We start from the raw sequence: 95,982 nt of genomic DNA, 5'->3' as shown, positions 1-95,982 counted from the left end.
TTTTTAATTAAGCCCGAATCATAATTGATTCGGGCTTTTTTTTTATGATTAATAAGTTTGTAATCATATTTTATGCAGGTATGACTGACTGTAAAGTGAGGTGTTCTCTTTTTGTATCAATTTATTTCTTATGATTGAGTGAATTTCCTTTGTGAGTTTAGTGCTTGTTTTGAGGGTTATTGTGTATTTTCTTTGTTTACCATTTATTTTCTCTAGTTTACTATTTGCTTTAACGTTTGCTTTATTTTTATGAGTAATTTTTTTTTAATAAAAAAGATTGAGTATGCAATAAATTACAATAAGGCTAAATAATCATCACATTTGGTTGGAAGTCTTAAAGAATAATGGTTAAAAGTATGTTTTTGGTATGAAGGCTCTAAAAAAGTTACTTATTGATGTGTTTTCTGTTGACAGTTATCCTATAGATCTCTAAAATTTCGCCAATTTGTCAAAATTCGACCTTTAAGTTCGAGTTTTGGGTTTCAAAAAAACAATTTTGCATTACTATGTTGTAAAGTTGAATGTTTATTATGTTTGGAGGTTGTCTTGAGTAAATCAGCGCTGTTAGTCCTAGAAGATGGGACAGTGTTCCGCGGTCAGTCGATTGGAGCAGATGGCTCGGCCGTTGGTGAAGTCGTTTTTAATACCTCGATGACGGGGTACCAAGAAATTCTCACTGATCCTTCCTATTCTCAACAAATCGTTACTCTTACTTATCCTCACATTGGCAATACCGGAATCAATTCCGAAGATGAAGAATCTTCTTCTATCCACGCTCAAGGCCTTGTGATTCGCGATCTTCCTCTCCTAGCTTCAAACTTCCGCAGTGAACAAACTCTTTCTGAATATCTTAAATCTCAAAATATCGTCGGCATTGCTGATATCGATACGCGTAAGCTGACTCGAATTTTGCGTGAAAAAGGTGCTCAAAACGGTTGTATCGTTGCTTGCTCTTCTACAAAAGAAAGCAACTTAGATGAAGCATTTGCACTTGCTCAAGCAAAAGAGTTTCCTGGTCTTAAGGGAATGGATTTAGCGAAAGAAGTAACGACTTCAGAAGCTTACCAATGGAAGCAAGGTTCTTGGACACTGACTGGCGGTCTGCCAGAAGAGAAAGCGGACAGCGAATTACCATTCCACGTTGTTGCTTACGATTTCGGTGCAAAACGTAACATCCTACGCATGTTAGTAGACCGCGGTTGTCGTCTAACGGTTGTTCCTGCTCAAACTTCAGCTGAAGAAGTGTTAGCAATGAATCCAGATGGCGTATTCCTATCAAATGGCCCTGGTGATCCAGCTCCATGTACTTACGCTATCGAAGCAACAAAAGTGTTCCTAGAAAAAGGCCTACCAATTTTTGGTATCTGTCTTGGTCACCAAATTCTTGCTTTAGCATCAGGTGCTCAAACCGTTAAGATGAAGTTTGGCCATCACGGTGCAAACCACCCAGTTAAAGATTTGGATCGTGATGTGGTTATGATTACTGCACAGAACCACGGTTTTGCGGCAGATGAAGAAACACTTCCTGCAAATCTACGTGCAACGCACAAATCACTGTTTGATGGGACACTACAAGGTATTCATCGTACAGATAAGCCTGCATTTAGCTTCCAAGGTCACCCTGAAGCAAGCCCTGGCCCGCATGATGCAGCGCCATTGTTTAACCATTTCATTGAATTGATTCAGCAGCATAAAGCTTAATTCGGAGTAGTAATAAGATGCCAAAACGTACTGACATTAAAAGCGTTCTAATTCTAGGTGCAGGCCCAATCGTAATCGGCCAAGCATGTGAATTTGACTACTCTGGTGCACAAGCGTGTAAAGCACTTCGTGAAGAAGGCTACCGCGTTATTCTTGTGAACTCTAATCCAGCAACAATCATGACTGACCCAGACATGGCTGATGCAACGTATATTGAACCTATCCATTGGGAAGTGGTTCGTAACATCATCGAAAAAGAACGTCCAGATGCAGTTCTACCTACAATGGGTGGCCAAACGGCATTGAACTGTGCGCTTGATTTAGAAAAGCACGGTGTGCTTGCTGAGTTTGGTGTTGAGATGATTGGTGCAACGGCTGATGCAATTGATAAAGCAGAAGACCGTTCACGTTTCGATAAAGCAATGAAAGCGATTGGTCTTGAGTGCCCAACAGCCGATACGGCAAAATCAATGGAAGAAGCTTACAAAGTTCTAGAGATGGTTGGCTTTCCTTGTATCATTCGTCCATCATTTACGATGGGGGGTACGGGCGGTGGTATCGCGTATAACAAAGAAGAATTTGAAGAAATCTGTCGTGGTGGTTTGGATCTTTCTCCAACCAACGAGCTTTTAATCGATGAATCATTGATCGGTTGGAAAGAGTACGAGATGGAAGTGGTTCGTGATAAAAACGACAACTGTATTATCGTATGTACTATTGAAAACTTTGATGCAATGGGCATTCATACGGGTGATTCAATCACCGTGGCTCCAGCGCAAACGCTAACAGATAAAGAATTTCAATTAATGCGTAATGCATCTCTAGCAGTACTGCGTGAGATTGGTGTTGAAACGGGCGGCTCAAACGTACAGTTTGGTATTAACCCAAAAGACGGCCGTATGGTTGTTATCGAGATGAACCCACGTGTATCACGTTCATCAGCTCTAGCGTCTAAAGCAACGGGTTTCCCTATTGCAAAAATCGCAGCAAAACTAGCGATTGGTTACACGCTTGATGAGTTAATGAACGACATTACTGGTGGTGCAACGCCAGCATCATTTGAACCAACGATCGATTATGTTGTTACTAAGATCCCTCGTTTTAACTTCGAAAAATTCGCAGGTGCTAACGATCGTCTAACAACACAGATGAAATCAGTTGGTGAAGTGATGGCCATCGGTCGTAACCAACAAGAGTCACTACAAAAAGCACTTCGTGGCCTAGAAGTTGGCGCGGATGGTTTTGATGAAATGGTTGATCTTGATGCTCCTGATGCATTAACTAAGATCCGTCACGAATTGAAAGACGCTGGTGCTGAACGTATTTGGTATATCGCCGATGCATTCCGTGCTGGTATGTCAGTGGATGGTGTATTTAACTTAACTAACGTTGATCGTTGGTTCCTAGTTCAAATCGAAGATTTAGTTAAGATGGAAGCTGAAGTTAAAGCGGGCGGTTTCGCTAGCTTAACAGCAGACAAACTTCGTCAACTAAAACGTAAAGGTTTTGCTGATGCACGTTTATCTAAACTACTAGGTGTAGCTGAAAGTGAAATTCGTCGCCTACGTGACCAACATGATATCCACCCGGTCTACAAACGTGTAGATACCTGTGCCGCTGAGTTCTCATCAGATACGGCTTACATGTACTCATCTTACGATGAAGAGTGTGAAGCAAATCCAACAGATAAAGATAAGATCATGATCTTAGGCGGCGGTCCAAACCGTATTGGCCAAGGTATTGAATTTGACTACTGTTGTGTACATGCATCATTAGCACTTCGTGAAGATGGTTACGAAACAATCATGGTTAACTGTAACCCTGAAACTGTTTCTACTGATTACGATACGTCTGACCGTCTGTACTTCGAACCAGTAACACTGGAAGATGTATTAGCTATCGTTCGTATCGAAAAACCAAAAGGCGTTATCGTTCAGTACGGTGGTCAAACGCCACTTAAACTGGCTCGTGCTCTTGAAGCTGCTGGTGTTCCAATTATTGGTACAAGCCCAGACGCTATCGACCGTGCAGAAGACCGTGAGCGTTTCCAAGTTGCAGTAGACCGTTTAGAGCTTTTACAGCCAGAAAATGCAACCGTAACAACAATGGAACAAGCGATTGAAAAGTCTCGCGAAATCGGTTTTCCATTAGTTGTTCGTCCTTCATATGTTCTTGGTGGTCGTGCGATGGAAATCGTATACGATGAGCAAGACTTACGTCGTTACTTCAATGAAGCGGTTAGCGTTTCAAATGAATCTCCAGTACTTCTTGATAGCTTCTTAGATGATGCAATCGAGGTCGATGTAGATGCGATCTGTGACGGTGAGCAAGTCGTTATCGCTGGTATCATGGAACACATCGAACAAGCGGGTGTTCACTCAGGTGACTCAGCGTGCTCTCTTCCTGCTTATACGTTAAGCGAAGAAATCCAAGATGTAATGCGTGACCAAGTACGCAAACTGGCATTCGAGCTAGGTGTACGTGGCTTAATGAATACACAATTTGCTGTTAAAGATAACAAAGTATATCTAATTGAAGTGAACCCACGTGCTGCACGTACCGTTCCATTCGTATCTAAAGCAACAGGTGCGCCAGTTGCTAAGATTGCTGCACGTGTAATGGCTGGTCAATCTCTAGAGTCACAAGGTTTCACTAAAGAGATTATCCCACCTTACTATTCCGTTAAAGAAGTCGTATTACCGTTCAACAAATTCCCTGGTGTTGACCCATTGTTAGGCCCAGAAATGCGTTCAACGGGTGAAGTTATGGGTGTTGGTACAACATTTGCTGAAGCATTCGCTAAAGCAGAATTAGGTTGTAGCAAAGAGTATCCAGAAGGTGGTCGTGCATTACTTTCTGTTCGTGAAGGCGATAAGAAACGTGTTGTAGATTTAGCAAAACACCTTATTAAAATTGGTTACCAATTAGATGCTACACACGGTACTGCGGTTATTCTTGGCGAAGCGGGAATTAACCCTCGTCTAGTAAACAAGGTACACGAAGGTCGCCCTCACATTCTTGACCGTATCAAGAATGGCGAATATACCTACATCGTAAATACGGCATCTGGTCGTCAAGCGATTGAAGATTCAAAACTTCTTCGCCGTGGAGCACTTGCAGCTAAAGTAAACTACACAACAACGCTAAATGCAGCATTTGCTAGCTGTTTAGCACATGAAGCTGATGACCGTAATACGGTTAACTCGGTTCAAGAGCTACACGCAAAAGTAGCAACTAAATACGCTTAATCGCGAAACTGGCTAATTAACAATCTTAGTTAAGTCATAATAAAAAATCCCGAAGAATGAGAGTTCTTCGGGATTTTTTCATTTATCTTTTCTAGTTAATCTAATGAAATCAATTAGAGAAAGAGATCCTAATCTTTGGATAGTTCAATTAACTCTGGGTAGAAGCTTTTCTCAAAGGTATCAATAGGACGCTCAACAGGAGTGGATCCCTCTTTTGCTGCAACCGGGTGGTAATCAGCAACAAACTGAACAAACAACTGCGGATCTTTATTTTCTAAACCGACAAATCCAGCCATGTTATAGCTACCAAACAGTGAACCACTTTTTGATTTCATACTGCCTTTAATTGGTTCTTTACGCATGCTATTACGATATTTTAATGTGCCATCAATACCTGAAGTCGGTAATAGCTCAATTAACCCTAATTCTTTATCGTATTTATAGATATAGTGAAGAATTGATTTCATTTGATTTGCCGTCATACGGTTATTGCGAGAAAGCCCTGAGCCATCAACTAACACGGCATTACTCAAATCAATATCTGCTTGTTTTAATAGAATATCTTTAATAGCTGCTGTGCCATTAGTAAAGTTACCGGCTTGCTGATAATTCAAATGGCCTAACATCTTAGTTAAGTTATCGGCGTAATGATTGTCCGATTTTTTCAGCATGTGCTCTAGTAATTCGATCAAAGGTTTAGATTTATGCTGAGCTAATACGGTTAATGGTTGAGGTTCTTGTTGAGGTTTACCAAAGCGGACTTGACCATTAAGGGTAATATTATGTTCACCTAAAATTTTTAAAACAGTTTGTTCGGTGAAATCTTGTGTATCTTGCACTGCAAACTTGAGAGGAAGCGGTTTGTTACGATTAACCAAACAGCCATTTAGCTCATAATGGTTACCTTGAGTGGTTAGTTCTAGATCGCAGAATGATTTTTTTTGTTCTTCTCGAGTAACACTTTTAGCGTTACTGGAAAACGAAATAGGCTGATGGATAGGAACAAAGACTTTAGTGCTGCCATCATCATGTGTAGTAATCGATGCTTGTACACAGTTTTCATCAATGCTTAATGCACTTGATGGAGCGCTATAACAAACCCCCAGAATATCCCAAGGCCAACCGACTGCTCGTTCATAACCAGTAAAGATTGTTCCGTCTACCCATAAATCACCTTTAATGGTTTTTAAGGCGCTGTCATTAAAAAGAGCAGATAATTGTTCTCTTGAAAGGGAAGGGTCACCAGTGAAAGTAAGTACAACATCGTTATCTTGTTTGTAAAGCGTAGTAGAGAAGGTGAAGTCTTTGCCAAGAGCTAACCTTGCTGCTAATGCTGTCGCTAGTTTTAATGTACTGGCTGGAGGTAGTAGTTCATTTTGCTTTTGTTGGTATTCAATATCATGTGTTGGTAATGATTCAACAATAACAGCCGCTCGACTTCCTGAAGGAAGGTAATCAAGGTGTTCTTGGATATTATTAGCAAAGCTTGAGCAAGAAAATAAAGCGAGGCTTAAAAGAGTAAAACGAGAAAAAGACATGATGAACTCAATATAAATATAATTGAGTATATCTTATCGTTTGCAGCGAGTGATGTGTAATGATTGAGCAAAAATTAATGGAATATCACAAATAAAAAACGCCCACCGAGGTGAGCGTTTTAACAATAGGAAGAGTTAAACTTGATTAGAAGTCGTAACGCATACCTAGAGCTACAGAATCTTCAGTCATTGATTTAATGATGCCTTTTTTGCCATCAGTATCAAGTAGGTTGAAGTTGTATGATGCGTAAGTACGGAAGTTAGCATTGAAGTAGTAAGTTGCATCAAATGCTAGATTATCAGCACTTAGGTTGTTCTTACCTGAAGTAGCTAGAGAACCATCATGGTCAGCATTGTTGTACGTTGATGTAAATACTGTTTTACCCATTGTGTATGCAGCAGCAACTTCGTAACCAGTGTAATCTTCGTTAGAAACTTCACCTGTTGTGAAAGTACCTGCGAAGTATAGGTCACCCATTGCCATAGACGCTGCTAGCATTGCTTCGTTGCTATCAGCTTGGTCTGCGTAACCGCCACCTAGTTTGAAACCAGAGTCACCAAATGCGTAGATACCAGATAGAGCGTAACCATCGTTAGATTCTGCATTTACACCTGTAGCATCGTCAAAGCGGTAGTTTGCTTTAGCAGAAAAGTCACCAAATGTGCCTTTGTAGCCAAGGTTGTTGTTTGTACGGTCAGCTACAGAGATTTTAGTCGCTGCTGAGTTACCGTGGTATGCCATGATATCGGTAAAGTCAGTGATAACGCCTAGAGCACCATCGTTTTTACCGTAAGAAACTTCACCGAAGTTGCCACCGATTCCAGCATATGCGTAACGGTTTTCAAGTCCATCAGTACCTGAATCAGTAACTAGACCGTTATCATTTGTTGTGAATTCACCTTCCCAGAAACCAACACCGTATAGGCCGTCAGAAATTTGAGTAGTGCCTTTAAAGTTTAGACGGATACGAGAGTTATCAGAAACATCACCATCTTGAGCGAATAGACGAGCTTCAGCACGGCCACCCATTTCTAGAGTTTGGTCTGCGCCTTTGTAAATTTCTGCTGCATTTACTGCGCCAGCTGAAGTAATTGCTGCTACTGCTAGAGCTAGTACTTTTTTGTTCATCATTGTTCTAATTCCTATAAGGGTGGAGGAGATTATGTCCATTTTCAATGAAGAGTGTAATAGATAACGTCTTAGGTTGTAAGGCGAGTATTAATTACATTCACTGTTTCAATGAGCTTATTTTCAGGGTTATTGCGGATAAAAGGTTAGTAAAACAATCTAAAAACTGCAATTGAACAGTGTTTTTTATTATTTTTTTGTGAACCTTGTCATTGAAAATCAGGTGTTTATAAAATTTAAATAAAGTTTGCTTAGATTTTGAGCTTAATGGTATTTTATGTTTTTTTTAGCTTTAACTATAAAAATAATGTGATAACTGTCCCACTTTATGTTTTTCTCCTTGTCGATATATGGGCTTAATTTTATTTTTGAGACGAACTTCTTACTTATGTTGTAGTCATTACTTGAAAACAAATACCAGAAACAAACAATAGATAGGTGATAAAAGGCATTTCTTTGTTTACACTAGAGCAAATTAAATTTAAACAGATACACTTAGGTCGTTTTCTTATTTAGCAAATATTTTGCTATTATGAGTGCCCTTGGTGGGATTTTTATTTGCTGAATTTGTGATTTCAGCTTTAGAGGTAGAAAATATGGATAAGGTACCAATGACGGTACGTGGTGAAAAGCTACTGCGTGATGAGTTAGATGTATTATTAAAGCGTCGTCCTCTTATTTCAAAAGCAATTGGCGAAGCTCGTGAACTTGGTGACTTAAAAGAGAATGCTGAATATCATGCAGCTCGTGAAGAGCAAGGTATCTGTGAAGCTCAGATCCGTGATATCGAATATAAGTTATCAGTTGCCCATGTGATTGACGTAACTAAAATGGTAAATACGGGTAAGATTATTTTCGGTACTACGGTAACATTGATTGATGTGAATACTGATGATGAAGTGAAATATCAGATTGTTGCTGATGATGAAGCTAACATCAAAGAAGGTCGAATTTCAGTGAACTCACCAATTGCTCGTGGTTTAATTGGTAAAATGGCTGGTGATGAAGTAAATATTCAAACGCCAGGCGGCACTAAAGAATTTGAAATTGAAGAAGTAGAGTACGTTTAATTGTAGCTATTGATTCAAAATATAAAGGCCGCGTAGTTATCTTTAAGAAGAGAACTAAGACGGCCTTTTTAATTTCTTACAAAATAAATGTAGAAATTATTTTCTAGGGATCTCGATTTTACGAGCTTCGCTAGCGCGGTATAATACAAGAGTCTTACCGATAACTTGTACTTTTTCAGCTTCAGTTTCGCGAATGATTGCATCAACAATCAATTGCTTAGTGTCACGATCTTCAGAAGCGATTTTAACTTTGATCAGCTCGTGGTGGTTAAGCGCAATCTCAATTTCAGCCACTACAGCTTCAGTAAGACCATTTGAGCCCATCATAACAACGGGTTTTAAATTGTGAGCAAGGCCTTTAAGGTGTTGCTTCTGTTTTGTGCTTAGGTTCATATATACCCGATTATTTCTATATTAAGGGTTGAAAACAGCCTATTCTAACGCCATCTATCCCTGAAGACTATTTTTTGTTTCAGTCTTCCAATTTAAATTAAGTATTTTTAGGTAATGCATGAGTAAGAATAAACTTTCAGCAAGCTCTGGCCGCTGGTTAAAAGAACATTTTGATGATAAATACGTTCTTGAAGCGCAAAAAAGAGGCTATCGCTCTCGTGCTATTTTTAAGATTGAAGAAATTCAAAATAAAGACAAGCTATTAAAGCCAGGAATGACGGTTGTTGACCTTGGTGCTGCTCCTGGTGGGTGGTCACAATATGCGGTTGAGCAAGTTGGCGATTCTGGGCAAGTTATCGCTTGTGATATTTTAGCAATGGATTCAATCGCTGGTGTAAGCTTTCTGCAGGGGGACTTTAGGGAAGAAGCAGTATTGAACGCATTGCTTGAACGCATACAACCAGATATGGTAGATGTAGTGATGTCTGATATGGCGCCAAATATGAGTGGTAACCAAGCCGTTGATCAACCAAGAGCTATGTATCTTGTTGAGTTAGCGTTGGATATGTGCCGTCAAGTATTGGCTCCAAACGGTAGCTTCACAGTTAAAGTATTCCAAGGTGAAAGCTTTGATCAATACTTACAAGAAGTTCGTAAAATGTTTAAAGTGGTCAAGATTAGAAAACCTGATTCATCACGAGCTCGTTCTCGAGAAGTGTATATTGTAGCCACTGGTTACAAAGGATAATTCGTACGTAGTAGCTACACTTAATAAACTGTAGTACTCTATCTTTCATCTATTTAGTTAACGCGGGGTTAACACCTTGAGTGACATGGCAAAAAATCTAATATTGTGGCTGGTTATCGCGGTTGTTTTAATGTCGGTATTCCAAAGCTTTGGACCGAGTGATAGCTCTGGTCGTTCGATTGATTACACCACTTTTGTAAAGGAAGTTGGTAATAGTCAAGTTCAAGAAGCAACGTTTAATAATCGTGAAATCAAGGTAACGAAGCGTGACGGTAGCCGTTATGTGACGTATATGCCTGTATTCCAAGATCCTAAATTGCTTGATGACCTTATTAACCAAAATGTAATCGTTAAAGGAACTCCACCTGAAGAGCAGAGCTTACTTGAGTCTATCTTTATTTCGTGGTTCCCAATGATTCTTCTTATTGGTGTTTGGATCTTCTTTATGCGTCAGATGCAAGGCGGCGGTGGCAAAGGGGCAATGTCCTTTGGTAAAAGCAAAGCTAAGATGATGACCGAAGAGCAGATCAAAACAACATTTGATGATGTTGCCGGTTGTGATGAAGCAAAAGAAGACGTTAAAGAATTGGTTGATTACTTACGTGAGCCAAGCCGATTCCAGAAGCTAGGTGGTAAAATCCCAACAGGTGTTTTATTAGTTGGCCCACCGGGTACAGGTAAAACTCTAATTGCAAAAGCCATCGCTGGTGAAGCAAAAGTACCTTTCTTCTCTATTTCAGGTTCTGATTTCGTCGAAATGTTTGTTGGTGTTGGTGCATCTCGTGTGCGTGACATGTTTGAACAAGCGAAAAAGTCATCGCCTTGTATCATCTTTATTGATGAAATCGATGCTGTAGGTCGCCAACGTGGTGCAGGTGTTGGTGGCGGTAATGATGAGCGTGAGCAAACGTTGAACCAAATGTTGGTTGAAATGGATGGTTTTGAAGGTAACGAAGGTATTATCGTTGTTGCTGCAACTAACCGTCCTGATGTTCTGGATGCTGCGTTATTACGTCCAGGCCGTTTTGACCGCCAAGTTGTTGTAGGTTTACCTGACATCCGTGGTCGTGAACAAATTCTTCAAGTTCACATGCGTAAAGTACCATTAGCTGGTGGTGTTGAACCGTCACTAATTGCACGTGGTACACCAGGTTTCTCTGGTGCTGACTTAGCTAACTTAGTTAACGAAGCTGCGTTATTCGCCGCTCGTACTAATAAACGTGTTGTTTCGATGGTTGAATTCGAACTTGCTAAAGATAAAATCATGATGGGCGCAGAGCGTAAATCAATGGTAATGTCAGAAGAAACAAAAGCATCAACAGCTTATCATGAAGCTGGTCATGCGATTGTTGGGCGTTTAGTGCCAGAGCATGATCCAGTATATAAAGTGTCAATCATTCCACGTGGCCGTGCGCTAGGTGTAACGATGTACTTACCTGAGCAAGATCGAGTAAGTATGAACCGCCAACACTTAGAATCTATGATTTCAAGTCTATATGGTGGTCGATTGGCTGAAGAACTTATTTACGGTGTAGATAAAGTGTCAACTGGTGCATCAAATGATATTGAACGTGCAACTGATATTGCGCGTAAAATGGTAACCCAATGGGGTTTCTCTGATGCATTAGGTCCTTTACTTTATGCAGAAGATCAAGGTGACCCGTTCTCTGGTCATGGTGGCTCTCATCAGTCAAAACATGTTTCACCTGAAACGCTGAAATTAATTGATGCTGAAATTCGTACTATCATTGATCGCAACTATGCACGAGCTAGACAGATCCTTGAAGATAATATGGATATCATGCACGCAATGAAAGATGCGTTAATGACATTTGAAACTATTGATGCTGGCCAAATTGATGACTTGATGGAGCGAAAAACTGAGATCCGTGAACCTCAAGGTTGGGGAGATGACAATCAAACCAAACCTCAAGAGAAAAACGAGAAACCAGTAAGTGAAGAAGAGTCAAAAGTTGAAGAGAAGTCTGAGGAAGAAAAACCTCAAGCGCCTGAAGAGACTAAAACAGATTCAGATTCATCAGAAAAATAAGATGAATTAAGTACGAAATAAACCCCGAGTTATGCTCGGGGTTTTTGTATTTTAAAAGGACTGATCATGAAATTAATAAGTAGAGATAAAACGTTAATATTAGACCGTTCTCATGTGATGGCGATCCTTAATGTTACGCCGGACTCTTTTTCTGATGGCGGTAAATTTACCAATCTAGATATTGCGTTAAAACAAGCAGAGAAAATGGTAAACGCTGGTGTTAGTTTTATTGATATTGGTGGTGAGTCAACAAGACCAGGAGCACCAGATGTTGGGCTCGAAGAAGAGTTAGAACGTGTCATTCCTATAATTGAAGCGATACATCAGCGATTTGATACTTGGATATCTATTGATACCAGCAAAGCGGTCGTAATGAATGAGGCGGTAAAAGCAGGGGCTGATTTAATTAACGATGTTCGTGCATTACAAGAGCCTAATGCATTAGAGGTTGCTGCAAAAACAAATGTTCCTATCTGCTTAATGCATATGAAAGGGCAACCACGTACGATGCAATCTAACCCTACTTATACTGAACTGCTTACTGATGTAACCTGTTTTTTAGAGGAAAGAATTGCAGCATGCCAATCGGTTGGTATCGCAAAAGATAAGTTAATTCTTGATCCTGGGTTTGGATTTGGTAAAACGTTGGCGCATAATTACCAACTACTTGCAGAATTAGAACGTTTCCATCAGTTAGGTTTACCTATATTGGCGGGAATGTCTCGTAAATCAATGATTTTTAAATTGCTAGATGTTGAGCCTCAAGAGGCAATATCGGGTAGCTTGGCGTGTGCGACGATTGCTGCAATGAAAGGCGCACAAATTATTCGAGTTCATGATTTTGAACAAACTATGGATATAGTGAAAGTTTGCCAAGCAACATTAGAACAAGTATCTGACTAAAGAATTGTTCATTTAAAATAAATTATTAAAAATAAAACATGGAGTACAACATGGCTGAACGTAAATATTTTGGAACTGATGGTGTTCGTGGGTTGGTTGGTCAAGCGCCTATTACACCTGATTTTGTAATGAAATTAGGCTGGGCTGCAGGTAAGGTACTTGCACAGCAAGGTACGAAAAAAGTCATTATCGGTAAAGATACGCGTATTTCAGGCTACATGTTGGAATCAGCATTAGAAGCAGGTTTAGCGGCTGCAGGTCTTAAAGCTAAATTTACCGGGCCAATGCCAACACCTGCCGTTGCCTATTTAACGCAAACATTCCGTGCAGAAGCCGGGATTGTTATTTCAGCATCTCATAATCCTTATTACGATAATGGTATTAAATTCTTCTCATCGGAAGGCACAAAGCTTCCTGATGACATTGAAATGGCGATAGAAGCAGAACTAGATAAACCAATGACGTGTGTTGAATCTGCTTTGCTAGGTAAAGCATCTCGCTTAAATGATGCTGCCGGCCGTTATATTGAATTTTGTAAAAGTACATTTCCAAAAGAACTGAGTTTGGCTGGTGTTAAAATGGTTATCGATTGTGCAAATGGCGCAACGTACCATATTGCACCTAATGTATTTAAAGAACTTGGTGCAGAGATCATTACTATCGGTTGTGAGCCAAATGGCACCAATATTAACCATGAAGTAGGGGCGACAGATGTTCGAGCCTTACAAGCTAAAGTATTAGAAGAAAAAGCTGATTTTGGTGTCGCTTTTGATGGTGATGGCGACCGTATCATCATGGTGGATGAGTTTGGTGAAAAGGTTGATGGCGACCAAATCGCTTATATTATTGCTCGTGATGCTTTACGTCGTGGTGAGTTGAAAGGCGGTGTTGTTGGTACTCTAATGACCAATATGGGTATGGAAGTTGCGCTACGTAACCTTGGTATTCCATTTATTCGTTCGAATGTAGGTGACCGTTATGTGATGGAGAAACTACTAGAAAACAATTGGTTGATAGGTGCAGAGAACTCAGGGCATGTCATTTTATTGGATAAAGTAACGACTGGCGATGCAATCGTTGCGGCACTTCAGGTGATAGCTTCTATTGTTGGTAGTAAAATGTCATTACAAGAATTATGTAATGGTATGAGTATGTTCCCACAAGTATTGGAAAATGTACGTTTTACTGGAGATAATAACCCTCTTGATTCTGATGCAGTTAAAGCAGCTCAAGTTGATGTTGAATCAAAATTAGGTGATAACGGTCGAGTTTTGTTACGTAAATCAGGAACTGAACCTTTAATTCGCGTTATGGTTGAAGGTGAAAATGCTGAGCTTGTTCAGCAATATGCACTTCAGATTGCTGATGCTGTAAAGGAAAGCTGTTAATTTAACCAATTAAATGAAATTGAACGTTTTTTGTTAATTTTAACTTGTCATAGTAGCCTAGTTTGGTTAATATCCCTCGGCCTCTTAATTGAGAGGGCGCTGGTGTTGCCAATGGGCTACCGGTACATTAATTAGATACATGGGTGACGGAATGCATACTATTCTACTTGTGATTTATCTGATTGCCGCAGTCGGTGTAATTGGCCTAGTATTGGTACAACACGGTAAAGGCGCAGATATGGGAGCTTCATTTGGGGCTGGAGCATCAAATACAGTATTTGGCTCTGGTGGCTCTGGAAACTTTTTAACCCGAATGACTGCACTTTGTGCAACAGTATTTTTTATTATCAGCTTAGCGCTAGGCAATATGTCTACGCATAAATCTGAAGGCTTTGATCTTAAGTTAGATCAACAAGCAACAGAGCAAACAACTGATAATACGAGTGACGTTCCTGCTACTGGAAACAGCGACGTACCTCTTTAAACGACTTTAGCCGAGATGGTGAAATTGGTAGACACGCTAGCATGAGGTGCTAGTGCCTTATGGTGTGAGGGTTCAAGTCCCTCTCTCGGCACCATATTCAGACAAGAATCTGATTCTTGTAATAAAAGGATAAAGAAACTATACTTTCTTTGTTCTTTTCGGACGCGGGATGGAGCAGCTTGGTAGCTCGTCGGGCTCATAACCCGAAGGTCGTCGGTTCAAATCCGGCTCCCGCAACCAATTATCTAATAAGAGTAATTGCTATTATTAGATAAGTCACGCAAGTGGCATTCAGGGTCCAGCAGTACTAAACCCCGCAATTATCGGGGTTTTTTGCTATCTGAAACAGACTGTTTTTTAAGAATTGGGCCTTTAGTGCCCTTTTTTTGTTTTCAGGGGATATCAATGACAGGATTAGAAAGACAACTAACAGAAATGCTTGAGGCTCCTGTTGGTGCTTTAGGTTATGAATTGGTCGGTTTGGAATTTATTCGTGCGGGTGAACATTCAACGTTGCGTGTATTTATCGACCATGAAAATGGCATCTTTGTGGAGGACTGTGCAGAAGCCAGTCGTCAAATCAGTGCAGTAATGGATGTAGAAGATCCAATTACAGTAGCATATAACCTAGAGGTTTCGTCTCCAGGTCTTGAACGTCCACTGTTTAAAGCAGCACATTATCAACAATTTGTTGGTCACGAGGTCAGCCTTGTATTAAAGATGCCGATGAATAACCGTCGTAAATGGAAAGGAGATATTCTAGACATTAACGGTGAGATTGTTACGGTTACAGTTGATGGTAACAATGAAGAATTTGCGTTAAGCAACATTTCAAAGGCGAACTTAGTTCCTAAATTTTAAGGCTGATAGAGGCTAAAATGAACAAAGAAATCTTAGCTGTTGTAGAAGCAGTATCAAATGAAAAAGCTGTTCCTCGTGAGCGAATTTTTGAAGCATTAGAAATCGCGCTAGCAACAGCAACAAAGAAAAAATCTGAATTGGAAATTGAAGTACGTGTAGCGATCGATCGCAAAACAGGTAACTTTGAAACTTTCCGTCGTTGGGTTGCAGTAGAAAACGTTGAACATCCAACGCTTGAAATTTCTATTGAAGCAGCACAGTTTGAAGATGAGACTATCGAAGTTGGTGGTTACATTGAAGATGATATCGAGTCAGTAACATTTGACCGTATTACTACACAAACAGCGAAACAAGTTATCGTACAAAAAGTACGTGAAGCAGAACGTGCAATGATTGTTGAACAATTTATTGATAACGAAGGTGAGTTAATCACTGGTATCGTTAAAAAAGTAAATCGTGATGCTATCATCGTTGATCTTGGTAATAACGCTGAAGCGGTAATTTTACGTGAAGATCAACTTCCACGTGAAAACTTCCGTCCAGGTGACCGTGTTCGTGGTCTTTTATACGCAGTTAAACCAGAAGCTCGTGGCTTCCAGTTATTCATGACTCGCTCAAAAGGCATTATGCTAACTGAACTATTCCGCGTAGAAGTGCCAGAAATCGGTGAAGAACTGATTGAACTAAAAGCGGCTGCTCGTGATCCAGGTTCTCGTGCTAAAATCGCAGTGAAAACTAACGACAAACGTATTGACCCAGTGGGTGCGTGTGTTGGTATGCGTGGTGCTCGAGTTCAAGCTGTATCGAACGATTTAGGTGGTGAGCGTATTGATATAGTGCTTTGGGATGATAACCCTGCACAATTCGTTATCAATGCAATGGCTCCTGCTGAAGTTGCTTCTATTATTGTTGATGAAGACAATAATACGATGGATATTGCTGTTGAAGCTGATAACCTAGCACAAGCAATTGGCCGTAGTGGTCAAAACGTACGTCTAGCGTCTCAACTAACTGGTTGGGAATTAAACGTAATGACAGTTGCAGATCTTAACAAGAAGCACCAAGAAGAAGCTCAAGGCTCTATTGATGCATTTGTTAAGCATTTAGATATCGATGAAGATTTTGCTCAACTATTAGTTGAAGAAGGTTTCACTACGCTTGAAGAGATCGCTTACGTACCTGTAAACGAACTATTAGAAGTTGAAGCTTTAAACGAAGAAACAGTTGATCTTCTTCGTACTCGCGCTAAAGAAGCATTAACAACACTTGCATTGGCGCAAGAAGAATCTCTTGATGGTATTGAGCCAGCAGAAGACCTACTTGCACTTGACGGTCTAGAACGTGAATTAGCGTTTAAACTTGCAGCTAAAGGTGTAATTACACTTGAAGATCTTGCAGACCAAGGTGTTGATGAACTGTCTGATATTGAAGACCTGACGGAAGCTCGTGCTGGTGAGTTAATCATGGCAGCACGTAACATTTGTTGGTTTAGCGACGAAGCATAATTATTTCAGCAAGGAGAAGCGGTATGACAAAGCTTACGGTAAAAGCACTTAGTGATGAAATTGGAACTCCAGTTGACCGCTTACTTCAGCAATTTTCAGATGCTGGTATTAATAAAAAAGATGGCGATTCTGTTTCTGAAGGTGAAAAGCAATCGTTGCTAGTTCACCTAAAGAAAGAGCATGGTAGTGCTGATGAAAGTGCTTCACCAACCCGTCTAACTCTTCAACGTAAGACTCGTAGTACATTAAGTGTTGCTGGTACTGGCGGTAAAAGTAAAGATGTGCAAGTAGAAGTACGTAAAAAACGTACTTATGTAAAAGCAAGCACACTTGAAGAAGAGAAGAAAACTGAGCAGCTGAAAGCAGAAGCTGAAGAGCAAACAAAACGTGATGCAGAGGATGCTGCAATTCGCGAAGTTGAACAGAAAGCACAACGTGAAGCGGAAGAAAAAGCTAAGCGTGATGCTGAAGCAGAGGTTAAAGCAAAACGTGACGCTGAACAAAAAGCGAAGCAAGCTGAGACCGAAAAGGCTAAAAAAGAAATGACTACTAAAAACGATCAAGCAAAAAAAGAAGCTGATGAACTAAAACTTCGTCAAGAACAAGAAGCGACTCGTAAAGCAGAAGCAGAAGCTGCAAAACTGGTTGAAGATGCTCGTAAACTTGCTGAAGAAAATGAAGCTCGTTGGAAAGAAGAAGAGCAGAAAAAATCAGCAGCTGAAAAAACTGCAGATTATCACGTGACAACTTCATCTCACGCTCGTGAAGCGGAAGATGCTGCTGACCGTAAAGATGAGCAACAACCTCGTCGTCGTAAGAAGAAAGCAAAACCAGCTGAACCAGCTCGCGGTGGTCGTAACCAACGTGGCGGTCGCAACAAGAAACCTCAAGTAAACAAACCAACATCTATGCAGCATGGCTTTGATAAGTCAGCAACTGTTGCTAAACAAGATGTTGCGATTGGTGAGACAATTGTTGTTTCTGAACTGGCAAACAAAATGTCAGTAAAAGCAACTGAAGTTATTAAAGTTATGATGAAGATGGGCGCTATGGCGACTATCAACCAAGTTATTGACCAAGAAACAGCTGCTCTAGTTGCTGAAGAAATGGGTCATAAAGTGGTTCTTCGTAAAGAAAACGAATTAGAAGAAGCGGTACTGTCTGATCGTGATAATAGTGCTGCTGTTGAAGGCCGTGCACCTGTTGTTACTATCATGGGTCACGTTGACCACGGTAAAACTTCTACACTGGATTACATCCGTCGTGCACACGTTGCTGATGCGGAAGCTGGTGGTATTACACAACACATCGGTGCATACCACGTTGAAACTGACAACGGTATGATCACTTTCCTTGATACTCCTGGACACGCAGCCTTTACTGCTATGCGTGCTCGTGGTGCTCAAGCGACAGATATCGTTGTACTTGTTGTTGCTGCAGATGATGGTGTTATGCCACAAACAATCGAAGCTATCCAACACGCAAAAGCGGCTGGTGTACCTCTGATTGTTGCTGTAAACAAAATCGATAAAGAAGGCGCTAACCCAGATAACGTTAAAAATGAGCTTGCTCAATACGACGTTATTCCTGAGGAGTGGGGCGGCGAGAACATCTTCGTTCATATCTCTGCTAAGCAAGGTACGAACATCGAAGGTCTTCTAGAAGCTATCCTTCTTCAATCTGAAGTACTTGAATTAACTGCGGTTAAAGAAGGTATGGCGTCAGGTGTTGTTGTTGAATCTCGTCTAGATAAAGGCCGTGGTCCAGTAGCTACTGTTCTTGTTCAATCAGGAACTTTAAACAAAGGCGATATCGTTCTTTGTGGTCAAGAGTATGGCCGTGTTCGTGCAATGCGCGATGAAAACGGTAAAGACATCGAATCTGCGGGTCCATCTATTCCTGTAGAAATTCTTGGTCTTTCTGGCGTTCCAGCATCAGGTGATGAAGCAACAGTTGTTCGTGATGAGCGTAAAGCGCGTGAAGTTGCTAACTACCGTCAAGGTAAATTCCGTGATGTTAAACTAGCTCGTCAACAAAAAGCGAAACTAGAAAACATGTTTGCAAACATGGAAGCTGGTGAAGTTGCTGAATGTAACGTTGTACTTAAAGCGGACGTTCAAGGTTCTGTTGAAGCAATCGCTGATTCACTACTTAAACTGTCTACTGACGAAGTTAAAGTGAACATCATTGGTTCTGGTGTTGGTGGTATTACTGAAACTGACGCAACACTTGCAGCAGCATCTAATGCAATCCTTCTAGGCTTCAACGTTCGTGCTGATGCGACTGCTCGTCGTACAATCGAAAACGAAAACCTAGACCTTCGCTACTACTCAATCATCTACCAATTGATTGACGAAGTTAAACAAGCGATGGGTGGTATGCTTGCACCTGAATTCCGTCAAGAAATCATTGGTCTTGCACAAGTACGTGAAGTATTTAAGTCTCCTAAACTTGGCGCTATCGCTGGTTGTATGGTTACTGAAGGTACAATCAAGCGTAACAACCCAATTCGTGTTCTACGTGAAAACGTAGTTATCTACGAAGGTGAGCTTGAATCACTACGTCGCTTCAAAGATGACGTTGCTGAAGTTAAAAATGGTTACGAGTGTGGTATCGGCGTTAAGAACTACAACGATGTTCGCGCTGGCGACCAAATCGAAGTATTCGAAATTGTTGAGATCAAACGTACTCTTGACTAATTGACTATAATTACTAACGTTATTATTAACGATAAGTAGTAATCGGTTGTTGAATACACCATGGGGGGCTGGTAATTACCAAGCCCCCCATCTTTCTAAGTGAGAAATGATATGTCAAAAGAATTTAGCCGCACACAACGTGTGTCGCAACAATTACAAAAAGAATTAGCTCTAATTCTACAACGCGAAGTTCGTGATTCACGCATCGGTATGGTTACCATTTCTGATGTTGAAGTATCTCGTGATCTTGCATACGCAAAAGTATTCGTTACTTTCTTCTGTGTTGGTGATCAAACGCCTGAAACATGCCTAGCAGCACTAAAAGAACATGAAGTGCCAGTTCGAATGATGCTTGGTAAGCGTATTCGTCATCGTCTAACGCCTGAAGTTCGCTTTACTTACGACAATACACTTGTTGAAGGTATGCGTATGTCTAATTTAGTGTCGGACGTTGTAAACACAGATAAGCGTAAAATGGCTGAATCTGGTCGTACTGAATCAGATGAAGGTGAAGAGTAATGGCTCGTCGTCGTAAGGGTCGTCCAGTCAATGGTGTTATCTTAATTGATAAACCTACAGGAATTACGTCGAACGATACGCTACAAAAAGTAAAACGTATTTACTTTGCTGAAAAAGCAGGTCATACCGGTGCTCTTGATCCTCTTGCTACAGGTATGCTGCCATTATGTTTTGGTGAAGCGACGAAGTTCTCTCAGTTTCTATTAGATTCTGATAAGCGATACCGCGTTGTTGCTAAGCTTGGTGAACGTACTAACACTTCGGATTCTGATGGCGAAGTAGTTCAAACTCGTGAAGTAAAAGTTGACCGTGGTCAGCTTGAGCGTTGTATTGCTAAGTTCCGTGGTACGACAGATCAAATCCCTTCAATGTTTTCAGCGTTAAAACACCAAGGTCGCCCTTTGTATGAATACGCTCGAGAAGGCATTGAAGTTCCTCGTGAGTCTCGTAAAATTACGGTTTATTCAATTGAATTGATCCGTTTTGAAGGTCATGAAGTTGAGATGGAAGTACATTGTTCTAAGGGTACTTACATCCGAACTATTACGGATGATCTTGGCGAAATGCTAGGTTGTGGCGCGCACGTAACGTATTTACGTCGTACTGGTGTATCAAATTACAAATATGAAAATATGGTAACTATTGAACATCTTGAAGCCTTGTTAGAACAAGCGCATCGTGACGAAATTGCACCTCGTGAATTGCTTGATCCATTGCTTATGCCTATGGACTCTGCAGTACAGGATTTACCAGAAGTTAATATGATCCCAGAATTGGCTGATCATGTATTGCATGGACAACCTGTTCAGGTGTTTGGCGCCCCACAAGATGGCATCGTTCGTATGACATCAGGTGAAGATCGTTTATTCATCGGTGTTGGTCATATTGATAATGATGGTCGTGTTGCTCCAAAGCGTTTAGTTGTTTTCCGAGATGAAGTCGAAGAAGAAGATAAATAAATACTTTTGAAGAAGCTAGATTAAGAAAGAGCAAAGCCTTGTGGTTTTGCTCTTTTTTTTATTGCTTTATTATTGTTCATCCGTATAATTCGCCCTTCGCGTAGTGGCTGAATCAGAGATTGGCTGCTACATATATTAAACAACTCTTATCAGGAGAGCATTATGTCTCTGAATGCAGAAACTAAAGCAGCAATCGTTGCAGAATACGCACAATCTGAAGGCGATACAGGTTCACCAGAAGTACAAGTAGCACTACTTACTGCTTCTATCAACCACCTTCAAGGTCACTTCGCTAATCACAAGCACGATCACCACAGCCGTCGTGGTCTATTACGTATGGTTTCTAGCCGTCGTAAGCTTCTTGATTACCTAAAAGGTAAAAATAGCGAGCGTTACCAAAATCTAATCAAACGTCTAGGCCTACGTCGCTAATTTGCGATGTCTGTAAAGACAGTTTGACAAAAAGGAGCGTTTATCGCTCCTTTTTTTGTGCCCGCAATTCTCCTTTTTCATTTCTGAACCTCGCATATTGCCTTAATTGGGGTATACTATTGCGGTTGAAATTGCAGTGTGCGTTTTTAACTCTATAATTTTGTTCATCTATTACAGTCACCGAAGTCGGCCACTAGGTCGCGACTATTACAAGTTATCTTTAGCTAAGTAAATTTGTACTAGTCGCGATTGGTAATAGATTGAATTATCACTTAAATTTTCTTAATTTCAGCCAGAAATGGTTTGAGTGTTAAGAATAAAGGAAAAATAATGTTCGCGAATCCAGTCGTAAAATCATTCCAGTACGGTAACCATACCGTAACTCTAGAAACGGGCGTAATGGCTCGTCAAGCAACTGCAGCTGTTATGGCAAGCATGGACGATACATCAGTATTCGTTTCTGTTGTTGCTAAAAAAGACGCAGTACCGGGTCAAGATTTCTTCCCATTAACAGTTAACTACCAAGAGCGTACTTACGCTGCTGGTAAAATCCCTGGTGGTTTCTTCAAGCGTGAAGGTCGTCCTTCTGAAGGCGAAACATTAACGGCTCGTCTAATCGACCGTCCAATTCGTCCACTTTTCCCAAGTGCGTTTAAAAACGAAGTTCAAGTTATCGCTACGGTTGTTTCTATCAACCCTGACGTAAACCCAGACATGATCACAATGATCGCAACGTCTGCGGCACTTTCTATCGCTGGTGTACCATTCAATGGTCCTATCGGTGCTGCACGTGTTGGTCACATCAATGGTGAGCTAGTTCTTAACCCATCAAACACTGAGCTTGAAAACTCTAAACTAGACCTAGTAGTGTCTGGTACAGAAGGCGCAGTATTAATGGTTGAGTCAGAAGCTGACAACCTATCTGAAGAAGAAATGCTTTCTGCTGTTGTATTTGGTCATGACCAACAACAAGTAGTAATTAAAGCAATCAATGAATTTGCTGCTGAAGTAGGTACTCCATCTTGGGATTGGACTGCTCCAGAAGTAAATGCTGAACTTAAAGCTCAAGTTGCTGAACTTGCAGAAACTCGTCTTTCTGAAGCGTACCAAATTACTGAAAAAATGGCGCGTTACGAGCAAGTTGGTACAATCAAAACTGAAGCTGTTGAAGCACTTCTAGCTCAAAACGAAGAACTAGATGAACGTGAAATTCGCGGTATGCTTGGTTCTCTAGAGAAAAACGTTGTACGTAGCCGCATTATTGCTGGCCACCCACGTATCGATGGTCGTGAAAAAGACATGGTTCGTGCGCTAGACGTACGTACAGGTGTTCTTCCTCGTACACACGGTTCTTCTTTATTCACTCGTGGTGAAACTCAAGCTCTTGTTACTGCAACGCTTGGCACACAACGTGATGCTCAAATCATCGACAGCCTAATGGGTGAGAAGAAAGATCACTTCCTTCTACACTACAACTTCCCTCCATACTGTGTAGGCGAAACTGGCTTTGTTGGTTCTCCTAAGCGTCGTGAAATTGGTCACGGTAAACTAGCTAAACGTGGTATCCAAGCGGTTATGCCTTCTGTTGAAGAATTCCCATACACAGTTCGTGTAGTATCGGAAATCACTGAATCTAACGGTTCATCTTCAATGGCTTCTGTGTGTGGTACATCTCTAGCTCTTATGGATGCGGGTGTTCCAATTAAAGCGTCTGTTGCTGGTATTGCAATGGGTCTTGTTAAAGAAGGCGACGATTTCGTTGTTCTTTCTGACATCCTTGGCGATGAAGATCACCTAGGTGACATGGACTTTAAAGTAGCGGGTACTAACGAAGGTATTACTGCTCTTCAAATGGATATCAAAATTGAAGGTATCACTAAAGAGATCATGCAGATCGCTCTAAACCAAGCACAAGGCGCGCGTAAGCACATCCTTACTGTTATGGACGAAGCAATCTCTGGCGCTCGTGAAGATATCTCACAATACGCTCCACGTATCCACACAATGAAAATCAGCTCTGATAAGATCAAAGATGTTATCGGTAAAGGCGGCGCAGTTATCCGTGCTCTTTGTGAAGAAACGGGTACAACTATCGAAATCGAAGATGACGGTACTATCAAAATCGCTGCGACTGAAGGTGCTGCTGCTAAAGAAGCTATCCGTCGTATTGAAGAAATTACTGCTGAAGTTGAAGTGGGTAAGATCTACACAGGTAAAGTTATGCGTATCGTTGATTTCGGTGCATTCGTAACGGTTCTTGGTCCTAAAGAAGGTCTAGTTCATATTTCTCAAATCGCTGAAGAGCGTATTGAGAAAGTGGCAGATCATCTACAAGTTGGTCAAGAAGTGAAAACTAAAGTACTAGAGATCGACCGTCAAGGCCGTATCCGTCTAAGTATCAAAGAAGCAAATGCTGAGCTAAACCCAGCGCCTGCTGCTGAAGTAAAAGACGCAGAATAATCTGATTGATTACAGTCTTTTAATATAAAGCGTGTTATAAAGGGAGCAGAAATGCTCCCTTTTCTTTTAATTGCAGTTAGAAGAAGTCAGCTTATCATAGGAGAAAATGAGTGAATTGGATTCGAATAGCGTTAGTTGGCGTAGTAATGGCCTTATCAGGTTGTGCATCAACAAATAACACTTCAGGATGGGTTTCCCCTCCAATGGCGGTACCTTTACAAGCAAGTATTCAACAAGAGATACAGTTATCTCGGTTGGATCAATTATTATTGCGTCCAGATGTTGATGATATCACCCGTGCGAAAATGTTTTATGAGCGTGGGTTAATTAATGACAGCTTGGGATTGCGTGATTTAGCTCGTGTTGATTTCACTCAATCTTTAAACTTAAAGCCAGATCAAAGTGATGTATTTAATATTTTAGGTGTTTATTACACACAAAATACCGATTTTGACGGAGCCTATGAAGCGTTAGATTCAGCATTAGAGCTAGATCCAAAGAATCAATTTGCAGAGCGAAATTTAGCGATTGCCCTTTATTATGGTGAACGTTATGACCAAGCTTATGAGATTGCAAGAAAGCATTATAATGATGCACCAACAGACCCTTATCGTGCGATTTGGCTCTACTGGATTGGCCTTGAAGTTGATCCATTAGTGGCAACTGAAGAATTTAAGGTTCAATACCAGAAGCGTACAGATGATGATTTTGGATGGGATCTTGCTGGTGTTATTTTAAAAGAAACAACAGAAGATGAATTCTTTAAAAAGATCTTAACTACAACACGTAATAACGTCGCGTTAGCAGAAAAATTAACAGAGGGTTATTTCTATTTAGCTAAAGGCTATCAACATGAAGGTGACTACCCAAGTGCAATTGCTTTATATAAATTGGCAATGGCTGGTAATGTTTATGAGTTTGTCGAGCATCGCTATTCGTTTGTTGAGTTGGGTAAAATTTACCAATCATTACGAGAGCTACAAGAACAGAAAATAAAAGAGCAACAAGCTTTGGAAGCGAAGGAAGCCCCTGTTTCTGACAGTTCGGAAAAAGAAGTGTTAAAAGAAGAAGCTTTAGCTGAGTAAATACAGATTATTTATCTATGAAAAAGCCCTTACTTGAGATAAGTAAGGGCTTTTTTTATTTAACACTTAATATAAATTAGATTTGTACATCTAGTCCTGCAATGCTGTGCCAATAGCCATTGCATTGACGTGCATCTTTTAATGCAAATTTTTCAGTACCTGTTTCATTAGCTTTAAACTTAGAGACTTCATTGAATGTCTCTACACTTAATGGACTTAAACGAACGACATCAACCAACTCATTCATACTTGCTAAGTCATTGATTAAATTATAGCAATAGCCAGATTGAGTTTGAATTCCGTTTAATGTAAAGACTTCTTGTCCTTCTTGGCTATTAACCGTAATGCCATTCGGATATTTAATACAACAAGTCTCACATTCATCTTTTGGCTTATTTTCGGCTCTTGCGGTAAAGCATCGAGCCGAATACGCTAATGGTAGGTAACCATAGCTGAATACTTCAGTTTCAAATTTACCTTTAATGCCTAAATCATCACATTGAATTAATACATTCTGTAACCATTCCCGTGATAGCTCTACAGGCATGCACCAGCGAGTCATGCCTTGCTTTAAAAATAAATTCAGTGTTTGGGCGTTGTAGCAGTTAACCGCAGGACCAACAACAAAAGGAACGTTGCTTTCTGAAGCCAATTGAATCGCTGAGACATCGTTAGCTTCAATAATGAAGTCACCGTTATCAATGTATTTTTTCATTGCGTTGACTTCACTAGGGGCCTCTAACAGCGCCATCGTAGAAAGTACAACTTGTTTTCCCGATTCAGAAATATCTTTAGCAATTGAAAACCAATCTTTAGGCTTCATTTCACGACGCTTTGAACAAACACTTTCGCCCAAATAAATAATGTCAGTTTCGCTGTTTATCGCTTTTTGATAAAAAGATTCAATGTTTTCTTTAGACCAAAAATATAAGAGTGGACCTAATGCGTACTTCATAACTTTCTCCTATTGCCACTTCTTATGATAAGCACCAAGGGTTGTTTGGGTTCCCTCTGAAACGTTTGCTAATGTTGCATCCCACTTAGGTTCTACAGTGTAGCCTTCAGGGTTTGCTTTATAACGGTCAATGGCCGCTCGCCAAGTTTTAGTTACTTGTTCTACGTATGCGGGGCTACGTTGACGACCTTCAATTTTCACTGACGCCACATTAGCGGAAAATAATTCAGGAACAAGAGATAGGGTATTTAAACTCGTAGGCTCTTCTAATGCATGGAACGTTTTTCCTTCTACATCGAAACGGCCTTTACAAAGCGTTGGGTAACCCGCGTTTTCACCTTCGCCGTAGCGGTCAATAAGAATGTTGTTTAAGCGAGACTCTAGGCCATTTTCTGTTTCTTGCCAGCGAACGTATTTAGCTGGAGAGCAAGCCCCTACTGTATTTGGTGACTCGCCAGTCATGTATGATGATAAGTAACAACGTCCCTCAGACATAATACATAGGCTACCAAAGGCAAATACTTCAAGATCCACATCAGAAGTTAAATTACGAGATAGTTGTTTGACTTGATGAATCGATAATACACGAGGCAATACAACTCGTTTAATATTGAAATTCTTTTTATAGAAATCAATCGCGGCAACGTTAGTCGCAGAAGCTTGAACTGATAAGTGTAGTTCTAAATCTGGATAAGTGTTTGCCGCGTACTCTAGAACCCCAATGTCTGAGATGATTAATGCATCAATACCCATTGCCGCCGCATTATCAACAGCTTTGGTCCAACGGTTAAAGCCATCAGGATGGGCGAAGGTATTCAACGCAACATGAATATGTTTATTGTTGTCATGAACATATTGCACTGCCTTTTCAAGTTTTTTACCTGTAAAGTTTAAGCCTGCAAAATGGCGAGCATTTGTATCGTCTTTAAAACCGATATAAACGGCATCGGCACCGCAATCTATCGCGGTTTTTAGAGCAGGTAAGTTACCGGCTGGGCAGAGGAGTTCCATAAGAATACCTAGTTACAAAAATCTGATGCTCTATGATAATGATAAGATAATTTTGAAACTTGATTTAAGGCAGGTTTTTAGTTGTTTTGTTACTTAAATAAAGACTTATGGTTGAGTTGATGGAAATGTAACTTATTTCTATTTAAGAGGCTGTAATACCTAGAAAGAAGTAGTTTTGTTCTAGGTATTAAGCTCTTTATTATTTGATTATCTTGAACGTTTATTTTGTACTAATAACGCTTCAATCTCATGTTTTGGCTGAGGTTTGTAGAAGTGGAAGCCTTGAATGGAATCACAATTCAAACTGGATAGAAGCATTGCTTGTTGTCTTGTTTCAACCCCTTCAGCAACGATATCCATATTTAAGTTTTTACCTAAATTAATGACATTTTCTATAATAGTAATTTGTTTTGGTAGCGTATCTATTTCACTAATGAAGCCGCGGTCAATTTTCAGTTCATCAAGAGGGAAGCGAGCAAGATAAGCTAATGAAGAGTAACCAGTGCCGAAATCATCGATAGACAGTGTAAATCCTAATTTCTTAATTGCATCAAGCATTTGAATGGCATGTTCGCCGTCGCTCATTACCGCACTTTCAGTTAGCTCTAAAGTTATACAGTTTGGATCTACTTGAGTTGTTTTTAGTAGTCGTTCCATATATTCAATTAATTGAGGATTACCAAATTGTGCTGGAGATAAATTAATCGCGATACGACCAGGTAAGATCCCTTGGTTTTTCCATTCTTTTACGGTTTGGAAAACCTCACGCATAACTACTTTGCCTAATGTTTCAATTAACCCTGAACGTTCAGCAACAGGAATGAAACGAGCTGGACTTATATACCCTTCTACAGGGTGTTTCCATCGAACAAGTGCCTCTGCGCCATTGATTCTAAAATCACGAGCACTTACTTTTGGTTGATACCATACTTCAAGTCCATTGTTTTGTAAGGCTTTTTGAAGTTCGATTTCTAACCATAATCGCATTCTTGCTTCTTTGTTCATTTGGTCATGAAATTTGATTAAGCGGTTTCGGCCACGGTCTTTGGCTTCATACATTGCCGTATCAGCATTTTGTAATAAGCTGCGAGCATCGGTTCCATCGATAGGGTATTGAACACTGCCAATAGAACAAGCTAATCGTTTAGAGAAATGAACTAAATCAAAAGGTTGGTTAATTAGCTTGATAATTTTATCTGAGAGTTGGTCAAGGATTTGGTTATGTTCAGGCTTTGGAAATAAGATGCCAAATTCATCGCCACCTAAATGCCCAACAATGGCGTGTTTTGGTAATAGTTTCTGTAGGCGAGTTGAGATCTCTTTTAATACGCGATCGCCGATGTGGTGGCCTAAAGAATCATTTATATTCTTGAAGTTATCAATGTCTAAATAGAGCATGAAAAAAGGAATGTTTTCTTTAATCATCTTTTCTATGACATGAGTAAACCCGTGTCGGTTATATATCCCAGTCAGTAAATCAACTTGAGAAACTGCCATTTGATTGGTTGTTGCAAGTTGTTTCTTATGTTCTTTTAAAATAACAAGGTGAGCGGGGCTGCCTAAAATAAGTGTTTTTTCAACGGTTAAGAGCAGCTCAGATCGAATGCCGCAATTTACAGTCGTTCTTACTGTGAGTTGTTGTTCTGAGGCTAAATTAGCAATAACTTCAGACAGAGAGTGAGTCTTATTGCTTGAAATTAATAGTTGTTCAATGCTTTCACCAATAAATTCGGCAGGTTTATTAAAACCAAGCATCTTTGCAGATGCAGTATTGGCTGAAACGATGATGTCGCCTTCAATTAAAAAGACAGAATCATTAAGAAGCTCGGTTAACTTTTGATATTTTGATTCGCTTTCTTTTAAAGAATTGAGTAATTGTTGGCGTTCTGAGGTATCTACAGCGTGGAAGACAATGTAAGTGTTATTGTCTTGTTCTATTGGGAATAAACTAAAATGAAGGCTGGTATCAAAACGATGATCGTCTAGTGTGATTTCAGCTTCAATTTTTTCACCATTTAAGGCTCGGCAATAGTAGGGTTTGAGAGAGGCATAAAAATGTGCGCCTAAAATCTCAGAGTCAGAACGTCCACATAACTCTTCCCTGTTTAACCCACTGATTTCACAGTAACGATTATTAACGGTAACGTAGTTATGATCCGTGTCCAAAATAGCAAACAGAAATGGACTGTTATCTGTTAGCAAAGGAAGCCAATGTTGTATTTGAGAAAGTGACATAGTGTTACCGCTTTTTAGTAAAGAAGACAAATAACTTCCAGAATCAGTACTGATTAATAGTATTTATAATTTCAACAGTAAAATATACATTGAATGGATCCCTATTTGCCACCTTAAATTGTAATAAGTCTTTTTTTTGATAAGAAACAGGTTAGATATCCGTCAATCAATTTATACTGCATAAAGTTATCGACCAAATGTAATGGAAATTAAGCGTGATTAATCAAATTCGTTCAAAACTAGTAGAAAATGCAGCATCAGTTCTCAAAGTACCTGCAAAATTAATTCCTGTTTCAATGCAACAAAAGGTATTGCTCGAAGGATTAAAGCAAGTCTTTCATGAAGCTCTTGATGATGGTGATTTTGAATTTTTGGAAGATAAGTGGTTAAAAGTTTCAATTCTTGATCTCGAATTGCACTGGTTTATCAGTTATCAAGATGAAAAGCTGATAGTCTCCAATAAAGCAGAGAAAGAAGATGTTAGCTTTAGTGGTCCGCTGAATGATTTAATTTTAATTGCTGGCCGTAAAGAAGATCCTGACACTTTGTTTTTTCAACGTCGCCTAAAGATTGAAGGTGATACAGAGCTTGGGCTTGAAGTGAAAAACTTAATGGACAGTGTTGATCTTGATTCATTACCAAAACCTTTAAACCAAGCATTAATGACGTTGGCTAATTTTGTCCAACAAGGCTTGCAAAAGCCGGAAGTGAAAGAGACGATAAATGCTTATTAGAACTGAAGCACCTGCGGATATTTTAACGATAGATCGATTGGTTCGTGAGACATTTGAAACTGAAGCAGAAGCTCAGTTAGTAATGTCTTTACGTGAAAATAGTCATTTAACTTTATCATTAGTCGCATGTACAGATGAAGGTGAAGTGATTGGTCATTGCCTTTTTAGCCCAGTAATGCTTAATGGTGATGATTTTAACTGGCAAGGGTTGGCCCCTTTATGTGTAAAAAAAGAATTTGAAAAGCAAGGCATCGCTCAGTCTTTAGTGACAGAAGGGTTAGAAACTCTTGCTGAGCTTGGTTACCCTGTATCTGTTGTACTGGGTGATCCTGCTTATTATCATCGCTTTGGTTTTGAGCCTGCGAATAAGTACGATATAAAGTGTAAATGGGAAGTACCTGAAGGGGCGTTTATGATAAAAGCATGTTCTCCTGAATTTCTTGAAGATAAAACAGGTCTGATAGAGTATTGCCCTGAGTTTGAACTATTGTAATTTATCAGCAGAATGCTCATTTAAGTAATGAGCATTCACTTTTTAGTTATCGCTTTAATCTCCTGACTTCAAGTAGCATCCACTCTAGAATATTGATAATATCCTTACCCTTAAATTGACAGGTGAATGATATGCCAAAACAAGCATTACAGTTTTTAAATGAAATGGATATTTCTGTTTGGCAAGTAAGACAAACTGAATACTTCGCAACATTAGAGAACAGTACAATATCATTACCTGAAACCTGTCAGCTATTATTCATAGCCTCTGCTGTTCCTACTGAACGCGATGCTTTTCTATTTGGAAAAGTTCTTGCGAGTATGAAACTCTTACCAGAGCAGGCGTTATTTCTTCCTTCTGAGTCGTTAGAGTACGTAGCTGAACATCATTTAACGTGGTGTTGGTTTTCTGGTGTCGCTATTACTGAATTAGAAGGGGTACAGACGTTAAGTTCTCCACCGCTATCAGAAATGCACACAGATACTCAATCACGACGCGATTTATGGCGACAAATTTGTTCTTATGACCATTAGTATTCAACCTATTTCAGACGCTCACCTTAATGATATTTGGCGAATAGAAAACGCAGCGCATTCACACCCTTGGGCAGAATCAATGATCCGAGAGTTAAATAGTCGCTGTGCACAACACCGAGTCATGTTAGAAAATGATCAAGTTGTGGGCTATTTTTATGCTCAAAATGTGGTAGGTGAAGTTACTTTACTTAATGTTGCTATTGATCCTGCATATCAAAGAAAAGGATTTGGTCGTAAATTAACTGAGTTCTTCATTGATATGTGTATGGAGCAAAGTGCTGAATCTGCTTGGCTTGAAGTGCGAGAAAGTAATGTAAAAGCGATATCTTTATATGAATCAGAAGGGTTTAATGAAGTGACTCGTCGTCATGATTACTACCCAACCGTTAATGGTAAAGAAGACGCGATTATCATGAGTTATATATTCTTTTAATTCGGCGCTTTAGATAATGAACGTCTTTGAGTATAATCTCGCCTAATTACATCCTTTCTGAAATCTTACAGGATTATCAACGCTTATGTCTTTTTTACAAGAAGTGGGTAAACGTAGAACGTTTGCCATCATTTCTCACCCGGATGCGGGTAAAACAACCATTACTGAAAAAGTATTATTATTCGGAAACGCTATTCAAAAAGCGGGTACGGTAAAAGGTCGTGGTTCAAACCAGCACGCAAAATCAGACTGGATGGAAATGGAAAAAGAACGTGGTATCTCGGTAACTACGTCAGTAATGCAATTTCCATTTAACGGTTGCCTAGTTAACCTTCTTGATACTCCTGGACATGAAGATTTCTCTGAAGATACCTACCGTACGCTAACAGCGGTAGATTCATGTTTAATGGTTATCGATGCGGCGAAAGGTGTCGAAGATCGTACTCGTAAACTAATGGAAGTAACACGCTTACGTGATACACCAATCGTTACGTTTATGAACAAATTAGACCGTGAAGTACGTGACCCAATGGAAGTGCTTGATGAAGTAGAAAGCGAGCTAGGTATGGCTTGTGCTCCTATTTCATGGCCTATCGGTTGTGGTAAAGAGTTTAAAGGTGTTTATCACATTCACCGTGATGAAACGATCTTGTATGAATCAGGTCATGGTCATGAGATCCAAGAAGTTCGTACCATTAAAGGCTTAGATAACCCTGAATTAGACGCTGCAGTAGGTGCTGAACTGGCTGCAAGCGTACGTGAAGAGTTAGAGCTTGTTATTGGAGCATGCCCTGAGTTTGATCTTGAATTATTCTTAGCGGGTGAACTAACGCCTGTTTACTTTGGTACTGCACTAGGTAACTTTGGTGTTGACCACATGCTAGAAGGCTTAACTGAGTGGGCTCCAGCACCGCAAACTCGTGAAGCTGTAGAGCGTTCAGTTGAAGCAACAGAAGAGAAGTTCTCTGGCTTTGTATTTAAGATCCAAGCAAACATGGATCCTAAACACCGTGACCGTATTGCTTTCATGCGTATTGTATCAGGTACTTATACTCAAAGCATGAAAATGAACCACGTTCGTACAGGTAAGAGCGTTAGTATTTCTGATGCGGTAACCTTTATGGCGGGTGATCGTTCTCGTGCTGAAACGGCTTATGCGGGTGACATCATCGGTTTACATAACCATGGTACGATCCAAATCGGTGATACCTTCACGCAAGGTGAGAACTTGAAGTTCTCAGGTATTCCAAACTTTGCTCCTGAATTGTTCCGTCGTATTCGCCTAAAAGATCCACTAAAACAAAAACAATTGCTAAAAGGCCTTGTTCAACTTTCAGAAGAAGGTGCTGTACAGGTTTTCCGCCCACTACAAAACAATGACTTGATTGTAGGTGCGGTTGGTGTACTTCAGTTTGATGTGGTTGTTTCTCGTTTGAAATCTGAATATAACGTTGAAGCTATTTATGAAGGTATCAGTGTGGCAACCGCTCGTTGGGTTGAATGTACTGACGGCAAGATGATGGATGATTTCCAACGTAAAAACCAAACTAACCTAGCGTTAGATGGCGGCAATAACTTAACGTACATTGCTCCTACAATGGTTAATTTGAATTTAGCATCAGAGCGTTTCCCTGATGTTCAATTCAGAGCAACACGTGAACACTAATAGAGTGTTTATCAAATAAATGAAACGGAGTCTTAGCGGACTCCGTTTTTGTATCTATAGTTTAGTTAGTCGATGTTTTTGTTTTTGGAGTTAGAGGGAACTTATGTGGAAAATAATTAAACAATGGATTAAAAAATATGATGCATGGTGCACGTCTCTGGGTTTAACACCTGAAAATAAACGCAGTTGTGTACCATATAAAAAAGAAGGTGAATAATGTCATTTGAATTTATTGACTCTCATTGTCATTTGGATTTTTCTCCTTTTTCTGAAAATGAAGGGTATTACCTCCAAAAAGCTCAAGAGAAGGGCGTTAGTAAATTTATTGTACCTAGTGTTAATCAATCCAATTGGGCTAACGTTGTCTCCTTATCACGTCAGCATGAATCGATTTATTATGCTTTAGGCATTCATCCTCTTTTTATTTCAAATGATCATCAATCTGAAGTGCTCTCTTTAACGAAATTTGTCAGCGAACATAGAGATAAGTGTGTTGCTATTGGTGAGTGTGGCTTGGATTTTTGGGATAAAGAAAGCAATCGCGATATTCAAGTTGATGTCTTTCGAGAGCAGTGCCTATTAGCCAAAATCCATCAACTTCCTTTAATTGTTCATAGCCGAAAAAGTCACGATCATGTTTTAAAAATACTGCGAGAAATAAAGCCAGAGAAAGGGGGCGTTATCCATGGCTTTAGTGGCAGCTTTCAACAAGCAGAACAGTTCATTCAACTAGGCTTTTATATCGGTGTTGGTGGGGTGATCAGTTATGAGCGAGCTATTAAGACAAAGAATGCAATAGCTAAAATTCCACTTGATAAGATTTTACTCGAAACAGATTCTCCTGATATGCCATTGAGTGGATTTCAAGGCAAGATAAATACGCCAGATAAAGTCGCAAATTTGTGTGATTACTTAGCTATGATTAGAAAAGAATCGAAGCAATCGATTGCAAATGTTGTTTATAAAAATACCACCTCTTTGTTTGGGATTTGAGTTATTTGTCATTACTTTAGGTGCAATTGATGAATCTTTAGATTTCAACTAGTGATAAAGCTCACAATTATGAGTGAATGCATGATGTACGGACGACGAATGTGTGACAACAGCATTACTTTATTGGTGCTTCAGTGAGTATAATCGCCCCCGCTAATTTGAAACACGCCAACAATCAATTTTAGGGAAACTTTTAACTATGAGCCTGTTAATGAGCTTGGTTGGGATTGTAGCACTGCTTGCTTTTGCAGTACTTCTATCTGATAACCGCAAAGCAATCAATCTACGTACTGTCGGTGGCGCTTTTGCCATTCAATTTATTTTAGGTGCATTCATACTTTATGTACCTGTGGGTCGTGATGTACTTTTAGGTGCATCTGAAGCGGTTGCTAATGTAATAAACTACGGTAACACTGGTATCGAATTCTTATTCGGTGGCCTAGTATCGGGTAAAATGTTTGAATTATTTGGCGGCGGCGGTTTCATCTTCGCACTGCGTGTTCTTCCTGTAATCGTATTCTTTGCATCATTAACTGCGGTACTTTATTACCTTGGTATTATGCAAATCGTGATTAACTTCCTAGGTGGTGCTCTTCAAAAAGCACTAGGCACTTCTCGTGCGGAATCACTTTCTGCTACTGCGAACATTTTCGTTGGTCAAACAGAAGCACCTCTAGTAGTTCGTCCATTCATTCCAAAAATGACTCAATCTGAATTGTTTGCCGTAATGTGTGGTGGCCTTGCTTCTGTTGCTGGTGGTGTGCTTGCTGGTTATGCTTCTATGGGCGTGCCTCTAGAATACCTAATCGCGGCATCATTCATGGCTGCACCTGGTGGTCTTCTATTTGCTAAAATCCTTAAACCAGAAACGGAAACTCCGGTTGATCAATTTGATGCTTTAGAGCAAAAAGGTGAAGACAAACCTGCAAACGTAATTGATGCAGCAGCTGCTGGTGCAGCAACAGGTATGCAACTTGCGTTAAACGTAGGTGCAATGCTTCTTGCATTCATCGGTCTAATCGCTCTAATCAACGGTATCCTTGGTGGTGTTGGTGGTTGGTTCGGTATGCCAGACATTACGCTAGAGCTTATTCTTGGTTACGTATTCTCTCCAGTTGCATTCTTAATTGGTGTGCCGTGGGAAGAAGCAACAATCGCTGGTTCTTTCTTAGGTCAAAAATTAGTAGTTAACGAATTCGTTGCTTACCTAAACTTTGCACCGTACCTAGCTGAAGGCGCTGAAGTCGTTCTTTCTGAGAAAACAAAAGCAATCATTTCATTCGCACTATGTGGTTTTGCTAACCTTTCATCTGTAGCGATTCTACTTGGTGGTTTAGGTAGCCTTGCTCCTGAACGTCGTCATGATATCGCTAAGATGGGTATGAAAGCTGTTGCTGCTGGTACATTATCAAACTTAATGTCTGCAACAATCGCAGGTCTATTCCTATCTCTATAATCATTATAGAGTAAGTTAGATACTTAAAAACCCGCATTCAATGCGGGTTTTTTTATATCTATGGAAAAGAAAAAATTGTGATGACTGAATGAATTTTTTTCACACTTTTTAAGTAAAAAGTTTGAGATGCAAACCGATTGCGTTACCAGATAGAAACATTCCCTCGAATTAATCTTGATATAATGAGACTCATAGCAAGGAGAAAGACAGCTAGATTTTGAAAATTAAACTACATTTAATGCATACACAAAAAGTAACTTGAGAGTGAATTATGTTGAATGAAGTTTTGTTATCAGTCTTTGCTGGTTTGATTGTTGGTGTTGTTTTTTCAGCAATTAAATTACCAATTCCTGCACCTCCAGTATTATCTGGCGTTATGGGTATTGTCGGTGTTTATCTTGGTGCAGTGGGGTATCAATGGATTATTGAACGTTTCTTTTCATAATCTAAGTGTCTTTATATGGAAACATGGTTTCACTAGTGCCTCTCGCGAAGTATTGATAAAATGAACCATGTTTCAACGGTGTCTCATGATGAGACGTTATACAGTACTGCTTCATGATATGAAGTAAGGACTGGCGGCAAAATGGATATTGATTGGGCGTTATGCGCTCAAGTCTTCAGGGAATCAAGTCCGCTCATTTGCTGTTGAACTTAATAAATGAACAGCAAAACTATCAAAGAATTTATTCTATTTTGGAGATAACAATGAGCGATTTAAAAGCAGCGGCACTACGTGCATTAAAATTAATGGATCTAACAACTCTTAACGATAACGACACAGATGAAGCGGTAATCGCATTATGTAAGAACGCGAAAACAGCAGTCGGTAATACAGCCGCTGTTTGTATTTACCCACGCTTCGTACCTATCGCTAAGAAAACGCTGCGCGAACAAGGCACACCAGAAGTACGCATTGCAACAGTAACTAACTTCCCACACGGTAATGACGATATTGCTATCGCTGTTGCTGAAACTAAAGCAGCTGTCGCTTACGGCGCAGATGAAGTTGATGTGGTATTCCCATACCGTGCATTTATTGCTGGTGACGAAACTGTAGGTTTTGAACTGGTTAAGCAATGTAAAGAAGCGTGTGGCGATATCCTTCTTAAAGTTATCATCGAAACGGGTGAGCTAAAAGAAGAAGCTCTTATTAAGAAAGCGTCTCAAATCTGTATCGAAGCAGGCGCTAACTTTATTAAAACCTCAACAGGTAAAGTGCCAGTTAACGCAACTCCTGAATACGCACGCATGATGCTAGAAGTAATTCGTGATATGGGCGTAGCTAAAACAGTTGGCTTTAAGCCTGCTGGCGGCGTTCGTACTGCTGAAGATGCACAAGCATATCTAGCAATGGCTGATGATATTTTAGGTGGCGATTGGGCTGATAATATGCACTACCGTTTTGGTGCATCAAGCTTACTGACTAATCTTTTAAATACATTAGAAGTAACAGAAGAAACAGCTGACCCATCAGCTTACTAGTTTCTCGTTACTTGATTTATAGCTAAAAAATAAATCGACTTAGGTGAGGCATTACCGTCTCACCTACCTCAACCCTACCTATATAAATTACCCAACCAAGATTGGGGAGGCACTAATGTATCTACCACAAGAGATTATTCGCAGAAAACGTGACAATAAAGTACTAACAACAGAAGAAATTAACTTCTTTATTCAAGGAGTTGCAAAAAATACCGTCTCTGAAGGTCAAATTGCAGCTTTTGCAATGGCGGTCTACTTTAATGAAATGACAATGCCAGAACGTATCGCATTAACGTGTGCAATGCGTGATTCAGGAATGGTGATTGATTGGAGCCACATGAACTTTGACGGACCTATTGTTGATAAACATTCAACAGGTGGTGTTGGTGACGTGACTTCGTTAATGCTTGGTCCTATGGTGGCTGCGTGTGGTGGCTATGTTCCTATGATCTCTGGTCGTGGTTTAGGTCATACCGGCGGTACATTGGATAAACTAGAATCTATTGCTGGTTACAATATTATGCCAAGCAATGAGATTTTTGGAAAAGTAACCAAAGACGCGGGTGTAGCGATTATTGGCCAAACGGGCGATTTAGCGCCAGCTGATAAACGTGTGTATGCGACTCGTGATGTCACAGCAACGGTTGATAATATTTCATTGATCACGGCCTCTATCTTATCTAAGAAATTAGCAGCAGGTTTAGACTCGTTAGTAATGGATGTTAAAGTAGGTTCTGGTGCATTTATGCCAACTTACGAAGCATCAGAAGAGCTTGCAAAATCTATCGTAGCAGTAGCTAATGGTGCTGGAACTAAGACAACCGCATTACTTACTGATATGAACCAAGTGTTAGCCTCTACAGCAGGTAATGCATTAGAAGTGCGTGAAGCGATTCGTTTCTTAACAGGAGAATACCGTAATCCTCGTTTATACGAAGTAACAATGGCACTGTGTGCTGAAATGCTAGTGATTGCTAACTTAGCAAAAGATGAAAAAGAAGCACGAGCTAAATTACAAACGGTATTAGATAATGGCAAAGCAGCAGAATGCTTTGGTAAAATGGTCTTCGGGCTTGGTGGTCCGAGTGATATTATTGAAAATTACGATAACCATTTAGAAAGCGCGCAAATTATTAAACCTGTATTTGCAGATAAAGCAGGGTTTGTTAATGCAATGGATACTCGTGATTTAGGTATGGCGGTTGTAGGCATGGGTGGTGGACGTCGTGTTGCAACCGATACTATTGATTATGCGGTTGGTTTAAGTGATATGATCCGACTTGGTCAAACTGCAGATATAGAACAACCATTAGCGATGATCCACGCACGCAATGAAGAACAATGGCAACAAGCCGCGGATGCTGTAAAAGCAGCAATCGTGATTAGTGATGAACAACCAGAAATGACTCCGGAAGTTTATCGCAAAATTCGCCCTGAAGATGTGTAAGGAAGAAAACATGAAACGTGCAATAATTTTAGTACTTGATTCATTTGGTATTGGTGCCGCAGGCGACGCTGAAAAATTTGGCGATGTAGGTTCAGATACTATGGGTCATATTGCTGAGCAATGTGATAAAGGTCTAGCGGATAACAGTAACCGTCAAGGTCCTTTAACTCTTCCAAACTTATCTAAGCTTGGTTTAGCGATGGCTGGTAAAGAATCTACAGGTCAATTTGCAGCAGGTTTAGACGCTAATGCAAAGATCATCGGTGCTTACGGTCATGCTGCAGAATTGTCTTCAGGTAAAGATACGCCTTCAGGTCACTGGGAAATTGCTGGTGTACCTGTACTGTTTGATTGGGGTTACTTTTCTGATAAAGAAAATAGTTTTCCAAAAGAATTAACCGACCGTATTCTTGCTCGTGCAAACTTGTCTGGTTACCTAGGCAACTGCCATGCATCAGGTACACAAGTACTGGATGATTTAGGTGAAGAGCATATGAAGACGGGTATGCCAATCTTCTATACCTCTGCTGACTCTGTGTTTCAAATTGCGTGTCATGAAGAGACATTTGGTTTAGATAATCTATTAACACTGTGCCAAATTGCTCGAGAAGAGCTTGCTGACTACAATATTGGCCGTGTTATTGCACGTCCATTTATTGGTGAAGGCAAAGGTAAATTTGAGCGTACTGGTAATCGTCGTGATTTATCACTAGAGCCACCAGCAACGACAGTGCTACAAAAATTAGTTGAAGAGAAGAATGGCCAAGTACACTCGATTGGTAAAATCTCTGATATTTATGCTGGTTGTGGCATTACGCAAAAAACAAAAGCAACAGGTATTCCTGCTTTATTCGATGCAACTAAAGACGCAATTGGAACGGCGGGTGATAACACCATCGTATTTACCAACTTTGTAGATTTCGATTCAGCATATGGCCACCGTCGTGATGTTGCAGGTTATGCAGCAGCGTTAGAATATTTTGATGGTCGTCTTCCTGAAATCATGGATATGCTGAAAGAAGACGATATTCTTATTCTAACGGCGGATCACGGCTGCGATCCAACATGGCCAGGTACTGATCATACGCGTGAGCATATTCCTGTTCTTGTTTATGGGCATAAAGTACCAGCGGGTTCATTAGGTCGTCGTGATACGTTTGCAGATATCGGGCAGACCTTAGCAGAGTATTTTGAAATCTCTGATATGGAATATGGAAAATCTTTCCTATAAAAATAATAAGCAGTAGAGTCCGCTCTGCTGCTTTTTTTCTATTTAAAGTTAAAAGAAAGGATACAAATTATGGCTACTCCACATATTAATGCTGAAATGGGTGATTTTGCTGACGTAGTACTGATGCCAGGTGACCCAATCCGCGCAAAATACATTGCTGAGACATTTCTTGATGATGTAGTTCAAGTGTGTGATGTTCGTAATATGTACGGTTTTACTGGAACGTATAAAGGGCGCAAAATCTCTGTTATGGGCCATGGTATGGGTATCCCATCATGCTCAATTTACATGACTGAACTAGTAAAAGATTTTGGCGTTAAGAAAGTTATCCGTGTAGGTAGTTGTGGCGCAGTTAATGAAGGCATCAAATTACGTGATGTTGTTATTGGTATGGGCGCATGTACTGACTCTAAAGTTAACCGTATTCGTTTCAAAGATCATGATTTTGCCGCTATTGCTGATTATGAAATGGTTCGTAATGCAGAGCTAGCAGCTCAAGCGCGTGGTATCGATGTAAAAGTGGGTAACCTTTTCTCTGCTGAGCTATTTTATACACCAGATCCGAGCATGTTTGATCTAATGGACAAATACGGAATTGTAGGTGTAGAGATGGAAGCGGCTGGCATGTACGGTGTTGCTGCTGAATACGGTGCAAAAGCATTAGCAATTTGTACAGTATCGGATCACATTAAAACCGGTGAGCAAACAACATCAGACGAGCGTGCAACAACGTTTGATGAAATGATGCTAATCGCACTAGACTCAGTATTACTTGGCGACAAATAACACCTATAAAGAAAATGTGTAGAAATAAAAAAGGCGATGAGGGTAACTTCATCGCCTTTCTTTTTTATGATTTTCCACCAAATAAGGTAGTAATAGGCTTACTTGAATTTTTACGTTTTCGAAGTAAAGCCATAATAAGCATTCCAGAGACTAAACTTATTGCTAGCATACCAAACATCAAACGGTCACTTTTGCGATAGTGATGATTAGCAAACCCTGTTAGCGTCGACTTTTCAAAGGTAATTCTTAAAAAACCCAGTAAATGGTCATTTTTTACAATCGGTTCAATCAGTTGTTGTCGACCAATCCCATCAATTGATAGCGGGGTATTCAAACCTGTAATTTGAGATGCAGTAAGTGCATTATCACTTTTAGCTAAAATTCCACCTTCTGCATCATAAATCGTCGCATCAAATACTAAAGATTCTTTAGCTAAGTTATTCGCCAGTAGTAATAATCCTTCGTGATTATCTTGTTTAATATTATCAACAGAGAAAAGAGCAGCTTGACGAGCCATAGTGCGGCTTAGGTCTTGTAACTGTTTATTTTGAATAACTTGGTTACTGTCACTGATCACCGTACTGTTGATTAAGATAAAGTAACTGAACGCCATAAGAGAAAGTAGCATTAGACCTTTGATGACAAAATTTTGAGACAACATTAATGAGCACCAGAGAAATTAGAATGTCGGAATTATACCCAAATTAAAGAAAAATAGCAGTTTATGTCGTTTGACTCTTGCTCATCTGCTCTTCAATCGGTATTTTTGAGACAGGATTAGTAAGGATACGAATCATGGATACGATAACCCCATTTTTAATTAAGAAAAACATACCTTTATTAACGCGTTTTTCATCAACGCTAGAAATAAGCCAACTTGATATCAAACAAACAGGTTGGGTAGTGTATGGATACCATTTATCCCCAGAACATTTTCAAGATATCGATTTCTTTGTTGGAGAACCATCTAAAATCATAGCGACTTGGAAAGTCGGCCACTATGAAGTCGCAGCCATAGCTGGAACAATTACCTCTGAACACAAAACGATTCTTGATGAACTAGAACTTGATTATGCTGAAGTAAAAGACATTCCAGATTTATCCAAACCGGGTATTATTTTATTTGATATGGACTCTACTGCTATAGAGATAGAGTGTATTGATGAGATAGCAAAGCTTGCCGGTGTAGGTAAACAAGTATCAGAAGTCACAGAAAGAGCGATGCAAGGTGAACTTGATTTTAAAGAAAGTTTGCTTCAGCGTGTAGGCACTCTTGAAGGGGCAGATGAATCAATATTAGCTCAAGTGAAATCAACGCTCCCATTTATGTCTGAAATTAGAGAACTTGTTGCTACTATGCATAAATACGGTTGGAAACCAGCTATTGCTTCTGGTGGTTTTACTTATTTCTCTGATTACCTTAAAGAAGAATTAAACTTAATACATGCCCAATCAAATCAACTAGAGATTGTAGACGGTAAGCTTACTGGGAAAGTGTTAGGTGATATTGTAAGTGCTGAAACTAAAGCTGAAATTTTAGTAGAACTAGCAGATAAATATGACATAGATATTAGTAATACTGTTGCTGTCGGTGATGGGGCTAATGATCTTGTGATGATGGAAGCTGCAGGGCTTGGGATCGCTTATCATGCAAAACTGAAAGTACAAGAACAAGCTCAAACTGCAGTGAGACATGCTGATTTAGGTGGGGTCGCTTGTATTCTGTCAGTTTCTCTTTTATTAAATAAAAAGTTGAGTTGGTAGATTTTCAAAGTAGAGGATTATTCAGTTAATTGTTGAATAATCTTCTACTTTTTTAAAAGCTCACCCTAACTCTAAACGTATAAGTACTTCATCTGTGATATCGGCTATTTCACCACAACCCACAATGCTTGATAGCTCATCTTCCAATGCCCTAGCGTAATGGATCGCATATTGAGCTAATTGACTTAGTTCTATTTCTGAGGTTGTTGATAGTGGGTTTTTAACCGCAGTAGTTGTTACTCGTATCGCTAAAAACTCACCATGCTCCTTGGCTTTTCTTATAAAAGTTAAGCGGTCATTATAAGATGAAAATTCTTGCAGCATTCGAGTGAATACGGATTTTATTTTCCCATCCTTAATGACGACAGCGAGGTAGATCTCATGATGATGTGAGCGCTGATTCGCAGGTGTTTTTAGTGGGTCAATGAGTAATCTCTGCACTCTTGATTTGAAAATTGGTTCTAGGTTTAAACTATGTTCATCCCCTAAATGCTGCCAAATTTTATTTAATCGATTAAGAGGAAAATTAACGCCAATGCATCGTGTTTTAATTTTATGATTATCCTTCTCAATAAAAAATGGTGTTGTCGTTAATTTTGTTAACAACAATTGATGCATGATTCTAAGCATATCCATTGATGGCAGTTGCTCATAATCCATAGGTAATCTTTCGATATTATGCTGAATTAAGCGACCTAGGAATGCCTTACTTTTTTGAGTTTGTAGATTATCTTCAATGTGTAATTGAATGTTAAGCCCATCTGATGCCACTTTTAATACGTGATAGCCAATGCGACTTAATGGCGTATTCTTGTCTAGATTTTGTAAATCATTAAACGTTATTTTTACGTCTGATTTTTTAGTTAATAGTGCTGGTTTATCTAATAAAATAGATAAACCATTAATAGAAATATCTAGAGTCCTACCCGTTATTTCTCCAAAACTAGGGTGATATAACGTAATTAATGTTTGATAATTGAATCTTGGTTCTGCTCGGCGCGGGGCTGAATCAAAATACAATGCATGTGCCTGACAAAGTGGAGTCACAGGGTGGCGATATGGGTTTAACGCTTTTGGTTCAAGGCTTGGCTTATCCGTTAATAGGTAATCTTTTTGTGTTTCAGGGAGATTAATTTCAGTTAAAATTCCCATGTGCGTTAGAGTCGAAAGTACGCCTTCCATCTCTGGAGCGACTGTGAGTAGTCTTTCTTTATCGCCTTTTGCCAATTCAAATAGTGAAAGGCGGATCACTTTCCAACTTTTTCTTTTTGCACCGATGTGCCAAAACAACTGACGCTCTTCTTGAGTTCCTTCAGATGACATCATGGAATAGAAAAGCTCTCGATCTTCATGATCATGCTTAAAACTATAAAAATGAGTACGGCTGGCTTTTAATCCTGGTTTGGTTAAAAACTGCATACGTTCAGATTTAAAAAGATGATTAATGACAGGTTGGTTTTTCTCGTCATGCCAATGCTTCCAAAGGGATTCATTGTGATCAGTAATAACGGCGTACTTTAAGCTGTCACCAGAGAAGAACAGAGGAATGTTTGTTGTATGCTTTAAGAAGCAATGCTCATAACCTTGAGTTCTTGCTCGCACTATTTGATCTTTTTGATCATGCTGAGTTCGACGCTTGTTCTTATTTAGTTTTTCGTCAATGGCTGTTGCAATGACATCATGATTGGCTTCCATTTTTAAGCGCAACCAACGGTAGCTATCGTTTTCTTCACTATCATGGATACCAAGAATACGATAAGGAAAGTCACCATTAAGATCTTTAATGCCGGTGTCTTTTGCAAGACTTGGGAAACTTACTTGAATAATTTGGCCTAAACCATATTCAAAAGCCGTCGGTACTTTAATTCGAGCACCAGAAGAGGATAAGTCGCTGCTTGTACCGTGAATAAGATTACCATTAGGTAATAACACGGTCACTTGAGTCGACATACGTAGGCGGTTTTCGCTACGAGTTAGATAATGCCCAAAACGAATCAATCTTGCTTTAAATAGATTACTGTCATTATGTTCATCAACAGCAGTAATCAGTTCTTTATTTTTATGTAGAACACGAAAGTTATTTCTAGTATTTGTTAATGCTGCCCATACACCTTCAGTGTAGCTACCATAGCGTTCGATTGTCTTATGATAAGTATTAATGGCAACATCATCTAACCAGTGAGTATAACCATCTAATTCATATTGATGGCATTGCCCTTTAACTCGACCGCGTAAATCAATGTTCTTTTTGCAAGGCGTCATGATGCGCTTCAATTCAATCTTTACGATTAAATGAACTGAAGGGTGTTCATGTGCCATAACTTGAGCGCAAACCAATTCAAAATCAGGTTCGCCAAAGACTGGGATAAGTTGATCTACGTAGCTTTGATATTCTTCTTGCTGCATGATTTCTGGTACAGTAATAACAATCTAATGGGGTTATCGGCTGAATGGCTAAAATATTTAACGTTAATGAGTTAAATAATAATACCCCTCACTTCAATAAAATTTATGTCGGTGATATATGGCAAAAGCAAAACGAGCCTACGTTTGTAATGATTGTGGGGCAGACTTCCCTCGTTGGCAAGGGCAGTGTAGCGCTTGTGGGGCGTGGAACACGATAACTGAAGTAAGATTAGCCGCGTCGCCTCAAGTTGCTCGTAATGAACGCTTGGTTGGGTATGCCGGTTCTAGTTCTGAATCTGAAGTTCAAGCATTATCAAGTATTGACTTACAAGAAGTCCCTCGATTTAGTAGCAGCTTTAAAGAATTTGACCGAGTGCTTGGGGGAGGGATTGTTCCCGGGGCGGCTATTTTGATTGGTGGTAACCCTGGCGCGGGTAAATCTACGTTATTACTGCAAACCATGTGTCGACTTGCTGCGGATATGCCAACGTTATATGTCACAGGTGAAGAATCTTTGCAACAAGTAGCGATGAGAGCATCACGCCTTGGTTTGCCAAAAGATAATTTAAAAATGCTTTCGGAAACAAGTATTGATCGAATTTGCAAAATTGCAGAAAAAGAAAAGCCTAAGATTATGGTGATTGACTCTATTCAAGTAATGCATGTCGATGATGTTCAATCTTCACCGGGCAGTGTTTCTCAAGTTAGAGAGTCAGCAACTACATTAACTCGTTATGCAAAACAAAATAATGTCTCTATTTTCCTTGTTGGACACGTAACAAAAGACGGTACATTAGCTGGACCAAAAGTACTTGAACACATTATTGACTGTTCGGTATTACTTGATGGCAGTGCCGACAGCCGCTTTAGAACATTACGTTGTAATAAAAACCGTTTTGGTGCAGTGAATGAACTTGGCGTATTTGCAATGACAGGACAAGGCTTGAAAGAGGTGAGTAATCCATCTGCGATTTTCTTATCTCGCGGTGAAGAGGAAACCTCAGGCAGTTCTGTAATGGTCGTTTGGGAAGGTACACGTCCGTTGTTGGTAGAAATACAAGCATTGGTGGACTATTCTCAATTATCAAATCCTCGCCGTGTCTCTGTTGGCTTAGATCAAAATAGATTATCCATGTTACTTGCTGTACTTCATAAACATGGTGGATTACAGATGGCTGATCAAGATGTCTTTGTGAATGTCGTTGGTGGTGTCAAAGTGGCAGAAACCAGTGCTGATTTAGCGTTGATAATGGCGTTATTATCTAGCTTTAAAGATCGTCCATTACCAAAAGATGTGGTGGTTTTTGGTGAGGTAGGCCTAGCTGGCGAAATTCGTCCTGTTCCTAGCGGGCAAGAGCGTTTAATGGAAGCTTATAAACATGGTTTTAAACGCGCTATTGTTCCTGCTGCTAATATGCCCAAAGGGGGTATTGAAGGCATGCAAATACATGGTGTGAAGAAGTTATCAGAGGCGATTGATGCCTTCGATGAACTATAATCGATAATAATTACGAATTTTCACTATTCTTTGTATTTGAAATTGTGTAAATTCGACTATAATTTGCCATAGCAGAAAGTAAGCAGGGGTTAATTGGGCTAAATTCTATCCAAAAATAGAACAAAGCATATACCAATTGGCAGTTTATGTTATACTCTGCGCGCATTTTCTATCCTATTAATAGAGTAAAACAATGACTGATTTATCAAAATACAGAAATATTGGTATTTTCGCGCACGTTGATGCGGGTAAAACTACCACAACTGAACGTATCCTAAAACTTACTGGTCAGATCCACAAAACTGGTGAAGTTCATGATGGCGAATCTACTACTGACTTCATGGAACAGGAAGCTGAGCGCGGAATTACTATCCAATCAGCAGCTGTAAGTTGTTTCTGGAAAGATCACCGTTTTAACGTTATCGATACTCCTGGACACGTTGACTTCACAGTTGAAGTTTACCGTTCTCTTAAAGTACTTGACGGTGGTATCGGTGTATTCTGTGGTTCTGGTGGTGTTGAACCTCAATCAGAAACTAACTGGCGTTACGCGAACGAATCAGAAGTTGCACGTATTATCTTCGTTAACAAACTAGACCGTATGGGTGCTGACTTCTTCCGTGTTGTTAAGCAAACTCAAGACGTACTAGGTGCTAACCCACTAGTTATGGTTCTTCCTATCGGTATCGAAGACGATTTCGTTGGTGTTGTTGACCTTCTAACTCGTAAAGCATACGTTTGGGATGACTCTGGTCTTCCTGAAAACTACGAAATCACAGATGTTCCTGCGGACATGGTTGATCAAGTAGAAGAATACCGTGAGATGCTAGTTGAAACTGCTGTTGAGCAAGACGACGATCTAATGGAAGCTTACATGGAAGGTGAAGAACCTACTATTGAGCAACTAAAAGTATGTATCCGTAAGGGTACTCGCACAATGGATTTCTTCCCTGCATTCTGTGGTTCTGCATTTAAGAACAAAGGTATGCAACTAATCCTTGATGCTGTTGTTGATTACCTACCTTCTCCAACAGAAGTAGATCCTCAACCGCTAATGAATGAAGAAGGCGAAGAAACTGGCGAACACGCTATCGTTTCTGTAGACGAAACATTCAAAGCACTAGCATTCAAAATCATGGATGACCGTTTTGGTGCCCTAACTTTCGTTCGTATTTACTCTGGTAAATTGAACAAAGGCGACACAATTCTTAACTCATTCACAGGTAAAACTGAGCGTGTTGGCCGTATGGTTGAGATGCAAGCGAATGATCGTAATGAATTAACTTACGCACAAGCTGGCGATATCATCGCTATCGTTGGTATGAAAAACGTGCAAACTGGTCACACTCTTTGTGATCCTAAGCACCCAGTAACACTTGAGCCAATGGTTTTCCCTGTACCAGTAATCTCAATCGCAGTAACGCCTAAAGATAAAGGCAGTACTGAGAAAATGGGTATTGCTATCGGTAAAATGGTTGCAGAAGATCCATCTTTCCAAGTTGAAACTGACGAAGAAACTGGCGAAACAATCCTTAAAGGTATGGGTGAACTTCACCTAGACATTAAAGTTGATATCCTTCGTCGTACATACGGTGTAGACCTTACTGTTGGTCAACCTCAAGTTGCTTACCGTGAAACTATTACTCAACCTGTTGAAGATAGCTACACGCATAAGAAACAATCTGGTGGTTCTGGTCAGTTCGGTAAGATCGACTACGTTATGAAACCAGGTGAAGTTGGTTCAGGTTTTGCATTTAAGTCTTCTGTTGTGGGCGGTAACGTTCCTAAAGAATTCTGGCCTGCAATCGAGAAAGGCTTTAAAGGCATGATGGATACTGGTGTTCTTGCTGGTTTCCCTGTTCTTGATGTTGAAATCGAACTTCTAGATGGTGGTTTCCACGCAGTCGATTCATCTGCAGTAGCATTTGAAATCGCAGCGAAAGGTGCATTCCGTCAATCTATGCCAAAAGCTGGTGCTCAACTTCTAGAACCAATCATGGCTGTAGACGTGTTTACTCCAGATGATCACGTTGGTGATGTAATCGGTGACCTTAACCGTCGTCGTGGCATGATCAAAGACCAAATGGCTGGCGTAACTGGTGTTCGTGTTAAAGCTGACATCCCTCTTTCAGAAATGTTTGGTTACATCGGTTCACTACGTACAATGACTTCTGGTCGTGGTCAGTTCTCTATGGAGTTCTCTCACTACGCACCTTGTCCAATGAACGTAGCAGAGCAAGTAATTGCTGACGTTAAAGAAGCTAACGCTAAGAAGTAATTCTGGCTAACGCTCTTTAATTAAAAAAGCCCCGTAAGTGCAAACTTACGGGGCTTTTTGTTTTTAATCGATTGAATATTTCGATTGCGGTTTAAACCAGTAATAACGATTAGATAATTACTGGAATTGGCATTATTCAGATTAATTTAATTTTTCTGCTTTTTCTTTATGACGTTGAAGTTTCAAATAGATATTTTCTACTCGAACTCGCGCCCACTCGGTTTTTCGCAAAAATTTCAAACTTGATTTAATGGTTGGATCAGATTTAAAACAATTGATATTAACCATGTAGCTTAATTCCTCCCAACCGTAATGTTCAACTAATTCTGTTAAGATTGCTTGCAGGGTCAAACCGTGAAGCGGGTTATTTTGCTGTGTCATAATATCGCCATTTATCTTGAATTAGGATAAGTATAGCATTCACCCTTAAAAAATATTCATAAAAAATGGGAGCACAAAGGCTCCCATTGGTATCTGATTATTGAACTTCCAATTAACGCTTAAATGAAACCACCTCTGGTTTATCTAAAGTAATGGTCGTTGTTGCTGGTTGAGTTTCTGAAATTACATTACCTTGACGGATCGAGTAACGAACAGGAACTTGGCGACGCAGTGCATCAAAGCCATTTTCTGCAGGTAAAATAATTAAGTTACCTGGCTTACCTTCTTCAATACCATAGTTATCTTGAATGTTTAGTGTTCTTGCTGATTTATAGCTAATTAGGTCAAGGCCTTGGTTAATTTGTTCATAACCCATGATTTGGCATACATGCAGCCCCATATGCAGTACTTGCAACATATTTGCTGTACCTAGTGGATACCATGGGTCAAACACATCATCATGACCAAAGCAGACGTTGATATCGCTTGCAAGCATCTCTTTAACGCGGGTAATCCCACGACGTTTAGGATAGTCATCAAAGCGCCCTTGTAAGTGAATATTCACTAATGGGTTTGCAACAAAGTTGATGCCTGACATTTTTAATAAACGGAATAAACGAGAGGCGTAAGCACCATTGTAAGAGTGCATTGCTGTGGTGTGGCTTGCTGTGACCTTTTCACCCATATTAAATTTATGAGCAAGTGCAGCTAGGGTTTCAACAAAACGTGATTGTTCATCATCAATTTCATCGCAATGAACATCAATTAAACGATCGTATTTTTGTGCCAGTTCAAAAACGTAATGCAGAGATTCAATACCGTATTCACGAGTAAATTCAAAATGAGGAATTGCACCAATAACATCAGCACCAAGTTGGACTGCTTCTTCTAATAGCTCTTTACCATTTGGGTAAGAAAGAATGCCTTCTTGAGGAAAAGCGACGATTTGGATATCAACCCACTCTTTCATCTCTTCTTTTACTTCAAGCATTGCTTTTAGTGCGATTAATGTTGGGTCAGACACATCTACATGGGTACGAACGTGTTGAATGCCGTTCGCGATTTGCCATTTTAGTGTTTGTTTAGCGCGGCTCTTAACATCTTCAATGGTTAGAAGTTTTTTACGTTCAGACCAACGTTCAATCCCTTCAAAAAGAGTTCCTGAGATATTCCAGCTTGGCTCGCCTGCAGTTTGAGTCGTATCTAAGTGAACATGAGGCTCACAAAATGGTGCATTGGCAAGGCCGCCCTCAGCATCTAAGGTGTCACCTGAAAAAGCAAGATCTTGCTCATTTGATACGATAGTTTTGAATTGACCATCTTGGATCAAGATTTGAAATAACCCTTCTTGATCTCGTAATGCCACATTTTTAATTAATAAATTAGTCATAAGAATTCTTCTATGCAGCTTCTGTTTTAGATGCTTTTTCTTTGTTTAAAAGAGGGTTAAGTACTAGATAACTTAGTGCGCCACCAAAAACGGCGTTTACAGGAACAACACCAGGTAGGAAATTACCAGCGGCAACACCAATAGCAACAGCGATTATACCTGCCCAGTTAATCGTTTGAAATTTTGCGTTTTCAAAATCCATGTAATGCTTACGGTTCATAAAGAAGTCAGCGATGATAACCCCTCCAATTGGTGGGATAGCTATTGATAGGAAAGTTAACCAGCCTACAAAGTTATTATATAACCATAACGCGCACACAGTACCAATTAAACCATTAAGCATTGAAATATACTTACTTGGTAAGCCTGTGATATTTGAGAAGCCAAGGCCTGATGCATAAAGGGCGTTATCGTTAGTCGTCCAAATATTTAAACCTAATACGATGATTGCAGGGATCAGTAGACCTTGAGCTATCATTACTTCAGAAATATCAGATTGTCCTGTAACTGCAGCACCACCGGCACCAAATATAAACATTAATGAGTTGCCGATGAAAAATGCAATCATTGTAATAGCAACGGCTCCCATTGGTTTTTTACCAAATCGAACAAAATCTGCGGTTAATGTACCTGCACTAATGAATGAACCGACAACCATGGCAAGTGCAATAGAGAAGTCCATTGGTTCTGTTGGTTGGATCTTTTGAAGTTCAGCAATACCGCCAATACTATCAACGGCGGTAAACACAGAGTAACCACCTAAGACGGCAATAGCAGGAACCGCAATCATGGAAAGAACCATTAATGCCGAGATACCAAAATAAACAGTAACCGTCATTAATAGACCTGATATTACGATTAATGCGTTGGTATCAATGCCTGTTGCTTTGTGAACAGGGATTGCGAACATTGCAACACCAACACCAAACCAGCCGATTTGAGTACCGCCAAGAAGTAAAGAGGGGATCCAAGAACCTTTAGAACCAAAAGAGAAACGAGCAAGGAGATGGGTAGATAAACCAGTTGAAGCGCCGATGTAACCAAGAAAAGAAGTGTAAATACCGAGAATTAAATTACCAATAAGGACTGCGAGGAAGAAATCATTAAAAGAAAGTCCGGTTCCTAGAGCGCCGCCTGTCCACATACTTGCAGAGAAAAAGGTGAGTCCGAGCATAACTAAAGTAAGTGACACTACACCTTTTCTTGCGCATTTAGGTACAGGACCTAAGCTAAAATCATTATCATGGGACATGTAAACTCCGTTTTTCTGAATGTTTTTTGGTCAGTATTTTGATAAACGGACAGGAGTTTAAATGGATTAATAATAATGTCAATAATCATAAGTTGCAATTGTTTGTGTTAAGTGTTGTTTGCTTGATTAACTATTTGATTTATAAGTTTTTTATTGTTTTGTTTTTGTTGTTTTTATTTTATAGGAAACGGTTGCTTTGTTTGTTGTCTTTTATAAGTGGGCTTTATGGTTTGGTTTTAAAGTAAGGCGCTTATTTATAATAGTTAAGTTTAAAGTCATGGTCTTATTGATTATTTCTTAGCTAAGTGATTGGGTTTAATATCTATTTGATTTTTTTATTTTTAATAAAAAGGCAGTAAGGTGCTATTTATAGCCTCTTGCTGCCTTTTTCGTTTCTTAGTTTGATTTTTATGGTGTTATCTTGGTTTATTTGTTGCTTATTCCCAGATTATTTTTTTATCTTTTGGCCAGTTAGAGGCAAGCTCATGGTATTTTTTCTCTAAAATATGGCGTTTAATCTTTAGTGTGGGGGTTAAAATCCCATTCTCTATACTCCAAGGCTCTTTAACCATTAATATGCCTTTTAGCTTCTCATGTGACTCTAAACCACTATTAATTGTCTCTAAGTTTTTGAGGGCTGTTCGTTCGTAACGAGCTTGATCAAAGTTAGTGTATGAGTGAGGAACTGCTAATAGAATTGGGCCCGGAAGTCCAGAACCAATGAGACACATCATTTCTAGATTACTTAAATCAAAAATACGTTTTTCGATAGGAACAGGAGCAACAAATTTCCCTTTTGCCGTTTTGAACGTATCTTTTTTACGGCCTTGAATTGTTAAGAATCCTTCTGAATCAATTGAACCAATATCTCCGGTATGTAGCCAACCTTCTTTATTAAAACTTTCTGTGGTTGCTTCGTCATTTTTATAATAACCAGCAAATAAACCATCACCACGAACTAATATTTCTTCATCTTTCGCTATCTTTAATTCAACGCCAGGCCCTGCTGAACCCACACTTCCAACCTTGTCAGAACGATAAGGATGGTTGAGTGTGCTATAGGCGAATGTTTCCGTCATTCCCCATGCTTCGGTAATATTTAAACCGATACTTTCATACCATTTTAATAGGCCTGCTGAGACGGGAGCTGAACCACAACCAAGAACTCGTGCCTTATCTAGCCCTAATCCATCAGCTAATTTACGCTTAATAATATTATTGATAAAAGGGATCTTAAGTAGGATATTTAATTTTTTCTGAGGGAGCTTATCTTGGATGCGTTGTTGAAATACTGTCCATAATCTAGGTACAGAGATAAATAAAGTAGGGCGATGCATTTTTACATCATCAATAAAAGTATCTAAAGATTCAGGAAAAGCGGTTTGAATTCCACCAAAGAAGGCTGAGCCTAATATATAAACTCGTTCAGTGATGTGGGCAAGAGGTAAATAGGAAAATAATCGGTCATCAGGTTGCATACCAATATGATTAACTAAGTGTTTAGAGGAGCGACTAAACCCCCCAAAAGTTAGCATTGCCCCTTTTGGTAACCCAGAAGTTCCTGAAGTATACACAATTGACATTAGCGTATTGTCATTATGATCTGGTCTGAAATCAGAAGGAGGATTATCTTTAATTAGAGACTCAAATTGATATTTACATTGAGCTGCTGAATCGTAGTTAAAAGCGATAGTAGAGAGTTGAGGAAGATTTTTTATGGCTTGTGTCGTTGCTTCGTTATTATCGAGTTTCCCTACGATAAGCGCTTTACTTTCACTGTGTGTTAAACAATGTTCAATGGTCTCTAGCCCTGCTGTTGGAAAAATAGGAACACTGACAAAATCACCAAGCATTAATGCTAAATCTGTAATAAACCATTCTGCGCAATTTTTAGAAATTAAAGCAACTCTATCTTTTGGTTTTATTCCAAGTTGTTGTAATGACGTAACCAATCGTAATGCTTTATCTACGACTTCTGAAAAAGTGTAATCAACAAAATGTCTTTCTTTAATTTGACGAAGGAAAATAGCATTTGGTTTTTTTTCAGCCCATTCAAGCATTGCCCCATGGGGAAGTTGAGGGTTGGTATTATGATCGAATAGTGATTGGCTCATAGCGGCATCCTGCAATTTATAGTTCTTATTCGTTGTTAAATTTATGTTAAGTAAAAGGCCTTTTGAGTAAATAGTCAAATTCAGTTGAAAATAATGAGAGGTTTTTCTATGGGGGCAACTCATTCTCTATATAAATAAGATAGGAAATTATAAAGGTAAAGAAAGAGGATATATAAAAAAGGCAATAACATTAACGTTATTGCCTTAATTAAAATTGAGGTGTGGTTTAAATTATAAAAGCGCTTTTAGGCGATATAACTCTTCTAATGCTTGGCGTGGAGATAAATCATCAGGATTTACTTTTGCCAATGCTTCTTCAACTTCACTTGGCTCAGGAATAAGAGACAATTGATGCTCTTGTTTTACTTGAATCGCCGTTAATGACTGGCTTTTAGGTTGACCATTTTCAAGTTGTTGAAGTTTTTGTTTTGCTTTTTTGATTACCGTTTTTGGCACGCCCGCAAGAGAAGCAACAGCTAGACCGTAAGATTTATTGGCAGCACCATCTTGAACTGAATGCATAAAGGCAATTTCATCTCCATGCTCAACAGCATCTAGATGAACATTGGCTAATCCATTAAATAGGTTGGGTAATTCTGTCAATTCAAAGTAATGGGTAGCAAATAGCGTCATTGCGTTAATCTTTGTAGCTAACCACTCAGCACTTGCCCAAGCAAGAGATAATCCATCATAAGTACTTGTACCACGACCAATTTCATCCATAAGAACTAAGCTGTGTTTAGTGGCATTATGAAGGATGTTTGCTGTCTCTGTCATTTCAACCATGAAAGTAGAACGTCCAGATGCGAGATCATCGGATGCACCAATTCGAGTAAAAATACGATCTAATGTGCCTATGTGTGCAGAATCAGCAGGAACATAACAACCAACATGAGCCATTAAAGCAATCAATGCTGTTTGGCGCATATACGTTGACTTACCACCCATGTTTGGTCCGGTAATGATCAACATTTTACGGTTATTATTTAAATTGATTGGGTTGGCAATAAATGGGGCACTCATCACTTGTTCAACAACTGGATGGCGACCGCCTTCAATTTTCATTCCTATATCTGATGATAAGGTAGGGCGGCAATAATTTAAGGTGTCAGCGCGCTCAGCAAGGTTGCTTAGTACGTCTAATTCAGAAATTGCATTGGCCATTAATTGAAGTTGCTCTAAGTGAGGCAGAAGTTGATCAAATAGTTCTTCCCACAGTTTTTTCTCTATTGCGAGAGCTTTTGATTTTGAGCTTAATACTTTGTCTTCGTGCTCTTTAAGCTCAGGAATTATGTAACGCTCTGCATTTTTTAATGTTTGACGGCGCACATAGTGAGCTGGCGCTTTGTGGCTTTGACCTTTACTTATCTGGATATAAAAACCGTGAACGTTGTTATAGCCGACCTTTAAAGTATCAATATCATGACGTTCACGTTCTTCTTGTTCTAACTTCTCTAAGAATAACGTTGCCCCATTTGCCAAGTCTCGCCATTGATCTAATTCTTCATTATAACCATCAGCCAAGACACCACCGTCACGGATAACAACGGGAGGGTTCTCTTTTACTGCTCGTTCTAATAATTCACAAATGGAATCAATAGGCTGTGCAAGGGAAGCAAGCTCTAATAAATGAGATTGTTCAAATTCTTTAGTGCTTTGTGCCAATTCAGGTAATTGCTGTAATGCATTACGTAAACGAGCTAAATCTCTTGGACGAGCAGAGCGTAAAGCTAAGCGTGCAAGAATTCGTTCAACATCACCAATTTGTTTTAGCTGTGGAGCCAGTTCTGTGAATAATCCACTCTCTTTTAATTCCCCAATCGCATCAAGGCGTTGGTTTAATACATTATGAGTTCTTACTGGTTGATGTAACCAACGTTTTAACAGGCGGCTACCCATCGCCGTTGATGTATGATCGAGAACTTCAGATAACGTATGATTAAAGCCACCCGCTAAATTTTGGGTTATCTCTAAATTACGACGCGTTGCGGCATCTAAGATCACTGAGTCATCTTGATGATCCATCACAATAGAACGAATGTGAGGTAAGGTTGTACGTTGCGTGTCTTTTACGTATTGAATTAAACAGCCAGCAGCACACAATCCAAACTCTGCCTTTTCAACCCCAAAACCAATAAGATCACGAGTGCCAAATTGTTGGTTCAACTGTTGTTTAGCTGTGTCTAATTCAAACTCCCATACTGGGCGACGACGGTTACCGCTGCGCTTTTCTAGTAAATGTACCGGCTCGAAATCTTCACTAAATAAAAGTTCAGTAGGAGAGGTTCGTTGAAGCTCTGCCAACATTGATTCTTCAGTGCTTGGTTCTGAGACTTTGAATCGACCAGAAGTAATGTCTAATGTGGCATAACCGAAGCGACCTTTATGATGAAAAATAGCCGCAATTAGGTTATCAAAGCGTTCTGGAAGAAGTGCTTCATCTGTTACGGTCCCCGGCGTTACGATACGAACAACTTTACGCTCTACAGGGCCTTTACTTGTTGCGGGATCGCCAATTTGCTCACAGATAGCAACAGATTCACCTTGTTGAACAAGCTTTGCTAAGTAACCTTCAACAGCATGATATGGAAGACCTGCCATAGGGATAGGTTCACCTGCTGACGAGCCGCGTTTAGTTAACGATATCTCAAGCAGTTGGGACGCTCGTTTGGCATCATCATAGAAAAGTTCATAAAAATCGCCCATACGATAGAACAGTAAGATATCCGGATTTTCAGATTTTAAACGCAAGTACTGTTGCATCATTGGGGTGTGTTTTTCAGTTGATTTTATTGCCACAACGAGACCTAATAGATGGAGAGAATATTTGCCGTTAAGAATACGTGAATCAAGACGGCAATCAAAGATAGAATGAATAAAATTCGAATCAAGATGGAAAGAATCTAATGGATATGACAAAAAATACTCAACTCGCACAAAAAGTTGGTGAGCTATTAATGCAACAAGGTAAAACGATGGCCTGTGCAGAATCTTGTACTGGTGGTGGCGTCGCTTTTTGTGCAACAGAAAATGCAGGAAGTTCAGTTTGGTTTGAACGAGGCTTTGTGACTTACAGTAACGAAGCAAAACAAGAATCATTAGGCGTTAATTTAGATACGTTAAGTGCTTTTGGTGCAGTGAGCGAAGCAGTAGTCAAAGAGATGGCAATAGGGACGTTACGTAACAGTCATGCTGATATTAGTGTGTCAATTAGCGGTATTGCAGGTCCAGGAGGGGCAACAGAAGATAAGCCTGTTGGGACTGTATGTTTTGGTTTTGCAGATAAAACGAATTGGCATCAAGAAACTACTGTATATTTTACTGGTGATCGTAGTGAAGTAAGACAAAGTGCGATCGAATATGCATTTCTCACAATAAAGAATCGATTGGAATATTTTAATTAATTCAATTTGTTATGTTTATTTACTATAACGTGTGTTCGAAAAAATAAGAAAAAATATCACAAGCCTATAGACACTGTATGAATAGACAGTATACTACTGGTTATTAACTGATTTAGTGATCTAGAATTCTGGAGAATCAAATGGACGATAACAAGAAAAAAGCACTGGCCGCAGCATTAGGTCAAATTGAAAAACAATTTGGTAAAGGTTCAATCATGAAATTGGGCGACAATCGCACAATGGATGTTGAGACTGTGTCTACTGGTTCTTTATCTCTTGATATTGCTCTAGGTGCTGGCGGTTTACCAATGGGGCGTATCGTAGAAATCTACGGTCCTGAGTCATCAGGTAAAACAACACTGACTCTAGAAGCAATTGCTCAAGCACAAAAAGCAGGTAAAACCTGTGCATTTATCGATGCAGAGCATGCACTAGACCCTATCTACGCTCAAAAGCTGGGTGTAGATATTGACCAACTACTATGTTCTCAACCAGATACTGGTGAGCAAGCGTTAGAAATCGTTGATGCATTAGCTCGTTCTGGTGCTGTTGATGTAATCGTTGTCGATTCAGTAGCTGCTCTAACGCCGAAAGCTGAAATTGAAGGTGAAATGGGCGATAGCCACATGGGTCTTCAAGCTCGTATGCTTTCTCAAGCAATGCGTAAGTTAACGGGTAACCTAAAACAATCAAATTGTATGTGTATTTTCATCAACCAAATTCGTATGAAAATTGGTGTGATGTTTGGTAACCCAGAAACAACAACGGGCGGTAATGCTCTTAAATTCTATGCCTCTGTTCGTCTTGATATCCGCCGTACAGGTGCAGTAAAAGATGGCGATGAGGTTGTTGGTAACGAAACTCGAATTAAAGTAGTTAAAAACAAAATTGCTGCGCCATTTAAACAAGCAGAAACTCAAATTCTATATGGTAAAGGTTTTAACCGTGAAGGTGAGTTGATTGACTTAGGTGTTAAGCATAAGCTTGTAGATAAAGCGGGTGCTTGGTACAGCTATAACGGCGATAAAATTGGTCAAGGTAAAGCAAATGCATCTAAATTCATGCGTGAGAACGTAGAGATTGCAGCAGAACTAGATCGTAAGTTGCGTGAAATGTTACTAACGCCAGCAGAAGAACAACCTGAGATCGAAGAGAAAATTGAAGAAGAAAACGAAGAGTTTTAATCTATTCAATTATCATTAAGATAATAGAAGGCCAAACCTTTGTGTTTGGCTTTTTTACGTCTATAAAAAGGGACGGTACTAATCACAAATAGAATTATTTCCCTTTCCTTCCTTGATCGCTCTTCTCAATCTATATTTCGCTCTCATTTGCGTATACAATATCCGAAATTCTGTCTTAAAAACACTGCTTGGCTTAACTGAGTACAAGGGTGAGTTAAACTACGATTCAATCAGGAATATCCACATGTATATGAGCACTGACGAGATCCGCCGTGCGTTTCTTGCTTTTTTTGAAAGCAAAGGACACCAAATTGTTGAGAGTTCTTCTCTAGTTCCAGCAAATGATCCAACTCTTTTATTTACCAATGCAGGTATGAACCAATTTAAGGACTGTTTCCTAGGTTCAGAGAAGCGTAACTATACTCGTGCAACGACAGCACAGCGTTGTGTTCGTGCTGGTGGTAAGCATAACGATTTAGAAAACGTAGGCTTTACTGCTCGTCATCATACTTTCTTTGAAATGCTTGGTAACTTCAGTTTTGGTGATTACTTTAAGCAAGATGCGATTAAATATGCATGGGAATTCTTAACTGAGCGTTTAGAGCTTCCTGTTGAGCGTCTGTTAGTGACTATCTATGAAACAGATGACGAAGCATTCGAAATCTGGAATAAAGAAATGGGTATTCCAGCAGATCGTATCGTTCGTATCGGTGACAACAAAGGCGCACCTTATGCATCAGATAACTTCTGGCAGATGGGTGACACTGGTCCTTGTGGTCCTTGTACTGAAATTTTTTATGATCATGGCGAGCACATTTGGGGTGGCCGTCCGGGTACTCCTGAAGAAGATGGTGACCGTTTCATCGAAATTTGGAATAACGTTTTCATGCAATTTAACCGTCAAGCTGATGGCACAATGGAACCACTTCCAAAACCATCAGTAGATACTGGTATGGGTATTGAGCGTATTGCAGCAATCATGCAAGGTGTTCATTCAAACTATGAAATCGATATCTTCCAAACATTAATTAAAGAAACAGCAAAAGTTGTTGGTTATGATGATCTTTCAAACCAATCTCTACGTGTTGTTGCTGACCACATCCGTTCTTGTTCTTATCTAATTGTTGATGGTGTTATGCCGTCAAATGAAGGCCGTGGTTACGTATTACGCCGTATTATTCGTCGTGCAGTACGTCATGGTAACAAGTTAGGAGCTAAAGGTTCTTACTTCTATAAACTAGTTGGTCCGTTAGCTGAAATCATGGGTACTGCAGGCGAAGAGCTTAAAAAGCAACAAGCGCTAGTAGAAAAAGTACTTAAGATTGAAGAAGAGAACTTTGGCCGTACGCTTGAGCGTGGCATGGTAATTCTAAACGAAGCGTTAGATAACCTAGAAGGTACTGTTCTTGATGGCGAAACGGTATTTAAACTTTATGATACTTACGGTTTCCCTGCTGATTTAACTAATGATGTTGCTCGTGAACGTGAATTAACTATCGATGAAGATGGTTTCGAAAAAGCAATGGAAGAGCAGCGTCAACGTGCTCGTGAAGCAGGCCAATTTGGTACTGATTATAATGCAGTTATCAAGGTTGAATCAGAAACAGAATTCCATGGTTATAACTCGACTGAAGCAAAAGCTACAGTATTAGAGATTTTCCGTGAAGGTGAAGCTGTTGAAGCACTTTCTGCTGGCGATGATGCGATTCTTATTTTAGATGTCACACCATTCTATGCTGAGTCAGGCGGTCAATCTGGTGATGCAGGTATTATTACTGTAGAAGCGGGTAAATTTGTTGTTACTGATACTCAAAAGATAGGTAATGCAATTGGTCACCACGGTAAGTTAGTTGAAGGTGTATTATCAACAGCTGATAGCGCAATGGCTCAAGTTGATGAAGAGCGTCGTACTGCGATTACTCTAAATCACTCAGCAACGCACTTATTACACGCTGCACTTCGTGAAGTACTAGGTGAGCACGTAACTCAAAAAGGCTCATTAGTTAAAGCGGAAAGCTTACGTTTTGACTTTTCTAACCTTGAAGGCGTAAAAGCTGAAGAACTACGTAAAGTTGAGCGCATTGTTAACCAACAAATTCGTTTGAACCATGAGATTGAAACAAATCTAATGGACATTGATGCTGCAAAAGAAAAAGGCGCAATGGCTCTGTTTGGTGAGAAGTACGATGATGAAGTTCGTGTACTTTCTATGGGGAAATTTTCAACTGAATTATGTGGTGGTATTCATGCATCAAGCACTGGAGATATTGGTTTATTTAAAATCACTTCGGAAGGTGGTATCGCAGCGGGTATTCGTCGTATTGAAGCGGTTACCGGTGAAGCAGCACTAGATGCAATTGAAGCTCAACAAAAAGCGGCAGATAAAAAACTAATTGAAGCAGCAACAAAAGCGAAACAACTTGAAAAAGAAATTCAATTACTTCAAGAAAAAGTAGCAGCTGCTGAAAGTGCAAATATTATGGGTAAATTGCAAGAAATTGCAGGTACCAAGGTATTAATTGCAGCTTTAGATGGCGCTGATAGTAAGAATCTACGTACTATGGTTGATAACGCTAAAAACCAAATTGGTAGCGGTGTTGTTTTATTAGCTAACGTTTCAAATGGAAAAGTAAGTTTGATTGCTGGCGTAACTAAGGATCTTATCGGTCAAGTTAAAGCAGGTGAGTTAGTCAACATGGTAGCACAACAAGTTGGTGGCAAAGGCGGCGGTCGTCCAGACATGGCTCAAGCTGGCGGTACTGATACTGAGGCATTACCAGCGGCACTTGCTTCTGTTGAAGCTTGGCTAACTGAGCGTCTGTAATAGGTCGTATCAGTGGCATTAATCGTACAAAAATACGGTGGTACATCGGTTGGGTCTATTGAAAGGATCCAATCGGTATCTGAACGTATCATCTCAACTCAGCAACAGGGGCATAATGTCGTTGTTGCTGTTTCTGCTATGGCAGGTGAAACTAATCGCTTAATGAATTTAGCAAATCAAATTAGCGAGGTTCCAGAACCTCGTGAGTTAGATATGCTGCTTTCAGCAGGAGAACAGGTTTCTATTGCATTATTAGCCATGTCTTTAACCCAAAAGGGCATCAAGGCGATTTCTTTAACGGCAGATCAAGCTGGAATTCAGACAAACGCTGTCTTTAACGACGCAACAATTGAATATATTGAAACTGATTTAATTACAAAGTGGTTAAATAAAGGCTACGTGGTTATTGTGGCTGGGTTCCAAGGTCGAGATAGGATAGGCAACATTACCACATTAGGTAGAGGTGGCTCTGATACCACTGCAGTTGCTTTAGCTGCTGCATTAAATGCAGATGAATGTCAGATCTTTACGGATGTTGATGGCGTTTATTCTTCTGATCCTCGTTTTGTTTCTAATACTCGCCGTTTAAAAGAAGTTTCTTTTTCTGATATGCATGTATTAGCAAAGTCAGGGGCTAAGGTGCTTCAAGAGCATTCCGTTACTCATGCTTGGAACTCATCGGTAACGTTAAGAGTTTTATCTTCTTTTGATGATGGGGAAGGGACTCTTATCTGTGAAAACCCAAAAGAAGTTTTAGCGGTAACAGGATTGGCTTTAAAACAAGATCTCTTTCTTGTTGAATGCGAAGGTATTTCAGCAAAGGAACAAAGAGAACTATATAAACAATATAAAGTGTTAGACGAAAGGTGTGATTGTTTTCAAATTGTTGTGCCAAAAGCAACTTTTTTACAATTGAAACTGGCATTTAATACAAAAATACGCAATATTAGTAGCTTATCAATTCTGACGTTAGTCGGGGATAATGTTGAAGGGATGGCAGAGTCTGCTTGCAATCAACTAATGGCAAATAGTATTGATATTTATCAATATGATATAGAGCCGAAAAGTGTGTCAGTTATCGTGAATCAAGCTGATTTACAACGAGCGGCAGAAATTTTACACAAAACGTTTGTTATTACAGAGCAATCACAAGATAATAACCTTATGATCGCTGTTTCTTGAGCAGAGACGTTTATGAAAATAAGCGATAACCGACAATACATACATTTATTATAATACTGAGATAACTCAAGGAGCATTCGAATGCTAATTTTGACTCGCCGTGTAGGTGAAACTCTAATGATTGGTGACGAAGTAACAGTTACTGTACTAGGCGTTAAAGGCAACCAAGTACGTATTGGTGTTAACGCACCTAAAGAAGTATCTGTACACCGTGAAGAGATTTATATGCGCATTCAAGCGGAAAAAGGAACACCTGCTGCTTCACAAGGTAACTTTTAATTCGTATGAATTAGGCTGACGTTGTCAGCCTTGTTTATTTTTACCTGTTTAGATAGGATAAAATAAATAGAAAATAGAGGTGCAAACTACGTATAACGTTCTATTTTTGCTCATTTTGGTTGTTTCATAGGCTGTTGAACGAAAAGCGTTATTTTTTACTAAAAAAGTCATTGACATATTTTTGGTAAACCGTAATATGTGCCTCCTCAAGACGGTGAGGTGGCCGAGAGGCTGAAGGCGCTCCCCTGCTAAGGGAGTATGCGGTTTATAGCCGCATCGAGGGTTCGAATCCCTCCTTCACCGCCATTATTGATTCATGTTGATCTTTATGGTCAGCAAGAATAAAAAAGAATTATTGTGCGCTAGTAGCTCAGCTGGATAGAGTACCTGGCTACGAACCAGGCGGTCGGAGGTTCGAATCCTCCCTGGCGCACCATTCTTTTTATTGATGAATTTATTCGTCAATAATAGTGATTGTTTGCAGATAATCATGAATAAGCGAAATACAAAAACGGTGAGGTGGCCGAGAGGCTGAAGGCGCTCCCCTGCTAAGGGAGTATGCGGCTTATACCCGCATCGAGGGTTCGAATCCCTCCTTCACCGCCATTATTTGTTTCTATTGATTTTGGTCAGTAAGAACATAAAAGAATTATTGTGCGCTAGTAGCTCAGCTGGATAGAGTACCTGGCTACGAACCAGGCGGTCGGAGGTTCGAATCCTCCCTGGCGCACCATTATTTCTTTTTGTAACTGTTTGTTGATTACAATATATAGTTGCAAAGACAATTAGAATTATACTGTGCGCTAGTAGCTCAGCTGGATAGAGTACCTGGCTACGAACCAGGCGGTCGGAGGTTCGAATCCTCCCTGGCGCACCATATTTTTTTTTGTAACTGTTTATCGCTTACGATACATAGTTGCAAAGACAATCAGAATTAACTGTGCGCTAGTAGCTCAGCTGGATAGAGTACCTGGCTACGAACCAGGCGGTCGGAGGTTCGAATCCTCCCTGGCGCACCATTATTTCTTTTTGTAACTGTTTATTGGTTACAATATTAGTTACAAAAACAATTAGAATTAACTGTGCGCTAGTAGCTCAGCTGGATAGAGTACCTGGCTACGAACCAGGCGGTCGGAGGTTCGAATCCTCCCTGGCGCACCATTCTTTAAAAGAACCCGATCTTTATGGTCGGGTTTTTTTATACCTATAGTAAATTTAGTTAATTAATTGATACTATTATTAAATAGATCGAATTATAGGTTATTATTAGGTAATTTGATTGTAATCAGTTTATTCTTAAGTGATTAGTGGCAGTGTATGGATGTATCTCGCCATAAAACGCTTTTTTGAATAATTTGTGATCGTTTCGTATTTGACAAATTTAGTGATGTCGAGATAATCACTCTTTCTTTTTAGAATAAAAGAACACAATTTGTTGTTAAGTTTTACATTGTCACTCTCATCAAAAAAGGAATAAAAGATGACAGACATTGGAAGTCTATTAGGGGAAGCAGCAACGTTAATGCTAACTGGCATGGGCGTTGTATTTGCATTCCTTACCATCCTCGTTTACCTCGTTCGACTTATGTCTAAATTATTGCCCGTGGAGCTAGCTCCTAAGCAGGCATTAGCAATTCAAAAAGTCCAAAATCCCGATCAAACAACAGTTCAGCCTCAAATTATTGCTGCGATCTCGGCTGCGGTTAAATTACACCGTCAAAAGAATCGATAAACTGTTTTAGGAAAATTATTACAAGGAGTTTGTAAGTATGTCTAAACCACTTTCTATCACTGATGTGGTACTTCGTGATGCTCATCAATCATTGTTTGCTACTCGTATGCGTGTCGAAGACATGCTACCAATCGCTGAACAGCTTGATAAAATCGGTTATTGGTCATTAGAAACCTGGGGTGGAGCAACTTTTGATGCTTGTATTCGCTACCTAGGTGAAGATCCGTGGGAACGTCTACGTTTATTGAAAAAAGCGATGCCTAACACGCCGATGCAAATGTTATTACGTGGTCAAAACTTATTAGGTTATCGCCACTATGCTGATGATGTGGTAGAAAAGTTTGTTGAGCGAGCACATGCAAATGGTATGGACGTATTCCGTATTTTTGATGCTATGAATGATGTTAGAAATTTCCAAACCGCAGTCAAAGCAACGATAGACGTTGGTGCTCACGCACAAGGTACACTTTCTTATACAACTAGCCCCGTGCATAATTCAGATACATGGGTCGATTTAGCAAAACGTCTTGAAGATCTAGGCTGCCATTCTTTATGCATTAAAGATATGTCAGGTTTACTTAAACCTTATGAAGCAGAAGAACTGATTACTCGAATTAAAGCTTCGTGTGATGTACCTCTTGCGTTACATAGCCATGCAACAACAGGTTTATCTACCGCAACTGCATTGAAAGCGGTTGAAGCGGGTATTGATATTCTAGACACTGCAATCTCTTCAATGAGCCAAACGTATGGTCATACGCCAACAGAAACCATAGTCGCAATGCTAGAAGGTACAGGTCGTGATACTAATCTTAACCTTGAGCAATTAGAGCCTATTGCAACATACTTCCGTGAAGTTCGTAAAAAATATGCGAAGTTTGAAGGGAAGATGAAAGGTGTCGATTCTCGAATTCTTATCGCTCAAGTTCCTGGTGGCATGTTAACCAATATGGAAAGCCAACTTAAAGAGCAAGGCGCAGCAGATAAGATGGATGAAGTATTACTGGAGATCCCTAGAGTACGTAAAGATCTGGGTTATATTCCTCTTGTTACTCCTACTTCTCAAATCGTCGGTACTCAAGCGGTTATTAATGTACTTACTGGTGAACGTTATAAGAGCATCACAAAAGAAACCGCTGGTGTATTAAAAGGTGAATATGGTTCGGCTCCTGCTGCAGTAAATGCAGAGTTACAAGCTCGAGTGTTAGATGGCGGAGAAGCTATTACTTGCCGTCCAGCCGATCTATTAAAATCAGAGCTTCATACTTTGACTGATGAGCTGATCGTTAAAGCAAAAGAAGACAATATTGAATTGGCAGAACAGCAAGTAGATGATGTGCTGACTTATGCATTATTTCCACAAGTTGGTTTAAAATTCCTAAATAATCGCAATAATCCAGAGGAATTTGAACCAGCACCTGGAACAGAAAAAGATGTCGATATTAAAGCAGCACCAGCAAAAGGTGGCGTTGAAGCTTATAGCGTTAAAGTTGATGGTCAAGTTTATAATGTTGAGGTTGGTCCTCAAGGTGTTATTTCTTCCGTCTCTCCAGTATCTGCACAAGCAGCTCCAGTTCAATCAGCACAACTGTCAGCGGTAGATGCTGAATCTGTAGATGCCCCACTTGCTGGTACTATCTTTAAAGTTTTAGTCCAACCAGGTGCCGAAGTGGCAGAAGGTGATGTATTACTTATTCTTGAAGCTATGAAAATGGAAACTGAAATTAGAGCTTCACGCAATGGTACGGTACAAGATATTTTAACTAAGGAAGGCGATGCGGTAGCTGTTGGTACACCGTTGCTTTCTCTAGCGTAAGGTAAGTTAAACATGGATGGTTTATTAACACTGTGGAATGAAACCGCAATTGCGAATTTTAAGTTTGAACAACTTATTATGATTTTAGTTGGTTGTGGACTGTTATTCTTAGCAATTCGTAAAGGATTTGAGCCGTTATTACTATTACCTATTGGTTTTGGTGCCGTGCTCGCTAATATCCCAAACGCCGGATTTACTGACCCTGGTGGGTTATTGTATTACGTGTACTACGTAGGGATAGAAACGGGGATATTCCCATTACTTATCTTTATGGGTGTAGGTGCAATGACGGATTTTGGTGCGCTTATTGCGAATCCAAAAACCTTATGGTTAGGTGCTGCGGCCCAAGTCGGTATTTTTGCAACGTTGTTTGGTGCAATCTTACTTAACTATGTTCCAGGAATGGAATTCACGTTAGCTGATGCTTCGTCAATCGCAATTATTGGTGGCGCAGATGGTCCAACGGCTATTTTCTTAGCCAGTCAATTATCTCCTGATTTATTAGGTGCTATAGCTGTTGCTGCTTATAGTTACATGGCGCTTGTACCTATTATTCAGCCACCAATAATGAAAGCACTAACAACACCAGAAGAGCGTCAAATAAAGATGGCTCAATTACGCCACGTAGGTAAAGCGGAGAAAATTATCTTCCCTCTTGCTGTCTTATTGATGACTATTTTATTCTTACCATCAGCAACGCCACTCGTTGGTATGTTCTGCTTGGGTAATTTAATGAAAGAATCAGGTGTTGTTGATCGCTTGTCGAATACCGCTCAAAATGAATTAATTAATGTTGTTACTATCTTTTTAGGTTTAGGCGTTGGCTCAAAGTTAAAAGCTGAAACCTTTTTAAATGTAGAAACATTAGGTATTTTATTATTAGGCGCTGTTGCATTTAGTGTTGGTACTGCCGGTGGTGTATTAATGGCTAAAGTATTGAACAAGTATTCAAAAGAAGACATTAACCCGCTTATTGGTGCAGCAGGCGTATCTGCGGTACCAATGGCTGCTCGAGTTGTTAATAAAGTTGGTCTTGAAGCTAATCCTCAAAACTTTTTATTAATGCATGCCATGGGTCCAAATGTGGCAGGGGTATTAGGCTCAGCTGTTGCTGCGGGTATTCTTTTAGCTCTTGTTGGGTAGCTCCAAATAAAACTTAACAATAAAAGGGTGCAGATGCGCCCTTTTTTATTTTATGCTGTAGCAATATAAATCATCAATGGAATTAATTCAGTCATGTTTGATTGGTTCAATGCAGATTCAGCATTATGGGTATTATTTAGTTCCGGATTTTTAAGCGCCACCTTACTTCCTGGCGCCTCTGAAGCAAGCTTAATTGCGACATTAAAACTAGACAGCTTTTCAATGTGGACCGTTATAATCGTTGCAACATTGGGAAATACTTTAGGAGGAATGACAAATTATTGGATTGGTTTGTTACTTCCTGATAAAACTTCTTCACAGAAACATGGTCATAAAGCCATTCAATGGATCAAAACGTACGGTTATTGGACGTTATTGTTCAGTTGGTTACCTGTTATAGGTGATCCTCTTTGTCTCGCTGCCGGATGGTTACGAATGAAATTCTGGCCATGCGTAATCTTAATTGGGATAGGAAAGGCTGCACGGTATCTTCTTTTATCGCTCGCAGTAAATGGGATTTTATAGGAACTAAAATGAAAAAATTATTAGGTCTCTCAATAGTACTGGCTCTAGCGGGTTGCAGTAATTCTGAATTTGAAGCACCAAAAAGCTCTGACTTACCACAAGGTGTGACTTTAGTTGAGCAAGTATTGCCAAAGGAAGGGACAACGGTAATTCCTTATCAGAAATACACATTAGAGAATGGGTTAACCGTTATTCTTAGTCCAGATCATTCAGATCCATTAGTACATGTTGACGTTACTTATCATGTAGGTTCTGCACGAGAAGATATTGGTAAATCAGGCTTTGCGCATTTCTTTGAGCATATGATGTTCCAAGGCTCTGAAAATGTGGGTGACCAACAGCACTTTAAAATTATCACAGAAGCAGGTGGTACGTTAAATGGCACCACTAATCGTGATAGAACCAATTATTTTGAAACGGTTCCTGCGAATCAATTAGAGAAAATGCTTTGGTTAGAGTCTGATCGTATGGGCTTTTTAATTGATGCCGTCTCTCAAAAGAAATTTGAAATTCAGCGTAGCACGGTTAAGAACGAACGCGGTCAAAATTATGATAATCGCCCTTATGGATTGATTTATGAGCGCATGGGAGAGGCTTTGTTTCCACAAGACCATCCTTACTCATGGCAGACTATTGGTTATGTTGAAGACTTAGATCGTGTAGATGTGAATGATCTTAAAGCATTCTTTTTACGTTGGTACGGCCCAAATAACGCGGTTATTACCATTGGTGGTGATTTAGATAGTAAGCAAACACTAGAGTGGGTAAATAAATACTTTGGGTCAATTCCTCGTGGGCCAGAAGTTGAAAATGCACCGAAGCAACCAGTCACTCTGACTGAGAATCGTTTTATTACTTTGGAAGATAGAATTCAGCAACCGATGGTTATGATTGGTTGGCCAACAACGTATCGCGGTGAAAAAACGGAAGCTAGCCTTGATATGTTAGCAACCTTACTTGGTGATGGTAAAACGAGTTTACTTTATCAAGACCTAGTGAAGACTGGTAAAGTTGTTGATGCAGGTGCTTTCCATGATTGTGCAGAGCTGTCTTGTACTATGTATGTTTATGCGATGACAGATTCTAGCGATAAGAATGATCTTGCTACCGCATATAAAGAAGTGATGGATGTATTAGATAAATTTGAAAAAGAAGGCGTATCACAAGAAGATCTTGCTGAAGTCCAAGGCAGTGCAGAAGCAGGAGCTATTTTTGGTCTGCAATCAGTCTCAGGAAAAGTATCTCAACTCGCATCTAATGAAACTTTTTATGGCAACCCTGATCAGCTAGAAAAACAATTGGCTGAACTTAAAGCGGTTACTCCAGAGAAAGTTTCTCAAGCTTTTGATATGTATATTGCTAATAAATATAAAGTAACGTTAAGTGTGGTTCCAAAAGGAAAAACACAACTGCAAGTTAAAGCACCTAACTTTATAACCCCAAAACGCGACTTACCTGAATACAAGAAAATTGATGACAGTAGTTTAGATGTACGTAAAGCAGTTGATGATTTTGATCGTTCAGTTATGCCGTTACCATCAAAGGGGGTTACGGCTAAAACGCCAGATATTTTCCGTGCGCAATTAGCTAACGGTATTGAAGTTTTAGGCTCTGAAGCAATTGAAACACCAACGGTTCAATTACAAATATCAATTCCTGCTGGTAATCGTTACGTTCCAAGAGGTCAGGAAGGTTTAGCGTCACTAACTGCTGCTATGATGGAAGAAGGGACCACGACCTCAAGTTCAGAAGCGCTTCAGAAACGTTTAGATAAACTAGGTAGCGGTATTTCGTTTAACTCTGGTAGCTACACGACTGGAATTTCCGTATCTTCATTAACAAAAAATTTAGATGAAACATTATCTATTGTAAATGAAATGCTGTTTTCTCCTGCATTTAAGCAAGCTGACTTTGAACGTTTGCAAAAACAAGCTGTAGAAGGTTTGGTTTATAGCCATCAAAAACCATCATGGTTAGCCTCTCAAGCTACGAGAGAAGTTTTGTTTAAAGGAACAATATTTGATCGCTCACCTGATGGAACGATTGCTTCGGTAAAAAACCTTACTCTAGATGATGTAAAACGTTTTTATAAAGAAAACTACACACCAGTAGGAACGCAAGTCGTGTCAGTTGGAGATATCAATAAATCAGATTTGATATCAAAACTCTCTTTTCTTTCTCTGTGGAAAGGTGAAGCACCACAATTGTTAGCACCACAAAAATTACCAACGTTAACTCAACAAAAAGTATATTTAATTGATAAACCTAATGCACCTCAAAGTGTGATTCGTTTTGTTCGACAAGGTATGCCTTTTGATGCAACGGGGGAACTATTTGAAACGCAACTTGCAAATTTTAATTTAGGTGGAAATTTCAATAGCCGAATTAATCAAAACCTTCGCGAAGATAAAGGGTATACCTATGGCGCGGGTGGTTATCTAACGGGAAATAAAGAAGTTGGTATGTCCATTTTTTATGCTCAAGTACGCGCAGATGTGACGCTTGAATCAATCAAAGAATTTACCGCAGAGATGCGGAAATTTGCTAACGATGGTATGACTATGGATGAACTTAACTTTATGCGTTTGGCAGTAGGTCAACAAGATGCGTTGAAGTATGAAACACCAAGTCAGAAAGCAAATTTATTAGGTAAAATACTAACGTACTCGTTAGACGCTGATTTTATTGATGAACAAAATGAATTAATTGCGACTTTGGGTCGTGATGAATTTAATGATTTAGCAACGAAGTGGTTTGATCCTACAAAATATCAAATTATTGTCGTCGGAGATAAAAAAGCATTAACTCCAAAATTGAAAACACTAGGATTACCGGTTGAGTTGATAGCTCCTAAGGAGTAATTATTGTTAGAAAAACGGCAATATCAAGCGTATATTGCCGTTTTTTCGTATCCAATCGTTATTAAAATTTGCTAATATCCCAAGATATAAATCAACATTATGTTGAACTTACCTCAATAGCGAGAATGTATTTTGACCGAATTTATCAACCGATTACAGAAAGTCGCTTCCAATCCTCAGGCATTTAAAAAAGCAGGCCGAGGAATTGAAAGAGAGACCCTAAGATTTACTCTTGGCGGATCGCTTTCTTCAAGGCCGCATCCAGTAGGCGTAGGTTCAGCATTAACTCATAAATACATAACAACAGATTTTGCAGAATCTTTATTAGAGTTTATTACACCAGTATCGAATGATGTCGATACTGTGATTAATCAGCTTGAAGATGTGCATCATTACACCGTATCTCATATGGGCGAAGAGAAGCTTTGGCCATTATCAATGCCGTGCTTTGTTATTAAAGACGACGATATCACATTGGCTCAATATGGTGAGTCGAATGTAGGTCAATTAAAAACAACATATCGTGAAGGCCTTAAGCGTCGCTATGGCAGCGTTATGCAGGTCATTTCGGGAGTGCATTTTAATTTTTCTTTCTCAACACAATTTTGGGATGAATTATTTGGTGAGCAAACAGAGGAAGATAGACAATCCTCTGTGTCTGATGCGTACTTTAGCCTTATTCGTAACTATTACCGCTTTGGTTGGTTAATTCCTTATTTCTTTGGTGCATCGCCTGCATTATGTAGTTCATTTATTCAAGGACGTGAAACGTCAATGGAGTTTGAATCTTTAGGTAATACATTGTATTTACCATATGCAACTTCGCTGCGCTTAAGTGATCTTGGATATACTAATGACGCTCAAAGTGATTTAAAAATTAGCCTAAACAGTGTAGATGAATATGTTGAAGGCTTAAATAAAGCGATTCGCACCCCATCTGCTGAGTTTGCTAAAATTGGACTAAAAGATGGCGAAAAGCATATTCAATTGAATGCCAATGTACTTCAAATTGAAAATGAATTATATGCACCAATTAGACCTAAACGCGTAGCAAAATCGGGCGAGCGCCCATCAGAAGCATTAGAGCGTTCAGGTGTTGAATACATTGAAGTTCGTTCATTAGATGTGAATCCATTCAGTTCAGTTGGTGTTGATAAGGACCAAGTGCGTTTCCTTGACCTATTTTTAACTTGGGCAGTATTAACAGATTCAGCACCAATGAATGACGGTGAAATGGCTTGTTGGAAAGATAATTGGAATAAGATTATTGAGAAAGGCCGTAAACCTGGGCTAGAGCTTCAAATTGGTTGCCAAGGTGAAAAGCTTACTCAAAAAGCATGGGCGGAGCGTGTTTTTGATGATTTGCTTCTTATTGCTAAAGAGATGGATTCAGTTAATGGCGATGATGAATACCAACAAACTCATCAGCGTTTAACTGCAATGATTGAAGATCCTGAGTTAACCATTTCAGGTCGTCTGCTTGCAGAAACTAAAAAGGGTGGTGGTATTGGTAAAATAGGTTGTGATCTTGCGGTTCAGCATCGTGAAACACACCTTAATCATCAATACAGCTTCTATACAAAAGAAGAGTTAGATGCAGAAGTTGAACGCTCTATTCTTGCTCAGAAAGAGATTGAATCTAACGATAAGCAATCCTTTTCTGAATATTTAGAAGATTATTTCAGTTATTTGAAGTAACGACATCTGAAATTATAGAGCACTGTTATTCTATGGGTAGCAGTGCTTTTTTATTGAGTAAATATATGAACTATAAGTTTTTAATTCCAACAGTAGCATTACTCATGCTATCTGGTTGTGCTACAACGCCACCAACGAAGCAGGATAATTTATGCGATATCTTTCGTGAAAAAAGCGGTTGGTATGATGATGCAAAAGACATGACGGAAGAGTATGGTACGCCAATCAATGTTGCTATGGCGATAATGAAGCAAGAAAGTAGTTTTCGTTCAGATGTTCGCCCGCCAAGAACTAAGTTGTTAGGGTTTATACCATGGAGCCGTCCAAGTTCTGCTTATGGGTATGCTCAAGCACAAGATCCTGTATGGGGTGAGTATGAAGATGCAACGGGTGGTGGCTCAAGAAGTAGCTTTGATGATGCTATTATGTTTATTGGCTGGTATACCGATGGTTCGCAAAAGCAATTAGGTATCTCAAAGTGGGACCCTTATAGCCAATACCTTGCTTATCATGAGGGGCGTGGTGGTTATAAACGTAAGAGCTATCAAAGTAAGCCGCAATTGATTAAGATAGCACGTAGAGTTGAGTCTCAAGCGAAAACTTATGGCTGGCAATTAAAACAATGTAAAGCTGAGCTTGAAAGACAAAGTAGTTGGTGGTGGTAAGTCACCATTTATAAATTAAAGGATTAAATTATGCCATTATTAGATAGCTTCACCGTTGATCATACTCGTATGGAAGCGCCTGCTGTTCGTGTAGCAAAAACAATGCAAACACCGAAAGGTGATACGATTACAGTATTCGATTTACGATTTACAGCCCCAAATAAAGATATCTTGTCTGAAAAAGGCATTCATACCTTAGAGCATTTATATGCTGGTTTTATGCGTAATCATTTGAATGGTGCCGAAGTGGAAATTATTGATATCTCACCAATGGGCTGCCGTACTGGTTTCTACATGAGTTTGATTGGAACACCAGTAGAACAAACAGTGGCAAATGCTTGGATAGCATCGATGGAAGATGTATTAAAGGTGGAAGCTCAAAACAAAATTCCTGAATTAAACGAATATCAGTGTGGTACGTATGCAATGCATTCATTAGAAGAAGCTAAAGCAATTGCTACTGCTATTTTAGCTTCTGGTATTCGAGTTAATAAAAATGATGAACTTGCACTACCTGATTCAATGCTAAAAGAGCTATCAGTTAATTAGTTTGATTTATTTATGATCTAAAAAAGCCCGTATTAGTGAACTAATACGGGCTTTTTTATGAAGTTTATTTTGTTTCTTCTTCAGGTGTTGGAAATACTTTAACTAAATTGATTTTGTTTTCTTCAACAGCAATAATTTTCATATTGTGCTGATCAATTTCAAGACTGATATCTGTCTCTGGTATTTCCTCTAGGTGTTCCAAAATTAATCCATTTAACGTTCTTGGACCATCTGTGGGTAAATCCCATTTCAAGCCTTTATTTATATCTCGGATATTAGCACTGCCTTCAATCATGAAACTACCATCTGGTTGAGGTGTTATTTCTTCGGCTAAGCTTGGTGCCATTGACGTTGTAAATTCACCAACAATTTCTTCCAAGATATCTTCTAATGTAATTAATCCTTGGATGTCACCATATTCATCTACGACAAGTCCAATACGTTCTTTATTACGTTGAAATTTTAGTAATTGGCTGTTTAGTGGTGTTGCTTCTGGGATGAAATAAATCTCATCAGCTGCTCGTAATAGTGTTTCTTTTGTCATTTCATTTTTTTCAAGCATCAATCGGTAAGATTCACGTAAACGAAGCATGCCAACCACTTCATCAATTTGATCTCGATACAGAACGATACGTCCATGAGGGGAATGAGCTAATTGGCGAGAAATGGATTTCCAATCGTCATTAATATCGATGCCTGTAATTTCGCTACGAGGGACCATTATGTCATTCACAGTGACATGTTCTAGGTCTAGAATTGAAATTAACATATCTTGATGTCGGCGAGGAATTAGACCACCTGCCTCATGTACGACTGTTCGAAGTTCTTCTGAACTCAGATTGTCTTTATCATCATTGCGGTTTCCAAGCCCTAAGATCTTCAAGAAACCATTTGTAATAAAGTTAACTAATATGACTAATGGAGAAAGGAGTTTCATTAATACATTTAAGACAATACTACTACTGTAAGACACTCGCTCTGGGTACATAGCCGCAAGAGTTTTTGGGGTTACTTCAGCAAAAACAAGAATAACAAGTGTCAGTATGCCTGTAGCAATTGCGACACCATAATCACCATAAAGACGCATACCAAGGATTGTCGCTATTGCAGAAGCAAGAATATTAACGAGGTTATTGCCAATAAGGATAAGTCCGATAAGACGGTCAGGACGACTTAATAACTTTTCAACACGTTTCGCACCTTTATGACCCTGATTGGATAAGTGCTTTAGGCGGTAGCGGTTTAACGACATCATGCCCGTTTCTGAGCTTGAGAAGTAACCTGAGATAACAATAAGTACAGCAAGTAGAGTAAATAGGGCGCCGGTTGATATGTCGTCCAAGTGTCTAAATCCTCAATTTAAAAATAGTAATAAAGTGTATTTATCAATACTAACAATAAAAATGTCAATTTTGATTGTGAAAAATGAGTGGATTATCAGTATTAAGTCAAAATGATTTCTTGAACAAAACGACTACCGAAATAAGCAAGGGTAAGTAAAAATGCACCAGAAAGGCTAAACCATAATGCTTTTTGTCCACGCCAACCTTGACGATAATGGCCCCAAGTTAATACGGCGTAGATGATCCAAGCGAAGAAAGAAAGTACCGCTTTATGCGTTTTTCCTTGGGCGACCATATCTTGAATGAATGTGAGGCCTGTCAATAAAGTTAATGTTAGTAGAGCTAAACCGACAAGAATGATCTTGAAAAGTTGACGTTCCACCATCATTAAAGGAGGAAGGTTTGGATTAAGAGTTAATGACTTCTTGCTTTTTAGTTTATGATCAAGCCAAGCAAGTTGCAGAGCATAAAGTGTCGCGATCATTAATGTTGAGTATGCAAATAATGCTAACGATATATGAATTAATAGACTTGGGTGCGTTTCTAAATGAGTAATGAAAGCGCCCGGTAAAAAGGTGGCGGCCAGTAAGTTTATTGCAGAAAAGCTGTAAACTACGGGCAAAATAAACCAGACTCTAAATTTGAGCATGGAAGCGCTCATTACTAAAGAGATAATAAAGCTAATTAGAGACGCAACATTTAGAATACTTAGGTTCTGTCCAAAGCTATTTAAGATCAGTTCTTTTAATTGCCAGGCATGTACAAGTAACGCAAGTGATGCGCATATAAATACAACATTTGTTTGAATTTTATTTTGACCTGCTAAGCCTGGAACAATAAAAGCTAATGCAAGAAAGTAAAAAAGTGCAGCACTGATTGCTGTAATGGTATCCATAATTCACTGATCATCCAATTTATCAACAATTTGATTATACCCTTTAGAGGGCCATCTCGGTAGGTGTGATTCAGTTAGTATAAAAAATTTTAATTATAACGTCTCAGATTTAGGTATAATCGAGATATGGTCGCAAAGTAGGCGCAAGAATATGTTTGATAATTTAACGGATAGACTATCCAAAACACTGAAAAATATCAGTGGTAAAGGTCGATTAACGGAAGACAACATTAAAGAAACACTGCGTGAAGTACGTATGGCTCTACTAGAGGCCGATGTTGCTTTACCTGTTGTTCGTGATTTTGTTAAACGAGTAAAAGAAAATGCGGTTGGTGTAGAGGTTTCAAAAAGTCTAACGCCAGGCCAAGAATTTATAAAAATCGTTCAGTCTGAGTTAGAAGCGATAATGGGGGACTCTAATGAGGCTCTTAATTTAGCGTGTCAGCCTCCAGCGGTTATCTTAATGGCAGGTTTGCAAGGTGCTGGTAAAACAACGAGTACAGGTAAACTAGCTAAGCTATTAAAAGAAAGAGATAAAAAGAAAGTACTTGTCGTGTCTGCCGATGTATATCGTCCAGCTGCAATTAAACAACTAGAAACACTTGCAGCAGAAGTTGATGTAGATTTCTTCCCATCAAGTGCAGACCAAAAGCCAATTGATATTGTTGATGGTGCAATTAGCCATGCAAAATTAAAGTTTTTTGACGTAGTCATTGTCGATACAGCAGGCCGTTTGGCTGTTGATACCGAAATGATGGATGAAATTAAACAGCTTCACGCGCATGTAAATCCAATTGAAACCTTGTTTGTTGTTGATGCAATGACAGGTCAAGATGCAGCAAATACAGCAAAGGCATTTGGCGATACCTTACCGTTAACGGGGGTTATCTTAACGAAAGTTGATGGTGATGCTCGTGGTGGTGCAGCACTATCTGTTCGTCATATTACTGGTAAGCCTGTTAAATTCTTAGGTGTTGGTGAAAAAACTGACGCATTAGAACCTTTCCACCCGGAACGTATAGCTTCTCGTATTTTAGGTATGGGTGATGTTCTTTCTTTAATCGAAGATCTTGAAAAGAACGTAGATAAAGAGAAAGCTGAAAAGTTAGCGAAAAAATTCAAAGAGAAAAAAGGCTTTGATCTTGAAGATTTTCGTGAACAACTAGGCCAAATGAAGAACATGGGCGGAATGATGGGCATGATGGATAAACTTCCAGGCATGTCTCAACTACCTGATAATGTAAAAGATAAAGTTGATGATAAAATGTTCCATCAAATGGAAGCTATTATTAACTCAATGACATTAAAAGAACGTGAACGCCCAGAATTAATTAAAGGTTCTCGTAAAAAGCGTATTGCTGCGGGATCAGGTACTCAAGTACAAGATGTAAACCGTATGCTGAAACAATTCACTCAAATGCAGAAGATGATGAAAAAAATGCAGAAGGGGGGAATGAAAGGCATGATGCGTAATATGCAAGGAATGATGGGTGGTGGAATGGGCGGTATGGGTGGCTTTGGTCGCTAACAGTTAATTCTCATTCTCAAAACGTAAAAATCAGATAACAAGGTGCGACAAGTTAATTTATTGATAAATTTAACCTAGCGCACCTTTTTTACCCAATTTTTTCATTAATTACAGAAATAATTGGTGAAAAAGTAGCTAAAGCCCTTGCATTGAAAGCTCATAAGAGTAAAATTCCGGGGCTTTATTTTGGCACGAGGGCTCAAGAAAAATATTTTTTTTGGGCCAATTTAATTTTTATACAAAGCAAATAGAGGACGATATGGTTACCATTCGTTTGGCACGTCACGGCGCTAAGAAGCGTCCATTTTATCAAATCGTAGTAGCGGACAGCCGTTTCAAAGCAACTGGTCGTTACATTGAGAAAGTAGGTTTCTTTAACCCTACAGCACAAGGTCAAGAAGAAGGTCTACGTTTAGATCTTGATCGCGTTAACCATTGGGTTGGTTTAGGCGCTGGTCTTTCTGATCGTGTAGCTAAGCTAGTTAAAGACGCTAACAAAGCGGCTTAATTTTAGTTGGTTAAGGTAAAGATTTTATGAGTAAGCAAGACGAGATTATTGTTGTAGGTAAGTTCGGAGCTTCCTATGGTATTCGTGGCTGGTTGAAAGTAGTCTCTTTTACTGATCAACCTGAAAGTATTTTCGACTACAAACCTTGGCTTATTAAAGTTAAAGGTGAATGGGTCGAGTTTTCAGTCGAAAGCTGGAAACGTCATAAAGGTTTGGTATGCAAACTGGAAGGGTTAGAAGTTCGAGAAGATGCTCAAACTTATACTAACCTAGAAATTGCAGTTAAAGCCGATGTATTACCTGAACTGTCAGAAGATGAATTCTACTGGCGTGAATTGTTTGGTATGGAAGTGGTTACAACAAAAGGCTATATGCTTGGTGTTGTTGACGACATTTTAGAAACCGGATCAAACGATGTTCTTGTAATCAAAGCAAACCTGAAAGATGCTTTTGGTAAGAAGGAACGATTAGTTCCTTTTATTGATGAGCAAGTGATTAAGTTAATTGATCGCACAGCTCAACGGATCGAAGTTGACTGGGATCCTGGGTTCTAAACCCTAGGTAAAGCGAGGGCACATGTGGGTTGGGGTTATAAGCCTATTTCCTGAAATGTTCCGTTCGGTTACCGATTTTGGGGTAACTAGCCAAGCAATTAAAAAAGGTCTTTTATCTATAGAGACATGGAATCCTAGAGATTTCACTCAAGATAAACATCGCACTGTTGATGACCGACCTTATGGTGGTGGTCCTGGTATGTTAATGATGGTTCAGCCTTTGCGCGACTCCATTAGTGCAGCCAGACAAGCATCACCCGGCAAAACGAAAGTGATTTACCTTTCACCCCAAGGCCGTACGCTAAATCAAGCAGGTGTTGAGGAGTTAGCAACTAATGAGAATTTAATTCTTATTTGTGGCCGATACGAAGGTGTAGATGAGCGCATAATACAATCAGAAGTTGACGAAGAATGGTCAATTGGCGATTTTGTGCTTACAGGTGGGGAACTCCCTGCTATGACGCTGATTGATTCTGTATCTCGGTTTGTTCCGGGGGTATTAGGGGATTTCGCGTCCGCTGAAGAAGATTCTTTTGCAGACGGTTTATTAGATTGTCCGCACTATACAAGACCTGAGGTTTTGGATGGTAAGGAAGTGCCTAGTGTACTTAAATCTGGAAACCATAAAGATATCGCTCGTTGGCGAATGAAACAATCGTTAGGCCGTACTTGGCTAAGAAGACCAGAGCTCCTGGGAAATCTAGCTCTGACTGACGAACAGGAATTATTACTGGCTGAGTTTGTTCGTGAAGAACATCAGCAAAGTAAGTAATTAAGAAATTTAGTATCAGTTTATTCTAGGATATACAAAAATGAGCAACATCATTAAAGCTCTTGAAGATGAGCAACTAAAACAAGACCTACCTAAATTCGCTCCAGGTGACACTGTAGTAGTTCAGGTTAAAGTTAAAGAAGGTGAGCGTGAGCGTCTACAGGCATTCGAAGGCGTTGTAATCGCTATTCGTAACCGTGGTCTTCACTCTGCGTTCACTGTACGTAAAATTTCTAACGGTGAAGGTGTTGAGCGTACGTTCCAAACTCACTCTCCAATCGTTAACAGCATCGAAGTTAAACGTCGCGGTGCAGTACGTCGTGCCAAGTTGTACTACCTACGTGAGCGTTCTGGTAAATCAGCTCGTATCAAAGAGAAGCTGGCTAAAAAGTAACGCACACGAGAACGTTCTCAAATGTGCTATAAAGGTGCGCTGTTATCAGCGCACCTTTTTTTATCCCCTGTGAGTTGTGTAATTAATTCTTTACACTTTGATTATTTTGTATTTATTTTATTACAATAGTTGATTTTCATCCCATAGCTGTTAAATTATTTCTATTCGTCTTCAAAGACTCTTAATGGAAATAAAAGTTTACAGGTGTAGGATATGAAAAAAAGCGAACTAAGCAATATTAATATTAGTGATGAGCAAGTACTGATCACCCCGCAAGAGTTAAAAAATAAAATTCCATTAAGCGATAATGCTCGTCAGTTTATTCAACAATCTCGTCAAACTATTTCAAATATTATTCATAAGAAAGATCATCGTTTATTGATCGTTTGTGGTCCATGCTCCATTCATGATATTGATGCAGCCAAAGAATATGCTAAACGCTTAAAGGTGATCTCTGAAGATCTTAAAGATCAGTTATACATTGTTATGCGTGTTTACTTTGAAAAACCAAGAACTACAGTCGGCTGGAAAGGATTAATTAATGACCCACATCTTGATGGTTCTTTTGATATTGAACATGGCTTACATACTGCAAGACAATTACTTGTTGATTTGGCGGAAATGGAAATTCCATTAGCAACTGAAGCGTTGGACCCTATTAGTCCACAATACATTGGCGATACATTTAGTTGGGCGGCTATTGGCGCACGTACCACGGAATCGCAAACACATCGTGAAATGGCAAGTGGTCTTTCTGTTCCTGTTGGTTTTAAAAATGGTACTGACGGTAGTCTATCGACATCAATCAATGCGATGCAGGCAGCGGCTTCAAGTCACCGTTTCATGGGGATTAATAGCGAAGGGCAGGTTGCATTATTAACCACGCAAGGTAATCCTAATGGCCATGTAATCTTACGTGGTGGTAAACAAACTAATTACGATTCTGTATCAGTAACTGAATGTGAAGAAGAGTTAGCTAAATCTAATCTTGATGCGGCACTAATGATCGATTGTAGTCATGCTAACTCTCGTAAAGATTACCGTCGTCAACCATTGGTTGCCGAAGATGTTATTCATCAAATTCGTGAAGGGAATAAATCAATCATAGGGTTGATGATTGAAAGCCATTTAAATGAAGGGAATCAACCTTCTGACATTCCATTATCAGAGATGAAATATGGAATTTCTATCACAGACGCATGTATCAATTGGGATTCAACTGAGGCACTATTACGTCATACTCATAAAGAATTAATTCCAGTATTGGAAGATCGTTTAAAAGGATAGAACGAGATGACGGTAGAGTTGAGTCATTTACGCGACCAAATTGATGCAGTAGATAAACAAATGTTGGATCTTTTATCTCAACGTCTGCATTTAGTTGAACAAGTTGGTGAAGTAAAAAGTGCACATGGATTACCTATTTATGATCCAAGCAGAGAGGCTGCGATGCTTGCTTCAAGACGACAAGAAGCTGAAAAGAAAGGAGTTCCGCCATCCTTAATTGAAGATATTCTACGTCGAACAATGCGGGAATCTTACAGTAGTGAAAATGACTCAGGCTTCAAATGTTTAAAACCCGAATTACGCCCAATTGTAGTGGTTGGTGGTAATGGACAACTTGGTGGTTTATTTGCCAAAATGTTTCGACTATCTGGCTATGAAGTACGGATCCTTGGCAGTAAAGATTGGAATAATGCAGAAACAATTTTAAATGATGCAGGCATGGTGGTTGTCACCGTTCCTATTAATTTAACCGTTGATGTAATTAATAAACTTTCAGGATTACCAGAAGATTGCATTTTATGTGATTTAACTTCTATAAAGAAAAAACCACTGCAAGCAATGATGGAAATTCATAAAGGTCCTGTAGTTGGTTTACACCCAATGTTTGGTCCTGATATTCCTAGTTTAGCGAAACAAGTGATTGTTATGTGCGATGGCCGTAATCAAGAAAGTTACGCTTGGCTTAAAAATCAGTTTGAAATTTGGGGTGCAATAGTTCGTGATATCTCTGCAACAGAGCACGATCACGGAATGACATTAATCCAAGCTCTGCGTCACTTTACTTCATTTGCTTACGGTCAACACCTTGCCAAAGAAAATCCTGATATTGAACAACTACTTAATTTAAGTTCTCCAATTTATCGTTTGGAATTGTTGATGGTAGGGCGATTATTTGCACAAGACCCTAATCTGTATGCTGATATTATTCTTTCATCAGAAGAAAATATTGAAATGATAAAGCGCTTTCACCAGCGATTTGGTGATGCAATTGCGTTATTAGAAAATCATAATCGTGAAGGCTTTATTGACAATTTTAAAGAAGTTGAACATTGGTTTGGAGATTATGCAGAGCAATTTCTAATCGAAAGTAAGAGCTTACTTAGACAAGCTAATGATTCGATTCATCGTGAAAGAACGTAATATAGCGAAGAACATAAAGTAAAAAAGGTGAGTATGTGCTCACCTTTTTTATATGTAAATGAAGTTAATTTATTGAGTTATTGGCATCGGTATTTGTTTCTCAGCTTTTACTGTATTAATGGCTTCAATTTGCTCAACGGTTGGTTTCTGCGTTAATTTTAACTGCAGTTTTACCATGTTATTCATAATTTCAACGAGTGGCGTCCATTTAACACTTCGTTCTTTCTCAAATAAACTCTCAAAACGATCTGGTGTCCAATCGATAAAAGGTTGAGGGTTTAATACTCTACCTAGAAATCGTACTTCATAATGCAGATGTGGCCCAGTAGAATTGCCTGAATTACCGCAGGTAGCAATTAACTCACCTTTTTTTACAAATTGCCCTGAGCGGACCTTAAATTTTTGTAGATGGGCATACATGGTCATAAAACCAAACGAGTGTTGAACCTTTAGTAAGTTACCATAACCTTTATTACTTGGACGAGCGAGTTCAACGACACCATCAGCTGGCGCATAAATTTCAGTACCACGCTTACAAGTAAGGTCTTGACCTAAATGACGTTGTCTCTTACCTGAAATTGGGTTTGTTCTTTTCCCGAAACTTGATGAATTTCTAATAAAATCAATTGGAGTATCGTTAGGTATTAAACGAAACATGGTTGCTCTAACTGCGGAATCAATGGTCGCTACGTCTAGTCTTTGTTCCAATGTTTTTTCAGATAGTTGAATATCGTCTTCAGAGATATCTTGTAAACCAAGTACGGACTCAACATCTTCAACTCGTTGACTAATAACTATAAATTCATTCTCTTTTGCTTCAAGCTGCTGAGTTAATTCATAATTGCTATTATTGTTGTCAATAATAAGATTGTTGAGTTCACTGTTTTGTACTTGAAGTTGAGCAATCGCTAACTCTGATGCTTGTTGTTTTTGATAAAAATAATGTAATCCAAAGCCACTTAACGTGAATGAACTAAGCCCAAGTAAGAGAGATAAAATGACAAGGTTTTTCCGTTTAGGAGAAATAGCGAAGAAACGAGTTCCCTTATTATGAGAAACGGAAATACGAATTTTATCTGGCATAGAAATAACAACTTATTACTTTAGGTTAATGTGCTTAGCTCTGAGAGTTGGCGTAATAACATATCGCTATTACCAACATTGAGTTCTATTAAGCGTTTAAGATGGCTAATACTATCAATATCTATATGTTGAATACAGAGCCTTAATATATTATTTGTTCTCTGAATGAGCATACATTCAGCAATGATATGAATATCACTTTCATTAAGAGTAAATCTTACTGTCATTTTTGAATTTGGTTTTAGTTCACAATCATTGTCTAATACGACGAGTAAACCGTGAAGAGATAAATCAATTAAAGATCCATTTAATGATATTCCATTATGTAAAATGATGACATCAGCTTGATATAACACGCGTGCAAACTTACGTCGTTCGATCATAATACTATCCTTATATTATAAGCTTAACTTCTAAGTATGATGTCTGGTTTGCTCTAAGTCTAATAAAAAGGCCGCAATATTGCGGCCCTTATGATAAACATCAAATAATATACGAAAGGGTGAATTATTTCGTCATACGTTTGTATTTGATTCTGTGAGGTTCTGCTGCTTGAGCGCCTAATGTTTTCTTCAACCAATCGCTATATTCAGTGTAGTTACCTTCAAAGAAGTTTACTTGGCCTTCATCACGGTAATCAAGAATGTGTGTAGCAATACGGTCTAGGAACCAACGGTCATGCGAGATAACCATTGCACAGCCAGGGAATTCAAGAAGTGCTTCTTCTAATGCTCGTAATGTTTCAACATCCAAGTCATTGGTTGGTTCATCGAGTAGTAACACGTTACCACCAGTTTTGAGCAGTTTTGCTAAATGAACACGGTTACGCTCACCACCAGAAAGATCACCAATGATTTTTTGTTGGTCATTGCCTCGGAAGTTAAAGCGAGAACAGTAAGCACGTGCAGGGATCTCAAAATTGTTGATTTTGATGATGTCAGCGCCTTCAGAGATCTCTTGGAAAACAGTTTTTGTATCATCCATAGAATCACGGAACTGATCAACAGAAGCTAATTTAACGGTTTCACCTAGATCAATAGTGCCTGAATCTGGAGTTTCTGCACCGCTTAACATCTTAAATAGTGTTGATTTACCTGCACCATTGGCACCGATAATACCGACGATAGCGCCTTTAGGCATACTAAATGATAAGTCATCGATAAGAACACGATCACCAAATGATTTAGTTAGGTTACTTACTTCAAGAACTTTATCACCTAAACGTTCGCCTGGTGGAATGAATAGTTCATTTGTTTCATTACGTTTTTGGTGATCAGTATTTTGAAGTTCTTCAAAACGAGCCATACGAGCTTTTGATTTTGCTTGACGACCTTTAGGGTTTTGGCGAACCCATTCAAGCTCTTTCTCAATTGTTTTTTGACGAGCGTTTTCTTTCGATGATTCTTGTTTTAGACGTTCGTCTTTTTGTTCTAACCAAGAGGTATAGTTACCTTCCCATGGAATACCTTCACCACGGTCAAGTTCAAGGATCCAACCTGCTGCATTATCTAGGAAATAACGGTCATGGGTAATTGCCACAACAGTACCAGAGTAATCAACAAGGAAGTGCTCAAGCCAAGCGACTGATTCAGCATCAAGGTGGTTGGTTGGTTCATCAAGAAGCAACATGTCAGGTTTTTCAAGTAATAGACGACAAATCGCAACACGGCGACGCTCACCCCCTGATAAAAATTCGATTTTCGCATCCCATTCAGGAAGGCGTAGTGCGTCAGCTGCACGCTCTAGAGCATTATCTAGATTGTGGCCATCTTTTGCTTGGATAAGTGCTTCAAGTTCACCTTGCTCTTTAGCAAGTGCATCGAAATCTGCACCTTCTTCAGCATAAGCCGCATAAACAGCATCAAGACGAGTAAGTGCACCAGCAACATCAGAAACCGCTTCTTCTACAATTTCACGAACTGTTTTTGATTCATCTAAAACAGGTTCTTGTGGTAGATAGCCAACTTTTAATCCAGCTTGTGGACGAGCTTCACCATCAATATCGGTATCTAAACCTGCCATAATGCGAAGTAGGGTGGATTTACCTGAACCATTTAGGCCAAGAACACCGATTTTTGCACCAGGGAAGAAGCTAAGAGAAATGTCTTTCAGGATTTGTCTTTTTGGAGGAACAATTTTGCTCACTCGTGACATTGTATATACGTATTCAGCCATAATCACTTATTAGAGTAGGTTAACGGAAATATTATTTTACTATTTATGATACACAGTTTAACACTCATTCTTGCAGTTACTAGGGTAATATAAGCAAACTCAAAGAAGAATTAGAGAGTTGTTTAACTCTGTCTCATATCCGTGCGTTGGTGAAAAGGTTGGAAAGTTAGGTGTTTAAAGAATCAATGAAATACACACAGCAAAAATTAGGGATGATGGCCGTGTTGTGCATTGGAATGAGTGTGCATACCGTTGAGGCGTTATCGATAGATGAATCGCGAGTTCAATACCAAGAAGCAAAGGAGTTGCTTAACGAAAAGAAGTTTGATGAGTACATAAAAGTAAGAGCAAATTTAGATGATTATCCACTTGCCCCTTATTTAGATTATCGTGAATTACGAATGGATTTGAGTTCTAAAACACCAGATGATATTCGCCTATTTAGGCATTCACATAAAACATTGGCGATTGGCAATTCTTTAGATTATCAATATTTAGTGGTACTTGGTTTAAATGAACGTTGGAAAGAATTTTTGGACTACTTTCCTAATGAACCGAGTAGTACAAATTTACAATGTTATTACTACCAAGCAAAAAATGAGCTTGGAGATAAAAAAACAGCATGGAAAGGTGCTGAAAAGTTATGGCTAACAGGAGGTTCTGTTACCTATGAATGTGATGATTTATTTAAAGCGTGGTCTGATGCCGGTAAGCTAACGGATGAGTTAATTATCGACAGAATGTTATTGGTTTATAAGGCTCGTAATAATAGTTTATTTTCTTACTTAGAAAAGATGCTAACGTCAGATAAAGCAAAAGAACAAGCAAAAGAACAAGCGAAAGATATAGTTACTTTATTTAATGATCCTGATTTACTTGTTTCATATTCAACTAAGAATAAATCGTCTGAATTTACGAAACAGTTAACTTTTATTTCTATGGAAAGAGAAGCAAGAAAAGATCCACGTAAAGCGATTGAAATGCTTCCAGCTATAGCAAAGAAACAGAAGTTCACAGAAAAAGAATCAATCAAAATTACACATCGTATAGTGAGTAGTATTATGTCTACCGACTCTACGGAATTGGCTGCATGGCGTGATTCACAACTTGAAAAATACCCAGAAGATTCTTTTATTGAACGCCGTATTCGTGTTGCTATTCGTGCAGCTGATTGGAATGATATGAGTAAATGGATGGCATATTTAACGCCAAGTGCTCAATCTTCATTACGTTGGCAATTTTGGCAAGCTCGTATTGAGAGTGAAAATGGTGAACATGCTAAAGCCAATGCTAGATTACAAAAATTGCTTGGACAGCGTAATTTTTACAGTGTTGCAGCGGCAAATATTTTAGGGGAACCAATTCAATACCCAATGAATACTGCACCAACCAATATTAAACCTGTAAAAGATAAATATAAAATTGAGTTGGCTCGAATTAAAGAGCTGATTGCTATTGATGAAATACCAACAGCAAAAAGTGAATGGGAATATTTACTTAATAGAGCATCAAAAACCGAAGTAAAAGAGCTTGCGAGTTATGCCGCTCAACATCGTTGGCATCACTTTACTGTGCTAGCCACAATTAAAGGAAGAATGTGGGGGTACTTAAGTTTACGTTTTCCTATTGCACATCAGTGGTGGTTTGGACATTACAGCAAGGAGTTAGGTTTAGATAAAGTGACGTTAATGTCATTATCTCGACAAGAAAGTGCTTTATATGCAGAAGCTCAATCGCCAGTTGGAGCTCGTGGTTTAATGCAAATTATGCCAGCGACTGCTAAATATACAGCGAAAAAAATCGATTATGATAAGTATGAAGGTGTTAGCAGCTTAAATGATGTTGATGTAAATATTCATATTGGGTCGAATTATCTAAAAGGTTTAATGGATGATTATGATGGGAACCGAATATTTGCGTTAGCGGGTTATAATGCTGGTCCTCACCGTGTTAAACGATGGAGAGCTGTTTCTGATGAAAAGCTAGATGCTTACGCATTTATAGAGGCTATCCCTTTTAAAGAAACGCGTGGCTACGTACAAAATATTTTAATGTTTGAGACGTACTATCGCAGTTTACTTGGTGAGAAAGGACCTTTCTTATCGGAGAAAGAACTGAATTTAGAGTATTAATTATTTTAGATTGATTATAAAGTAGGGGGCCTAAGTGCTCCCTTTTTTATTATTGTAATGAGGATTTTATGTCAGGTTCAGCAAAATATTCAGATTGGTCGCAAGTGATGGCATTGATAGCTAATGCTGCAGAGCAAGGTAAGCATCAATCTTTGTTGACCATGTTGATGACTCCTGATGAGCGTGATGCCCTAGTAGCACGAGTTAATATTTGTCATGAATTATTGCAAGGAGAGTTAAGCCAACGCCAGATTAGTCAGTTATTAGGCGTCGGTATTGCAACAATAACTCGAGGCTCAAATGAATTAAAAAGCCATACTCATGATGAAAAAGAATGGCTAATGGAATTACTTCAACAGAGTGCTAAAAGCGTTCAGGATGAAGGAAAGGGATCAGAGCAAGAGTAAGTGCTTGCTGATAAACGGAGCTTCTTGTTAATAGGTTATTGGTTAATAAGCCAATAGCCCCACCTTTTTGCTTTATATTTTTAGTATTAAATTGTTCATCCATAACAACACCTAACTCTTTACCCTCATTGACTGCAGAAATCACCGCAGGTGGGAGAGGTAAACTTGATGATCTTGATTCACCAATCATCTTTCCATTATCAATAATCATCCAAGCAAACGTTGCTGAGTTTTCTATACCCGCTTCTAATCCTACGTAATAATGAGCATTTGGATGTAATGCTTTAGCATTATTCACCCTATTGATTGCTCCTTGCTTTGTTTCAACACAAGTCATAGGTTGTTCAGAAACATCACTTTTAACTGAAATGCCTTCAAAAACAAAATCCATAGTAGGAAATGCTTGAATAAATGCAGATTCTACAGCATGTATTTTTGCAGGGTTAAGTGAAGCAACAATAATTTTATGTGTCATATGACGATGAAATCCCTTATATCAACCAACTGATACCGCTAAGTATCAGTTGATTTAATCGTATTGAAATAGACTTGTTATTTAATTTGAGGAATATCTGTAGGTGTTACGTTTTCGATTGGGTAGCAACCGAGAACTTTTAAATAACGGGTAATTGCTGTTAATTCTTCAATTGCAGAGCTCATTGCTGTTGATTTTAAATGTGCTTCTAAATCAACATAAAACATTTCTTCCCAAGGGTTCCCCATAATAGGGCGAGATTCTAGTTTACTCATATTAATTCCATATTTACGTAGAACTAATAGAGATTCAACAAGTGAACCTGCGTCTTGAGACGTCGACATAATCAGTGTTGTTTTTGCTGGAATTTGTTCAGAAACATCAACAGGCTTTCTTGCTACTACAATAAAACGAGTTTGATTTTCAGTTTGATTTGAAATGTTAGTAATTAAAGATTGCAGTCCATAAAGCTTACCACTGTCTGAATTGCCAATAGCGGCAACATGTGGAGAGTTTATGTCTTTCACTGCGATCATTGCATCAGCGGTGCTTGAGCAAGAAATGAGTTCAACATTATCTAAACGGTGTAAAAATTCACTGCATTGCTCATGGGGCTGGGGGTGAGAATAAAGAGTTTTAATTGATTCTAGCGTGGTATCAGAGGTGGTTAATAAGCAATGATCAATTTGCTGAGTAAGTTCACCTACAATGTATAAGCTAGTGTGCTGTAGGAGGTCATAAACTTCATTGATAGAACCTGAGCTGGTATTTTCAATAGGAAGGACACCATAATCGGCATGGCCTGATTCTACGGTTTTTATTACTTCTCTAAAGTTTTCACATCCTAGTTCTGCTAATTCAGTATTTTTCTTACTGAAATAACGACGACTAGCGAGATTTGAATATGACCCTTTTGATCCTAGATAAGCAACTCTTGCTACTGGTTTTCTACTTAACTCAGGGTTGGTAAGGTTTTGAAAATATTCTTGTTGTAATAAAACAGAATCTTCAATAATAGTGTGGAATAGTTGAGTTATATAGTAAGCATCAAGATCGAATGCTTTACCATTTTTAATTAGTTTTACGAGTAGTTGTTGTTCACGCTTTGGATCACGTACAGGTTTTGAGGTTTGAACTTTGCTTTTAGCTACTTCAAGACTGAGTTTACGACGTTCAGAGAAAAGTTTTAATAATTCATTATCAAGCTCATTGAGGCGTAAACGAATATCGTCGAGAGAATAGTGGGTATCAGTCATGAATATGCAAACCTAGTAAATTAAGAGTTAATTCACAATAAGGAATCGATAAGTTTGCGTCAAGAAAAAACAGCGCTCAAATGAGCACTGTTTCAGAAAACGTTTGAGTTGACGATTTAATTACTGTTCGTATTCCTCTTCTAGGTCAACTTCTGGCTCTTCAACGATAGGTGCTTGAGCATGAGTTGCTCGGCGAGCCTCGCCTTTGTGTTGTAGCTTATCTAGTTGGCGTTCTAGTTTTTGGTACATCTCTCTAATTGCACCAAATAGGTCTTCTTGTTCTGCTGAGGCTGCAACTTTGCCACCTGCGATAGTTGCTTGTGCTTCTACCTTATGCTTACCATTTGCGCGCTTTGTAACACTAGCGTGACGACCAATAATGTCTAGATTTCTTTTTTCTTCTAGTTTTTTAAATTTCCCTTCAATACGTTCACGGATGCCTGGAGTGATGTCGATGTTGTTACCAGTGATTTCTACTTTCATATGATTTTCCTCTCTCTTGCCCCGTTTGGCATGTATCCAGATTACGGATCCACAGTAAAAATAAAGTGACCTAGATCACTATTTTAAAGTGTTTTATTGAGAAGGTGGTTGAATGTGATCTCAGGCAAGCCATTCAGATTTTTTTTGAAAAAAAACTTGATGAATTGGGTAAAGTAGGTAGATTGAAAGGGTTGGTTACTAGAAATGTTTGTTTTTAGGGCTCTGTTTCAACCTATTGTTTTTTATGGTTAATTTTTAGCCTCGTAGGTTTTGTGAACTCTATCATTTCAGGATAAGATAACAGACGTAAAAAAGCCGCACTTTATTTTAAGTGCGGCTTTTTACTTTTATGGAACTCCCTATCTATTGAGGGTTCAATGCAATTAATTCTTCTGTACGTTTTATTGCATCATCTAATTTCAATTCTTTATAGGCAGCTAGCATTATCGTTAACGATTTTCTTGCCGCTTCTGTATCTGGATAAGTTCGCTGCAGTTCTTGGCTGCGTTTTATTGCAGAAATCCATGCTTCTCGACGTAAATAGAAATCAGCTGTCGCTAATTCATATTCTGCTAAACGATTTTTTAATGAGAACATACGTGTTTGGGCATCTTCTGCGTAAAGGCTATTTGGGTAACGATCAAGTAATCGCTTAAAATCTTTAAATGCAGCACGTGCTGGTTCAGGGTCTCGATCCGAGCGATCTACTCGAAATAAATCGTGCATAAAGCTTCGATCTTGAGCCATATGAGTTAATCCACGCATATATAATACCCAGTCCGCTTTTGGATTAGTTGGGTTTAAACGATTAAAGCGTTCAATGGTAGCTAAGCCTAAAGCTAGGTCATCATTTTTGTAATATACGTAAATTAGATCAAGTTGAACTTGCTCTGAGTAGGCACCAAAAGGATAACGAGAATCTAGAGCTTCAAGGCGTTCTATCGCACTTGTCCAATTACCTGCCTGTAAAGAGATTTGAGCCTGAGAATATAATTCTGATGGTGGGATATCAGGGATTACATCATCACTGCTTGAGCAACCCACCAGTAAAGATACGGCTAATAATGAAGAAAGTGTTAAGCGTTTCATGCTTGAAAATGATCCTTGACTAAAAAAACTGAAGTTATCCATTACGAAATCCGTCGTTAACAGATACAATGGTCGATAGTTTATTTCACTTACAGTGTTGATGATACCAAATATGACGTATTTGTTTGGTATTAGTACCACTAATTTAAAAAAAGTTCGATATGGCACAACAAATAGAGTTAACAAGTACAGTAAAAGAAAGCCAACTAGGCCAGCGTTTAGATCAAGCTGCAGCAGAGTTGTTTTCTGATTTCTCTCGTTCACGCATCAAAGAGTGGGTATTAGCGGGTAAAATTTCCGTTAACGGTGAAGTTATCACTAAAGCTCGTGTAAAAATGATGGGCGGAGAAGAAATTTCAGTTAAAGCAGAATTAGAAGATGAGCAACGTTGGTTAGCTCAAGATATTCCTCTTGATATTGTTTATGAAGATGACGATTTATTAGTAATTAATAAACCTCGTGACTTCGTAGTACATCCTGGTGCAGGTACACCGGATAAAACGGTATTAAACGCATTGTTATTCCATTATCCAAGCATTGCAGAGGTACCTCGTGCAGGTATCGTGCACCGTTTAGATAAAGACACTACTGGTTTAATGGTAGTAGCGAAAACAGTACCAGCCCAAACACGTTTAGTTCGTGCGCTGCAAAAGCGTAAGATCACACGTGAATATGAAGCAGTTGTATTAGGTCGTATGACGGCTGGCGGCATGATTGAAAAACCAATTGGACGTCACCCTCAAAAACGTACGCTAATGGCTGTACATGAATTAGGTAAAGATGCTGTAACACATTATCGTGTTGCTGAGCATTTCCGTATCCATACGCGTTTACGTTTACGTCTTGAAACAGGTCGTACTCACCAAATTCGTGTGCATATGTCTTATCTACAACATCCACTAGTAGGTGATACTGCTTATGGTGGTCGTGCTCGTATCCCTAAAGGTGCGTCACAAGAATTAATTGACATGATCCGTGGCTTTAATCGTCAAGCGCTTCATGCTGCAATGCTACGTTTTGACCATCCAATTACAGGTGAGGTCATGGAGTTCCATGCGCCAATTCCTGATGACATGATTGCTCTATCTCAAGCTTTACGTGACGATGAACGTCTATTGCATGAGGATGAGTATTAAATGTCACTATTGTCGCCAAAATGGTCCGCTCCTAAAAATATTAACGTAGTTAGTACGACTCGTTTAGATGGTGTGTCTAAAGCCCCATTTTCGAGTTTAAATTTAGGTGATCATGTTGGCGATAATCATAATGATGTTGTGCTCAATCGTGAAAAACTGATTACGTTGGCGCAGTTACCTACTGCACCAACGTGGTTAAATCAGATTCATTCAACCAAAGTTATTACCCTTCCTCATTCAGATTTAATGAATCCTCCTTCTGTTGATGCTGCATATACAAATACAGCAAATCAAGTATGTTGTGTAATGACAGCAGATTGCTTGCCTGTGGTTATTTGTAACAAGGAAGGAACAGAAGTTGCAGCTGCTCATGCTGGATGGCGTGGCCTTCTTGATGGTATTTTAGAAAATACAGTAGAGCATTTTTCTTCGAATGAGCTTATTGCGTGGTGTGGACCAGCTATTGGCCCTACTGCATTTGAAGTCGGTAATGAAGTTAAGCTACAGTTTTGTGAGCAAGACCCTCAAGCGATAAACGCTTTTATTCCAAGTCATAATCCAGACAAATGGCTAGCTAATTTAGAACTACTTGCTACTCAACGCTTACAGAGTGTTGGTGTTCAAGAGGTTTATTATTCAAACCTTTGTACTTATTCAAATACAGAACAATTTTTCTCTTATAGAAAAAAGGGAGAAACAGGTCGCCAAGCAACCTTAATTTGGTTCGAATAATCTCTTTTATTTCCATTCCTCTTAGTTGATTTCTAAAGCACGAAACCCCATTTAAGAAGTAATAGTTACTTACTTTTCTTCTCTAGGAGAGGGTTATGCGTTTAGACCGATTTACCAGTAAATTTCAAATCGCCATTTCAGATGCTCAATCATTAGCATTGGGTCAAGATCATCAATATATAGAGCCAACCCATTTAATGGTGGCGTTATTAAATCAAGATGGCAGTACTATCAGACCACTACTGACATTACTTAATATTGATGTAACTCAACTTCGTTCAAAGCTATCTGAAATCCTAGACAAGGCTCCAAAAGTAACAGGTATTGGCGGTGATGTGCAGTTGTCATCAAACATGGGCGTTATTTTTAATTTGTGTGACAAAATCGCTCAGAAACGCAAAGATGCTTATATTTCTTCTGAAATATTCATGCTTGCAGCTATTGAAGATAAAGGACCATTAGGTAATTTATTCAGAGAGTTTGGACTTACAGAAACTAAAATTTCAAAATCTATTGATGAAATACGTGGTGGCGAGAAAGTAAATGATCAAAATGCAGAAGAAAAACGTCAAGCTTTAGAAAAATTTACCGTCGATCTTACTGAGAAAGCAGAACAAGGAAAATTAGATCCTGTAATCGGACGTGATGATGAAATTCGCCGCACTATTCAAGTACTTCAAAGACGAACTAAAAATAATCCCGTAATTATTGGCCAACCAGGTGTTGGTAAAACAGCGATTGTCGAAGGTTTAGCTCAACGTATTATTAATGGTGAGGTTCCTGAAGGCTTAAAGCATAAAAGAGTATTGTCTTTAGATATTGGTGCATTGGTTGCCGGTGCTAAATTTCGAGGTGAGTTTGAAGAGCGCTTAAAAGCGGTTTTAAATGAACTGGCAAAAGAAGAAGGTAATGTAATTCTCTTCATTGATGAAGTTCATACCATGGTTGGAGCAGGTAAAGGCGAAGGTTCTATGGATGCGGGTAATATGCTTAAACCTGCATTAGCTCGTGGTGATTTGCATTGTGTTGGTGCCACGACATTAGATGAATACCGTCAATATATAGAAAAAGATCCTGCACTAGAAAGACGTTTTCAAAAGGTCATTGTTGATGAGCCAACTGTCGAGGATACGATCGCTATATTACGTGGTTTAAAAGAACGTTACGAAATCCATCATCACGTTGAGATTACCGATCCTGCTATTGTTGCCGCTGCGACGCTATCTCATCGCTATATATCTGATAGACAATTACCAGATAAAGCGATTGATTTAATAGATGAAGCTGCATCAAGTATCCGAATGGAGATAGATTCTAAGCCAGAGTCACTTGATAAACTTGATCGTAAAATTATCCAATTAAAAATAGAGCAACAGGCATTAGTTAAAGAAAGTGATGATGCAAGTTTAAAACGCTTAGACTCGTTAAACCTTGAATTAAGAGAGAAAGAGCGAGATTACTCTGAGCTAGAAGAGGTCTGGAAAGCTGAAAAAGCAGCGCTTTCTGGAACTCAACATATAAAAACAGAGTTAGATACAGCAAGAAGCAATATGGACATCGCTCGACGTGCGGGCGATTTAAATCGCATGTCTGAATTACAATATGGACGTATTCCAGAGTTAGAAAAACAATTAGACCTTGCTGCACAAGCTGAAATGCAAGAGATGAGCTTGTTAAAGAATAAAGTAACAGATTGTGAAATCGCCGAAGTGCTTTCTCGTCAGACTGGGATCCCAGTAAATAAAATGCTGGAAGGGGAAAGAGATAAGCTATTAAAGATGGAAGAAGTATTGCACCATCGAGTGATAGGACAATCTGAAGCTGTTGAAGCGGTATCTAATGCGATCCGTAGAAGTAGAGCTGGTTTATCTGATCCAAATCGACCAATAGGTTCCTTTTTATTTTTAGGTCCTACTGGTGTGGGTAAAACAGAATTATGTAAATCATTAGCTAACTTCATGTTTGATAGTGAGGATGCCATGGTCCGCATTGATATGTCTGAATTTATGGAAAAGCATTCAGTTGCAAGACTTGTTGGTGCTCCTCCTGGTTATGTCGGTTATGAAGAAGGTGGTTATCTAACAGAGGCGGTTAGACGCAAACCTTATTCGGTCTTATTGCTTGATGAAGTAGAAAAAGCACATCCAGATGTATTTAATATCCTTTTGCAAGTCTTGGATGATGGACGATTAACTGATGGTCAAGGTCGTACCGTTGATTTTAAAAATACAGTAATCATTATGACCTCTAATTTAGGCTCTGATAAAATTCAGCAGCATTTTGGAGAGTTAGATTACGAGGGAATTAAAGCGTTGGTTATGGAAGTTGTAGGTCAGCACTTTAGACCAGAGTTTTTAAATCGAGTTGATGAAACTGTTGTTTTCCACCCATTAGGTCAAGATCATATTAAGAATATTGCATCTATACAATTACAACGTTTAGAAAAACGATTGAATGAAAAAGACTACCAACTAGAAATAACAAACGAAGCCTTAAATTTAATTGCTGAAGCTGGGTTTGATCCTATCTATGGAGCAAGGCCATTAAAAAGAGCAATTCAGACTTATATAGAGAATCCTTTAGCACAGGATATTTTAAGTGGAAAATTAAGAACGGGAGAAGCGATTAAGTTGAAAGTAAAAGATAATCAACTGATTGCCACTCAAAATGATGATTTTTGATGTTTAAAAGTACTGGTTGAGTTAATTTTAATCACTTAAGCTGCTTTTCAGTATTTTTACTAAAAAACAGTTGCATGAAATAAAAGACTCTCTATAATGCCGCCTCACTGACAAGGAGCTAATGAGTTAAATCAAGGTTCAATGTCTAGTGAGGTTGTTTTAATTATTTATTAAGTTAAGTGCTTGACACTTAATATTAAGTAAGTATTATGACCGTCCGCTTCAAGAGAAAGCCGAAAGGCTTAGAAAGTTGAAGTTTGCTCTTTAACAATTTGAAACCTATTAATCTGTGTGGGCACTTGTGAATTGATAATCACTAGTTTGCTCTTACTTA

At 39.2% G+C, this 95,982-nt stretch carries 78 protein-coding genes and 9 tRNA genes; 65 read left to right on the top strand and 22 right to left on the bottom strand.

Features of this window, described 5'->3' with window-relative positions:
• Positions 1 to 546: 546 nt before the first annotated feature.
• Both carA and carB read left to right on the top strand, forming a co-directional pair.
• Positions 547 to 1,701, top strand: coding sequence for a glutamine-hydrolyzing carbamoyl-phosphate synthase small subunit (gene carA, locus BTO23_RS09605; protein WP_061004585.1), 1,155 nt, complete (start codon positions 547 to 549; stop codon positions 1,699 to 1,701).
• A 17-nt stretch (positions 1,702 to 1,718) separates the two neighbouring features.
• A complete protein-coding gene (gene carB, locus BTO23_RS09600; RefSeq protein ID WP_061004583.1) occupies positions 1,719 to 4,949 on the top strand; it encodes a carbamoyl-phosphate synthase large subunit in 3,231 nt (1,076 codons plus the stop codon).
• A gap of 128 nt (positions 4,950 to 5,077) precedes the next feature.
• Here carB and dacB read toward each other — a convergent pair whose 3' ends face one another.
• Complete coding sequence (dacB, locus tag BTO23_RS09595; protein ID WP_105063411.1) at positions 5,078 to 6,487, bottom strand: serine-type D-Ala-D-Ala carboxypeptidase; 1,410 nt, start codon at positions 6,485 to 6,487, stop codon at positions 5,078 to 5,080.
• A gap of 145 nt (positions 6,488 to 6,632) precedes the next feature.
• A complete protein-coding gene (locus tag BTO23_RS09590; protein ID WP_172795088.1) occupies positions 6,633 to 7,616 on the bottom strand; it encodes a porin in 984 nt (327 codons plus the stop codon).
• 596 nt (positions 7,617 to 8,212) lie between these two features.
• Here BTO23_RS09590 and greA point away from each other — a divergent pair.
• A complete protein-coding gene (greA, locus tag BTO23_RS09585; protein WP_060992743.1) occupies positions 8,213 to 8,686 on the top strand; it encodes a transcription elongation factor GreA in 474 nt (157 codons plus the stop codon).
• Between the two features lie 96 nt (positions 8,687 to 8,782).
• On the opposite strand, the gene yhbY is transcribed toward greA, so the two are convergent.
• On the bottom strand, positions 8,783 to 9,079 hold the full coding sequence (gene yhbY / locus BTO23_RS09580; protein ID WP_060992451.1) for a ribosome assembly RNA-binding protein YhbY: 297 nt from the start codon (positions 9,077 to 9,079) through the stop codon (positions 8,783 to 8,785).
• Between the two features lie 118 nt (positions 9,080 to 9,197).
• Here yhbY and rlmE point away from each other — a divergent pair, with 118 nt between their 5' ends.
• From rlmE to nlpI, 15 genes are all read left to right on the top strand, one after another.
• Positions 9,198 to 9,827, top strand: coding sequence for a 23S rRNA (uridine(2552)-2'-O)-methyltransferase RlmE (rlmE, locus tag BTO23_RS09575; RefSeq protein ID WP_060992450.1), 630 nt, complete (start codon positions 9,198 to 9,200; stop codon positions 9,825 to 9,827).
• An 85-nt stretch (positions 9,828 to 9,912) separates the two neighbouring features.
• Positions 9,913 to 11,877 (top strand): ATP-dependent zinc metalloprotease FtsH, encoded by a 1,965-nt coding sequence (gene ftsH, locus BTO23_RS09570; protein WP_061004579.1) that lies wholly within the window; start codon positions 9,913 to 9,915, stop codon positions 11,875 to 11,877.
• A 66-nt stretch (positions 11,878 to 11,943) separates the two neighbouring features.
• Entirely contained in the window at positions 11,944 to 12,780 is an 837-nt protein-coding gene (gene folP / locus BTO23_RS09565; RefSeq protein ID WP_060992448.1) for a dihydropteroate synthase, read from the top strand.
• A 50-nt stretch (positions 12,781 to 12,830) separates the two neighbouring features.
• The gene (gene glmM / locus BTO23_RS09560) at positions 12,831 to 14,168 is read left to right on the top strand and encodes a phosphoglucosamine mutase (RefSeq protein ID WP_060992447.1); all 1,338 of its coding nucleotides are present in this window, start codon (positions 12,831 to 12,833) and stop codon (positions 14,166 to 14,168) included.
• A gap of 151 nt (positions 14,169 to 14,319) precedes the next feature.
• Positions 14,320 to 14,652 (top strand): preprotein translocase subunit SecG, encoded by a 333-nt coding sequence (secG, locus tag BTO23_RS09555; RefSeq protein WP_060992446.1) that lies wholly within the window; start codon positions 14,320 to 14,322, stop codon positions 14,650 to 14,652.
• Positions 14,653 to 14,661: 9 nt separating this feature from the next.
• Positions 14,662 to 14,746 (top strand) — tRNA-Leu (locus tag BTO23_RS09550).
• A 69-nt stretch (positions 14,747 to 14,815) separates the two neighbouring features.
• A tRNA-Met gene (locus BTO23_RS09545) sits at positions 14,816 to 14,892 on the top strand.
• A 165-nt stretch (positions 14,893 to 15,057) separates the two neighbouring features.
• Positions 15,058 to 15,513, top strand: coding sequence for a ribosome maturation factor RimP (gene rimP / locus BTO23_RS09540; protein ID WP_012549404.1), 456 nt, complete (start codon positions 15,058 to 15,060; stop codon positions 15,511 to 15,513).
• A 17-nt stretch (positions 15,514 to 15,530) separates the two neighbouring features.
• Positions 15,531 to 17,018 (top strand): transcription termination factor NusA, encoded by a 1,488-nt coding sequence (nusA, locus tag BTO23_RS09535; protein WP_060992445.1) that lies wholly within the window; start codon positions 15,531 to 15,533, stop codon positions 17,016 to 17,018.
• 23 nt (positions 17,019 to 17,041) lie between these two features.
• Positions 17,042 to 19,717 (top strand): translation initiation factor IF-2, encoded by a 2,676-nt coding sequence (infB, locus tag BTO23_RS09530; protein WP_060992444.1) that lies wholly within the window; start codon positions 17,042 to 17,044, stop codon positions 19,715 to 19,717.
• 111 nt (positions 19,718 to 19,828) lie between these two features.
• Positions 19,829 to 20,236, top strand: coding sequence for a 30S ribosome-binding factor RbfA (gene rbfA / locus BTO23_RS09525; RefSeq protein WP_060992443.1), 408 nt, complete (start codon positions 19,829 to 19,831; stop codon positions 20,234 to 20,236).
• Positions 20,236 to 21,195, top strand: coding sequence for a tRNA pseudouridine(55) synthase TruB (gene truB, locus BTO23_RS09520; RefSeq protein ID WP_060992442.1), 960 nt, complete (start codon positions 20,236 to 20,238; stop codon positions 21,193 to 21,195). Before rbfA ends, truB begins: the two co-directional genes overlap by 1 nt.
• A 162-nt stretch (positions 21,196 to 21,357) precedes the next feature.
• Positions 21,358 to 21,627 carry a 30S ribosomal protein S15 gene (gene rpsO, locus BTO23_RS09515; protein WP_060992441.1) on the top strand — a complete coding sequence of 90 codons (270 nt, stop codon included), beginning with the start codon at positions 21,358 to 21,360 and terminating at the stop codon, positions 21,625 to 21,627.
• Positions 21,628 to 21,957: 330 nt separating this feature from the next.
• Positions 21,958 to 24,087, top strand: a complete 2,130-nt coding sequence (pnp, locus tag BTO23_RS09510; RefSeq protein ID WP_060992440.1) for a polyribonucleotide nucleotidyltransferase — start codon at positions 21,958 to 21,960, stop codon at positions 24,085 to 24,087.
• Between the two features lie 110 nt (positions 24,088 to 24,197).
• Positions 24,198 to 25,172 carry a lipoprotein NlpI gene (nlpI, locus tag BTO23_RS09505; RefSeq protein ID WP_105063410.1) on the top strand — a complete coding sequence of 325 codons (975 nt, stop codon included), beginning with the start codon at positions 24,198 to 24,200 and terminating at the stop codon, positions 25,170 to 25,172.
• Positions 25,173 to 25,248: 76 nt separating this feature from the next.
• On the opposite strand, the gene BTO23_RS09500 is transcribed toward nlpI, so the two are convergent.
• From BTO23_RS09500 to BTO23_RS09490, 3 genes are all read right to left on the bottom strand, one after another.
• The gene (locus BTO23_RS09500; RefSeq protein WP_105063409.1) at positions 25,249 to 26,127 is read right to left on the bottom strand and encodes a U32 family peptidase; all 879 of its coding nucleotides are present in this window, start codon (positions 26,125 to 26,127) and stop codon (positions 25,249 to 25,251) included.
• 9 nt (positions 26,128 to 26,136) lie between these two features.
• Positions 26,137 to 27,138, bottom strand: coding sequence for a ubiquinone anaerobic biosynthesis protein UbiU (ubiU, locus tag BTO23_RS09495; RefSeq protein ID WP_060992437.1), 1,002 nt, complete (start codon positions 27,136 to 27,138; stop codon positions 26,137 to 26,139).
• Between the two features lie 207 nt (positions 27,139 to 27,345).
• Positions 27,346 to 29,373 (bottom strand): sensor domain-containing protein, encoded by a 2,028-nt coding sequence (locus BTO23_RS09490; protein WP_105063408.1) that lies wholly within the window; start codon positions 29,371 to 29,373, stop codon positions 27,346 to 27,348.
• Positions 29,374 to 29,588: 215 nt separating this feature from the next.
• Between BTO23_RS09490 and ubiT the strand changes: the two genes are divergently transcribed.
• The 12 genes from ubiT to deoD all read left to right on the top strand — a co-directional run bounded on the left by ubiT (position 29,589) and on the right by deoD (position 40,633).
• Entirely contained in the window at positions 29,589 to 30,107 is a 519-nt protein-coding gene (ubiT, locus tag BTO23_RS09485; protein WP_061004576.1) for a ubiquinone anaerobic biosynthesis accessory factor UbiT, read from the top strand.
• The gene (locus tag BTO23_RS09480) at positions 30,097 to 30,600 is read left to right on the top strand and encodes a GNAT family N-acetyltransferase (RefSeq protein ID WP_060992434.1); all 504 of its coding nucleotides are present in this window, start codon (positions 30,097 to 30,099) and stop codon (positions 30,598 to 30,600) included. Before ubiT ends, BTO23_RS09480 begins: the two co-directional genes overlap by 11 nt.
• 131 nt (positions 30,601 to 30,731) lie before the next feature.
• The gene (locus tag BTO23_RS09475; protein WP_060992433.1) at positions 30,732 to 31,133 is read left to right on the top strand and encodes a DNA polymerase III subunit psi; all 402 of its coding nucleotides are present in this window, start codon (positions 30,732 to 30,734) and stop codon (positions 31,131 to 31,133) included.
• Positions 31,123 to 31,569 carry a ribosomal protein S18-alanine N-acetyltransferase gene (gene rimI / locus BTO23_RS09470; RefSeq protein WP_061004574.1) on the top strand — a complete coding sequence of 149 codons (447 nt, stop codon included), beginning with the start codon at positions 31,123 to 31,125 and terminating at the stop codon, positions 31,567 to 31,569. Before BTO23_RS09475 ends, rimI begins: the two co-directional genes overlap by 11 nt.
• 85 nt (positions 31,570 to 31,654) lie before the next feature.
• A complete protein-coding gene (gene prfC, locus BTO23_RS09465) occupies positions 31,655 to 33,235 on the top strand; it encodes a peptide chain release factor 3 (RefSeq protein ID WP_060992431.1) in 1,581 nt (526 codons plus the stop codon).
• A 216-nt stretch (positions 33,236 to 33,451) separates the two neighbouring features.
• Positions 33,452 to 34,228 (top strand): TatD family hydrolase, encoded by a 777-nt coding sequence (locus tag BTO23_RS09455; protein WP_105063407.1) that lies wholly within the window; start codon positions 33,452 to 33,454, stop codon positions 34,226 to 34,228.
• Positions 34,229 to 34,427: 199 nt separating this feature from the next.
• Entirely contained in the window at positions 34,428 to 35,684 is a 1,257-nt protein-coding gene (locus BTO23_RS09450; RefSeq protein ID WP_060992429.1) for a NupC/NupG family nucleoside CNT transporter, read from the top strand.
• A gap of 274 nt (positions 35,685 to 35,958) precedes the next feature.
• The gene (locus BTO23_RS09445; RefSeq protein WP_023604119.1) at positions 35,959 to 36,129 is read left to right on the top strand and encodes a XapX domain-containing protein; all 171 of its coding nucleotides are present in this window, start codon (positions 35,959 to 35,961) and stop codon (positions 36,127 to 36,129) included.
• Between the two features lie 263 nt (positions 36,130 to 36,392).
• Entirely contained in the window at positions 36,393 to 37,169 is a 777-nt protein-coding gene (deoC, locus tag BTO23_RS09440) for a deoxyribose-phosphate aldolase (RefSeq protein ID WP_105063406.1), read from the top strand.
• A gap of 115 nt (positions 37,170 to 37,284) precedes the next feature.
• Positions 37,285 to 38,616, top strand: a complete 1,332-nt coding sequence (gene deoA, locus BTO23_RS09435) for a thymidine phosphorylase (protein ID WP_105063405.1) — start codon at positions 37,285 to 37,287, stop codon at positions 38,614 to 38,616.
• Between the two features lie 10 nt (positions 38,617 to 38,626).
• A complete protein-coding gene (locus BTO23_RS09430; protein ID WP_105063404.1) occupies positions 38,627 to 39,847 on the top strand; it encodes a phosphopentomutase in 1,221 nt (406 codons plus the stop codon).
• Positions 39,848 to 39,916: 69 nt separating this feature from the next.
• Positions 39,917 to 40,633, top strand: coding sequence for a purine-nucleoside phosphorylase (gene deoD / locus BTO23_RS09425; protein ID WP_060992425.1), 717 nt, complete (start codon positions 39,917 to 39,919; stop codon positions 40,631 to 40,633).
• 64 nt (positions 40,634 to 40,697) lie between these two features.
• On the opposite strand, the gene BTO23_RS09420 is transcribed toward deoD, so the two are convergent.
• Positions 40,698 to 41,294, bottom strand: a complete 597-nt coding sequence (locus tag BTO23_RS09420) for a YtjB family periplasmic protein (protein ID WP_061012802.1) — start codon at positions 41,292 to 41,294, stop codon at positions 40,698 to 40,700.
• A 134-nt stretch (positions 41,295 to 41,428) separates the two neighbouring features.
• Between BTO23_RS09420 and serB the strand changes: the two genes are divergently transcribed.
• Entirely contained in the window at positions 41,429 to 42,397 is a 969-nt protein-coding gene (gene serB / locus BTO23_RS09415) for a phosphoserine phosphatase (protein ID WP_060992423.1), read from the top strand.
• Between the two features lie 60 nt (positions 42,398 to 42,457).
• Here serB and BTO23_RS09410 read toward each other — a convergent pair whose 3' ends face one another.
• The gene (locus tag BTO23_RS09410; RefSeq protein WP_061004564.1) at positions 42,458 to 44,803 is read right to left on the bottom strand and encodes a PilZ domain-containing protein; all 2,346 of its coding nucleotides are present in this window, start codon (positions 44,801 to 44,803) and stop codon (positions 42,458 to 42,460) included.
• Between the two features lie 118 nt (positions 44,804 to 44,921).
• On the opposite strand from BTO23_RS09410, the gene radA reads away from it, so the two are divergent.
• Together radA and fusA are read left to right on the top strand one after the other, a co-directional pair.
• On the top strand, positions 44,922 to 46,301 hold the full coding sequence (gene radA, locus BTO23_RS09405; RefSeq protein ID WP_061004562.1) for a DNA repair protein RadA: 1,380 nt from the start codon (positions 44,922 to 44,924) through the stop codon (positions 46,299 to 46,301).
• Positions 46,302 to 46,494: 193 nt separating this feature from the next.
• A complete protein-coding gene (gene fusA / locus BTO23_RS09400) occupies positions 46,495 to 48,579 on the top strand; it encodes an elongation factor G (RefSeq protein ID WP_060992420.1) in 2,085 nt (694 codons plus the stop codon).
• Positions 48,580 to 48,720: 141 nt separating this feature from the next.
• On the opposite strand, the gene BTO23_RS09395 is transcribed toward fusA, so the two are convergent.
• From BTO23_RS09395 to mutS, 5 genes are all read right to left on the bottom strand, one after another.
• Positions 48,721 to 48,960 carry a VF530 family protein gene (locus BTO23_RS09395; RefSeq protein ID WP_045101298.1) on the bottom strand — a complete coding sequence of 80 codons (240 nt, stop codon included), beginning with the start codon at positions 48,958 to 48,960 and terminating at the stop codon, positions 48,721 to 48,723.
• 112 nt (positions 48,961 to 49,072) lie between these two features.
• On the bottom strand, positions 49,073 to 50,350 hold the full coding sequence (locus BTO23_RS09390; RefSeq protein WP_060992419.1) for a cytosine deaminase: 1,278 nt from the start codon (positions 50,348 to 50,350) through the stop codon (positions 49,073 to 49,075).
• Positions 50,351 to 50,360: 10 nt separating this feature from the next.
• The gene (gene codB / locus BTO23_RS09385) at positions 50,361 to 51,602 is read right to left on the bottom strand and encodes a cytosine permease (protein ID WP_105063403.1); all 1,242 of its coding nucleotides are present in this window, start codon (positions 51,600 to 51,602) and stop codon (positions 50,361 to 50,363) included.
• 437 nt (positions 51,603 to 52,039) lie between these two features.
• On the bottom strand, positions 52,040 to 53,716 hold the full coding sequence (locus BTO23_RS09380) for an AMP-binding protein (RefSeq protein WP_061030279.1): 1,677 nt from the start codon (positions 53,714 to 53,716) through the stop codon (positions 52,040 to 52,042).
• 231 nt (positions 53,717 to 53,947) lie between these two features.
• Positions 53,948 to 56,509, bottom strand: coding sequence for a DNA mismatch repair protein MutS (gene mutS / locus BTO23_RS09375; protein WP_061030327.1), 2,562 nt, complete (start codon positions 56,507 to 56,509; stop codon positions 53,948 to 53,950).
• A 113-nt stretch (positions 56,510 to 56,622) separates the two neighbouring features.
• On the opposite strand from mutS, the gene BTO23_RS09370 reads away from it, so the two are divergent.
• The 20 genes from BTO23_RS09370 to luxS all read left to right on the top strand — a co-directional run bounded on the left by BTO23_RS09370 (position 56,623) and on the right by luxS (position 73,578).
• On the top strand, positions 56,623 to 57,120 hold the full coding sequence (locus tag BTO23_RS09370) for a CinA family protein (RefSeq protein ID WP_060992416.1): 498 nt from the start codon (positions 56,623 to 56,625) through the stop codon (positions 57,118 to 57,120).
• A 140-nt stretch (positions 57,121 to 57,260) separates the two neighbouring features.
• Positions 57,261 to 58,304, top strand: a complete 1,044-nt coding sequence (recA, locus tag BTO23_RS09365) for a recombinase RecA (protein ID WP_060992415.1) — start codon at positions 57,261 to 57,263, stop codon at positions 58,302 to 58,304.
• A gap of 244 nt (positions 58,305 to 58,548) precedes the next feature.
• A complete protein-coding gene (gene alaS, locus BTO23_RS09360; protein WP_061030278.1) occupies positions 58,549 to 61,128 on the top strand; it encodes an alanine--tRNA ligase in 2,580 nt (859 codons plus the stop codon).
• A gap of 12 nt (positions 61,129 to 61,140) precedes the next feature.
• Positions 61,141 to 62,310: an aspartate kinase gene (locus BTO23_RS09355; protein ID WP_061030277.1), complete on the top strand. Its 1,170-nt coding sequence runs from the start codon at positions 61,141 to 61,143 to the stop codon at positions 62,308 to 62,310.
• A gap of 81 nt (positions 62,311 to 62,391) precedes the next feature.
• Entirely contained in the window at positions 62,392 to 62,589 is a 198-nt protein-coding gene (csrA, locus tag BTO23_RS09350) for a carbon storage regulator CsrA (protein ID WP_005417777.1), read from the top strand.
• 213 nt (positions 62,590 to 62,802) lie between these two features.
• Positions 62,803 to 62,895, top strand: a tRNA-Ser gene (locus tag BTO23_RS09345).
• 53 nt (positions 62,896 to 62,948) lie between these two features.
• Positions 62,949 to 63,025, top strand: a tRNA-Arg gene (locus tag BTO23_RS09340).
• Positions 63,026 to 63,102: 77 nt separating this feature from the next.
• Positions 63,103 to 63,195, top strand: a tRNA-Ser gene (locus BTO23_RS09335).
• A gap of 50 nt (positions 63,196 to 63,245) precedes the next feature.
• Positions 63,246 to 63,322: transfer RNA gene (locus BTO23_RS09330), tRNA-Arg, on the top strand.
• Positions 63,323 to 63,389: 67 nt separating this feature from the next.
• A tRNA-Arg gene (locus BTO23_RS09325) sits at positions 63,390 to 63,466 on the top strand.
• Positions 63,467 to 63,531: 65 nt separating this feature from the next.
• Positions 63,532 to 63,608: transfer RNA gene (locus BTO23_RS09320), tRNA-Arg, on the top strand.
• Positions 63,609 to 63,673: 65 nt separating this feature from the next.
• A tRNA-Arg gene (locus tag BTO23_RS09315) sits at positions 63,674 to 63,750 on the top strand.
• Between the two features lie 319 nt (positions 63,751 to 64,069).
• Positions 64,070 to 64,321 carry an oxaloacetate decarboxylase subunit gamma gene (locus BTO23_RS09310; RefSeq protein ID WP_060992412.1) on the top strand — a complete coding sequence of 84 codons (252 nt, stop codon included), beginning with the start codon at positions 64,070 to 64,072 and terminating at the stop codon, positions 64,319 to 64,321.
• 37 nt (positions 64,322 to 64,358) lie between these two features.
• On the top strand, positions 64,359 to 66,137 hold the full coding sequence (gene oadA, locus BTO23_RS09305; protein ID WP_060992411.1) for a sodium-extruding oxaloacetate decarboxylase subunit alpha: 1,779 nt from the start codon (positions 64,359 to 64,361) through the stop codon (positions 66,135 to 66,137).
• 12 nt (positions 66,138 to 66,149) lie between these two features.
• Positions 66,150 to 67,280: a sodium ion-translocating decarboxylase subunit beta gene (locus BTO23_RS09300; RefSeq protein ID WP_060992410.1), complete on the top strand. Its 1,131-nt coding sequence runs from the start codon at positions 66,150 to 66,152 to the stop codon at positions 67,278 to 67,280.
• A 93-nt stretch (positions 67,281 to 67,373) separates the two neighbouring features.
• On the top strand, positions 67,374 to 67,805 hold the full coding sequence (locus BTO23_RS09295; RefSeq protein ID WP_060992409.1) for a YqaA family protein: 432 nt from the start codon (positions 67,374 to 67,376) through the stop codon (positions 67,803 to 67,805).
• Positions 67,806 to 67,813: 8 nt separating this feature from the next.
• Entirely contained in the window at positions 67,814 to 70,666 is a 2,853-nt protein-coding gene (locus BTO23_RS09290; RefSeq protein WP_105063402.1) for a M16 family metallopeptidase, read from the top strand.
• Positions 70,667 to 70,798: 132 nt separating this feature from the next.
• Entirely contained in the window at positions 70,799 to 72,364 is a 1,566-nt protein-coding gene (gene gshA, locus BTO23_RS09285; RefSeq protein WP_105063401.1) for a glutamate--cysteine ligase, read from the top strand.
• 65 nt (positions 72,365 to 72,429) lie between these two features.
• Positions 72,430 to 73,029 carry a transglycosylase SLT domain-containing protein gene (locus BTO23_RS09280; protein WP_060992406.1) on the top strand — a complete coding sequence of 200 codons (600 nt, stop codon included), beginning with the start codon at positions 72,430 to 72,432 and terminating at the stop codon, positions 73,027 to 73,029.
• A gap of 30 nt (positions 73,030 to 73,059) precedes the next feature.
• Positions 73,060 to 73,578: an S-ribosylhomocysteine lyase gene (gene luxS / locus BTO23_RS09275; RefSeq protein WP_061012756.1), complete on the top strand. Its 519-nt coding sequence runs from the start codon at positions 73,060 to 73,062 to the stop codon at positions 73,576 to 73,578.
• Between the two features lie 64 nt (positions 73,579 to 73,642).
• Here luxS and BTO23_RS09270 read toward each other — a convergent pair whose 3' ends face one another.
• A complete protein-coding gene (locus BTO23_RS09270; protein WP_060992404.1) occupies positions 73,643 to 74,920 on the bottom strand; it encodes an HlyC/CorC family transporter in 1,278 nt (425 codons plus the stop codon).
• Between the two features lie 101 nt (positions 74,921 to 75,021).
• A complete protein-coding gene (locus tag BTO23_RS09265) occupies positions 75,022 to 75,816 on the bottom strand; it encodes a cytochrome C assembly family protein (protein WP_060992403.1) in 795 nt (264 codons plus the stop codon).
• A gap of 151 nt (positions 75,817 to 75,967) precedes the next feature.
• On the opposite strand from BTO23_RS09265, the gene ffh reads away from it, so the two are divergent.
• The 7 genes from ffh to tyrA all read left to right on the top strand — a co-directional run bounded on the left by ffh (position 75,968) and on the right by tyrA (position 81,999).
• Positions 75,968 to 77,344: a signal recognition particle protein gene (gene ffh, locus BTO23_RS09260; RefSeq protein ID WP_060992402.1), complete on the top strand. Its 1,377-nt coding sequence runs from the start codon at positions 75,968 to 75,970 to the stop codon at positions 77,342 to 77,344.
• 259 nt (positions 77,345 to 77,603) lie between these two features.
• Positions 77,604 to 77,852 carry a 30S ribosomal protein S16 gene (gene rpsP, locus BTO23_RS09255; RefSeq protein ID WP_060992401.1) on the top strand — a complete coding sequence of 83 codons (249 nt, stop codon included), beginning with the start codon at positions 77,604 to 77,606 and terminating at the stop codon, positions 77,850 to 77,852.
• Positions 77,853 to 77,878: 26 nt separating this feature from the next.
• Positions 77,879 to 78,406 (top strand): ribosome maturation factor RimM, encoded by a 528-nt coding sequence (rimM, locus tag BTO23_RS09250; protein ID WP_060992400.1) that lies wholly within the window; start codon positions 77,879 to 77,881, stop codon positions 78,404 to 78,406.
• A gap of 22 nt (positions 78,407 to 78,428) precedes the next feature.
• Positions 78,429 to 79,178, top strand: coding sequence for a tRNA (guanosine(37)-N1)-methyltransferase TrmD (trmD, locus tag BTO23_RS09245; RefSeq protein WP_105063400.1), 750 nt, complete (start codon positions 78,429 to 78,431; stop codon positions 79,176 to 79,178).
• A 40-nt stretch (positions 79,179 to 79,218) separates the two neighbouring features.
• Positions 79,219 to 79,572, top strand: coding sequence for a 50S ribosomal protein L19 (gene rplS, locus BTO23_RS09240; RefSeq protein WP_060992398.1), 354 nt, complete (start codon positions 79,219 to 79,221; stop codon positions 79,570 to 79,572).
• A 213-nt stretch (positions 79,573 to 79,785) separates the two neighbouring features.
• Positions 79,786 to 80,859 carry a 3-deoxy-7-phosphoheptulonate synthase gene (locus tag BTO23_RS09235; protein ID WP_060992397.1) on the top strand — a complete coding sequence of 358 codons (1,074 nt, stop codon included), beginning with the start codon at positions 79,786 to 79,788 and terminating at the stop codon, positions 80,857 to 80,859.
• Between the two features lie 6 nt (positions 80,860 to 80,865).
• On the top strand, positions 80,866 to 81,999 hold the full coding sequence (gene tyrA / locus BTO23_RS09230) for a bifunctional chorismate mutase/prephenate dehydrogenase (RefSeq protein ID WP_060992396.1): 1,134 nt from the start codon (positions 80,866 to 80,868) through the stop codon (positions 81,997 to 81,999).
• A gap of 69 nt (positions 82,000 to 82,068) precedes the next feature.
• On the opposite strand, the gene BTO23_RS09225 is transcribed toward tyrA, so the two are convergent.
• From BTO23_RS09225 to ettA, 3 genes are all read right to left on the bottom strand, one after another.
• Positions 82,069 to 83,082: a M23 family metallopeptidase gene (locus BTO23_RS09225; RefSeq protein ID WP_060992395.1), complete on the bottom strand. Its 1,014-nt coding sequence runs from the start codon at positions 83,080 to 83,082 to the stop codon at positions 82,069 to 82,071.
• Between the two features lie 20 nt (positions 83,083 to 83,102).
• Positions 83,103 to 83,465, bottom strand: coding sequence for a PilZ domain-containing protein (locus BTO23_RS09220; RefSeq protein ID WP_060992394.1), 363 nt, complete (start codon positions 83,463 to 83,465; stop codon positions 83,103 to 83,105).
• Between the two features lie 124 nt (positions 83,466 to 83,589).
• Positions 83,590 to 85,257, bottom strand: a complete 1,668-nt coding sequence (ettA, locus tag BTO23_RS09215) for an energy-dependent translational throttle protein EttA (protein ID WP_061004544.1) — start codon at positions 85,255 to 85,257, stop codon at positions 83,590 to 83,592.
• Between the two features lie 170 nt (positions 85,258 to 85,427).
• On the opposite strand from ettA, the gene sltY reads away from it, so the two are divergent.
• Positions 85,428 to 87,389: a murein transglycosylase gene (gene sltY, locus BTO23_RS09210; protein WP_245922092.1), complete on the top strand. Its 1,962-nt coding sequence runs from the start codon at positions 85,428 to 85,430 to the stop codon at positions 87,387 to 87,389.
• 68 nt (positions 87,390 to 87,457) lie between these two features.
• A complete protein-coding gene (gene trpR, locus BTO23_RS09205) occupies positions 87,458 to 87,796 on the top strand; it encodes a trp operon repressor (RefSeq protein WP_060992392.1) in 339 nt (112 codons plus the stop codon).
• Here trpR and yjjX read toward each other — a convergent pair.
• The 4 genes from yjjX to bamD all read right to left on the bottom strand — a co-directional run bounded on the left by yjjX (position 87,753) and on the right by bamD (position 91,099).
• Positions 87,753 to 88,271, bottom strand: a complete 519-nt coding sequence (yjjX, locus tag BTO23_RS09200; protein ID WP_061004542.1) for an inosine/xanthosine triphosphatase — start codon at positions 88,269 to 88,271, stop codon at positions 87,753 to 87,755. The genes trpR and yjjX overlap by 44 nt on opposite strands.
• Before the next feature lie 77 nt (positions 88,272 to 88,348).
• Positions 88,349 to 89,527 (bottom strand): prephenate dehydratase, encoded by a 1,179-nt coding sequence (gene pheA / locus BTO23_RS09195; protein WP_060992390.1) that lies wholly within the window; start codon positions 89,525 to 89,527, stop codon positions 88,349 to 88,351.
• A gap of 120 nt (positions 89,528 to 89,647) precedes the next feature.
• Positions 89,648 to 90,010 carry a ribosome hibernation-promoting factor, HPF/YfiA family gene (gene hpf / locus BTO23_RS09190; RefSeq protein ID WP_060992389.1) on the bottom strand — a complete coding sequence of 121 codons (363 nt, stop codon included), beginning with the start codon at positions 90,008 to 90,010 and terminating at the stop codon, positions 89,648 to 89,650.
• Between the two features lie 363 nt (positions 90,011 to 90,373).
• Positions 90,374 to 91,099, bottom strand: coding sequence for an outer membrane protein assembly factor BamD (bamD, locus tag BTO23_RS09185; RefSeq protein ID WP_060992740.1), 726 nt, complete (start codon positions 91,097 to 91,099; stop codon positions 90,374 to 90,376).
• 161 nt (positions 91,100 to 91,260) lie between these two features.
• On the opposite strand from bamD, the gene rluD reads away from it, so the two are divergent.
• The 3 genes from rluD (at position 91,261) to clpB (ending at position 95,648) form a co-directional block, all read left to right on the top strand.
• Positions 91,261 to 92,235 carry a 23S rRNA pseudouridine(1911/1915/1917) synthase RluD gene (gene rluD, locus BTO23_RS09180; protein ID WP_060992388.1) on the top strand — a complete coding sequence of 325 codons (975 nt, stop codon included), beginning with the start codon at positions 91,261 to 91,263 and terminating at the stop codon, positions 92,233 to 92,235.
• Positions 92,236 to 92,967 carry a peptidoglycan editing factor PgeF gene (gene pgeF, locus BTO23_RS09175; protein WP_105063399.1) on the top strand — a complete coding sequence of 244 codons (732 nt, stop codon included), beginning with the start codon at positions 92,236 to 92,238 and terminating at the stop codon, positions 92,965 to 92,967.
• A 95-nt stretch (positions 92,968 to 93,062) separates the two neighbouring features.
• A complete protein-coding gene (clpB, locus tag BTO23_RS09170) occupies positions 93,063 to 95,648 on the top strand; it encodes an ATP-dependent chaperone ClpB (protein ID WP_060992386.1) in 2,586 nt (861 codons plus the stop codon).
• The last annotated feature ends 334 nt before the right edge of the window (positions 95,649 to 95,982 follow it).

Origin of the sequence: Aliivibrio sifiae (genome assembly GCF_002954715.1) — a bacterium.
GTDB lineage: Bacteria > Pseudomonadota > Gammaproteobacteria > Enterobacterales > Vibrionaceae > Aliivibrio > Aliivibrio sifiae.
Note: the sequence above shows the minus strand (reverse complement) of the source record. Positions and strands in the feature narration are given on the sequence as shown.

What these genes read in the sequence shown, in the direction of transcription:
- carB (WP_061004583.1), top strand. Translation starts at nt 1,719, where the DNA reads ATGCCAAAACGTACTGACATTAAAAGCGTTCTAATTCTAGGTGCAGGC.
- dacB (WP_105063411.1), bottom strand. Translation starts at nt 6,487, where the DNA reads ATGTCTTTTTCTCGTTTTACTCTTTTAAGCCTCGCTTTATTTTCTTGC.
- BTO23_RS09590 (WP_172795088.1), bottom strand. Translation starts at nt 7,616, where the DNA reads ATGAACAAAAAAGTACTAGCTCTAGCAGTAGCAGCAATTACTTCAGCT.
- greA (WP_060992743.1), top strand. Translation starts at nt 8,213, where the DNA reads ATGGATAAGGTACCAATGACGGTACGTGGTGAAAAGCTACTGCGTGAT.
- yhbY (WP_060992451.1), bottom strand. Translation starts at nt 9,079, where the DNA reads ATGAACCTAAGCACAAAACAGAAGCAACACCTTAAAGGCCTTGCTCAC.
- rlmE (WP_060992450.1), top strand. Translation starts at nt 9,198, where the DNA reads ATGAGTAAGAATAAACTTTCAGCAAGCTCTGGCCGCTGGTTAAAAGAA.
- ftsH (WP_061004579.1), top strand. Translation starts at nt 9,913, where the DNA reads ATGGCAAAAAATCTAATATTGTGGCTGGTTATCGCGGTTGTTTTAATG.
- folP (WP_060992448.1), top strand. Translation starts at nt 11,944, where the DNA reads ATGAAATTAATAAGTAGAGATAAAACGTTAATATTAGACCGTTCTCAT.
- glmM (WP_060992447.1), top strand. Translation starts at nt 12,831, where the DNA reads ATGGCTGAACGTAAATATTTTGGAACTGATGGTGTTCGTGGGTTGGTT.
- secG (WP_060992446.1), top strand. Translation starts at nt 14,320, where the DNA reads ATGCATACTATTCTACTTGTGATTTATCTGATTGCCGCAGTCGGTGTA.
- rimP (WP_012549404.1), top strand. Translation starts at nt 15,058, where the DNA reads ATGACAGGATTAGAAAGACAACTAACAGAAATGCTTGAGGCTCCTGTT.
- nusA (WP_060992445.1), top strand. Translation starts at nt 15,531, where the DNA reads ATGAACAAAGAAATCTTAGCTGTTGTAGAAGCAGTATCAAATGAAAAA.
- infB (WP_060992444.1), top strand. Translation starts at nt 17,042, where the DNA reads ATGACAAAGCTTACGGTAAAAGCACTTAGTGATGAAATTGGAACTCCA.
- rbfA (WP_060992443.1), top strand. Translation starts at nt 19,829, where the DNA reads ATGTCAAAAGAATTTAGCCGCACACAACGTGTGTCGCAACAATTACAA.
- truB (WP_060992442.1), top strand. Translation starts at nt 20,236, where the DNA reads ATGGCTCGTCGTCGTAAGGGTCGTCCAGTCAATGGTGTTATCTTAATT.
- rpsO (WP_060992441.1), top strand. Translation starts at nt 21,358, where the DNA reads ATGTCTCTGAATGCAGAAACTAAAGCAGCAATCGTTGCAGAATACGCA.
- pnp (WP_060992440.1), top strand. Translation starts at nt 21,958, where the DNA reads ATGTTCGCGAATCCAGTCGTAAAATCATTCCAGTACGGTAACCATACC.
- BTO23_RS09500 (WP_105063409.1), bottom strand. Translation starts at nt 26,127, where the DNA reads ATGAAGTACGCATTAGGTCCACTCTTATATTTTTGGTCTAAAGAAAAC.
- ubiU (WP_060992437.1), bottom strand. Translation starts at nt 27,138, where the DNA reads ATGGAACTCCTCTGCCCAGCCGGTAACTTACCTGCTCTAAAAACCGCG.
- BTO23_RS09490 (WP_105063408.1), bottom strand. Translation starts at nt 29,373, where the DNA reads ATGTCACTTTCTCAAATACAACATTGGCTTCCTTTGCTAACAGATAAC.
- BTO23_RS09480 (WP_060992434.1), top strand. Translation starts at nt 30,097, where the DNA reads ATGCTTATTAGAACTGAAGCACCTGCGGATATTTTAACGATAGATCGA.
- BTO23_RS09475 (WP_060992433.1), top strand. Translation starts at nt 30,732, where the DNA reads ATGCCAAAACAAGCATTACAGTTTTTAAATGAAATGGATATTTCTGTT.
- rimI (WP_061004574.1), top strand. Translation starts at nt 31,123, where the DNA reads ATGACCATTAGTATTCAACCTATTTCAGACGCTCACCTTAATGATATT.
- prfC (WP_060992431.1), top strand. Translation starts at nt 31,655, where the DNA reads ATGTCTTTTTTACAAGAAGTGGGTAAACGTAGAACGTTTGCCATCATT.
- BTO23_RS09455 (WP_105063407.1), top strand. Translation starts at nt 33,452, where the DNA reads ATGTCATTTGAATTTATTGACTCTCATTGTCATTTGGATTTTTCTCCT.
- BTO23_RS09450 (WP_060992429.1), top strand. Translation starts at nt 34,428, where the DNA reads ATGAGCCTGTTAATGAGCTTGGTTGGGATTGTAGCACTGCTTGCTTTT.
- deoC (WP_105063406.1), top strand. Translation starts at nt 36,393, where the DNA reads ATGAGCGATTTAAAAGCAGCGGCACTACGTGCATTAAAATTAATGGAT.
- deoA (WP_105063405.1), top strand. Translation starts at nt 37,285, where the DNA reads ATGTATCTACCACAAGAGATTATTCGCAGAAAACGTGACAATAAAGTA.
- BTO23_RS09430 (WP_105063404.1), top strand. Translation starts at nt 38,627, where the DNA reads ATGAAACGTGCAATAATTTTAGTACTTGATTCATTTGGTATTGGTGCC.
- deoD (WP_060992425.1), top strand. Translation starts at nt 39,917, where the DNA reads ATGGCTACTCCACATATTAATGCTGAAATGGGTGATTTTGCTGACGTA.
- BTO23_RS09420 (WP_061012802.1), bottom strand. Translation starts at nt 41,294, where the DNA reads ATGTTGTCTCAAAATTTTGTCATCAAAGGTCTAATGCTACTTTCTCTT.
- serB (WP_060992423.1), top strand. Translation starts at nt 41,429, where the DNA reads ATGGATACGATAACCCCATTTTTAATTAAGAAAAACATACCTTTATTA.
- BTO23_RS09410 (WP_061004564.1), bottom strand. Translation starts at nt 44,803, where the DNA reads ATGCAGCAAGAAGAATATCAAAGCTACGTAGATCAACTTATCCCAGTC.
- radA (WP_061004562.1), top strand. Translation starts at nt 44,922, where the DNA reads ATGGCAAAAGCAAAACGAGCCTACGTTTGTAATGATTGTGGGGCAGAC.
- fusA (WP_060992420.1), top strand. Translation starts at nt 46,495, where the DNA reads ATGACTGATTTATCAAAATACAGAAATATTGGTATTTTCGCGCACGTT.
- BTO23_RS09395 (WP_045101298.1), bottom strand. Translation starts at nt 48,960, where the DNA reads ATGACACAGCAAAATAACCCGCTTCACGGTTTGACCCTGCAAGCAATC.
- BTO23_RS09390 (WP_060992419.1), bottom strand. Translation starts at nt 50,350, where the DNA reads ATGACTAATTTATTAATTAAAAATGTGGCATTACGAGATCAAGAAGGG.
- codB (WP_105063403.1), bottom strand. Translation starts at nt 51,602, where the DNA reads ATGTCCCATGATAATGATTTTAGCTTAGGTCCTGTACCTAAATGCGCA.
- BTO23_RS09380 (WP_061030279.1), bottom strand. Translation starts at nt 53,716, where the DNA reads ATGAGCCAATCACTATTCGATCATAATACCAACCCTCAACTTCCCCAT.
- BTO23_RS09370 (WP_060992416.1), top strand. Translation starts at nt 56,623, where the DNA reads ATGGATATGACAAAAAATACTCAACTCGCACAAAAAGTTGGTGAGCTA.
- recA (WP_060992415.1), top strand. Translation starts at nt 57,261, where the DNA reads ATGGACGATAACAAGAAAAAAGCACTGGCCGCAGCATTAGGTCAAATT.
- alaS (WP_061030278.1), top strand. Translation starts at nt 58,549, where the DNA reads ATGTATATGAGCACTGACGAGATCCGCCGTGCGTTTCTTGCTTTTTTT.
- csrA (WP_005417777.1), top strand. Translation starts at nt 62,392, where the DNA reads ATGCTAATTTTGACTCGCCGTGTAGGTGAAACTCTAATGATTGGTGAC.
- BTO23_RS09310 (WP_060992412.1), top strand. Translation starts at nt 64,070, where the DNA reads ATGACAGACATTGGAAGTCTATTAGGGGAAGCAGCAACGTTAATGCTA.
- oadA (WP_060992411.1), top strand. Translation starts at nt 64,359, where the DNA reads ATGTCTAAACCACTTTCTATCACTGATGTGGTACTTCGTGATGCTCAT.
- BTO23_RS09300 (WP_060992410.1), top strand. Translation starts at nt 66,150, where the DNA reads ATGGATGGTTTATTAACACTGTGGAATGAAACCGCAATTGCGAATTTT.
- BTO23_RS09295 (WP_060992409.1), top strand. Translation starts at nt 67,374, where the DNA reads ATGTTTGATTGGTTCAATGCAGATTCAGCATTATGGGTATTATTTAGT.
- BTO23_RS09290 (WP_105063402.1), top strand. Translation starts at nt 67,814, where the DNA reads ATGAAAAAATTATTAGGTCTCTCAATAGTACTGGCTCTAGCGGGTTGC.
- BTO23_RS09280 (WP_060992406.1), top strand. Translation starts at nt 72,430, where the DNA reads ATGAACTATAAGTTTTTAATTCCAACAGTAGCATTACTCATGCTATCT.
- luxS (WP_061012756.1), top strand. Translation starts at nt 73,060, where the DNA reads ATGCCATTATTAGATAGCTTCACCGTTGATCATACTCGTATGGAAGCG.
- BTO23_RS09265 (WP_060992403.1), bottom strand. Translation starts at nt 75,816, where the DNA reads ATGGATACCATTACAGCAATCAGTGCTGCACTTTTTTACTTTCTTGCA.
- ffh (WP_060992402.1), top strand. Translation starts at nt 75,968, where the DNA reads ATGTTTGATAATTTAACGGATAGACTATCCAAAACACTGAAAAATATC.
- rpsP (WP_060992401.1), top strand. Translation starts at nt 77,604, where the DNA reads ATGGTTACCATTCGTTTGGCACGTCACGGCGCTAAGAAGCGTCCATTT.
- rimM (WP_060992400.1), top strand. Translation starts at nt 77,879, where the DNA reads ATGAGTAAGCAAGACGAGATTATTGTTGTAGGTAAGTTCGGAGCTTCC.
- trmD (WP_105063400.1), top strand. Translation starts at nt 78,429, where the DNA reads ATGTGGGTTGGGGTTATAAGCCTATTTCCTGAAATGTTCCGTTCGGTT.
- rplS (WP_060992398.1), top strand. Translation starts at nt 79,219, where the DNA reads ATGAGCAACATCATTAAAGCTCTTGAAGATGAGCAACTAAAACAAGAC.
- BTO23_RS09235 (WP_060992397.1), top strand. Translation starts at nt 79,786, where the DNA reads ATGAAAAAAAGCGAACTAAGCAATATTAATATTAGTGATGAGCAAGTA.
- tyrA (WP_060992396.1), top strand. Translation starts at nt 80,866, where the DNA reads ATGACGGTAGAGTTGAGTCATTTACGCGACCAAATTGATGCAGTAGAT.
- BTO23_RS09225 (WP_060992395.1), bottom strand. Translation starts at nt 83,082, where the DNA reads ATGCCAGATAAAATTCGTATTTCCGTTTCTCATAATAAGGGAACTCGT.
- BTO23_RS09220 (WP_060992394.1), bottom strand. Translation starts at nt 83,465, where the DNA reads ATGATCGAACGACGTAAGTTTGCACGCGTGTTATATCAAGCTGATGTC.
- ettA (WP_061004544.1), bottom strand. Translation starts at nt 85,257, where the DNA reads ATGGCTGAATACGTATATACAATGTCACGAGTGAGCAAAATTGTTCCT.
- trpR (WP_060992392.1), top strand. Translation starts at nt 87,458, where the DNA reads ATGTCAGGTTCAGCAAAATATTCAGATTGGTCGCAAGTGATGGCATTG.
- yjjX (WP_061004542.1), bottom strand. Translation starts at nt 88,271, where the DNA reads ATGACACATAAAATTATTGTTGCTTCACTTAACCCTGCAAAAATACAT.
- pheA (WP_060992390.1), bottom strand. Translation starts at nt 89,527, where the DNA reads ATGACTGATACCCACTATTCTCTCGACGATATTCGTTTACGCCTCAAT.
- hpf (WP_060992389.1), bottom strand. Translation starts at nt 90,010, where the DNA reads ATGAAAGTAGAAATCACTGGTAACAACATCGACATCACTCCAGGCATC.
- bamD (WP_060992740.1), bottom strand. Translation starts at nt 91,099, where the DNA reads ATGAAACGCTTAACACTTTCTTCATTATTAGCCGTATCTTTACTGGTG.
- rluD (WP_060992388.1), top strand. Translation starts at nt 91,261, where the DNA reads ATGGCACAACAAATAGAGTTAACAAGTACAGTAAAAGAAAGCCAACTA.
- pgeF (WP_105063399.1), top strand. Translation starts at nt 92,236, where the DNA reads ATGTCACTATTGTCGCCAAAATGGTCCGCTCCTAAAAATATTAACGTA.
- clpB (WP_060992386.1), top strand. Translation starts at nt 93,063, where the DNA reads ATGCGTTTAGACCGATTTACCAGTAAATTTCAAATCGCCATTTCAGAT.